Consider the following 112,556-nt stretch of genomic DNA (forward strand, 5'->3'; position numbering starts at 1 on the left):
ACGGGCCGAGCGCGATCACCACCTCCATCTCGCCGTCGTACTCCTGCTCCAGGATGTGGCGGACGGAGTTGCGCAGGTGCCGCTCCTCGTTGAGGACCGGCATGATCACGGAGACGGGGGGCAGCATGGTTCCTCGGCGGTGCGGGGGGCGTCCCCCGCGAGACGGAGACGGTGTTTTCGCCCGCCACGTTACCGCGAACGGGGGACACGGGTGCGCGCCGCACGGGTGGCGCTCCCTTGCGCTGATCGTATGGGACTACGGTGCTCACGGCCCCCTTGTCCCACCCGCGGAGGTGTCCGTCCGTGCCCACACCGCCCCGCACGCCCCGTCCCCGGCCCGCCGCCCGCCGCGTACCGGCGCGCCGGCCGCGGCGGCGGTGGGGGATGCGGATGGCGACGGCGCTCTCCGTGACGGTCCTCGCGGCGGGCGGGATCGGGCACGCGCTGGTGACCGGCCTGGACACCGGGCTCACCCGGGTCGATCCCTTCAAGGACATGAAGAACCGGCCGCTGGCCGGGCACGGGACGAACGTCCTCGTCGTCGGCACGGACGGCCGGGACCGGATCACCCCGGAGGAGCGGGCGAAGTACCGGCTGGGCGGCGCGCCCTGCAACTGCACCGACACGGTGATGCTGGTGCACATCTCGGAGGACCGGGACCGGGCGAGCGTGGTGAGCCTGCCCCGCGACTCGTACGCCGAGATGCCCGAGCACACCGACCTCACCAGCGGCGAGAAGCACCAGGCGCACCCGGTGAAGCTGAACGCGGCCTACGCGGAGGGCGGGCCCGCGCTGACCGTGCGGACCGTCGAGTCGATGACCGGCGTCAAGATCGACCACTACCTGGAGGTCGACTTCACCAGTTTCATGCGGACCGTGGACGCGGTCGGCGGGGTGCGGATCTGTACGACGAAGCCGCTGAAGGACGCGTACACCGGGCTCGACCTGGCCCCCGGCACCCATGAGCTGGACGGTGGGCGGGCCCTCCAGTACGTGCGCTCCCGGCACATCGACGGGGCCGCCGACATCGGGCGGATGCAGCGGCAGCAGAAGTTCCTGGCGGCGCTGGTGGAGCGGGTGACGAGCGGCGGGGTGCTGTTCAACCCGGTGCGGTTCCGGGCGGTGGCCACGAGCATGCTCGGCTCCGTGCGGGCCGACGAGGGCTTCGGCACGGACCAGATGCTGTCGCTCTCCAAGGCGATGCGCGGCTTCACCCCGGCGTCGTCGGAGTTCGTGTCCGTGCCGGTCGGGGACATGAGCTTCCCCGTGAAGGGCATCGGCTCGACGGTGAAGTGGGACGCGGCGAAGGCGCAGCAGCTCTTCCAGGCGCTGCGGGAGGACCGGCCGATCGCCTCGGCGCAGCCGCCGGCCCCGGCGAAGACGCCGAAGGACGTCGTGGTGGACGTGGCGCCGGACACGGTCCGGGTGCAGGTCTACAACGGGACCCGGACGGCCGGCCTCGGCCGGAAGGCCGACGACGCGCTGCGCGCGACCGGCTTCGCGACCACCGGGGCCCCGAGGACGGCGGCGGGGACGGAGCGGGCGCGCACGGTCGTGGAGTACGACCCTCGCTGGGACCGCTCGGCGAAGTCCCTGGCGGCGGCCCTGCCGGGCGCGGAGCTGAAGGCGGTGGCGGGCAGGGGCGGGACGCTGCGGGTGGTCGTGGGGGCGGACTACAAGGGGGTGCGGGCGGTGCGGACGGAGGAGCCGGAGAAGCCGTTCGAGGCGGTGAGGGGGGACCGGGTGGTGTGCCCGTAGCTCCTCGGCCCCTCGGGCCGGGGCGGGCCGAGCCGTGGGTACGGGGGCCGGGGCGGGCCGAGCCGTGGGTACGGGGGCCGGGGCGGGCCGAGCCGTGGGTACGGGGGCCGGGGCGGGCCGAGCCGTGGGTACGGGGGCGGGCCCGGGCCCGTACCCCTCAGTCCTCGTACCCCTCCGCCGCGCGGCGCTCCCTCAGCTCCTTGATCGCCTGGCGGCGGGCCAGGCGGTGGGTGCGGCGGATCTGGGCCTCCTGGTTGCGGCGCCTGTCCTTCTCCGTCTCCGGAACGACCTGCGGGACCGGGCGGGGCTTGCCCTCCGCGTCGACGGCGGCGAAGACCAGGTAGGCGGAGCCGACCTGGGTGGCGGGCGTGGACTCGTTCCAGCGCTCGGCCATGACCCGTACGCCGACCTCCATCGAGGACCGGCCCGTCCAGTTGACCTGGGCCTTCACGTGCACCAGGTCGCCGACCCTGACCGGCTCCAGGAAGACCATCTCGTCCATGGAGGCGGTCACGGCGGGCCCGCCCGAGTGCCGGCCCGCGACGGCGCCCGCCGCGTCGTCCACCAGCTTCATGATCACGCCGCCGTGCACCGTGCCCAGGAGGTTGGTGTCGTGGCTGGTCATGATGTGGCTGAGGGTGGTGCGGGAGGCCGAGGTGGGCTTGCCCGGGATATCGCCCTGATCTGTCATGCCCTCCACCTTATGCCGGGTCCCCGCGACGCCCCCGTTCGGTCCGCTTTGCATCAGCTTGGCAACAGCCCCGCCCCGATCCTCCACCCGGTCTGTCGCCCGGAAACCCCCGCCCGGCACACTGGTCCACATGAATGACTGGCCCGATGACGGCGGATACGGCCGCGGCCCCGCGAACCCCCAGCCCGAGGGTCCCCGCAGGATGAGCCACGTGCAGCGCCCGCAGGTTCCGCAGCAGCCGCCCCGTTACGACCAGGGCCACAACCCGAGCTTCACGCAGGCGCAGGGCACCGGCTACGACTCCGGCTACAACACGGGGCAGGTCTACGGCGGCGCCCAGGGCGGCGGCAACCGGGGCGGCATCCCCCCGCAGTACACGCCCCCGGGCTCCGGCGGCTCCGGCACCGGTCCCGCCCCGGACTGGCGCAAGCGGATCAAGGTCGGCTCGATCGTCCTCGTCGTCGGCGTCCTCGCCTGGGGCATCGGCACGTACGCCTGGGCCAGCTCGCAGATGCGCAACGAGGTGGACCTCTCCAAGGTCATCGAGCGCCCCTCCGAGGGCGACTGCACCACGTACCTGATCGTCGGCTCCGACAGCCGCGAGGGCATGACGGCCGAGGAGAAGAAGAAGCTGCACACCGGCTCCGCCGAGGGCAAGCGGACCGACTCGATGATGATCCTCGCGGCCTGCTCCAGCGGGAACACGATGGTCTCGCTGCCCCGCGACTCCTGGGTGACGATCCCCAACTTCGTGGGCTCCGAGTCGGGCAAGACGTTCCCGGCCCGCGGCGGCGCCAAGCTGAACGCGGCCTACGCGATGGACGGCCCCGAGCTGCTCGTGCGGACCGTGGAGTACAACACCGGGCTGCGCATCGACCACTACGCGGAGATCGGCTTCGCCGGCTTCGCGAACATCGTGGACGCGCTCGGCGGCGTCGAGCTGAACATCGAGAAGGGCTTCAAGGACAAGAAGTCCGGCGCGGACTTCCAGGCCGGCACGCAGACCCTCAACGGCGAGCAGGCCCTGGCCTTCGTCCGCACCCGGTACGCGTTCGCCGAGTCGGACCTGGCGCGCACGAAGAACCAGCAGAAGTTCCTCTCGGCCCTGGCCAACCAGGCGGCGACGCCGGGCACGATCCTCAACCCGTTCGCGCTGTACCCGACGCTGGGCGCCGGCCTGGACACGCTGATCGTGGACAAGGACATGTCGCTGTACGACCTCGGCAAGATGTTCTTCGCGATGAAGGGCATCAGCGGCGGCGACGGCAGGTCCATGAACATGCCGATCGCGGGCACCGCGCCGCAGGGGTCCCTGAAGTGGGACATGCCGAAGGTGAAGCAGCTGGTGGAGCAGATCAGGAACGACGAGAAGGTCACGGTCGAGTCGAACCGCTGACCGGCCGACTGAGTGAGGGCGCCCCCGCCGTGTGACGGGGGCGCCCTTCTCCGTGCCGTGCCTACGGGAGGTTGCGGGCCATGACGATGCGCTGGACCTGGTTGGTGCCTTCGTAGATCTGGGTGATCTTGGCGTCGCGCATCATGCGTTCGACGGGGTAGTCGCGGGTGTAGCCGTAGCCGCCCAGGAGCTGGACGGCGTCGGTGGTGACCTCCATGGCGACGTCGGAGGCGAAGCACTTGGCCGCCGCGCCGAAGAAGGTCAGGTCCCCGTCCACGCGCTCGGACTTGGCGGCGGCGGCGTAGGTGAGCTGGCGGGCGGCTTCGAGCTTCATGGCCATGTCGGCGAGCATGAACTGCACGCCCTGGAAGTCGGCGATCGGCTTGCCGAACTGCTTGCGCTCCTTGACGTAGCCCTTGGCGTAGTCCAGGGCGCCCTGGGCGATGCCGATGGCCTGCGCGGCGATGGTGATGCGGGTGTGGTCCAGGGTCTTCATGGCGGTGGCGAACCCGGTGCCCTCCGCGCCGATCATGCGGCTCGCGGGGATGCGGACGTTGTCGAGGTAGACCTCGCGGGTCGGGGAGCCCTTGATGCCCAGCTTCTTCTCCGGCGCGCCGAAGGAGACCCCCTCGTCGTCCTTGTCGACCACGAAGGCGGAGATGCCCTTGGAGCGCTTGTCGGGGTCGGTGACGGCCATCACCGTGTAGTACTGCGACACCCCGGCGTTCGTGATCCACCGCTTGACGCCGTTGAGGATCCAGAAGTCGCCGTCGCGCACCGCGCGGGTCTTCATCCCGGCCGCGTCCGAGCCGGCGTCCGGCTCGGAGAGGGCGTAGGAGAACATCGCGTCGCCCTTGGCCAGCGGGCCCAGGAACTTCGCCTTCAGCTCCTCCGAGCCGGACAGGACCACCGGCAGCGAGCCCAGCTTGTTCACCGCCGGGATCAGCGACGAGGACCCGCACACCCGGGCGACCTCCTCGATCACGATCACCGTCGCCAGCGCGTCCGCCCCCGCACCCCCATAGGACTCGGGCACGTGCACCGCGTGCAGGTCATTGGCGACCAGCGCGTCCAGGGCCTCCTGCGGGAACCGCCCCTCCTCGTCCACCTCCGCCGCGAACGGCGCGATCTTCGCCTCCGCCAGCGCACGCACCGACTCCCGGAGCATGTCGTGCTCCTCCGAAGGACGGTACAGATCGAAATCGCGAGAACCTGCCACGCTCACTCACTCCCACGCTTGCTAACTACCGTTAAGTAACCCAAATGGTAGGGCGTGCCCGAGCCTCCGACCAGGGCACGGCTATGCTCGGGCAGGCATTCCGCCCGACCCCTCTGGAGTACCGCATGGCCCTCAAGATCACCGTGATCGGCACCGGCTACCTCGGCGCCACGCACGCCGCGGCCATGGCGGAGCTGGGCTTCGAGGTGCTGGGGCTCGACGTCGTGCCCGAGAAGATCGAGCTGCTGTCCTCCGGCCGGGTCCCCATGTACGAGCCGGGGCTCGAAGAGCTGCTCGCGAAGCACGTGGCCGGCATCGAGGGGTCGAGCGGCCGGCTGCGGTTCACCACCTCCTGGGAGGAGGTCGGCGCCTTCGGCGACGTGCACTTCGTCTGCGTGAACACCCCGCAGAAGCACGGCGAGTACGCCTGCGACATGAGCTACGTGGACGCCGCCTTCGCCTCCCTCGCCGGGGTCGTACGGGAAGGGGCCCTGGTCGTCGGCAAGTCGACCGTGCCCGTCGGCTCTGCCGAGCGGCTCGCGGCCCTGCTCCCGGCCGGCGTCGAGCTGGCCTGGAACCCCGAGTTCCTGCGGGAGGGCTTCGCCGTGGACGACACCCTGCACCCGGACCGGATCGTGGTCGGCGTGCGCGGCGAGCGGGCCGAGAAGCTGCTGCGCGAGGTGTACGCGGTGCCGGTCGGCGAGGGCTCGCCGTTCGTCGTGACCGACTTCCCGACCGCCGAGCTGGTGAAGACCGCCGCGAACTCCTTCCTCGCCACCAAGATCTCCTTCATCAACGCGATGGCGGAGGTCTGCGAGGCCGCGGACGGCGACGTCGCCAAGCTGGCGGAGGCCATCGGGCACGACGACCGGATCGGTGCCAAGTTCCTGCGGGCCGGCATCGGCTTCGGCGGCGGGTGCCTGCCGAAGGACATCCGGGCGTTCATGGCCCGGGCGGGCGAGCTGGGCGCCGACCAGGCGCTGACCTTCCTCCGCGAGATCGACTCCATCAACATGCGGCGGCGCGGCCAGATGGTCGAGATGGCCCGCGAGGCCCTGGGCGGGAACTCCTTCCTGGGCCGCCGGGTCGCCGTCCTCGGCGCCACCTTCAAGCCGGACTCGGACGACGTCCGCGACTCCCCCGCGCTGAACGTGGCCGGGCAGATACACCTCCAGGGCGGCCAGGTCACCGTCTACGACCCGAAGGGCATGGAGAACGCCCGCCGCCTCTTCCCGACCCTGGGGTACGCGGACTCGGCCCTGGAGGCCGTGCGCGGGGCGGACGTGGTGCTGCACCTGACGGAGTGGCGCGAGTTCCGCGAGCTGGACCCGGCGGAGCTGGGCGGGGCCGTCTCCGCCCGGATCGTCCTCGACGGCCGCAACGCGCTCGACGCGGCCCGGTGGCGGGCGGCGGGCTGGACGTACCGGGCGATGGGGCGTCCGCGGGCGTAGCGCCGGGAAACCAGGGGGGACAAGCGCATGCGCGCCGCTGTGAACAGATGCGTACGGACCGCCGCCGCGCTCGCCGTCGGCGCGGCACTCGTCACCGGGTGCGGCGGCGGGGCGGAGGGCCCGGCCGCCGCCTTCGGCGGGGAGGCCGTCGGGGCGGACCTGGACGCGGCGGGCGAGGCCGTCGGCCTGTCCGGCGGCGAGAAGGCCGGGACCCCGACGTACGACGGCCCGGCCGGGGATCCGTCCGACGGCCCGCCCACCGCCGAGGAGCGGAGGCGGAAGGACCTGATGAACCGGATGGCCGCCTGCTCGGTCGCCTGGATGCCCGTGCTCACGAAGGGCGCGGCGGCCCCCGCCGAGACGGAACGGCGGTTCGGCGCCGTGCTCGCGGCCCTCGCGGAACGCGGCTGGAAGGAGCACGAGGCCGTCGAGCGGACACCGCTCGACGAGGAGGGCTTCGTGCTCATGGCCGCGTACAAGAAGCGGGGATGGACCCTCTTCGCCCAGCACAACGAGATGGGCGCGGTCCACGTGACCTCGGTCACGGCTACGGAGGACGTCTGCACCGCCCGGTTCACGGAAGAGGAACTGAAGCTCCTGGAGAGCTAGGGCCTGTCCGGGGCGTGGGGCCTTGCCGGGCGTCGGAGTGGGTAGGCGGGGACAGGAGAACACTCCCCGCTTCCGCGGAACCCGCGCGGAGCCCCTGCGAAAGAGGAGAGCCATGCCCGTCGCCACGCTGCGTTCCGTCGTCCTGGACTGTCCCGACCCGCTGTCCCTCGCCACCTTCTACGCCGGGATCCTCGGCGGCTCCCCCCGGGTCTCCGAGGACTCCGAGGAGGGGGACTCCTGGGTGGTCCTTTCCGGGCACGACGGCACCCAGCTCGCCTTCCAGGAGGTCTCCGGGTACGTCGCGCCGCGCTGGCCCGAGGAGGAGGGCGGGCAGCAGTTCCACCTGGACCTGACCGTGGACGACCTCGACCGGGGCGAGGAGCAGGTCCTCGCCCTCGGCGCCAAGCTCCTGGACGCGGGCGGGCCCGACCGTGACTTCCGCGTGTACGCGGACCCGGTCGGGCACCCGTTCTGCCTCTGCGTGGACCGGTAGGAGCGGGTCCGGGGGGCGGTCAGGCCCCCCGGACGTCCAGGGACTCGATCGTCGCGTTCGAGGGGGCCGTGCGGTCCCTCAGGTCGCGGGAGACGTCCTCCGCGTCGCGCAGGACGCGGACCGCGTTGGACCAGGTCAGCTTGGCCAGGTCCGGACGCGACCAGCCGCGGTGCAGCAGCTCCGCGATCAGGTTCGGGTAGCCGGCGACGTCGTCCAGGCCCGACGGCGTGAAGGCCGTGCCGTCGTAGTCGCCGCCGATGCCGATGTGGTCGATTCCGGCCGCCTCGCGCATGTGGTCGAGGTGGTCGGCGACCGTGGCGGCGGTGGCCACCGGGCGCGGGTTCGCCTCCTCGAAGGCGCGGTGCAGCGCCATCGCCTCGGCGGTGGTGTCGAGGTGGTCGAAGCCGTGCTCCCGCAGGTTCTCGTCCGCCCGGGCGGTCCACTCGACGGCCGCCGGGAGGATGAACTTGGGCACGAAGGTCGCCATCGCGACGCCGCCGTTGGCGGGCAGCCGCTCCAGGACGTCGTCCGGCACGTTGCGCGGGTGGTCGCAGACCGCACGGGCCGAGGAGTGCGAGAAGATCACCGGCGCGGCGGTGGCGTCCAGGGCGTCCCGCATGGTCGTGGCGGCCACGTGCGAGAGGTCCACGAGCATGCCGGAGCGGTTCATCTCGCGGACGACCTGCCGGCCGAAGGCGGAGAGCCCGCCGACGCCGGGGTCGTCGGTCGCCGAGTCCGCCCAGTCGTTGTTGTCGTTGTGGGTGAGCGTCATGTAGCGCACGCCCAGGGCGTGCAGCGCGCGCAGGGTGGCGAGGGAGTTGTTGATCGAGTGGCCGCCCTCGGCCCCCTTGAGGGAGGCGATGCGGCCCTGCTTGCGGGCCGCCTCCATGTCGTCCGCCGTCAGCGCGGGCGCGAGGTCCGCCGCGTACCGCTCCAAAAGCTGGTCGACCACGTCGATCTGCTCCAGGGTGGCGCTGACCGCGTCGTCCCCGGTGAACCGGCAGGGCACGTACACCGACCAGAACTGGGCGCCGACGCCGCCGGCCCGCAGCCGGGCCAGGTCGGTGTGGAGCGCGCCGGTCTGGTCGGCCGCGATGTCCATGCGGTCCAGGTCGTACCGCACGTGCTCCCGCAGGGCCCACGGCAGGTCGTTGTGGCCGTCCACCACCGGGTGGTCGGCCAGCAGCTCGCGCGCCTCGGCGAGGCGGTCGGCGGCGGTCACCGGGCGAAGCCGAAGGACTCGGCGCCCTCGACCTTGGCGCGCAGCCGCTTGCCCTTCTCGGTCGCCTGGTCGTTCAGCTCCTGCTGGAAGGCGCGCATCCGGTCGAGGAGCGCCGGGTCGTGCGCGGCGAGGATCCGGGCCGCGAGCAGGCCCGCGTTGCGGGCGCCGCCGACGGAGACCGTGGCGACCGGGACGCCGGCCGGCATCTGCACGATGGAGAGCAGCGAGTCCATGCCGTCGAGGTACTTCAGCGGCACGGGGACGCCGATGACGGGCAGCGGGGTGACGGAGGCGAGCATGCCGGGCAGGTGGGCGGCGCCGCCCGCGCCCGCGACGATCGCCTTGAGCCCGCGCCCGGCGGCCTCCTCGCCGTACGCGATCATCTCGCGCGGCATCCGGTGCGCGGAGACGACGTCCACCTCGTACGGGATCTCGAACTCGTCCAGGGCCTGGGCCGCGGCCTCCATGACCGGCCAGTCGGAGTCCGAACCCATGACGATGCCGACGACGGGGCTGGTGCTCATTCGGTGATCGTCCCTCGCAGGTAGCCGGCGGCGTGGCGGGCGCGTTCCAGCACCTCGTCCAGGTCGTCGCCGTAGGTGTTGACGTGGCCCACCTTGCGTCCGGGCTTCACGTCCTTGCCGTACATGTGGATCTTGAGCTGCGGGTCCCTGGCCATGCAGTGCAGGTACGCGGAGTACATGTCCGGGTAGTCGCCGCCCAGGACGTTGCACATCACGGTCCACGGCGCGCGCGGGCGCGGATCGCCGAGGGGGAGGTCGAGGACCGCCCGGACGTGGTTGGCGAACTGCGAGGTGATCGCGCCGTCCTGGGTCCAGTGGCCGGAGTTGTGCGGGCGCATCGCCAGTTCGTTGACGAGGATGCGGCCGTCCGCGGTCTCGAAGAGCTCCACGGCGAGGTGGCCGACGACGCCCAGCTCGCGGGCGATCCGCAGCGCCAGCTCCTGGGCCTGCCCGGACAGCTCCTCGGACAGGTCGGGGGCGGGGGCGATCACGGTGTCGCAGACGCCGTCGACCTGGCGGGACTCCACGACCGGGTAGGCGACGGCCTGGCCGTGCGGGGAGCGGACGATGTTGGCCGCCAGCTCGCGCGTGAAGTCGACCTTCTCCTCCGCGAGGACCGGGACGCCGGCCAGGAAGGGGTCGCGGGCGTCCTCGGGCGAACGCACGAACCAGACGCCCTTGCCGTCGTAGCCGCCGCGCACGGTCTTGAGGATGATCGGGAAGCCCCCGACCCCGGACGCGAAGGCCTCCGCGTCCGCCGGGTCCGCGACGATGCGGTGGCGGGGACTCGGCGCGCCGATCGCGTCGAGCCGGGCGCGCATCACCCCCTTGTCCTGCGCGTGCACCAGCGCGTCGGGCCCCGGCCGGACGGGGATGCCGTCCGCCTCCAGGGCGCGCAGGTGCTCGGTGGGGACGTGCTCGTGATCGAAGGTGATCACGTCGCATCCGCGCGCGAAGTCACGCAGCGTGTCCAGGTCGCGGTAGTCGCCGATGACGACCTCGCTCACCACCTGGGCCGCGGAGTCCTGCGGAGTGTCACTGAGGAGCTTGAACTTGATGCCGAGGGGGATGCCCGCCTCGTGGGTCATACGGGCGAGCTGTCCGCCACCGACCATGCCGACTACCGGAAACGTCACCCTCTTAGGGTATCCGCACCACCGGGGAACACTCGTCCGCCTGTGTCTTGGCACAAGGGACGGGCACAAGGGGGCGTCCGCGACGGGTGCGGCGGGGGTGAGGTTCGGCCATGGTTCACGCGGTACACCGGCATGTGCCAGAGGCCCTGGTTAGCATGGACTGGTTGACGTCACCCGGGCGTCACCCGGACGGACGGGACAGAGCCATCACCATGAGTGAACCCGGCGCGCTGCGCGCGCGACTCGACCGGCTCTTCCGCGAGGTCGCGAAGTTCGGCGCCGTGGGGGCCGTGGGGGTCCTGGTGGACCTCGGGGTCTTCAACCTCGTGCGCCACTTCACGGACCTGCCCGTCGTGCGGGCGAGCGTCATCGCCACCGTGGTCGCGATCGCGTTCAACTACGTCGGGTTCCGGTACTTCACCTACCGCGACCGGGACAAGAGCAGGCGCACCAAGGAGATGTCCCTCTTCCTGGTCTTCAGCCTGATCGGCCTGGTGATCCAGAACGGGCTGCTCTACACGGCGACGTACGGCTTCGGCTGGGACGGGCCGCTGGCCAGCAACTTCTTCAAGTTCTTCGGGATCGGGATCGCGACCCTGTTCCGCTTCTGGTCGTACCGCACCTGGGTCTTCCGCGCCCTGCCGGCGAAGGAGGCCGTGCAGACCGCCGAATCGTTCCTGGAGCAGGCGCCGCCGCGGCAGGCGACCCGCCGCCAGCCCGACCGGGTCTGACCGGGACTCCTCAGCGTACGGGGCGGTCCGACGGCCGCTCCGAGACGCTTCTGCCCTCCCGGCCGAGGAAGAGCGCGAAGACCGGCGGCTGCTGCTGGAGGAGTTCCAGGCGCCCGCCGTCCGCCTCCGCGAGGTCGCGGGCGACCGCCAGGCCGATGCCGGTGGAGCTGCGGCCGCTGACGGCCCGCTCGAAGATCCGCGCGCCGAGGTCGGCCGGGACGCCCGGTCCCTCGTCGGTGACCTCGATCACGGACTGGTTGCCGGTGACCCGGGTCCGCAGGGCGACCGTGCCGCCGCCGTGCATGAGCGAGTTCTCGATCAGGGCGGCGAGGACCTGGGCGACCGCGCCCGGGGTGCCCACGGCCCGCATCCCCTGCTTGCCGGAGTGCACGATGGCCCGCCCCGCGCTGCGGTAGGCCGGCCGCCACTCCTCGATCTGCTGCTTGACGACCTCGTCCAGGTCGAAGGCGACGGCGGAGCCGGTGCGGGGGTCGCGGGAGTTGGTGAGGAGCCGTTCCACGACGTCGGTGAGCCGCTCGACCTGGGTGAGCGCGATCGTCGCCTCCTCCTTGACCGTGTCCAGGTCGTCGGCGAGGGCGACCTCCTCCAGGCGCATGGAGAGCGCGGTGAGGGGCGTGCGGAGCTGGTGGGAGGCGTCGGCGGCGAGCCGGCGCTCGGCGGTGAGCATCCGGGCGATCCGCTCGGCGGAGGCGTCGAGGACGTCCGCGACCCGGTCCAGCTCGGGCACCCCGTACCGCTTGTGCCGGGGGCGCGGGTCGCCGGAGCCGAGGCGTTCGGCAGTCTCCGCGAGGTCGGTGAGCGGGGAGGCGAGCCGGTTGGCCTGCCGTACGGCGAGGAGGACCGCGGCGACGACGGCGAGCAGGGCCACCGCGCCGATGATCAGGAGGGTGCGGCCGACCTCGGCGGTGACGGCCGAGCGGGACTCCTCGACGATCACGGTCTCGCCGCGCTCGCCCTCGGCGGTGCCCCGGATGACGTCGCCCTCGGGCCGCTCCCCGATGGAGATGGGGGAACGGCCGGGGATGAGGATCTGCGCGTACCGCTTGGCGCCGCTCTGCTCGGCGAGGATGTCCGGGTTGACCGGCTCGCCGCCGATCAGCCGGCTGTCCACGATGGAGACGATCCGCAGCGCCTCCGAGTCCACGCTCTCCTGGGCGCTGCCGGCGATCGTGCGGGTCTCGACGATGACGAGGGAGACGCCGAAGACGGCGATGACGACGAGGACCACGGCGAGCGTGGAGTTGATCAGACGGCGGCGCACGACTGCTTCTCTCGGGTCCGGCTCTTCTCTCGGGGACTAGCTCTTCTCGAAGCGGAAGCCGACGCCGCGCACCGTGGCGATGTAGCGCGGGTTCGCCGCGTCGTCGCCGAGCTTCTTGCGCAGCCACGAGATGTGCATGTCGAGGGTCTTGGTGGAGGACCACCAGGTGGTGTCCCAGACCTCGCGCATCAGCTGGTCGCGGGTGACGACCCGGCCGGCGTCCCGGACGAGGACCCGGAGCAGGTCGAACTCCTTGGCGGTGAGCTGGAGCTCCTCCTCGCCCATCCAGGCGCGGTGCGACTCGACGTCGATCCGCACGCCGTGGGTGGAGGGGGCGACGACGGGCTCGGTGGCGCCGCGCCGGAGCAGGGCCCGGACCCGGGCGAGGAGTTCGGCGAGCCGGAAGGGCTTGGTGACGTAGTCGTCGGCGCCCGCGTCGAGCCCGACGACGGTGTCGACCTCGTCGGCGCGCGCGGTGAGGACCAGGATGGGGACCGCGTGCCCCTCGGCGCGCAGCCGCCGGGCGACCTCCAGGCCGTCCATGCCGGGCAGGCCCAGGTCGAGCACGACCAGGTCGACGCCGCCCTGGAGGCCGGTGTCGAGGGCGGTGGGGCCGTCCTCGCGGACCTCGACCTCGTACCCCTCTCTCCGCAGGGCGCGGGCCAGCGGTTCCGAGATGGATGCGTCGTCCTCGGCGAGCAGTACACGGGTCATGGGGTGATGGTAGTCCGCACGGCCCCCGGGCCGGGGTGGGATCGACGGGACCCGGGTGGACCCTGTGGATCGTGTGGGCATCTTGTGTGTGACCTTCGAATGAAGCTGTACGGTTGCAATTCTGCCTGTGATCCATGTCTCAAGTCCTTCCATATCCGGCAGTGTCGTGTCGTATGGTGGCGAGACGTCTGTTGCGGTTTTCGAGGACCTTTGGCCGGTTAGGCGGGCCGGGGTCCTCTTTTCTGCGTGAGGTCGGCCCGGCCGTCCTCGACGACGTCGAATGACCTGTGGGCCGGGTCCCGGGACGCTACGACGCGGTCCCCGGGGCGTGGATCCCGGTGGAGTCCCCCGATTCCGCCGGTGCCGGCCTCCCCCACCGGGCGCACCCCGCTCACAAGGCGAGCGCGTCCCGACAGAGCAAGGATCGACATGGCGTCCAGCCTGACGACGTCCTCTACCGGGATTCCCGAGTACGAGAAGACGTTCCTCGGCCACCCCCGGGGCCTGGCCACCCTCTTCATGACCGAGATGTGGGAGCGCTTCTCCTACTACGGCATGAGGGCCCTTCTGGTCCTGTACCTGGTCTCCGGCGGCGTGGACGCCGCCACGGGCAGCCAGGGCGGCGGCCTCGCGATGACCGCGGCGACGGCGACGGCGATCTACTCCGTCTACGTCTCGATGGTCTACCTCATGGCCATGCCCGGCGGCTGGTTCGGCGACCGCGTCTGGGGCGCTCGCAAGACGGTCGCGATAGCCGCGTCCGTGATCATGCTCGGCCACGTCGCGCTGGCCGTCCCCGGCCAGGCGATGTTCTTCGTCGGCCTCGCGCTCGTCGCGGTCGGCTCCGGTCTGCTGAAGGCCAACATCTCGACGATGGTCGGCCACCTGTACAAGGACGCGGACGACCCGCGCCGCGACGGTGGCTTCACGCTCTTCTACGTCGGCATCAACCTGGGCGCGTTCTTCGCCCCGCTGGTGATCGGCACCGTCGGCGAGAAGGTCAACTGGCACCTGGGCTTCGCCCTGGCAGCCGTCGGCATGGGCCTGGGCCTGGCCGTCTTCCTGGCCTTCGCCAAGACGCTGAACCCGAAGAGCAGCGAGGTCCCGAACCCGCTGTCTCCGGAGGAGCGCAAGGCCGTCCTCACGAAGACCGTCGTCGTCGTCGCCGTGGCCGCCGTGTTCTACGGCACCGTGGTCGCCCTCGGCATGTACACCCTGAACTGGGCGATGGTCCCGATCACCCTCGCGGGTCTGATCATCCCGGTCGCCGTCCTGGCGCGCATCAAGCGCGACAAGGACCTGAGCTCCGGCGAGCAGTCCCGGGTGACCGGCTACATCTGGTTCTTCGTGGCCGCCGCCATCTTCTGGATGATCTACGACCAGGGCGGCTCGACGCTGTCGCTGTTCGCGGACGACAAGACCGCGAGCACCATCTTCGGCTTCGGCTTCCCGGCCACCTGGTACCAGTCGCTGAACCCGCTGTTCGTGATGGCGCTCGCCCCGGTCTTCGCCTGGCTGTGGCTGTGGCTGGCCCGCAAGAACCAGGAGCCGAACACCATCGTGAAGTTCGCGATGGGCCTGGTCCTGGTCGGTGCCTCCTTCTTCGTCTTCATCGTCCCGATGAACATGGCGGGCGACGGCACCAAGGTCTCCCCCATGTGGCTGGTCACGATCTACATGATCCAGACCATCGGCGAGCTGTGCCTCTCCCCGGTCGGCCTCTCCGTCACCACGAAGATGGCGCCGCAGAAGTACGCCTCCCAGATGATGGGCGTGTGGTTCCTCGCGGTCACCGCCGGTGACTGCACCACCGGTCTGCTGTCGATCGCGGGTGTCGACCTCAACGGGACGGGGATCATCGCGATGGAGGCGGCCCTGGCGGTCCTGGCCGGATTCGCGATCTGGATGTACCGCAAGAAGGTCCAGAACCTCATGGGCGACGTCCACTGACGCTGCCCCCCCGCTTCACGAGCAAGGCCGCCGCACCGATCCGGTGCGGCGGCCTCCGTCGTTCTCGGGGGCTTCCGGCGGCCGTCAGTCGCCGGGGGCCGAGATCTCGGCCCAGACCGTCTTGCCGGGGGCCCCGGGGGTGCGGTCGATGCCCCAGTCGCGGCAGAGGCGCTGGACGATGAACATGCCGTGGCCGCCCGGGCGCCCGGCGCGGTGCGGGGTGCGCGGGGCGGGCTGGCCGGCGCCGCGGTCGGTGACTTCGAGGCGCAGCACCTTGGGCAGCCGCAGGACGCGCAGGCTCTCGGGCCCGTCGGCGTGCAGGCAGGCGTTGGTGACCAGTTCGGAGACGACCAGGAGGACGTCCTCTGCGGCGGCCCTGCGGTCGGCGGTGGGGGCGGGCAGCCAGCCCCACTCGTGGAGCGCCGTCCGCGTGAAGTCGCGGGCGAGCGGCACCGTGCCGCTGGTCCCGCCGAGGGCGAGCGTACGGACGTCGGAAGCTTGGTCCATCAGCGCTTCACCTCACCGATCGACGGGACAGGGGGCAGGACGTACGGGGCGTGCGGGGCCGGGGCGCGGTGGTCCGGGCGCCGGGGGCGCCGGGTCCGCGCGGGCCGGGGCTCAGTCGGGGAGTGCCGTCGCGAGCGTGTCGTGGACGGTGAAGACGGTGTCCGCGCCCGTGATGTGGAACACCCGGGCCACCGCGGGCCGCATCCCCACCAGGTGCACCGCGCCGCCGGCGGCGTCCGCCCGCAGCCGGGCGCCGAGGAGCACGTTGAGCCCGGTCGAGTCGCAGAACTCCAGACCGGTGCAGTCGACGACGAGCCGCGCGCGGCCGGCGTCCAGTGCCTCGTCGAGGGGTTCGCGCAGGAGTTCGGCGGTGTGGTGGTCGAGCTCGCCCACCGGGGTGAGGAGTTCGCTCTCCCCCACGGACCGCGCTTCGACCCGCAGCCGCGCGGGCAGTGCGCTGCCGTTGTGTTCGCGGTCCATGGCCGTGCCTCTTCTCGCTCTCGCGGATGCCGACTGACGTCCTCGAACACTACAAGCGGAGCGGGCCTCGATGCACACAGGGTCCATCTCATAACGGAACAAACGGGATTAATGGCACTTGCAACCTTCCGGGTCGAGCAGGTAGGGCTAGAGAGAACACCCGAAACGGCCGGCTTGGAGGCGCCGCAAACCGCTGCGAGAAGAACCCGAAGGAGACCCATGTCACCCCGGCTCGACGCCCCGCGTACCCCCGACGCGCCGTCGACAACCCTGTCCGCCCGTCCCACCCCCACCGCCCCCCTTCCCGACGGGCTCGCCGAGCGGCTGCTCGACCAGCCCCTCGACCGGATAGGACCGGTCGACGCGCGCGCCCTGTCGAAGGACCTCTTCGCCCGCCTCGCGGAGCTGGAGGAGGGCACCCACGACCACGCGTACGTCCGCAACACCCTCGTCGAACTCAACCTCGCCCTGGTCCGCTTCGCCGCCGCCCGGTTCGGCACCCGCAGCGAACCGATGGAGGACATCGTCCAGGTCGGCACCATCGGCCTCATCAAGGCGATCGACCGCTTCGAGCTCTCCCGCGGCGTCGAGTTCCCCACGTTCGCGATGCCGACCATCATCGGCGAGATCAAGCGCTTCTTCCGCGACACCTCCTGGTCCGTGCACGTACCCCGCCGGCTCCAGGAGCTCCGCCTCGACCTCGCCCGGGCCACGGACACCCTGTCCCAGCGCCTGGACCGCTCCCCCACCGTCGCCGAGCTCGCCGAGGAACTCGGCATCGCGCCGGAGGAGGTCGTCGAGGGCATGACGGCGAGCAACGCGTACACCGCCAGCTCGCTCGACGCCCAGCCCACCGAGGAGGACGGCGGAGGCGGCGAGGCCGCGCTCGCCGACCGGCTCGGCTACGAGGACCACGCCATCGCCGGCATCGAGTACATCGCCTCCCTCAAGCCGATGATCGCCTCGCTGCCCTCCCGCGAGCGGCAGATCCTCTCCCTGCGCTTCGTCTCCGGCATGACCCAGTCGGAGATCGGCGAGGAGCTGGGCATCTCCCAGATGCACGTCTCCCGGCTGCTCGCCCGCACCCTCACCCGGCTGCGCCAGGGCCTCACTCTGGAGGAATGACCTCCGGCTCCCGCCCCGAGCCGCCAAAATGGCCACAGTCTTCAGAATGGCCGCAGCCGTGAAGACGGCGACGGAAAGGGCCCGTTCACGGTCTGCCGACCCTGGACGGGCCCTTCCGCGCACCACCGTGCGGGCGACCGGAGGCGCGTTGTTGACGTGCCGTCCGGAATGGGCCACATTGAGCCCGGGGTTCAGGGGGGAATCACATGGTTTCTGCGTACGCGGAACTGGAAGAGCCGATGCGCGGCCGGCTCGGGGGCCGGGAGTGCCTCTACGTGCCGTCGTGCCGCTTCGGCCTCTACCTCGCGCTGCGCCACTGGTGCGAGCCCGGCGGCCGGGTCCTGATGTCACCGGTCAACGACGACGTCATCTTCTTCGTCGTGCTCGCCGCCGGTCTGCGCCCGGTGCAGGCGCCGCTCGACCCGCGCGACGGCTCCGTCGACGCGGCGGCCGTCCCCACCTCCGTCTGGAGCGGCCTGTCCGCCGTCCTCACCACCAACCTGTACGGCAACCCCGACCCGGCACCGGAGCTGCGGAAGCGCTGCGACCGGCTCGGCATCCCCCTGATCGAGGACGCGGCCCACGCGATCGGCTCCACCGTCGGCGGACGCCCGGTCGGCACGTACGGCGAGGCGTCCGTCTTCAGCCTCTCCAAGCACGTCCACGCCAAGACCGGCGGCTTCCTCGCCCTCGCCGACCCGGCCCTGCGCGACGAACTGGCCGCCGCCCGCGACGCGTTGCTGCGCCCGACCCGCCCCACCGCCGAACTCGCCCACCTGATACGGCCGTACGCGGAGGCCGCCGTGCGCGGACTGCGCCTGACCGGGGCCGCCCGCGCCGCGCTGCGGACGCTCGGCCTGGAGGAGCGGGAGGAGATACGCATGCCGCTCCGCCCCGACGCCCTGGAACGGGCCCTGCCGGCCGCGCCCGCCCTCGAACCCTTCCACCCCTGGATACGCGTCGACATGCACGCCTACCGGCTCCGGCCGGGCCCCGCCAAGCTGCGCCGCACCGGCCGCCGGCTGGCCCGGCTCGACGGCGTCCTCGCCGCCCACCGCGCGGGCACCGCCCGCCTCCTGGCCAGCGAGTACGGCTCCGCCGCCGGGGCCGGCGCGGAGGCCCAGCCCCTCTTCCGGGTGCCGCTGCTCGTCGAGGACCGGGACGCGGCCGTCGCCGCCCTCGCCCGGCGCCGGATCACCACCGGCTACCTCTACGACCCGCCGCTCGACGCCTACGCGGGCGAGCGCTTCACCGACCCCTCCCCCGCGCCGGAGCGGGCCGCCTGGTTCGCCCGGCACGCCCTGCCGGTGGACCCGCGCCGCGCGGACGAGGTCCTGCCCGCCCTGCGTACCGCCGGAATCCGCCCCGCGCACCTGTCGACCGCCCCCGGCGGCGCCCGGTGAGCGAGACCGTACGGCTGCGGGACACCGACCGTCCCGCGGCCGGGGAGCCCGCGGGCGCCGCGCCGGAGCCCCCCGCCGACCGGGACGGCCCGGGCGAGAGCTCCCTGTTCCGCAACGCGTACGCCCTGATGCTCTCCACCGGCGTCTCCGCCGCCCTCGGCCTCGGCTTCTGGCTGGTCGCCGCCCGCTACTACACGGAGGAGGCCGTGGGGCAGGGCTCCGCCGCCATCGCCGCCCAGCGGCTCCTCGCCTCCCTCACCGCGACCACGATGATCGGCGCCGTCGTCCGGTACGTGCCCCGGGCGGGCCGCGCCACCGGGCCGCTCGTCCTGCGCCTGTACCTGGTCAGCACCGTCGTCGTCACCGTGGCCTGCGGGATCTTCCTGCTCACCCTGGACTGGTGGGGCCCCTCGTACGCCCCCCTCGGCACCCTCTCCGCCGGGCTCTTCTTCACCGCCTCCTGCGTCGGCTGGGCGCTGCTCACCCTCCAGGACGGCGTCCTCACCGGCCTCCGGCGGGCGATCTGGGTCCCCGTCGGCAACGCGGTCTTCTCGCTCGGCAAGCTGGTCCTGCTCGTCGCCCTGGCCGCCGCCGTGCCCGTGCTCGGCGTCTTCGTCTCCTGGTCGGCGGCGATCGCCCTGTCCGTCGTCCCACTCGCCTGGCTCGTCTTCCGGAGGCTCATCCCCCGGCAGGCGCGCGCCGACCGGGACCGCGAGCCGCCGAGCCTGCGCGAGATCGGCCGCTTCATGGCCGGGGACTCGGTCGGCGCGCTCTTCAGCCTCGCCATGATCAACCTGCTGCCGGTGATGGTCGCCGTCCGCTTCGACGCCGCCCACAACGCCTTCTTCTACACGGCGTACACCGTCGGCGGCACGATGGAGTTCATGGCCATCAACATGGCCTCCTCGCTCACCGCGCACGCCTCGCACAGCCCGGACTCCCTCGCCGAGGGGGTACGGGGCGCGCTGCGCCGCATGGCGCTGCTGCTCGTCCCGGTCGTCCTCGTCCTCGTCGTCTTCGCCCCGCTGATCCTCGCGCCCTTCGGCGGCGACTACGCCGAGCACGGCACGACCGTGCTCCGGCTGCTGGCCGCCGCCGCGCTCCCCCGGGTCGCCGTCGAGCTGTACATCGGGGTGCTGCGCGTCCAGGGGCGCACCGGCATGCTGGCCGCCGTCCAGGGCACCATGTGCGTCCTGGTCCTCGGCAGCGCGGCCGCCCTCCTCGGCCCGTACGGCATCGGCGGCGCCGGGATCGCGGTCCTCGGCTCGATGACGGTGATGGCGGCGGCGTGCGTGCCGGGCCTGCGGGCCGTCCTCAAGGGCCGGGCGCCGGAGGCCCGGGAGACTCCCGTCGCCTCCGACGACGGGTACGGCACCAACTGGGCGCGCGAGAGCGCCTATCTGCGCGGGGCGCACGACTCGGTGACGCCCGCGTTCGGCATCCCCGTCTTCGTACCCCCGGAGCGGACGGAGGAGGAGCGGCGGCCCGCGCCCGCCCCCGAGGCTCCGGCGGCCGGGTCCTCCGAGCGGTGGGCGACCCCGCTGTGGCTGCTGCTCGGCCTGGCGGCGGGGCTCTTCTGGTTCCCGCTCGTCCGCTCCCCCGAGCTGGACGTGGAGGAGCTGTCCGGCACCGGGCTGCTCTCCGCGCTGCCGCCCGTCACGCTCCTCGCCGGGCTGCTGCTCGTCGCCCTCCAGGGCGCCGCCGCGGTCCCGCGCGCCTTCCGGCCGGGGTTCGCCGCGACGGTCCTGCTCGCCACCTTCCTCGCCCTGCACACCGCCCCGCCGCTGCTCGGCCTGCGGCCCGCCGACGCGGCCGGGCCCGGCGCCGCGCTCCTGGGCGAGGGCGTGGAGCGGGCCGTCGTCCCTATCGCGCTCCAGGCCCTGTGCCTGCTGCTCGCGGCCGTGCTGCTGCGGGTGCTCGGCGTGGGCGCGCGGGTCACGGCCGGGGTGGTGTGGGTGCTGGTCTGGGCGGGCTGGGCGGGGCAGCAGGCGTTCGCCGCCGCCCCGCTGCCGCTCTTCCTGGGCCTGGCCGGGACCACGATGGTGGTGTGCGCCTTCCGGGGGCTCGCGGGGGGCCGGCGCTGACCCGGGCGCCTCCGGCCCGGCCGCCGCCGAGCTTCCGGCCCGGGGGTCAGCGGTCGGGCACGTCCTGCCGGAAGTACGGGTCCTGCCCGGCGATCCGGTAGCCCTCCAGGCCCGGCCCCTCGTTCACCCTCAGGTCGCAGCCGGGCCCGGGGACCTCCTGGTTCCAGTGCACGTACGCGCGTGCCTTCGGCAGCGTCGGCGCCACCTCCGGGATCTTCGCGTACCAGTCGCGCTGCCGCTCGGGCCGCTCCGGGTCGGGGGCGGTGGAGAACTCGGAGAGCATGATCGGCTTGTCGGCGGAGATGTTCTTCCGCATCCAGTCGTAACCGGGGCGCTGGCTCCGGTCGAAGTCCAGCCAGTCCGGCGACTTGTGGCAGAGGTAGTAGTTGTACTGGTCCATGCCGATCCAGTCGACGTACTCGTCGCCCGGGTACAGCCGCTTCATCGTCTCCGCGTTGCCGACCCAGCCGGAGACGGTCCACACCCACACCGCGTTGGTGACGCCCAGCGCCTCGAAGCGGTCGCGGACGTGCCGGTAGGCGGCCACGTACTCCTCGGGGGTCCCGGCGCCCTCCGGGATGCGGAAGTCGGCCTCCTGGTCGAAGGAGAAGAAGACCCGCTTGCCGTACTCCTTGACGCGCAGCGCCTGCTTGTCGATGACGGAGGCGTCGTACTTCCCGGCGGCGATGTTCTTCCAGCCGAGCTGCGTCTCGGTCCAGTTCGCGTGGTGCTTCTCGGTCCAGACCGTGGACTCCCAGGCGAGCATGAGGAGCCGGTCGCGGCCGAGTTCGACCTCGTCGGGGGTGAGGAGCTGCCCGTCGGCCTCGCTCCCCGACATGTCGTGGTACGTGTAGACGAGGTCCAGTTTCCGGCCGATCTTCTCCTCGAAGGCGTACACGGGCCGGGTGAGCGAGCTGTCCTCGTCGTACGGGACGTACGCGCCCCACCAGGCCCCGCAGGGCGAGACGAGGGCGGCGTCGGGGGCACAGTCCTCCCCCTCGCCGAGGGTCGACCAGACCCCTATCCCGGCGGTCAGCGCGCCGACGGCCGCCAGGGCGACGGCGATCCGGGTCGCGGGGCCGGAGCCCCCGTGCCGTCCGGTCATCCGCCGCCACCGGCCGCTCGTTTGCGGAAGAGGGGCGCGCGGGCGCCGTCGCGCTCGACGGCCCCGCGCGTGGCGGCCGGGAGGGGCACGCCGGGCAGGACGGAGGCGACGGTCACGAAGAGGGCCAGGACCACCAGGAAGAAGGTGAGCGAGAAGGCCTGTGACAGGAACAGGGCGGTCGCGGTGAGCGTGGCGACCGAGAGGCTGACCGGCGCGGCGAGCGCCAGGGCCTCCAGGCGGGCGCCGGGGCGGAGGCCCACCGGTTGCGGGAGCAGCAGGGCGAGGCCCGGCGCGAGGACGACGAAGGCGAGGACGGGGATCCAGCGCAGCGGGGAGCCGCCGGGGAACGCCGTCGCGGCGAGGGCGATCCAGCCGGAGGCCGCGAGGGCGGCTCTGCGCTGGACGCGCGGGGTCAGGCGTGGACGGGCCATGGGGTGCACCTGCTCCTCGTGGTCGGGTGTCCGCGGTGGACGGAGGGGGGTCATCCGGTGGTGGCGGGCCGGTGGCGCAGGACGAGCCCGTACTCGCTCTCCTCCACGACCTCGAAGAGCGGGGAGCGCTTGAGGGCGTCCCGGAGCTTGTCGAAGCCGCCCGCCGGCAGGTAGCCCTCGCCGATGACGGCCTCGCCCTGGGTGGGGGTGAGGAGCACGTAGGCGGGCTTGCCCTCGGGGATGCCGCCGGCGAGGTAGGAGGCCGGGTCCTGGAGCATCCGCAGGTTCTCGTCGACCTCCTGCTCGGTGAAGAACCAGCGCTCGTACCGGTCGTAGCGGTAGTACGCGTCGGGGAAGGCGCCGGTCGCGGCGAGGAACAGGGAGCCCTCGGGCGCCCGGTCGAAGGCGCGGCGGGTGAGCGCGGTCTCGCCGGGCGACGCGTAGTGCATGCCCTCCTTGCCGTAGTACGAGGGCAGGAAGCCGGCCAGCATGGCGATCAGGGTGACGGGCAGGGCGACGGCGGCGACGCGGCGGGCGGTCGCGGCGGCGCGGCTCGCGGCGCCGACGGCGGGGACGAGCGCGGCGGCGGCGAAGAAGGCGGAGCCGGGCAGGCCGAAGAGGTAGACGCGGAAGACCATCTCGCCGCCGTAGTCGTTGACGGCGAACGCCGGGAGCGGCGCGGCGGCGGCCAGGACCAGCGGCAGGGCGCTGCGGGCCAGCCTGCGGCGGAGCAGTACGGCGGCGACGGCGAGGCCGCCGAGGGAGAGCACCATCAGGATGTTGGCGCTGCCGACCAGCTCGGGGCCGGGGCCCGTGGGGTCGCCCGCGAAGCCGGGGCGGGAGTTGGCGAGCAGGTCGCCGGCCTTCTCGCGCAGGGTGCCGAGGGTTTCGAGGAACAGCTCCCGGCCCATGGTGAGGTTCCAGGCCAGCATGACGAGGCCGCTGGTGACGAGGAGACCGATGTTGCGGTAGCGGCGGGTGAGGCAGAGGGCGAAGAGCGTCGCGCACAGCATGACCGGGGTCAGCTGGTGGCTGGCGTTGATGGTCGCGATGACCGGCAGCAGGATCAGGACGGCGATCGCCCGCTGCCGGGTGGTGGTGGGCGGCGGGACGGCGGCGGCGGCCGGGTCGAGCGCGCTGCGGTCGCGCAGCGGGCCCGCCGAGCCGGGCAGCACGAAGTGGCGGACGACGACGGCGAAGACGGTGAGGTAGAGCAGGTACGAGAAGCCCTGCGGGGACAGGTAGTCCTGGCCGACCCAGTTCGCCAGCTGGAAGATCCACACGCCGGTCCACACGAGCCGCCAGTCGTCGCTGAACGTGCGGTAGACGAGGATCAGGACGGGCACGGTGAGCAGGCCGAGGGCGACCGGGGCCCAGTTGATGAAGGAGGCGGCGGCGTCGACGCCGAAGGCGCGGACGAGGGCCGCGTCCAGGGAGAAGAAGCCGGGCCACTGGTCGTAGGCGGACATGCCGCCGGAGAGCTCGGTCCCGGGGTGGACGGTCCCCTGGTCGAGCAGGCGGCTGATGATCGCGTCGTGCTTGGACGCCCAGGCGTAGCGGACGTTGTCGTAGAGGATCGCGGGCGGCGCCTTGAGGGCGAAGAGCATGGCCGCGCAGTAGGTGGCGGGCCAGAGCGGGGCGGTGCCGGCCCGGCGCAGGGTGAGGACGAAGCCGCCGGTCAGGACGGCGAGCGAGGCGTAGAAGGTGAGCGGGAAGCGGTCGAGGAGACCGAACTCCGCGATGTTCCGGAAGTCGATCCGGGGCAGGGCCCAGGCCCAGAGGGCGGCGGCGAGGAGGAGGGGGAGGAGGTTGAGGGCGTCGGGGGTGCGGAGGGCGGCGGAGAGGCGGGCGGGTATGCCGGTTCCGCTTCCGCGCCCGGTCCCGGTTCCGGTTTCGCCTCCGGTGGCGGGCTCCTTGGGCTCCGGGGCCTCCCGGGGCTCTTGGGATTCCTGGGATGTCCGGGGCTCCCGTTCCTCCCCCTCCCGGCCCGTCGTGGAGGGCTGCGACGGCGCACCACTCCCGGTCACCGGTGCGGGCACCTGATGCTGCACGGCCTCTCCCCCCACGAACTGTCCCCTTCGGCGAAGTACGGAAGGTACTTCGGTCTTGTCGGTGCGTCCAACACCGGCTTCGAAGGACGGTGTTGATGATCTCTGACTCGCTCTTCCGGGCGCCGCTCAGCCCGCGAACCCGGGCCCCTTGAGCAGGGCGCGGGCCCTGCGGTACATCCGCCAGCCGACGGTGGGCAGCGAGTCCGGGTAGGGCGCGGCCTTCGCGCCCCGCCCCTCCATCCACCGTTCGACGTCGGCGACGGTGTGGCTCCGGCGGAGGATGAGCCGGGCGATGCGGTAGACCTCGTCCGTGCCGGAGCTGAGCGCGTGCCGCACGGCGACCGCCGAGGCGTACCCGGCGGCCTCGGCGGCCCGCCGGACGGCCGGGCTGTTGTAGCCGTGCGGGTAGGCGAGGTGGGTGACCTCGTGTCCGAGGACGTCCTCCAGGACCGTCTTCGCCTCGCGCAGTTCGCGGCGCAGGGCGTTCGGCGCGAGGGTGTCGAGCTGCGGGTGGGTGACGGTGTGGGCGCCGACCTCCATCCCGTACTGCTCCAGGCGCGGGGCCTGGGCGAGGGTCATCATCGGCGCGGGCGGCAGCAGGCAGGGCCGGCCGGGGGTGATGGCGCCGGTGGTCAGGTAAGCGGTGGCCGGGAGGCCGCGCGAGGCGAGCGCCTCTGCGGTCGGCCCGACGAGGTCGGCGAAGCCGTCGTCGAAGGTGAGGACGACGGGCCGGGGCGGCAGCGGGGCGCCGGTGGTGAGGTGTTCGACGAGGGTGCCGACGGTGACGGCGGTGCGGCCGCCGGCGACGATCGCGTCGAGCTGGGCGGCGAACTCCTTGGGCGAGACGGTGAATTCGGCGATCCAGTCCGGCGGGTCCTCCATCACGGCGTGGTAGAGGAGGACGGGTATGAGGACGCGGGGCGCGCGGGGGCGTCCGGGCGTGCTCGTCATCGGGGACCCGCCTTCCGCAGGCGGGCCTTGGCGTAGCCGATCGGGCCGTAGAGCATGCCGCGTCGCTCCAGTCGGGAGAGGCTGCGAGGCCAGGGGTGGTGGTGGGCGCCGTGCTCGCCGGGAACGCCGCCCCCGGCCTCCCCCCGCTGCGCGGTCATCGTCCGGGCGTGCGCGAGGCCGCGCGGCAGCCGGGCGAGGAGCGCGGGCAGCAGACGGGGACGGCGGACCAGGGTCGCGGTGAGGTACGCGGTGAGGCCGGCGCCGTAACCGTACGCCTGGTTCCGCAGGTCCTGCCAGGTGTCGCGGTGGTGGTGCCAGACGAGGGCCCGGGAGGTGTAGCGGAGGCGGAAGCCGGCGGAGAGGACGGCGACGAAGGCGTACAGGTCGTCGCCGCCCTTCGCGGCGGTCCCGGTGCCGGTGGCGGGGTCGAAGCCGCCGGCCCGGCGCAGGGCGTCGGTGCGGAAGGCCATGTTGGCGCCGGAGCCGAAGCTGCCGGCGGTGAACGGGAAGAGCGGTTCGTCGGCGGGCGGCCGGGCCGGGTCGTACAGCCGCGGGGCGAAGCCCTTGGCGAAGCCGCCGTGCGATTCGAGGAGGACCTGGGCGGGGGTGGCGAGCCGGGCGGGCAGGATCAGTCCGGTGACGCAGCCGAGGCCGGGGTCGTCGGCGAAGGGCTCGGTGAGGGCGGTGAGCCAGTGCGGGTCGGCGATGACGTCGTCGTCGGTGAAGGCGACGACGTCGCTCCGGACGGCGGCGAGACCGGCGTTGTGGGCGGCGGCGAGACCGGGCACGTCCTCGCGGACGTACCGGACGCGGTCGGCGTACTTCCGGACGACCAGGTCCCGGGTGTCCTCGGTCCGGGGCGCGTTGTCGACGACGACGACCTCGAAGTCGGGATGGTCCTGGTCGAGCAGCGAGTCGAGGGCCCGGGCGAGCTGCCCGGGCCGCTCGCGGGTGGCGACGACGACGGAGGGGCGGGGCGGGGCGCCCGCGCCGCCCTCCTCCCGGCTCTCCGCGAACCGCTCGGCGAACCGCTCGGCGTCGGAGAGGAGCGCGGGCCGGGTGAGCCGTTCCCGGGCGAGGGCGGCGAGCACGTCGGCGGGGTCCTCGCCGTCCGGGACGGTCCCGACGACGGTGGCGGCGGGCCGCCCCCGGAGCCGTACGAGCGCGTAGACGTCACCGCCCTCGACCTCGGGGCCGCCGGGCGCGGGCCGGAACGACAGGACGGGCCCGTCGGGCGCGGCGAGGTCGAGCTCGGCGACGGAGAGGGGGCGGGGAAGGGGGACGGGGACGGGGCGGTTCAACGGGGGTCTCCCGAGGGACGTACGGACAGGAGCGGGGGCGGGTCCGGGAGGGTCAACGCCCGCCCCGCAGGCGGGCGATCCGGTTGAGGGCGGCGCGGCCGCGGGCGGCGAGGGCGGGGCGTTCGCGGACGAAGCCGTGGAGGCGGCGCGCGGGTTCGCGGCCCACCCAGTGGAGGGCGGCGCGGGCGCCGGGCCGGACGACGGCCCCCTCGTACACGGTCAGTTCCCCGGTCTTGAGGGCGTCCTTGTACTCGGCGTCGCCGCGCCCCAGGTCGAGCATGCCGATCCCGGCGGCGGCCGCGGCCTCGGCCATCCGCAGGTGCAGGACGAGACCGGGCGAGTACTTGGCGAACTCGGGGTCGTACGCGGGGAACCAGCAGGACAGCACCGTCGCGGAGCGGAGCCCGAAGTGGGCGGCGACCGGCCGCTCGCCGACGTAGAGCACGGAGAGCACACCGGAACAGCCGGGGGCACGGAGGGCATGGAGGCGGCGGACGAGCGCGGTGATCCACTCCTTGGCGAAGCGGTCGCGGCGGCCGGTCCTGCGGTACTGGGCGGACTTCCACGCCATGAGGGTGCGCAGGGCCGCCGGGTCGCGCTCGTCGAAGACGAAGCGGACCTCGCCGTCGGTGCGGCGGGCGAGCCGCCGCTCCTTGGCGAGGGTGGTCCTGAGGAACTTGGGGGACTGGACGCGCAGGAGGGCCTCGTAGGCGGCGTACCCCTCGCCGACGTCGATGACGGGCGAGGCGAAGGACTCCACGGCGGCGCCCTCGAAGAGGGGCTGGCCCGCCTCCAGGTTGTCGAACTGCCAGCCGGCGAGGCCGCAGCGGCGCAGCAGGGCGCGCGCGTCGGGCCGCAACCCGTCCCGCAGGACGGCGCCCTGGCTGTCGGAGACGCCGAAGCCGATGGCCCGACCCTGCCCCAAGGGCCCCTTCTCGTACGGGAAGAACCCGACGGGCTCGTCCCCCTCCCACCAGACGGCGACCCGCGCCCGGGGCCGCACCTCGGCGGCCACGAGCGTGAACTCCGGCTCCATGAACGGATTGGCGGGCGCGCCGGACTTGGCGCGCAGCTCCCGCCACGCCTCGATCTCGCGCGCGCCCAGCTCCCCCGGCCTCACGATCCGCATGCGGACAGCGCTCACCCTGCCGACCCCCCGGTCTTCCCCCCTGAGTCCTGCCAGGACAGGACGGTACCGGTCCGCAACGCTCAGAGACAGGGATACTCGGTCTTTCCGTGACCAACCCGTGAAGGTGGGGACACGACGAAGTCCCCTGCCGGTGCCCGCACTTGCCGCCCGCCGTTCTGGAAACCCCGTGGCCGCGGCGCGAGGACCGTCGCTACCGTTGAGCTCCCCTTTTCCGGAAGAAGGCACCGCCATGACCGCCCACCGCCCGACGACGACCCTCTGGCGCCCCACGGGCCCCGTGGAGCTGGAGCTCGTCCGGGAGTCGGGCTGGCGCGCCTGGCCTCCGCGGCTTCCGGAGCAGCCGATCTTCTATCCGGTGATGAACGAGGAGTACGCGATCCGGATCGCCCGCGACTGGAACGTCAAGCACGACGGCGCGGGCTTCGTCACGCGCTTCGAGGTGGACGCGGAGTTCCTGCGCAGGTACCCGGTGCGGCAGGCGGGCGGGCGGACGATCCTCGAACTGTGGGTGCCGGCGGAGGAGCTGGAGGAGTTCAACGCGCAGATCGTGGGGGAGATCCGGGTGGTCCACGAGTTCCGCTGACGTCCACGGGCGGGCCGGCGGCGGCAGCGTCTAGGGTGCGGCCATGGGATCACTGCTCGCCGCCGTTCGCGAGAACGAGGACGCGGCCCGGTACCTGGCGCGGCCGGGCGACTTCGAGCCGGGCCGGGGGGACCACGTCGAGGAGGTCCACCTCGCGTCGGGCGCCGCGCCGGAGGGCTTCGCGGGCGACGGGGGCGGAGGCCCTGGCCCGTCTCCGGGAGGTCGCCACGACGGCGGGTGAGGAGTACGTCCTCGTCCTCACCTCCGAGAACGAGCCCTACGAAACGTTCCCGATGTTCAGGAGTGCCCGATGAGCGTGCGCCGCGCAGTCCCCAATCTCCGGACCGAGTCCCCCGAGGAGAACAGGGACTTCTACGGTCTCCTCGGCTTCGAGCAGGTCATGGACCACGGCTGGATCGCGACGCTCGCCTCGCCGGCCGTGCCCGCCGCCCAGATCAGCCTGATGGGCGCCGACCTGACCGCTCCCGTCTCCCCCGACCTGAGCGTGGAGGTGGAGGACGTGGACGCGGTGTACGCGGCGGTGCGGGCGGCGGGCGCGGAGGTCGTGCACCCGCTGACGGACGAGGAGTGGGGCGTCCGGCGCTTCTTCGTACGGGACCCGGACGGCCGGGTCGTCAACGTGCTCGGCCACCGGGCCTGAGGGGAGCCGCCGTGCGCTGGAAGGTCCACGGGGAGCGTCCGCTCCACGAGTACCCCTGGGTGAACCTGTGGCTCGCCGACGTCGAGCGGCCCGACGGGCAGCGGGACGAGTACTACGTGGTCAAGCTCCGTGACCTCGCCGTCGCGGCCGTCGTCAACGACCGCCGCGAGGTCCTGATGATGTGGCGCCACCGCTTCGTCACCGACGTCTGGGCCTGGGAGCTGCCCATGGGCCTGGTCGAGGACGGCGAGACCCCGGCGGAGGCGGCGGCCCGCGAGGTCCTGGAGGAGACGGGCTGGCGCCCGGGCCCCCTGACCCCGCTGATCTACTCGGAACCGGCCAACGGCATCACCGACTCCCGGCACCACGTCTTCCGCGCCGCCGGAGCCGCGTACGAGGGCCCGCCGACCGAACCCAACGAGTCGGACCGCGTCGAGTGGATCCCCCTCGCGGACGTCCGGGGCATGATCGCCCGCCGCGAGATCGTGAGCGGGGCGACCCTGGTGGGGCTGTTGCAGTTGCTCCTCGACGAGGCCCCGGGCTGATCCGGGGCGGACCGGGCCGGTCACGAGGTCGAAGCGGCCGGGTTCTGCTTGCGCCTGACGTCCGTGATGCGGACGTCTTCCGTCTCCGGGGCTCCGAAGGACTCGACGCTCACCCCGTCGCGGGTGCCGGTGATCTCCAGGGCCAGGTTGTTGCCCATGAAGCGGAGGTCGAGGCGGGCTCGGGGCGAGCCGTCGTGGTCGGGCATCCGGTGGATGCGGAACGGCGGGTAGTCCAGGCTCGTCAGCCTCTTCCGCAGGCCCGCGTAGTCGGCCGGGCCCGTGCCGTCGAACGCCGTGAGGACGCGCGCGGCGTGCGCGGCGCCGGCGCACTTGTCCAGGGGGTCCAGCGGCACCTCCTCGATCGGCCCGGTCCTGGTGGGGGCCGGCTCCGGGTCGGACGGTGGCTTCGGGGCGTCCAGGGGGAGAGGACCGGCCTTCCGCGGGGGCCGCGGCGGGATCGTGCCCTCCGGGGTCGGCTCGACCGGCGTCGTCGGGTCGCAGTCGTCCAGGATGCGGGTGGACACGGCCAGGTAGCGCAGCTCCGGGTCGGGATGCGTCGCCAGGCCGTCCGACGGGAGGGACCGCTTCGGCGTCGGGGCCTTCGAGGCGCCGACGCCCACGGCGGACGCCTTGGCGGAGGCACCGCCGGTGGGGCCTTCCGTGCCGCAGGCGGTCAGGGCCATGCCGCCGAGCGCGACGGCCAGGACGGTCTTCGTGAAGCGGTTCGGGGTTCTCATGCGGGGATCATGCGAGCGGACGACGGCCGCCCACATGAGTACCCGTACTCAACACGGACCGTGGCCAAACGGACGGTGACCTGCCGTTTCTGATCCGCGTCACCCCGTCAGGCCACCCGCACGCCCCTCCGCCACACCTCCGACACCAGCGGCACACCCGGCCGGTAGGCCAGGTGGACGTGGGACGGGGCGTTCAGGAGGGTGAGGTCGGCCCGGGTGCCGGGTGCGAGGCGGCCGATGTCGGTGCGGCGGAGGGCCGCGGCGCCGCCGGCCGTGGCGGACCAGACCGCCTCGTCGGGGGTCATGCCCATGTCCCGGACCGCCAGGGCGATGCAGAAGGGGACGGAGGAGGTGAAGGAGGAGCCCGGGTTGCAGTCGGTGGAGAGGGCGACCGTGACGCCCGCGTCCAGGAGGCGGCGGGCGTTCGGCCACTCGGCGCGGGTGGAGAACTCCGCGCCCGGGAGGAGGGTGGCGACCGTGTTCCCCGAGGCCAGGGCGTCCACGTCCGCGTCCGTCAGGTGCGTGCAGTGGTCCGCGCTCGCCGCGTCCAGCTCCACCGCCAGTTGGACGCCGGGGCCGTACGAGAGCTGGTTGGCGTGGACGCGGGGGTGGAGGCCCTTCGCCCTGCCGGCGGTGAGGATCGCGCGGGCCTGGTCGCCGTCGAAGGCGCCCTTCTCGCAGAAGACGTCCACCCAGCGGGCGTACGGGGCGCAGGCGTCGAGCATCTCGCCCGTCACCAGGTCGACGTAGGCCGCCGGGTCGTCGGCGTAGTCCGGGGAGACGATGTGCGCGCCGAGGTAGGTGACCTCGTCCGTGTGCTCGGCGGCGATGCGCAGCGCGCGGGCCTCGTCCTCGACCGTCAGGCCGTAGCCGGACTTCGTCTCGAAGGTGGTCGTGCCCTGGGCGAGGGCTTCGCGCAGGTAGTGGGCGACGTTCGCCGACAGGGCCTCGTCGCTCGCCGCGCGGGTCGCCGCCACGGTCGTGCGGATGCCGCCCGCCTCGTACGGCTGCCCGGACATGCGGGCGTTGAACTCGGCCGTGCGGTCGCCCGCGAAGACCAGGTGCGAGTGGGAGTCCACGAAGCCCGGGATCACGGCCCGGCCGGCCGCGTCGACCCGGTTGTCAGTGGCGGGTGCTTTGCTGGATTCACCGACCCAGACGACGTGGTCGCCTTCTACGACGACGGCCGCGTCCTGGATCAGACCCAGAAAACTTCTGTCACCGAGGGAGGGATCGTTGGTGACCAGGCTCGCGATGTTGACGATGGCGGTGGCGGGCGTCGCCACGGCGCTGTTCGCACTCGTGGGGGCGGAGGTCGCCGCCGCGCTGTTCCTCGTCTCGGGGCCGGTGTTCATGGTGAGGGGTGTCTCCTTCAGCCGCGCAGGGCGGCGATCGAGTCGGCGAGGGCCCGGGGCACGTCCGGTACGGACCGGTGGACCCCGTCCCGTACGACGTGGCGGCCGCCCACGACCGTGTGACGCACATCCGCTGCCGACGCTGCGAATACCGCCGTCTCGGCTGCCAGACGCGGTGCCGGTCCCGCTGTCCTGACGGAGTCCAGGGCGATCGTCGTGAAGTCGGCGAGGGCGCCCGGCGTCAGCTCGCCCGCCTCCTGCCGGCCGAGGGCCGCGTGGCCGTCCGCGGTCGCCGCGCGCAGCAGCGCGGCCGCCGTCCAGTGGCCGCGGATGTGGGTGCGCAGGCGCTCGTTGAGCTCCATGGCCCGCGCCTCTTCGAGGATGTCCACGACCGCGTGGCTGTCGCTGCCCAGGGAGAGGGGGGAGCCGGCGCGCTGGAGGTCCACCGCCGGGCCGATGCCGTCCGCGAGGTCGCGTTCGGTCGTCGGGCACATGCAGGTGCCGGTCGAGGACGAGCCGATGAGGGCGACGTCGCCGGGGGTGAGGTGGGTGTTGTGGACGCCCGTGGTCCGGGAGCCCAGTACGCCGTGTTCGGCCAGGAGTTGTGTGGGGGTGAGGCCGTGGGCCGCCAGGCAGGCGTCGTTCTCGGCGGTCTGCTCCGAGAGGTGGACGTGGAGGGGGGCCTCCCGCCGCCGGGCCCAGTCGGCCACCGTGGCCAGCTGGTCCGCCGGAACGGCCCGTACGGAGTGGATCGCCGCCCCGATCCGTACGCCGTCCCGCTCCTTGAGCGCCGACGCCCGCTCGGCCCAGGCGTCCGCCGTGCCGTCGGTGAAGCGGAGCTGGTGGTGCTCGGGCGGGGCGCCGAAGCCGGAGGAGAGGTAGGCGGTGTCGAGGAGGGTGATGCGGATGCCGGCCTCGGCGGCGGCCGCGATCAGGGCCTCGCCCATGGCGTTGGGGTCGGCGTACGGGGTGCCGCCGGGGGCGTGGTGGAGGTAGTGGAACTCGCCGACGGAGGTGATGCCGGCGAGCGCCATCTCCGCGTACACCGCGCGGGCGAGGGCGAAGTAGCTGTCGGGGGTGAGGCGTTGGGCGACCTTGTACATGGTGTCGCGCCAGGTCCAGAACGTGCCGGAGCCGACCTGGACCGTGCCGCGCAGGGCGCGGTGGAAGGCGTGCGAATGGGCGTTGGCCAGGCCCGGGATCGTCAGGCCGCGCAGGACCTCCGCGCCCGGGGGCGGGGTCTCCACGCCCGTGCGGACCGAGGTGATCCGGCCGTCCGCCGTCTCCAGGGCGACGCCCGGCTCGACGGTGGGGTCGAGCCAGGCGTGCTCCAGCCAGTACGTGGTCGTCAGCGGCACGCCAGCTCCTCCAGTACGTCGGCGAGTGCGCGGACCCCGGCCAGGCAGTCGTCCTCGGCCGCGAACTCGGCCGGGGAGTGCGAGACGCCCGTGGGATTGCGTACGAACAGCATGGCGGTCGGGATCGATTCGGACAAAATACCCGCGTCGTGGCCCGCGCCGGTACCGAGGACCGGGACCTTGCCCGAAGGACCCGTGGTGCCGGTGGCGCTCGCGGCCGCGTCGCCCAGGATCCGGGACAGTTCGTCGCGCAGGGCGTGCGAGAAGTCCACGACCGGGGTGAAGGACTCGCGGACGACCGTGAGGTCGATGCCGTGGCGGTCGGCGTAGTCGCGGGCCGCCGTCTCGACGCCCGCGACGACCGCGTCCAGGGCGTCCTGGTCGGCGGCGCGCGCGTCGAGCCAGCCGCGCACGAGGGAGGGAATGGCGTTGACGCCGTTCGGCTCGACCGCGATCTTGCCGAAGGTGGCGACGGCACCCGCGAGTTCGGCCTCGCGGCGGGCGGCGAGGACGGTCTCGGCGTAGGTGAGCATCGGGTCGCGGCGGTCCACGAGCCGGGTGGTGCCGGCGTGGTTGGCCTCGCCCGCGAAGTCGTACCGCCAGCGGCCGTGCGGCCAGATGGAGGAGGCGATGCCGATCGCGTCGCCGGACAGGTCGAGGGCCCGGCCCTGTTCGACGTGCAGTTCCACGAAGGCGCCGATGCGGGCCAGCCGCTCCGGGTCGGGGCCGATGGCGTCGGGGTCGTACCCGGCGGCCTCCATGGCCTGCGGGAGGCTGATCCCGTCGGCGTCGCGCAGCTCGTACGCCTGCTCCTTCGTCAGGCGTCCGGCGGTGAGGCGGGAGCCGACGCAGGCGAGGCCGAAGCGGGCGCCCTCCTCGTCGCCGAAGTTGACGATGGCGAGGGGGCGCTTGAACGAGACGCCCCGGGCGCGCAGTTCGTCGAGCGCGGCGAAGGAGGAGACGACGCCGAGGGGGCCGTCGAAGGCGCCGCCGTCGGGGACGGAGTCCAGGTGGGAGCCTGTGACGACGGCGTCGCCGGCCGTGGGGTCGCCGAGCCAGGCCCACTGGTTGCCGTTGCGGTCGGTCTCGACGTCCAGGCGGCGGGCCTCGGCCTGCATCCGGAACCAGAGGCGGCAGTCGGCGTCGGCGTCCGTCCAGGCGTAGCGGCGGTAGCCACCGGAGGCGGCGCTGCGGCCGAGGGGCCGCAGCGACCGCCACATGGCGTGGAAGGTCTCGCTCACGCGGAGGCCCCGGAAGCGTCGTCGCCCTCGCGCATCGGGATGCGGACGCCCTTCTCGTCGGCGACCCGCTCGGCGATGTCGTAGCCCGCGTCGACGTGCCGGATGACGCCCATGCCGGGGTCGTTGGTCAGCACGCGGCGGATCTTCTCTCCCGCCAGCGGGGTGCCGTCGGCGACCGAGACCTGGCCCGCGTGGATGGAGCGGCCCATGCCGACGCCGCCGCCGTGGTGGAGGGAGACCCAGGAGGCGCCGGAGGCGACGTTGACCATGGCGTTCAGGAGCGGCCAGTCCGCGATGGCGTCGGAGCCGTCGAGCATGGCCTCGGTCTCGCGGTACGGGGAGGCGACCGAGCCGCAGTCCAGGTGGTCGCGGCCGATGGCGAGGGGGGCGGCGAGGGTGCCGTCGGCGACCATGTCGTTGAACATGGCGCCGGCCTTGTCGCGCTCGCCCTGGCCGAGCCAGCAGATGCGGGCCGGGAGGCCCTGGAAGTGGACGCGCTCGCCGGCCATCTTGATCCAGCGGTGCAGGGACTCGTTCTCCGGGAAGAGGTCGAGGATCGCCTTGTCCGTCTTGTGGATGTCGCTCGCCTCGCCGGAGAGGGCGGCCCAGCGGAACGGGCCCTTGCCCTCGCAGAACAACGGGCGGATGTAAGCCGGGACGAAGCCCGGGAAGGCGAAGGCGCGGTCGTAGCCGGCGAGCTGGGCCTCGCCGCGGATCGAGTTGCCGTAGTCGAAGACCTCGGCGCCCGCGTCCATGAAGCCGACCATGGCCTCGACGTGCCGGGCCATCGACTCGCGGGCGCGGGTGGTGAAGCCGGCCGGGTCCTTCGCCGCCGCGTCGGCCATGTCCTCGAAGGCGATGCCGACGGGGAGGTAGGAGAGCGGGTCGTGGGCGGAGGTCTGGTCCGTGACGATGTCGATCGGGGCGCCCTCGGCCAGCATGCGGGGCAGCAGGTCGGCGGCGTTGCCGAGGAGGCCGATGGAGAGCGGGCGGCGCGCGTCGCGGGCCTCGGTCGCGAGCTGGAGGGCGTGGGCCAGGTTGTCGGCCTTCACGTCCAGGTAGCGGTGCTCGATGCGGCGCTCGATGGCGCGCGGGTCGCAGTCGATGCAGATGGCGACGCCGTCGTTCATCGTCACGGCGAGCGGCTGGGCGCCGCCCATGCCGCCGAGGCCGGCGGTCAGGGTGATGGTCCCGGCCAGGGTGCCGCCGAACTGCTTCGCGGCGACGGCGGCGAAGGTCTCGTACGTGCCCTGGAGGATGCCCTGGGTGCCGATGTAGATCCAGGAGCCGGCCGTCATCTGGCCGTACATGGTGAGGCCGAGCTGCTCCAGGCGCCGGAACTCCTCCCAGTTCGCCCAGTCGCCGACCAGGTTGGAGTTGGCGATGAGGACGCGCGGGGCCCACTCGTGGGTCTGCATGACGCCGACCGGGCGGCCGGACTGGACGAGCATCGTCTCGTCCTGCTTGAGGGTGCGCAGGGTGCGGACCATCGCGTCGAAGGAGCGCCAGTCGCGGGCGGCCTTGCCGGTGCCGCCGTAGACGACGAGCTTGTCGGGGTGCTCGGCGACCTCGGGGTCCAGGTTGTTCTGGAGCATCCGGAGGGCGGCCTCCTGCTGCCATCCCAGGGCGCTCAGTTCCGTACCGCGCGGGGCCCGTACGGGGCGGGGTCCTGACATGGCGGTGCCTCCTCGAATGTCGTTCAGATATTCACATCCTGGCGGCATGAATAGATGTAGTCAACAGGGCCCGCCCTCATCGCGCGGTCCCACGCGGTGCCGCACCGGCACGGGAGACCCGGCGCCCTCCCGCTCCCGCACCCGATGGACCACCATGGGTCCCATGGCCTCCTCCCGTCGCGATCTCGCCGTCCGCGCCTCCGTCGACCAAGGACTCCTCTCCCCCGCCGAGCCGGTCGTCGCCCTCCTCGACACCGCCGGCATCCGCGCCTCCGCCGCCGCCCTGACCGGCGCCTTCGCCGCCGTCACCGACGCTCCCGTGCTGCACGCCTTCGCCGTGAAGGCCGCCCCGCTCGTCCCCGTCCTGCGCCTGCTCCACGAGGCCGGGATCGGGGCCGAGGTCGCGAGCCCCGGCGAGCTGGCCCTCGCCCGCGCCGCCGGGGTCCCGCCGGAGCACACCGTGCTCGACTCCCCCGCCAAGACCCCGGACGAGCTGCGCCGGGCCCTCGCGCTCGGGGTCGCGGTCAACGCCGACAGCCTCCAGGAGCTGGACCGGCTCGACGCCCTCGTGGCCGCCGGGCCCACCGCCTCGCCCCTCGGCCTCCGGGTGAACCCGCAGGTCGGAGCCGGTTCCATCGGCGCGCTCTCCACCGCGACCGCCACCTCCAAGTTCGGCGTGGCGCTCCGCGACGAGGGCGCCCGCAAGACCGTCGTCCAGGCCTACCTGGACCGCCCCTGGCTGACCCGGCTGCACACCCACACCGGCTCCCAGGGCGTGCCGCTCGCCCTGATGGCGGAGGGGGTCGGGGCGGCGTACGCGCTCGCCGAGGAGATCAACCGGGCCGCCGGCCGGCAGCAGGTCGACACCCTGGACATCGGCGGCGGACTGCCGGTGAACTTCGCCTCCGACGAGGAGACGCCGACGTACGCGGAGTACGCCCGGCTGCTCGCCGACACCGTCCCCGGCCTCTTCGACGGCCGCTACCGGCTCGTCACCGAGTTCGGGCGCTCACTTCTGGCCAAACACGGCACGGTCCTCGCCCGGGTGGAGTACACCAAGACCTCCGGGGGCCGCCCGATCGCCGTCACCCACGCGGGCGTGCAGCTCGCCACCCGTACGGTCTACGCCCCCGGCTCCTGGCCGCTGCGCGTCCTCGCGTACGACTCCGAGGGCCGGCCCCGCACCGGGGAGACCGCCGTCCAGGACGTGGCGGGGCCCGCCTGCTTCGCCGGGGACCTGATCGCCACGGGCCGCGAGCTGCCGCTGCTGCGGCCGGGGGACGTGGTGGCGGTGCCGGACACCGGCGCGTACTACTTCGCCCACCACTACGCGTACAACAGCCTGCCCCGGCCGGGGGTCCACGGCTTCGCCGTGGCGGAGGACGGGACGGTGACGTTCACGGCCGTACGGAGGGCCCAGACGCCCGAGGAGATCGTCGCCGAGGCGGGCGGGGACCTGGCGGACGCGCTGGTACGGCCCCCGGGCGGGCGGGACGAGGACCGGCCGTCCGGTAGCGCCGCCCCGGAGCCCCGGCTTCCATGAGGACATGACCGGTGAAGGCGCGACGGGCGAGGGCACGACAGGCGAAGGCGCGGCAGGTGAGGACATGACCGGAACGGACGCGGGCACCACCTCCGTCGTCGTCGAGCGGCGGGTCGCCGCCTCCCCCGGGCCGGTCTGGGAGGCGATCACCGACCTGCCGGACCTGCCCCGCTTCCTGACCGGCGTCCGGAAGGTGGAGGTGCTCACCCCGGGCGGCTTCGGCGTGGGCACGCGCTGGCGCGAGACCCGCCGGATGCTGGGCCGGGAGGCCACGGAGGAGATGACCGTGACCGCGTGCGAGCCGCCCGACCGGTACGTCACCGTCGCCGACTCCCACGGCACGCACTACGTCTCCGAGCTGACCCTCGCGCCCGACGGGACCGGGTCCACCGTCCTGCGGATGTCCTTCTCCGCCCGGCCCGCGCACGGGCGCGCCCCCGGTCTCCTCGGCCGGGCGTTCGCCCGCCTCGGGGCGAAGGCGGTCGCCAAGGCGCTCGCGAAGGACCTGTCGGACATCGCGCGCGCCGTGGAGTCCCGGGCCTGACACGGCGCCGTGGCAGATGTCCGCCATGAACGAGGGATCAATTTCCGTCAGACCCGGGCATGTTCCGATGGAAAATGCCAGAACACCTCCCACGGACCGGAACGTTCAGTAGCGTCACCGTTACTGCCGCACGTTCGCACGCCGCATCGGGAGGGGAATCCGCGTGCCCGGAATCGACGAGTGCCTGACGGAGGCCATGACCCTACCGGGTGCTCGGGGCGCCTCCCTGGTCGACTGGACCAGCGGCCTCGCGCTGGGAACGGCGGGCGAGTCGCCCGTCGGGGACCACGAGACCACGGCCGCCGAGACCGCCGAACTGGCCCGCTCGGCGGCCGAATTCGACACCTTCCTGGCAACGGACGACGACGCGGGAGGGACCGGCGGGGCCGGAGGGTCCGGGGACGACGGGAGACCCGAGAAGGCCGGCGGGCCCCCCGTCGAGGACCTGATCGTCACCACCCGGGCCGGCTACCACGTCCTCCGCTTCGTCGAGACCTCCTTCGACAGCAGCGTCTTCCTCCACCTCTGGCTCGACCGCGAGACCGGCAACCTCGCCCTCGCCCGCATGAGACTCCGCGACATAGCCGAGAAGCTGGTCCTCGGATGAGCGCGGTCGCCACCCCCGTCTCCCCGATGCTGGTCCGGCTCGCCGCCGAGAAGGCCACCGGCGCCCTGCTGCGCGACCACGGCACGCTCTACCTGGTGGACGGCCGGGTCGTACACGCCGAGAGCCCCGCCGCCCCCGGCGTCGACGTCCTGCTCACCACCGGCGGCCGGCTGCCCCGGGAGAACTGGGACGAGGCCGTCGACCGGGCCGGCGCCCACCGCGCGGTCGGCCGCTTCCTGGTCGACAGCGGCCGGCTCCAGGACGGGGAGCTGGAGATCTGCCACCTCGGCGCCGTCTTCGACGCGGCCTTCTTCGCCCTCTCCCCCACCAGCGGGCCGACCCGCTTCCGGTACGGGGTGGGGCACTGGTTCGGGACGGTGCGGCCGGTCTCGGCCGAGGCCGTCGAGCGCGAGACCGTGCGCCGCCGCGAACTCCTCGACGCCGTCTGGCCCTACCCCGCCGTGGACACCGCCCCGGTCGTCCCCCGCCCCGCCGCCCCCGGCCAGACCACGGGGGCCCGGCAGCGCGCCCTCCTCGCGGCGGCCGACGGCGAGCGGACCCCGGCGGAGCTGGCCCGGCTGCTCGGCCGCCCCGCCTTCCACACGCTCCTCGACGTACGGAGGCTCGCCGCCGCCGGTCTCGTCGAGACCCCGCTGACGCCCGACCCCGACCCCGTGCCACCGGCACCGGCCCTCTTACCCGTCCTGCCGGTGCCCGATCCCGACATCGCCCTGCTGCGCCGGCTCCGTGACGCCCTGGAGGCACACCTGTGATGAGGCGTGCCCTGCGCATGCGCGCCGAGAGGAGACAGCTCATGACGGCAGAAGCCGAGGTCCTCGGCGAGCTGAGACGGCTGCGGGCGCGGCTGCCCCAGCTCACCGGAGCCCTGGCGGCCAGCGCCGACGGACTCGTCCTGGCCCACGACACCGTGGACGGCGAGGCCGAGAGCGTGGCCGCGCTGACCGCGGCGGCGCTGGGCGTCGGCCAGCGCCTGACCGACTCCACCGGTCAGGGCCGCTTCCGCGAACTGCTCGTACGCGGCGAGAGCGGCTACGTGGCGACGTACGCGGCGGGCGGCTCGGCCGTCCTGACGCTGCTCGCGGAGCCCCGGATCAACGTGGGGCGGCTCCATCTGGAGGCCCGCCGGTCCAGCGCCCGGATAGGCGAGCTGGTCGACGGCGCCCTGGAGCGCAGGGAGCCGAACCGGCTGGGGCAGCTCCCGCCCCCGTACCCGGGCAGGCCCCCGCTCCCGGGGAAGCCGCCGCCCGCCGCGGGACCCCCGGTCCGGGAGGTCCGCCGCCCCGGGAGCCCGTAGCCGGGGAGCCCGCGCCCCCAGGGCCCGCACCTCCTGAAACCCGCACCCCGGAAGCCCGCAATCCCCGAAGCCCGCAACCCAGAAGTCCGTAACCCCAGAAGGAAGAAGTACGACACCATGGCGAACACCGAGACCTCCCTCAAGGAAGCGGCCTCCATCGACGGCGCGATCGGCGCTGCCCTCGTCGACTACACCAGCGGCATGGCGCTCGGCACGATCGGCGGCGGCAAGGAGCTGGACCTGAACGTGGCCGCGGCCGGGAACACCGACGTCGTCCGGGCCAAGGTCCGGGCGATGGAGATGCTGGGCCTGAACGACGAGATCGAGGACATCCTCATCACCCTCGGCACCCACTACCACCTGATCCGGCTGCTCAAGGGCCGCAACACCAACGGCCTCTTCCTCTACCTGGCCCTGCACAAGGACCGGGCGAACCTGGCGATGGCCCGCCACCAGCTCAAGAAGATCGAGAACGAGCTGGAGGTCTGACGGCCGGAAGGCTCCGGCCGGCTACTCGACGAACAGGCCCCGCGCCGCCGCCTTCGTGTCGAACTCCTCCAGACGCGCCTGCGCGTCGGGGAGTTCGTCGGCCATGGCCTCCAGGAGGACCCGGCCGAGCATCATGGGGGCACAGGCGGTGTCGAAGGCGAGCCCGGTGCCGACGGCGGCCGGGATCAGCAGGTCGCTGTGGGCGGCGACGGGCGCGAACGCCGAGTCGGCGACGGTCACGACCGCGAGCCCGGCCGCCCGCGCGTACTCCAGGGCCTCGACGACCTCGCGCGGGTGCCGGGGCAGCGCGAAGCAGAGCAGGGCCGTGGCCCCGGCCCGTACGGCCGCGTCGACGCGGTCCGTGAGCATCGAGCCGCCCTCGTCGAGGAGCCGCACGTCCGGGTGCACCTTGGCGGCGAAGTAGGCGAAGCCACGCGCCTGCGAGGAGGCGGCCCGCAGCCCGAGCACGGGCAGCGGGCGGGAGCGGGCGAGCAGCCGGCCGGCCCGTTCGACGGGCCCGGGGTCGGCGAGCAGTCCGGCGAGGTGCCGGAGGTTCTCGATCTCGGCGAGGACTGCCTGCTGGTACTCGTTGTGCTCCTCGCCCCCGCCGGACCCCGCTCCGGCCTCGGGGGGCGCGACCTCGCGCAGGTGGCGGCGGAGCGCCGGGTAGCCGTCGAAGCCGAGGGCGACGGCGAAGCGGGTGACGGAGGGCTGGCTGACCCCGGCGAGCTCGGCCAGCTCCACACTGGACAGGAACGGCACGTCTCCGGCCCGCCGCACCATGCAGTGCGCGATCCGCCGCTGGGTCGGCGTCAGCCGATGCCCCTCGAAGAGGGCCTGGAGCCGACCGGCCGGGCTGTCGCTCACGTCGCCCTCCCCTTTCACCTATTCACTCACCCGTCACTCTGCATAAGGATATGCACGATCGCGGGCGGGCGGGGTCGGGAAAGAGGACACGGAAAAGACACGCGGAAGGGCCCCCGCACCGGCGGGGGCCCTTCCGCGAAGCTTGGCGCGGGGACCGCCGCACCCCCGTTGCCGGGGGGCGGGACGACGGCGGTCCCCGCGAGGGACACGGGCCCGGGTCAGGGCCGGTCCGCGTCCGCGGCGTCTCTGGAGGCCCGGGAGCCGCTCCGGAAGTCCGTGACGCCGACGAGGAACAATCTGCCGGACCCGTGTTAAGCGGGTGCTGCGCGGACGTGACGCGCTCGTACCAGTTGCGCGAACACCCCCGCGCGACCCGCTCCCGAGCCCACCCGGCGGCGCCGTACGCCCGCTCCCGGACCTACTTCGCGGTGCCGCCCGCCAGGAAGGCCAGCAGGTCCTGGCGGCTGACGACGCCGGTCGGCTTGCCCTCGACCAGGACGATCGCCGCATCGGCGGACTCGCCCAGGACGGCCATCAGGTCGGCCACGGGCTCGCCGGAGCCGACCTGCGGCAGCGGCGCGCTCATGTGCCGCTCCAGCGGGTCCTCCAGGGAGGCGCGCTTGGTGAAGAGGGCGTCGAGCAGTTCGCGCTCGACGACCGAGCCGACGACCTCGGCGGCCATGACGTCGGGGTGACCGGCGCCCGGCTTCACGATGGGCATCTGGGAGACGCCGTACTCGCGCAGCACCTCGATGGCCTGGCCGACGGTCTCGTCCGGGTGCATGTGGACGAGGGAGGGCAGGCCGCCCTCCTTGTGGCGCAGGACGTCGGCGACGGTGGCGGAGGTGGTGTCCTCCAGGAAGCCGTAGTCGGCCATCCACTCGTCGCTGAAGATCTTGGACATGTAGCCGCGGCCGGAGTCCGGCAGCAGCACGACCACGACGTCGTCGGGGCCCAGCTCGCGGGCGACCTCCAGGGCCGCGACCACGGCCATGCCGCAGGAGCCGCCGACGAGGAGGCCCTCCTCCTTGGCGAGGCGGCGGGTCATCTGGAAGGAGTCCTTGTCGGACACGGCCACGATCCCGTCGGCGACCTTCCGGTCGTACGCGCTGGGCCAGAAGTCCTCGCCGACGCCCTCGACCAGGTAGGGACGGCCCGAGCCGCCCGAGTAGACGGAGCCCTCGGGGTCGGCGCCGATGACCTTGACGGCGCCGCCGCTGGCCTCCTTGAGGTAGTTGCCCGTGCCGGAGATGGTGCCGCCGGTGCCGACGCCCGCGACGAAGTGGGTGATCTTCCCGTCCGTCTGCTCCCACAGCTCGGGACCGGTGGTCTCGTAGTGCGAGCGCGGGTTGTTCGGGTTGGAGTACTGGTCGGGCTTCCACGCGTTCGGCGTCTCGCGCACGAGCCGGTCCGAGACGTTGTAGTACGAGTCCGGGTGCTCAGGGTCGACGGCCGTGGGGCAGACGACGACCTCGGCGCCGTACGCGCGCAGCACGTTGATCTTGTCGAGCGACACCTTGTCGGGGCAGACGAAGATGCACTTGTAGCCCTTCTGCTGGGCCACGATCGCCAGGCCGACGCCGGTGTTGCCCGACGTGGGCTCGACGATGGTGCCGCCGGGCTTCAGCTCGCCGCTGCGCTCGGCCGCCTCGATCATCCGCAGGGCGATCCGGTCCTTGACCGAGCCGCCGGGGTTGAAGTACTCGACCTTGGCCAGGACGGTCGCCTGGATGCCCTCTGTGACGTGGTTGAGCTTCACCAGCGGGGTGTTGCCGACGAGGCTGATCATCGAGTCGTGGAATTGCACCGTAATCTCCGGGGTCTCCGTAATGGTGTGGCCAGCGTATGCGTAGTCGGAGCGGGTTACGGGGCAGTTACACCCTGAACGGCTTGAAGGAGGTGACGGCCCCATGTCGAGGGCGAGGGTGGCGCGGCGGATCGCGGCGGGTGCGGCGTACGGCGGTGGGGGCATCGGGCTCCTCGGGGTCGCGACGGTGGGGGTCCTGCTCGCCGAGGCGCACATCGCGAAGCGGACCGTGGGCGGCGGGGCGGCCCCGCTGCCGCCCGCGGCGGACGGGCTGTACGGGCGGGCGTTCGGGACGGAGGACCCGCTGCGGCTGGCCCTTCTGGGTGATTCCACGGCGGCGGGCCAGGGCGTGCGCCGCACCGGCCAGACCCCGGGCGCGCTGCTCGCCTCGGGGCTCGCGGCGGTGGCGGAGCGGCCGGTGCGGCTGCGGAACGTGGCCCTGTCGGGGGCGCGCTCGGACGACCTGGAGCGGCAGGTGTCGCTGCTGCTCTCGCAGCCCCTGGGGCCGCCGGACGTCTGCGTGATCATGATCGGGGCGAACGACGTGACGCACCGGATGCCGGCGACGGAGTCGGTGCGGCTCCTGGCGGCGGCGGTGCGGCGGCTGCGGACGGCGGGCTCGGAGGTGGTCGTCGGCACCTGCCCGGATCTGGGCACGATCGAGCCGGTCTACCAGCCGCTGCGCTGGCTGGCCCGGCGGGCGTCGCGGCAGCTGGCGGCGGCGCAGACGATCGTGGTGGTGGAGCAGGGCGGGCGGACGGTGTCGCTCGGCGACCTGCTCGGTCCGGAGTTCGCGGCGAACCCGCGCGAGATGTTCGGGGTGGACAGCTTCCACCCCTCGGCCGAGGGGTACGCGACGGCGGCGATGGCCGTCCTGCCGACGGTCTGCGCGGTGCTCGGCGCGTGGCCGGAGGCGGACCGCCTGGAGCCGGCGCGGCGGGAGAACATGCTGCCGGTCGCGAAGGCGGCGGCCGAGGCGGCGCGGGAGGCGGGCACCGAGGTCACGGGCGCCCGGGCGCCGTGGGCCCTGCTCAAGCACCGCCGCAGGCGGCGGCTGCCGGTCGCCTCGGAGGCGGAGGCCGCCGGGGCCCCGGCGGAACCCGCCCCTTCGCCGGAGGCCCCCGCGTCGGAGGCCCCCGCCAACTGATCGTCCGGCGGGAGCCCGGGGGCCCGGGAACAAACCCCCGGCAGGTGCCGTTCCCGAAGGAGCGGCCCTTCCTGAGCAACCGCTTAGAAAAGAGGCCCGCATCACACGTCCGTCCCGGTGACCCCGTGCGGTACGTACGGGTAACTTCCCTTTCAGTCCGCTCACTCCGCACCCTCATGGAGCCGTGATGCCCGAAGCCGTGATCGTCTCGACCGCCCGTTCCCCCATCGGCCGGGCCTTCAAGGGCTCCCTGAAGGACCTGCGCCCGGACGACCTGACCGCGACCATCGTCCAGGCCGCCCTGGCGAAGGTGCCCGAGCTGGACCCGCGCGACATCGACGACCTGATGCTGGGCTGCGGTCTGCCCGGCGGCGAGCAGGGCAACAACCTGGGCCGGATCGTGGCCGTGCAGATGGGCATGGACCACCTGCCGGGCTGCACCATCACCCGTTACTGTTCCTCCTCGCTCCAGACCTCCCGGATGGCGCTGCACGCGATCAAGGCGGGCGAGGGCGACGTCTTCGTCTCGGCCGGCGTCGAGATGGTCTCCAGCTTCACCAAGGGCAACTCGGACTCCCTGCCCGACACGCACAACCCGTTCTTCGCCGAGGCCGAGGCCCGCACCGCCGAGGTCGCCGCCTCCGAGGGCTCCACCTGGCACGACCCGCGCGAGGACGGCCTCGTCCCCGACGCGTACATCGCCATGGGCCAGACCGCCGAGAACCTGGCCCGCCTCAAGGGCATCGGCCGCCAGGAGATGGACGAGTTCGGCGTACGGTCGCAGAACCTCGCCGAGCAGGCCATCAAGAACGGCTTCTGGGAGCGCGAGATCACCCCGGTGACGCTGCCGGACGGCACGGTCGTCTCGGCGGACGACGGCCCGCGCGCGGGCGTCACCCTGGAGGGCGTGCAGGGCCTCAAGCCGGTCTTCCGCCCCGACGGCCTGGTCACCGCCGCCAACTGCTGCCCGCTCAACGACGGCGCCGCCGCCCTGGTGATCATGTCCGACACCAAGGCCCGCGAGCTGGGCCTGACCCCGCTGGCCCGGATCGTCTCCACCGGCGTCTCCGGCCTCTCCCCCGAGATCATGGGCCTCGGCCCGGTCGAGGCGTCGAAGCAGGCCCTCGAGCGCGCCGGCCTCACCATCGACGACATCGACCTGGCCGAGATCAACGAGGCCTTCGCCGCCCAGGTCATCCCCTCCTACCAGGAGCTGGGCCTGGACCTGGACAAGGTGAACGTCAACGGCGGCGCCATCGCCGTCGGCCACCCCTTCGGCATGACCGGCGCCCGCATCACCGGCACCCTGATCAACAGCCTCCAGTTCCACGACAAGCAGTTCGGCCTGGAGACCATGTGCGTCGGCGGCGGCCAGGGCATGGCGATGGTCATCGAGCGGCTGAGCTGAACCCTGCTCTCCTCCTGGACGGCGGCCAACCACGTCGCGTCCCAGCCGTGACCGAATCTCCCCCAGGATGTGACCTACATCCCGGGGGAGTTCGTTTTCCCAGGTCAGAGCGGTTTCGGGACCAAACGCCCGGCAGAAATACCTGTCCAATTCGTGACGTAATGCACTGACAGCGGCCCCCGCCTCACGACAAGCTGAGGTAGGAAGTCGGGGGATCGACTCGGAATCGGGAGTACGTCAGTGAGCGCCATGCCTCTTGCCCTGCTGCTGACCACGGCCGCCGCCGCGGCCGTGGGCGCTGCCGCCCTGCACGCCGTCCACGGTCTCCGCAAGCAGGTCACCGCCCTGCGGCGCGAGCTCGCCGCCGGGCACGGCGCCACGGTCCCCGCGGCCCGCGCCACGCCCGCCGCCGAGATACGGGCCGCGGTCGCGGAGGCCCTGGCCGAGGAGCGCGAGCGCGAGCTCGCCGAGGCGCGGGCCTTCTGGGCCGCGCAGGAGGCCCGGGACGCCGCCGACGCACCGTCCCTGCTGGGCGGTCTCGGCGGTCCCGCCGAGGACGGCTCCTTCTTCGTGCCGCGCCAGAGCGACTTCGTGGGCCTGGAGGCGATGGCCCTGGAGGCCATGGAGGCCGAGGCGGCGGCGCTCGACGGCGCCGTGGAGCCGGTGGACGAGTTCCCCGAGGACTCCCCGGAGCTGGCCGCGGCCCGGCGCCGGCACCCCTCGCACCCGGACTTCGTGCCGGTGCAGACCCCGGTCGTCACCGACCACGAGCGGACGGTGGCGCGCCTGGAGGAGCTGGCCGACACGCGCACGGCCCTGACCGACGTCCGCCCGGGCCCGCTCGGCACCCTGGACGTGTACGTCTTCGCGGACGGCACCACGCTCTGCATGACCCCGGGGCACCGCGAGACCGCGGAGCGCCTGGCGGAGGCCCTGCGCGCGGGTCGGATCCCGGTCCTGCTCGGCGGTTCGGGCGTCTCCGGCGCCTTCGCCCTGACCTTCTCGTACGGCGACACGGACGAGGAGAACGTCTACATCCTCGCGGACCGCGTGATCGCCTCCATGTAGGCCGGGAAACGGCCTCTACAGCCCCGAGCGCTCCGCCGCCTCCCGTACGAGCCCCACGGCCTCGTCCAGCTCCCCCTCGCGGGGGCCGGCCGGGGCCGTTCGCAGTGCCTCGGCCAGGTCGCTCCCGGCCACCGCCAGCTGGTCGGCCACCGTGAAGATCCCGGCGTCCGGCATGGTCCTCGGCTCCCGGTCGGGGTCCTCGACGCGCTGCGCGCGCACCGCGAGCTCCCGGGCGAGGGCCAGTCCCTCGGCCGCCGCGCCCCGCTGGAGGCGGCTCTGCGGGGCGGCCCGCAGCCGGTCGGCGAACCGCTCCACGGCGGCGGTCAGGTCACTCGTATCAAGCACCCCGCGACCCTACGCGCCGCCCCGGGCCTCCCGCCAACGGGTCCGGGAACGCGGAAGGGCCCGCCCGGCGCGATGCCGGACGGGCCCTTCCCCCCGAGTCGGGGGCGTGCGTCAGTCGTCGCCCTGGAGGATCGACAGCAGACGCAGCATCTCCAGGTAGATCCACACCAGGGTCATGGTGAGACCGAAGGCGGCCAGCCAGGCCTCCTCGCGCGGCGCGCCGTAGTTCACGCCGTCCTCGACCTGCTTGAAGTCGAGGGCGAGGAAGCAGGCGCCCAGGATGATGCCGATGACGCCGAACAGGATGCCCAGGCCGCCGCTGCGGAAGCCGAGGCCGTCACCGCCCGCGAAGACCGCGAACAGCAGGTTGGTCACCATGAGGAGCATGAAGCCCATCGCGGCGGCCATCACGAAGCCGTAGAAGCGCCGGTTGACCCGGATCCAGCCCATCTTGTAGGCGATGAGCACGCCGGCGAAGACCGCCATGGTACCCAGGACCGCCTGGATGACGACGCCGTCGGCGATGTACGTCGAGACGGCGGCCGAGATCACTCCGAGGAAGACGCCCTCGAAGGCGGCGTAGCCCAGGATCAGCGCGGGCGACGGCTTGCGCTTGAAGGACTGCACGAGCGACAGGACCAGGGCGACCAGGGCGGCGCCGATGGCGATGCCGTAGGACTTGCCCAGGTTGGCCGGGTCGACCGGCAGCAGCAGCCAGGACAGGACGGCGGTGAGCACGACCGTGCCGAGCGTCATGGCCGTGCGGCTCACGACGTCGTCGATCGTCATCACGTTGCCGCGGGCCTGCTGCGGGGCGCCGAGCTGCGTGTCCTGCGGGGCGTACGGGTTGGTCGCGTACGGGTTCGTCGCGTCCCCGGCGTACGGGTTGCCGGTGGCGTACGGGTTGGTTCCGACGGCGGGGCCCCCGGCCTGCGGCTGCTGCGCGTTGAAGCCCGCGTAGCCGTTGTCGCGGCTGAACCCCCGTCGCGAGAAGACCGGGTTGCTGCTCCTCATCTCACTCCTCCATGGCGGACCGCACGGCGCGGCCTTGCGTCAAGGGTAATGCGTAGGCAAAAGAAACTCCCTAGTGCCCGGGGAGGATCTTTCCCTCATCTTCTCGCTCTTCCTCCCCGGTGGCGCGGGGTGTACGCACCCTCCGCCGCGGCTGTGTGCCCGGGCCCGGCCGGCCCGGTCCTCAGGGCCGTCCCGTAGGGCCTCCGACCCGCTCCAGGAGGGTGATCCCGCTCCGGCGCTCGACGATCCGGTAGCCGGGGACGTGCGGGGCGGACGATTCCAGGGACTTTCCGACGGCGCATTCCAGGTCGGACGGATCGGCGTTGTCGTAGACCATCCACCGGGGCGGTTCCTTCGGCACGAAGGAACGGGGGAAGAGACACACTTCGCTGACGGTGGTCCGGTACGCGAGCTGGGCCGCCAGGCGATTGGACGCGGCCACCGTGGCGCCGTCGGGGATCTTCCCGAGGATTTCGTCGGTCACGCGCACGTGCTCGGACGCGACCCAGGTCCGCGGCAGCACGAGTTCGTGGAACGGGGCGGTGAAGAAGGTGACGCCCGTGGCCACCGCGCCGATCACTCCGGCGTGCAGGAGCCTGCGGGTGATCGTCCGGCCCGAGGCGACCGCGTGGACGGCGGCGGCGAAGGCGACCGGCATCAGGACCGCGCTGTAGTGGAAGTCCATTCCCCAGTAGTTGGGGAAATCGGAGGTGAAGCGCCAGCCGAGGGTGGGGAGCATGACGATCAGCAGCGGGGAGCGGACCGCCAGGAATCCGGTGGGGGCCAGGAGCATGAGGACCGTGAGCCATTTGACCGGCGGCCAGAAAGTCGCCGCGGCCTTCACCAGGAGGCTCTTCTCCTCGGGTTCGGCTGGCGGCCAGTAGGCGAACTCGCCGAGCGGATTGACGGACGGCAGGACGACGAACATCGCGAGGAGCGTCGCCACCACGCCGAAGAGGGTCAGCGCGATCCCCGCGCGCCGGGGCCCCTTCCAGGCGACGTACGCGCCGATCGCCGCCACCGTGAGCCCCAGGTCCTCCTTGACCAGGACCAGGGGGATCGCCCAGAGGACGGCCGCGCGCCACCTCTCGCGGCCGGCGGCGCACACGGAGAACGCGAGCAGCGGCACCGCGAAGGCCACTTCGTGGAAGTCGAACTGGACGAGTTCCGCGATGCCCCAGGAGGCCCCGTAGGAGATTCCGATCCAATAGGCGAATTTCGGTCCCTTCACGTCGAGGGCCCACAGTGTGATCGGAATGACGGAGACCGCGACCAGGGCCGCCTGGCACACCAGGAGCGTGTAACTCGACGGGAAGACCTTGTAGACGGGTCCGAGAATCGCGAGGATCGGGTGGAAATGGTCCCCGAGCGCGTTGTACCCGGTTCCCTTGAGAGGCGCGTACGGAGCCGTGAACTCCGAGTAGGACTTCGCTATCTGGGTGAAGATACCCAGGTCGTATCCGGTCGTGAGGTGTATCGCGTGACGCCGGGCGGACAGGGCCAGATAGACCAGGAAGAAAATCCCGGAAAGGAGGAGGGCGGGCTTCCTCGAATACCGATCCGCCGATTTCGGCACCTTTCTTCCGGGTGCCGTGCCACCCCCTTCCGGTGCGCGCCGCTGAGAGGGCACTGCCGAAAGGTTCAGGATATTCATGTCGACATGAGAACCTAACAGGAGGCGGAGGGGACCTTAGGGTAACAGGGGTGGTCGACGGCTCCCGGGGGCACTGCGGGCGCCCGGACGGACGGCCGGATGAGCAGGCGGGCGAGCGGCCGGAACGGAGCGGTCCACTCCGTACGCGCGGCGCGACCAGGAGCGCGTCAGGGTGCGTCCGGGGCGCTTCAGGGGCACGTCCGGGGTGCCTCAGGGGTACGTCCCGGCCTTCCCGTGGCCCCGGCGGGCCGGCGGAGAACGGACGCCCCCGCCGGTCGGCGGCACTGTCATCGGTGGTGCCCGGAACCGGACTCGAACCGGTACGGCCCGAAGGCCAGCGAGGTTTAAGCTCGCCGTGTCTGCATTCCACCATCCGGGCGTCGCGAACCTCCGCGTTGGCACATGAGCCTATCGGGGCGCTTCCCTCGTTCAGCTGAACATCGCCCCTGATGTTGTCTTATTTTATTGAGGTCTGAGGGTGCGTCAGCGCAGGTGGGGGCCTTTTCGGCGAACTGTGACCGGGGTCGCAGGCGCAAACCGGCACCCCAGGGAATGACGAAAAGTCGTCGCATTTGTGTCACCTCGGCGCGGAGGCCCCCGGGCGGCGGCTCTCGGGGGTCCGGTCATACCTCAGGAGGAGGGGCGGGGGCCCCGGTCCGACTCGAGACTGCCCCGGGAACGGGCACGTGGGCGGACGTCCCGGAGCGGAACGCTCGACACGATGGAGGGGTTCCCGAAACAGCCCATCAGTGACAGGAGTCCTCCTCGTGACCACCTCCCCCACCGTGTCCCGCGCCACCGCGGTGGCCGCCCGCGCCACGGATCTGACGAAGGTCTACGGACAGGGCGAGACCCAGGTGGTCGCGCTCGACCACGTCACCGTGGACTTCCGGCAGGGCGAGTTCACCGCCATCATGGGCCCCTCCGGTTCCGGCAAGTCGACGCTCATGCACTGCGTCGCCGGCCTCGACTCCTTCTCCTCCGGCTCCGTGCGGATCGGCGAGACCGAGCTGTCCACCCTGAAGGACAAGCACCTCACCCAGCTGCGCCGGGACAAGATCGGCTTCATCTTCCAGGCGTTCAACCTGCTGCCGACGCTGACGGCCATGGAGAACATCACGCTGCCGATGGACATCGCGGGCCGCAAGGCCGACAAGCAGTGGGTCCAGCAGGTCATCGACATGCTCGGCCTCTCCGGCCGGCTCACCCACCGCCCCACCGAACTCTCCGGCGGCCAGCAGCAGCGCGTGGCCGTGGCCCGCGCGCTCGCCTCCCGACCCGAGATCATCTTCGGCGACGAGCCCACCGGAAACCTGGACTCCCGCTCGGGCGCCGAGGTCCTCGGCTTCCTGCGCAACTCGGTCCGGGAGCTGGGCCAGACCGTCGTCATGGTCACCCACGACCCCGTCGCCGCCTCCTACGCGGACCGCGTGATCTTCCTCGCGGACGGCCGGATCGTCGACGAGATGCTGAGCCCGACGGCGGACGGCGTGCTCGACCGCATGAAGGCCTTCGACGCCAAGGGCCGTACGAGCTGACGCGCGGACGCCGGAACCGGACCCGAACCGGTACGGCCCCGCCCAGCAGCCCCGATACCCGCCCGCTCCCCTTTCGTTCAGGACACCCCATGTTCCGTACCGCCCTGCGCAACGTGCTCGCGCACAAGGCGAGACTGCTGATGACCGTCCTCGCCGTGATGCTCGGCGTGGCCTTCGTCTCCGGCACCCTCGTCTTCACCGACACCCTCTCCCAGGCCTTCCGCAACCAGTCGGCGAAGAGCTACGACGACGTCGCCGTCGCCGTCGAGATGTACCCGAACCCCGAGGACGCCCGGCAGGCGCCCGGCCTCTCCCAGAAGGACGTCGACGAGGTCGCCGGGCTCGACGGGGTCGCCTCCGTCGCCCCGCGCGTCGGCGGCTTCGCGGGCGTGCCCGACAAGAACGGCAAGCTGATCGGCGTCGGCTGGTCCAACAAGGGCACCAACTTCGCCCCCGGCAAGGACGGCAAGGACCGCGCGTACGACTTCGCCTCGGGCACCGGGCCGGTCCGCGCCGACCAGATCGCGCTCGACCGGGACTCCGCCGACAAGGGCGGCTACAAGGTCGGCGACACCGTCCGCGTGGCCACCAACGGCCCGGTGAAGGAGTACGTCCTCTCCGGCGTCTTCACCACCGAGGACGGCGCCGTCAACGCCGGCGGCAGCCTCGTCCTCTTCGAGACCTCCGTGGCCCAGAAGCTCTACCTGAAGCCCGGTTACTTCCAGGACCTGACCGTCACGGCCGCCCCCGGCGCGCAGGCGGACAAGCTGCTCGACGAGGTCCTGAAGGTGGTCCCGAAGGCGGCCACCGCCCAGACCGGGCAGGCCCTCGCCGACAAGCAGGCCGAGGACATCGAGGCCGGGCTCGGGGCCCTCAACCAGACGCTGCTCGGCTTCGCGGGCATCGCGCTCTTCGTCGGCGTCTTCCTGATCTCCAACACCTTCACGATGCTGGTCGCCCAGCGCACCAAGGAACTGGCCCTGATGCGCGCGGTCGGCGCCTCGCGCAAGCAGATCACCCGCTCCGTCCTCGCCGAGGCCGGTCTGGTCGGCCTGGTCGCCTCGGCCGTCGGCCTCGCCCTGGGCGTCGGCCTGGCGGTCGCGCTCAGGTCGGCCATGAACGCCTTCGACCTGAAGATCCCGGCCGGCGGCCTGGTCATCGGCCCCGCGCCCGTCGTCTCCGCGTTCACCGTCGGCGTCCTGATCACCATGCTCGCCGCCTGGCTGCCCGGCCGCCGCGCCGCGAAGATCCCGCCGGTCGCCGCCATGAACAGCGTGCACGCCACCGCGAGCACCAAGTCGCTCGTCGTGCGGAACTCCATCGGTGCCGCGTTCACCGCGCTCGGCGTCGTCCTGATCGTGCTCGGCGCGGGCAAGGGCGGCGACACCGGCCGCATGCTCATCGCGGGCGGCGCGTTCCTCACCCTCATCGGCGTGATCGTGCTGATCCCGATGCTGTCGCGGCCCGTGATCGCCCTGATCCGCCCGCTCTTCGTCGGCCTGTTCGGGATCTCCGGCAAGCTCGCCGGCCTGAACGCGGTCCGCAACCCGCGCCGCACCGGCGCCACCGCCTCCGCGCTCGCCATCGGCCTGACCCTGGTCACCGGCCTCTCGGTGCTCGGCGCGACCGTCGGCGCGGCCATCGACAAGATGACCGTCGACCAGATCAAGGCCGACTACATGGTGGTCATGGCCAGCGGCGACAGCCTGGGCGAGGAGGCCATCACCGCCCTGGCGAAGGCCCCCGGCGTCACGGCCGTCTCCCCGCAGCAGGCCGGCGCCCTGGAGATCGAGGGCTCGTACGTCTCGGCCTCCGGCGTCACCCCCGGCGACATCGAGAAGGTCCTCAACCTCCACGTCGTGAACGGTTCGCTGGCCTCGCTCAAGGAGGGGAAGATCGCGATCGCCGACAAGACCGCCGAGAAGCGCGGCCTGAAGGTCGGCGACACGGTCCCGGTCGAGTACCTGGACAAGGCCAAGGACAAGCTGACCGTCGGCGCGATCTACGAGGAGAGCGAGTTCGTCTCCCCCGTCATGATCGACCGCAAGCTGATCAACGCCCACGAGCAGCAGCCCTACACGCGGGAGGTCTACGTCGCGATGGACGGCGGCGCCTCCGCCGCCAACGCCGAGGCGCTGTCGAAGGCCATGGGCGACAACCCGGGCATCACGGTGATGAACCACAAGGACATCCGCGACGCCTTCGGCGGCCCGATCAACATGCTCCTGAACATCGTGTACGGCCTGCTCGGCATGGCCCTGATCATCGCCGTCCTCGGCGTCGTCAACACCCTCGCGATGTCCGTCTTCGAGCGCCAGCAGGAGATCGGCATGCTCCGCGCGATCGGTCTCGACCGGCGCCGGGTGAAGCGGATGGTCCGTCTGGAGGCCGTGGTCATCTCGGTGTTCGGCGCGATCGTCGGCATCGGCCTGGGCGCGTTCCTCGGCTGGGCGATCGGCGAGACCTTCAAGAACAGCCTGCCGGGCTACGCCCTGGTCCTGCCCTGGGAGCGGATCGGCGTCTTCCTGGTCCTGGCCGGTCTGGTCGGCGTCCTCGCCTCGCTGTGGCCGGCCCGCAGCGCGGCCCGCCTGAACATGCTCGCCGCCATCAAGACCGAGTAACCGCCCGCGGCACCACCGGCGAAGGGCCGGCCTCCCCGTCCGGGAGGCCGGCCCTTCCCCGTACGCGCGCCGGGGTCAGGCCTTCTCGTCCCAGACCCGCGTCCGCAGCGGCAGCCCGCTCGTCCCCGACGTCGGGGTCTTCACGGCGAGAAACTGGTTCACGCCGATCCGGTTGCGTTCGAAGGAGACGGCGGAGGCGGCCATGTAGAGCCGCCAGACGCGGGCCCGGCCCGGCGAGACGAGGCGGACGGCCCGGTCCCACTCCGCCTCCAGGTTGGCCACCCAGCGGCGCAGGGTGAGGGCGTAGTGCTCGCGCAGGGCCTCCACGTCCCGGACCTCGAACCCGGCGTCCTCCAGGGTCGTCAACGTACCTCCCATGGGCGCGAGTTCGCCGTCGGGGAAGACGTACGCGTCGATGAAGGGGTCGATCGCGTAGGCGGCCTCGTCGGGCTCGGGGCGCCGGGAGATCTGGTGGTTGAGGAGCCGCCCGCCGGGCCTGAGGAGCCCGTACAGGGTGTCGGCGTACTCCCGGTACTTCACGGCGCCTACGTGCTCGGCCATGCCGATGGAGGAGATCGCGTCGTACGGGCCGTCGGTGACGTCCCGGTAGTCCTGGACGCGGATCTCGATCCGGTCCGCCAGGCCCTCCTCGGCTATCCGCTTGCGGGCGTGGGCCGCCTGTTCGCGGGAGAGCGTGATGCCGACGACCCGGGCGCCGTACTCGCGGGCGGCGTGCAGGGCCATGGAGCCCCAGCCGCAGCCCACGTCGAGGAGCCGGTCGCCCTCCTTCAGGGCCAGCTTGCGGGCGACCAGGTCGAGCTTGGCGCGCTGGGCCTCCTCCAGGGTGCCGCCGGGGGTCCAGTACGCACACGAGTAGACCATCGAGGGTCCGAGGACCAGGGCGTAGAAGTCGTTGCCCACGTCGTAGTGGTGGCTGATCGCCTGCCGGTCGCGGCGTCTGGTGTGCCGGCCGCCGCTGCGGCCGCGGACCTCCTCGGCCGGCGGCGCGGGCGGCGGCAGGGGTCCGGCGAGCTCGAGCAGGGAACGGGCGGCGGCGCGCAGCCGGGGGTCGCGGGCGGCGGCGAGCAGGCCCGGGGAGTCGGCGTCGCGCTCCCAGAGGATTCCGGAGAGCCGGTCCAGGACCTCGTACAGGTCCCCCTCGACGTCGAGTTCCCCGGCCACCCAGGCGCGGACCGCGCCCAGTTCGCCGGGCTTCCAGATCATCCGGCGCAGGGCGCGGCGGTCGCGGACGACCAGGACGGGGGCGCCGTCGGGTCCGGCCTCGCTGCCGTCCCAGGCCCGCAGCCGGACCGGGAGCGGTCCTCCGAGGAGTTCTTCCGCGAGAGTCGTCAGCCGCGTCGCGGCGTCGGCCATGGTGCCACCTCCGTGATCAGTGCCCCAGAAATGTCCGTCACCAGGGGAACACCGTCGGTGGGCACCGGCACTCCCGGTGCGGTGCAACGAGTCGGCAAAACACGCGAAGGGCCGTCCGCACCACGGATGGCGGACGGCCCTTGCGGGGGTACTGCGGGTACTACGGGTATGGCGGGTACTGCGGTCCTGCTCCTGCGACTCTTACGGCCGGAGCCTCAGGAGGCCTTGGCCTTCTCCTGCACCGGGGCGGCCGGGGCGGGGGCGGGCTTGGCGGCCTCGTAGAACTCCTCGCGCGGCGACTCGATGGCGCCGAGCGAGACGACCTCGCGCTTGAGGAACATCGCCAGGGTCCAGTCGGCGAAGACGCGGATCTTGCGGTTCCAGGTCGGCATGGCCATGCCGTGGTAGCCGCGGTGCATGTACCAGGCGAGACGGCCCTTGAGCTTGATCTTCACCTTGCCCATGACGATCATGGCGACGCCCTTGTGCAGACCGAGTCCGGCCACCGCGCCCTTGTTGGCGTGGCTGTACTCCTTCTGCGGGAAGCCGCGCATGCCGGCCACCACGTTGTCGCCGAGGACCTTGGCCTGGCGCAGGGCGTGCTGGGCGTTCGGCGGGCACCAGGCGTTCGGGTTGCCCGCGCGGCGGCCGACCATGTCGGGGACCTGGGCGTTGTCGCCCGCGGCCCACGCGTAGTCGAGGCCGTTGATCTGGAGCTTCTCGTTGCAGTCCACGTGGCCGCGGGGGCCGAGCGGCAGACCGAAGCGGGAGAGCGCCGGGTTCGGCTTCACGCCGGCGGTCCACACGATCGTGCTGGAGTCGACCTCCAGGCCGTTCTTCAGCACGACGTGGCCGTCGACGCAGGAGTCCATGGAGGTCTCGAGGTAGATCTCGATCCCGCGGCTCTCCAGGTGCTCCTTGCCGTACTGGCCGAGCTTGGGGCCGACCTCGGGAAGGATCTTGTCGGCCGCGTCGACCAGGACGAAGCGCATGTCCTCGCGCGACACGTTCTGGTAGTACTTCGCGGCGTCCCGGGCCAGGTCCTCGACCTCGCCGATGGTCTCCGCGCCGGCGAAGCCGCCGCCCACGAAGACGAAGGTCAGCGCCTTGCGGCGGACCTCCTCGTCGGTGGTCGAGTCGGCCTTGTCCAGCTGCTCGAGGACGTGGTTGCGCAGGCCGATGGCCTCCTCGATGCCCTTCATGCCGATGCCCTGCTCGGCGAGGCCGGGGATCGGGAAGGTGCGGGAGACGGCGCCCATCGCGATGACCAGGTAGTCGAAGGGCAGCTCGTACGCCTCGCCGACGAGCGGGGCGATCGTGGCGACCTTGCGGTCCTGGTCGATGGTGGTGACCCGGCCGGTGAGCACCTCGGCTCCGCGGACGACGCGTCGCAGCGGGACGACGACGTGGCGCGGGGAGATGCTGCCGGCGGCGGCTTCGGGGAGGAAGGGCTGGTAGGTCATGTACGACCGCGGGTCGACGACCGTGACGGTCGCCTCCGCGTAGCGCATCTTCTTGAGGATGCGCCGAGCTGCGTACAGGCCTACGTACCCGCCGCCTACTACGAGGATCCTGGGACGCTCCGTGGTGCTCATGGGATCGAGTATCCACCCCGTCCGGGGGGTGTGTTCGTGCGCCCCTTCACAAGCTTGGTGGACACCTCTGCTACACTCCGCCGCCCACGTGATCCACGTCATGTTCCTGCAAAGGAACCGGGGTGCAGTGGCGAACGTTGTTCACCCCCCGTGAACTGGTCCGGAGAGCCTCCGTTAACCCTGAACCGGAGGCCCCGTTCACGCGATGGAAACACCGGGCGGATCGGCCTCCGCGCCTGCGAAAGGGCCCTGGGGCGCCCCTCGGAGGGCCCAACGACCCCCTTCGGGCACCCTCAGGGCCCTTTTCCTTGTGAAGAACTTCACGAACTTTCCCGGCGGAAGCCCGTGGGAAGGCTCGATAGCGCCCCTCTATGCGACGCATAGAGCCTTCCCATGGAGGTCCGCGCGGTGCGCTACGCGACCGAGAGGGCGATTCCGTCGAGGATGTCGTGCTCGCTGACGACCACCTCGCGGGCGCCGACGCGCTCGACGATCTCCCGCAGGACGAGCGCCCCGGCGACGATCACGTCGATCCGCCCGGGGTGGATCACGGGGATCGCGGCCCGCTCGTCGTGGGTGGAGGCGAGGAGCCGGTCGGTCACCTCGGCGACCTGCTCGGCGGAGATTTGGGAGTGGTGGACCTTCTCGGAGTCGTACGCGGGGAGGCCCAGGGAGAGGGCGGCGACGGTGGTGACGGAGCCGGCCAGGCCGACGAGGACGTCGGCCGTGTCGATCGGCACGGCCTCGGCGGCCAGGTCGAGCGCGGCCCGGACGTCGGCGCGGATCGCCTCGATCTCCTCGGCGGTCGGCGGGTCGTGGCGGACGTGCCGCTCGGTGAGCCGGACGCAGCCGATGTCCACCGAGCGGGCGGCCTGGACGTGGTCGGTGCCGGTGACGAACTCGGTGGAGCCGCCGCCGATGTCCACGACCAGGTACGTCTCGGTGCCGGGCAGCTCGCAGGTGGCGCCGGCGAAGGAGAACGCGGCCTCCTGGTCGCCGGTGATGACCTCGGGCTCGACGCCGAGGATCTCCACGACCCCGTTCACGAACTCGTCGCGGTTCTCCGCGTCGCGGGAGGCGGAGGTGGCGACGAAGCGGATCCGCTCGGCGCCCAGCTCCTCGATCACGGCGGCGTACTCGCGGCAGGCGGCGAAGGTGCGCTCCAGGGCCTCGAGGGCGAGCCGGCCCGTCCGGTCCACGCCCTGGCCGAGCCGGACGATCGTCATCCGCCGGTCCAGCTCGACCAGCTCGCCCGTCTCCGGGTGCACGTCGGCGACGAGGAGGCGGATGGAGTTCGTACCGCAGTCGATTCCGGCAACCCGGGTCACTTGCCCTCACCCTCGGCGTCGGCGTCGGCGTCGGCGTCGGCGTCGGCGTCGGCGTCGGCGTCGGCGTCGGCGTCGGCGTCGGCGTCGATCGGCTTGAAGGCGAAGTGGCCGTCCCGGTCGCCCTCGACCGTCCAGCCGTCCTCCTCCTTCGGCGCCCCGCACGGGGTGACGCACGGGCCCTTGGCCCACCACTCCGGCAGCATCGCGAGGGCCTCGTCGCCGAACGGGTTCACGCCCGGGCCCGCGACCAGCGAGTGGCCGACGAGGACGTGCAGGCACTTGACCCGGTCCGGCATGCCGCCGGCGCTCGGGAAGCCCTCCAGGACCTCGATGGCGTCGCGGCGGGCGAGGTAGTCCTCGTGCGCGGCCCGGTAGGCGTCGGCCAGCTCCGGGTCGGTGGCGAGCCGGGCCTGCATCTCCTTCATGACCCCGTTGGCCTCCAGGGTGCCGATGGCCGAGGCCGCCCGGGGACAGGTCAGGTAGTACGTGGTGGGGAACGGCGTGCCGTCGGGGAGCCGGGGCGCGGTCTCGACGACGTCCGGCTGCCCGCAGGGGCAGCGGTGCGCGATGGCGCGCAGGCCGCGGGGCGGCCGGCCGAGCTGGAGCTCGAAGGCGGCGACGTCCGCCTCGGTGGGCTCGGTGCGTTCGGTCTGCGGAGGGGGCGTTTGCATGTCTGCCTTGCTTGCCTAGGTCGTCGGTCGTCGGTCGTACGGGAGGTCAGCGGCGGTCGGCGTTGTCCACGCCGTCCCAGAGGTTGTCGTACCAGGGCCGGTCCGCCGCCCCCTGGTCGGCGCGGGGCCGTTGCTCCGCGCCGGGGTCGTTCACGGTGAAGCCGGTCTCGCCGGGGAGCACGTAGTGCAGGTGCTCGCGGGCGAGGCGGCGGACGTAGGCCGGGTCCTGGAGGCGGGCCTTCTCGTCCCTCAGCTCCTGCACCCGCCGGGCGGCCTCGGCGGCCCGGCGCTCCTGCTCGGCGATCTCGCCCTGCTGGGAGACGTAGCTGCGCATGGGGTAGGCGAGGGCCACGACCAGGGAGCAGACGACGAGGGCGAGGAAGGCCGCGCGGCCGGTGAGCCGGGAGCGGCGGGCCTGGCGACGGGTCTGGGAGCGGTAGACACGGGCGGCGGTCTGCTCGCCGAGCAGCCTGAGCCGGGTCGCGGTCGAGAACCGGTCCCGGTCCTTCACGGCCATGTCGTGTCGCCTCCCCTGTTCACGCGGACGTCCCCGCACACGGTACGGGACCGAGTACGGGGACGTACGGATGAGAGCGGGTGTCAGCCCTTGAAGCGCGGGAACGCGCTGCGGCCGGCGTACACCGCCGCGTCGTCGAGGATCTCCTCGATGCGCAGCAACTGGTTGTACTTGGCGACGCGCTCGGAGCGGGCCGGGGCGCCGGTCTTGATCTGGCCGCAGTTGGTGGCGACGGCCAGGTCGGCGATGGTGACGTCCTCGGTCTCGCCGGAGCGGTGGGACATCATGCACTTGAAGCCGTTGCGCTGGGCCAGCTCGACGGCGTCGAGGGTCTCGGTCAGCGAGCCGATCTGGTTGACCTTGACGAGCAGGGCGTTCGCGGACTTCTCCTCGATGCCCCGGGCCAGGCGCTCCGGGTTGGTGACGAACAGGTCGTCGCCGACGAGCTGGACCTTCTCGCCGAGCTTCTCGGTGATGACGTTCCAGCCGGCCCAGTCGTCCTCGAACAGCGGGTCCTCGATGGAGACCAGCGGGTACGCGGCGACGAGCTCCTCGTAGTACTCGGTCATCTCGGCGGCCGAGCGGGCCTTGCCCTCGAACTCGTACTTGCCGTCCTTGTAGAACTCGGAGGCGGCGACGTCGAGCGCGAGCGCGATGTCCTTGCCGGGCACGTAGCCGGCCTGCTTGATCGCCTCGAGGATGAGGTCGAGCGCCTCGCGGTTGGAGCCGAGGTTCGGGGCGAAGCCGCCCTCGTCGCCGAGGCCGGTGGAGAGGCCCTTGGACTTCAGGACGGACTTGAGGGTGTGGTAGACCTCGGTGCCCCAGCGGAGGGCCTCGGAGAAGGACTCCGCGCCGATCGGGGCGATCATGAACTCCTGGATGTCCACGTTGGAGTCGGCGTGCGACCCGCCGTTCAGGATGTTCATCATCGGAACGGGCAGCAGGTGCGCGTTCGGGCCGCCCAGGTAGCGGAAGAGCGGGAGGTCGCTGGCCTCGGAGGCGGCGTGCGCGACGGCGAGGGAGACGCCGAGGATGGCGTTGGCGCCGAGCGAGGACTTGTCCGGGGTGGCGTCCAGGTCGAACATGGCCTGGTCGATCAGGCGCTGCTCGGTGGCGTCGTAGCCGACGAGCTCCGGGCCGATCTGCTCGATGACGGCGAGGACGGCCTTCTCGACACCCTTGCCCTGGTAGCGGTTGGGGTCACCGTCGCGGAGCTCGAGGGCCTCGAACGCACCGGTGGAGGCGCCGGACGGAACGGCAGCACGGCCGGTGCTGCCGTCGTCGAGGCCGACCTCGACCTCGACCGTGGGGTTGCCTCGGGAGTCCAGGATTTCCCGGGCTACGACGACGTCGATGGACGGCACGAGCATCTCCTTCTGGGATGTGACGCTGGATGTGACGCAAGGTCGATGCGGGGTCGCTTGGCCTTGCGACAAGAGCCTAACCGCCCCGGAGGCTCCGACCGGCCGGGCGCCCGCCCCCTGGGACGAAAAAGGACCCGAGGGCACGTATAAGGGGGCGAAGGGGCCCGGATCTACTGATCGGTAACCGTCAGGTGGGCCGCCGGAGGGGTGCCGCGGGGCCCCTCCAAAGGGGGAACCCCGGTCCGGCGCGCACGGGGGAAGGGCGCGCCGGACCGGGGTGGTCACCGCGGGAGGGTCATCGGGGGCGCGTGAGCCGCCGGACTCACGCGACCCGCCGGGCTCACTTCAGGTGGAGCTGCTGGCCCGGGTAGATCAGGTCGGCGTTCTCGACGACGTCCTCGTTGAGCTCGAAGAGCTCGGCCCAGCCGCCCTTGACGCCCTGCGCCTCGGCGATCTTGCTGAGGGTGTCGCCGGCGACGACCTTGTACTCGCCGTCGCCCTTCGCGACCGTCTTGCCGGTCGGGGTGGTGACGGTCTTCTTGGCGGCCTTCGGAGCGGCCTGGCGGTCCTTCTTCGGGGCCTGGCGCTGCTCGCTGCGGGTGGTCGGCTGCTCGGTCGTGCGCTGCTTCTTCTGCTTCGGCTGCTCCTGCTGGGCGCTCTCGGCGGAGCCGCCGTCGTAGGAGGCGCCGGAGAGGCCCACGCCGCAGCTCGGCCAGGCGCCCTTGCCCTGGCCCGCGAGGACCTTCTCGGCGACGGCGATCTGCTGGGACTTCGAGGCCTGGTTGGCGGTGGGGGCGTAGGCGGTACCGCCGTACGCGGCCCAGGTGGAGGCCGAGAACTGGAGGCCGCCGTAGTAGCCGTTGCCGGTGTTGATGGACCAGTTGCCGCCGGACTCGCACTGGGCGACGCGGTCCCACTCGGAGGCGGTGGCGGCCGAGGCGGTGCCCGCGGTCATCAGCGGGGCGGCGACGGCGACACCGGTGACGCCGACGAGCGCGGCGAGCTGGGTGGCCTTGGAGGGACGGCGGTGTTTGCCCTTGACGGAAAACAGCATGGGGATTCTCCTCACCGACGCCTGCGAGGTGAGCTGTCGGGTTCGGGCCGAAGAGTTGCCCGGCCGCGTGTCCTAGCACGCGGCTTCACCCCAAGCCGGTCGTCGGCCGTCTCTCGACGGCCGGGCCCGGCGCTTACCTTGGGTCCCCCGCTCCTGCCTTCGGCGCTTGCGCGACGACTGTTCCCATCGGCCGACGGCAGGATTCGGCGTTTCGGTCGACGGGGCCCGCGGTGGCGAGCGGTGACGACCGTAGACACAGAACCCTCCGAAGTTCAAAGAGGCTCATACGACGAATTTCGCCTCTTCTTGCCCTTCGGAGGGGACTGTTTGCGCAGGTGGGAGATGACGGAAGCGGAGTTTGCGGGCGCGACACGCCAGTTGGGACAAAGAGACCCATGTCTCACTCGTCCGGAAGCGGACATAAGCCCATGAACTACCCGGCTTCCGAGACCGAACCCGGCGTCAGGTCGAGGTTCTGACCAGGGAGGATGAGGTCCGGATCGATGCCCACGGTCCGCTTGTTGGCGTCGTAGAGGGCGGCCCAGCCCCCGGGGAGTTCGTTCGCCTGGGCGATGCCCGAAAGGCTGTCACCCGGACGCACGACGTATTCACCCGAAGAGCCCTGACTGTCCGTTGCGTCCGGATTCTTCGCTTCGCCAGCACCCGGGGCCGATTCGACACCTTCAGGCGAGTTGCCCTTGTCCGAGGCATGTCGCCCGGGTTCAGCAGAGGTGTCCGAGTTGTCGGTTTCCTCCGGAGCCGCCTCGCCCCGGTGCTTGCCCGTGCCGGGCGCGACCGACGCTCCCTCATCTCCCGGAACACCGGGCGTAACAGACGTACCGGGCGTAACGGACTCATCGGGGGCGACGGGGGCCGTCGGGTCGGCCGGAAGCGTCGGGTCCGCCGGGTCCGTCGGGTTCGCCGACCCGGACGGCGCGGACGGCGTGGCGGGGGTGGTCGGCGTGGCGGAGGTGGCCGGCGCGGTCGGGTCGGCGGGGGCCGACGGCGCGGCCGGCGCCGTGGAGGGGGCGGACGGCGTGGCGGAGGACTCCGGGGCCCCGGTGGACGGCGTGGTCGCGGAGGCGCCCGGCGCGCCGGAGTTCCAGGCCGACTCGGGTACGGGCGCCACGGAGGGCGTCGGTGCGGCGGCCGGGCCCGGGTCCACCCCGGTGGGCTTCCCGTCGTTCGTCAGACCGGCGATCGGCGCGCAGGTGCCCCAGGCGTCGCTGCCCCCGGCGAGGGCCTTCTCGGCCACCGCGATCTGCTGGGCGCGGCTGGCCAGGTCGGCGCTGGGCGCGTACGCCAGGCCGCCGTGGCGCTCCCAGTCGCCCTGGGTGAACTGGAGGCCGCCGTACATCCCGTTCCCGAAGTTGGCGGTCCACTGGCCGCCGGACTCGCACTCGGCGACGCGGTCCCAGGTGGCGGCGTCGGCGGCGGACGCGGATCCGGTGGCGAGCAGGGGCAGCGCCATGGCGGATCCGGTCACGCCCGCGGCGACGACGATGGCGGGGGCCTGACGGGGGCGACGGTGTCGTCCGTTCCCGGAACGCATAGGTACGCCTTTCGCGTGACGGCTGAGACTGCGGCGAAACGTAGCGGCATTCGAACGCTCGTCACAAGTCGATGGCCACCCGATCACATGAAGATCACATTTCTGACGGGCCGTCACCGTACGAGAGGGGTACGGACGGGGAGAACTCCACCGGAAGCGTGCGCAAACCGCGCATGATGAGCCCGCCGCGCCACCGCAGTTCGGCCGGATCGGCGGCGAGCCGCAGGTCCGGCAGACGGGTCAGCAGGGTGGCGAGCGCGGTCTGCCCTTCGAGGCGGGCGAGGGGCGCGCCGAGGCAGTAGTGGATGCCGTGGCCGTACCCGAGGTGCTGGTTGTCGCGCCGGGCGAGGTCGAGCACGTCGGGCCCGTCGAACCGCTCCGGGTCCCGGTCGGCGGCGGCCAGCACCACGAGCACCGGGTCGCCCGCCGGGATCTCCTGTCCGCCGATGGTCAGCGCCCGCGTCGCGTACCGCCAGGTCGCCATCTCCACGGGCCCGTCGTACCGCAGCAGCTCCTCGATCCCGGTCTCCAGGAGCCCGGTCTCGCCGGCGGCGAGGGAGTCCTGGAGGAGTCCCCTCTGTCCGGGATCGCGGAGGAGCGCGTACAGCCCGTTCCCGATCAGGTTGACGGTGGTCTCGAACCCCGCGAAGAGAAGGATGAAGGCCATGGCGGCGGCCTCGTTCTCGGTGAGGTGCTCGCCGTGGTCGGAGGCCTTGATGAGCCCCGAGATCAGGTCGTCGCCCGGCTCTTCGCGCTTGCGGTGGATCAGCTCCGCGAGGTAGCCGCGCATCTTCTTCACCGACCGGGCGACGCCGCCGCGCGGGCCTCCGCCGTGGCGGATCATCATCCCGGCCCAGTCCCGGAAGTCGTCCTGGTCCTCCTCGGGCACGCCGAGCAGGTCGCAGATGGCGTAGATGGGGAGCGGGAAGGCGAACTCGTGGATGAGGTCCGCGCTCCCCTTCTCCACGAACGCGTCGATGAGCCGGTCGGTCAACTCCTGGACGCGCGGGGCGAACTCGGCGACCCGGCGCGGGGTGAAGGCCTTCGAGACGAGCCGCCGCAGCCGGGTGTGGTCGGGCGGGTCGATGTTGAGCAGATGGGTCATCAGCTCGGCCTTGCGCTCGCCCGGAATGCCCGTCTTGCCCTTGGCGTGCGGGGACTCGTCGTGGTGCGCCGGGTTCTTGGACAGCCGCTGGTCCGCGAGGGCCTGCCGGGCGTCCGCGTACCGCGTCACGAGCCAGGCCTCGACCCCGCTGGGCAGCGTCGTCCGGTGCACGGGCGCGTGCTCCCGCAGCCAGGCGTAGGCGGGGTACGGATCGGTGGCGAACTCCCAGGTGAAGAGCTCGGGCGCGGGGTCCTGGGCGGGGGCGTGGGAGGGGCCCGGTGCGGGAGCGCGGGAGAAGTCCTGGGCGGGGTCGGGCTCGGGAGTCGGGGCGGTGCTGTCACTCACCCCCCGACGGTACAGCGCGCCCCGGGGCGCCCCGGCGGGTGTACGGGCGCCGGCCGCCGTCCCGTACGACCTGCCCCTGTCTCGTACAAGAGGAGGACGTATAAGGGGACGCCCCGCGCGAAGGCGGCATACAAGAGGACGGCCCGCGCGGAACCTCAGCCCTCGCGCCGGCGGCGCACCGCCCGCCGCACCAGCAGGCCCACGAGCAGGACCGCGCCCGCGCCGGAGACCGCCCGGTCCCAGCCGGGGGTACCGGTGCTCGCCGCGTCCCAGGCGAAGACCACCAGAAGCAGGACGAGACCGCCCGCGGGGGCCGCCTTCACAGCCCCTCCGCCGTCCGGATCGCGTCCCGGTACGTCCGGGCCGCCGCCCGCAGCGCCGTCTCCGGGTCGACGCCCGCCGCCTCCGCGCGGGCGGCGAGGGCGAGGAGTTCGTAGCCGATGCCGCCGTCCCCCGGAAGGCCCCCGTCCGCCGGGAGGTCCACGTCGAGACCGGCCGCGCGCACCCGGCCCGCCAGCTTCGCGGCGAGCGCGAGGCCGGGCTGCCCGAGCGGCACGCCGTCGGTGACGGACTCCCGCCGCTTCTCGACGGCCTTGGTCCGCTGCCAGTGCGCGTGGACGTCCTCGGGGGTCTCGGCGGTCGCGTCCCCGAAGACGTGCGGGTGGCGGTGGATCAGCTTCTCGACCAGGGTCCCGGCCACGTCGTCCACGGAGAACGGCTCCTCGGGGTCCTCCTCGGCGATCCGGGCGTGGAAGACGACCTGGAGCAGGACGTCGCCCAGCTCCTCCCGGAGCGCGGTCCGGTCCTCGTCCTCGATGGCCTCGACCAGCTCGTACGCCTCCTCGATGGCGTACTTCACGAGCCCCTCGTGGGTCTGCGCGGAGGTCCAGGGGCACTCGCGCCGGACCCGGTCCATGACCTGGACGAGGTCGAGGAGCCGGGCGCCGGGCAGGTCGTACGAGCCGGGGAGCAGTTCGAGCTCCGGCATCGCGATCCGGCCGGAGCCGGCGAGCCGGGCGAGGCCGTCGGTGAGGCGCCGGTCGCCCTCGCCGGAGGCGAGCAGCAGGACCGTGCGGCCTCCGGCGCAGGCCTCGACCAGCTCCTCGGCGGTGGGCAGGGCGTGCTCGACGGAGACGCCCGCCTCCCGCAGGTACGGCAGCTGGGGGTGGTGCTCGTCGGGGCAGAGTACCCGGTCCGCGGCGCGCAGCGCCTGCCAGGCGGGCCAGGACAGGAGTCCGGGGGCCACGCGGTGGCTGGCGGTGAGCAGGACGACGCGGCCGGGGCTTTCGGAAGTCACGCCCCGAACCTACCCGGACCTGCCCGTAGGCAGGCACCGGCCCCGGAAGCCGGCCTCAGGCCCCCGCACCCGCCGCGTTCGGGTCCTGGCTGATCCGGCGCAGCCACGGCGGGGTGGCGGTGGCCAGCTGGATCTGGGCGTCGTCCCAGGCGCCGTAGCGCGGGTTCACGTCGATGCCGAGGTCCTTGGAGGCGGCGGTGAAGACGTCCGTCAGCTTCTTCTGGCCCTCGGGGCTGTCGTCGGCGCCCACCTCGGCCGCGATCTTGTTGAGGAGAACGTTTCGGCGGACGACGCCGTCGATCTGGTCGGGGGCGACGCCCTGCTCCTGGAGGAGGGCCGCGGCGAGCCGGTCCTCGCCGCCGCTCTGGCGGACGAAGGCGGTGCGGGTCCGCTGGAGCTCGGCGCGGCTGGCGGTGACGCCGTGGTCGCGGGCGACCTCCTCGACGACCTGGTCGAAGATCATGCTGTTGAGCTTGCGGCGGTCGAGGTCGCCGGTGGCCGCGACGAGCTGCGCGGACTCCGGGGAGGCCGCCTGCGCGTCCCGGACGTCCTTCACCTGCGCCTGGAGGCTGGCGACGTCGATGCGTTCGCCGCCGACGACGGCCGCGGCCCCCGGGTGCGCGTCGCTGCCGCAGGCGGTGAGCAGCGGGGCCGCGACGAGGAGCGCGGCGGAGACGGCGAGCGCGGTGCGGCGGGGTGTGCGGGGCTGCTGCGTGCGACGGTACGTGTGGGGCTGCGTGCGGCGGTGCAAAGGAGCCTCCCGGGCTGGTCGTGCGTCAGTTGGACGACCTTGCGGTGATCGATGGTAGGGAGTCGCCGGGGCCGGAGCCACCACTTCGGAGCGACTGTTTCCCCCAACGACTCACCCGTCACCCGGGTGTCGGCCCGCCCCACGCGTTCCTCCCGCCGCCCGTACCCCACGGGGGCCGTGGGTGACCTCCGGGCGACCATCGCGTGAACTGCCTTCCCGGCCCCCGGTTTCGCCCGTTTTCGCTGGCATATTCGACCCGTCATGCCGAAGAACAGCCGCGCGTGCCTCCTGGCCGCCCTCCTCTCCGTCGTCGCCGTCTGCGGCGGGGACGCCGTCGCCCGGGTCTTCCCCTTCGGGCCGCGCCACCGGGCCGTGAACGACCTCGCCAACCAGTTCGTGCCGTTCCACGCGCACCTGTGGGACCTGCTGCGGGGCCGGGCGGACGGCGGGCTCCTGTTCGACTGGCGGGCGGGCTGGGGGACGAGCTTCCTGCCCGACTACGGCACGTACCTGTCGAGCCCGTTCGCCCCGCTGGTGGCGCTCCTCCCGCGCGGGGACGTCGAGTACGCGGTGTACGCGATCACGGTCCTGAAGACGGCGGTCGCGGCGGCGGCGACGGCGTTCCTGCTGCGCCGCCTCGGCCCGGGGGCCTGGTGGTGGGCGGCGGTGCTGGGCGCCTCGTACGCGCTGTGCGGCTGGTCGCTGGCGGAGGGCACGTACAACCCGATGTGGCTGGACGGCCTGATCGCCTTCCCGCTGCTCTGCCTGGTGGGCGAGTGGGTGCGGGAGGGGCGGCGGCCGCTGCTGGGCCCGCTGGTGGTGGCGGTCTGCTGGTGCGCGAACTTCTACACGGCGTACATGGCGACCCTGGGCGCGGCCCTGGTCCTGCTGGTCCGCCTGGCGGCGACGGACTCCTTCCGGGTGCGGACCCTGGGGCGGGCGGCGGTGACGACGGGGATCGGGGTGGGCCTCGCGGCCCCCCTGCTCCTCCCGGTGCTCCTCGGCTCCCGGCAGGCCCACCCGGGCCTGGTGCGGGAGTTCGCGCCGGTGGCCGGGACGGACTTCCTCGCCCGGCTGCTGCCGGTGACGTACGGCTTCGCGACCCCGGCGGCCTTCGTCTGCACGGCGGTCCCGCTGCTCGCGGGGACCCTGCTGTTCCGCCGGGACGTGCCGGGCCGGGAGCGGTGGCTGTGGCCGGGGCTGTGCGCGGCGGTGGCGGCGTCGATGCAGTGGGGTCCGACGCATCTGCTCTGGCACGCCTTCGCGACGCCGAACGGCAGCCCGTACCGGCAGACGTTCGTCCTCTCCGGGGTCCTGGTCCTGACGGCCTGGACGGCACTGACGCGCGGCGGCGGGCCGTCCGCCGATCGGCGCGCGGTGGCCGACGGAACGAAGTCGGTCGCGGCCCACGACGCCCCGGCCGGCGTCCTTCCGGGCCGCCGCGCGGTGGTCGGCGGTTCGGCGGTCGTCCTGGTCCTGGCGCTCGCCGCGCTGCCGAGCCCGGTCCTCACCCCCTGGGCACTCGTCCTCGCGGGCGCGGGCCTCGCGGCCGTGGCGGCGGCCCTGCTCCTCCCCCGCCGGGGCCGGTACGGCGTGCTGGCCGCGTTCCTCGTGACGGGCACGCTGCTCGGCCAGGCGGCGGCGACGACCGCGTACGCGGACCGGGAACGGCTCGTGCGGCTCGACGACTACCCGCCGCTCGGCCCGGAACAGGAACGGCGGGCGGCGGCCCTGGCGGCGGCGGACGGCTGGCCCGCGTACCGCACGGACCCGGGCCTGCCCCGGATCGCGGGCAACGACCCGCTCCTCCTGGGCGGGCAGGGCGCCGCGTACTACAGCAGCCACACCCCGGCGGTCCTCACGGCGACGCTCGACGCGCTCGGCGGCGGCTGGACATCGCGGGGCCGGAACCTCCAGGGCCTGGACAATCCGGTGACGGACGCGCTGTTCGGGGTGGGCGCGCGCTGGCGGGACGGCGGGGTGGTCCGTACGGACACGCGCCTGCCGCTGGTGACGGTACGGCCGCCGGGCCCGCCCCCGGTCCACGGCCGCTCGCCCTTCCGGAACCAGGAACTCCTGCTCGGCTCCCGGGTGTACGAGGCTCCGCACGCGGGCGCGTGCCGGGTCGGTACGGAGGTGTTCCTCTGGGCCCCGGACGCCACGGGCCCGGCCCGCCTGGGCGAGCGCGAGGTCCGGCTCCTGGGCGGCCGGCCGAAGCGGCAGGCGGCGATGGTGTCCCTGGGCCTCCAGCGGACCCCCGGCCTGCGGCCGTCCCTCCCGGGCCCCGGCGAGCTGGGCTGCCTGGACCACGAGCGGCTGCGGGCGGCGGTCGCGGCCCTGCGCGCCCGCGCGGCGACCTCGGTCGAGGTCACCCCGTCCGGGATACGGGCCGTCCTCCCGCCGGGCGGCGGCACGGCGGTCGTGGCGGCCCCGCAGATAGCGGGCTGGCGCTGCGAGGACGCCGAACCGGCCCCGTACGGCGGCCTCCTGGCGGTCCCCCTCGGCTCCGGCCGCACGGAACTGGCCTGCTCCTTCCGCCCACCGGGGCTGCGGGCGGGGCTCGCGGCGGGGGCGGCGGCGGGGCTGGTCCTGCTGTTCCGCGTCGGGCTCAGGTCCTTCCGCCGGCGCGGGAGGGCCTCGGCAGGGTGAGCCGCCGCGCCCGCGTCCTCCCGGTCCAGCGCCGGACGAGGAAGGCGCCCAGGGCGGCCCCGGCGGTGTTGAGGAGGACGTCGTCGACGGACGAGACGCGGCCCAGCGAGAGCACGTACTGCGCCACCTCGACGATGAGGGAGAACACCGCGCCGGCCAGGGAGGTCTTGAGCACGCGCCGGCGGCCCGACCACAGGAACGCGACGGCCGCGCCGAAGGGGACGAGCAGCAGGACGTTGCCGACGAGGTTGACGGCCCGGACGTCCGAGAGGTCCAGGTCGGCGTGGGCCGACGCGTCCAGGATCTCCCGGAACGGGACGGCCGAGATCCGGCTCTCCGCCCCGTACCCGTGCGAGAGCGTGACGAGCAGGAACGGGACGAGGGCGAGCAGCGCCACGGCACCGAAGACGGCTCTTCCGCCCGCCGCCCCCGCTCCGGGGGTCGGCGCGCGCCACACCGACTCCCGCGCCTCCCGTGCCTCCCGCGTCTCCTTGCGCGCCTGGCGGACGCCGATCACGGCGGCGCACGCCGTCGCGCAGACGGAGAGGAGGACTCCTCCTCCGTGTATGGCCAACAGAACCCTCCCGGACGATCTCTCCCGCCGGGTACCCGGACATCCGGGGTCCAAGCCCGCGCCGGACGGGCCTCAGGGCGTGCCCTGCGGATCAGGGTCGGACACCTCCTGGTCCAGCCGCCGTTCCCAGCGGACCTCCCCGTCCTCCACGCGGTCGGTGGGCGCGAGCCCGGCCGCGCGGGCGACGGCGGCGGAGGCCGTGTGGTCGGGGTGGACGTGGGCGACGACGGTCCGTACGCCCCGGGCCGCGAGCAGTCCGACCAGGGCCCGGGCCGCCTCGCGCGCGATCCCCCGCCTGTGCCAGGCCGTGCCGACGACCCACGCGACCTCGGCGACCCGGCCGCCGTCGGTGACGGTCGCCTGGACGGTGCCGGTGAGCCGGTCCTCGGCGCGGAGCCGTACCACCCAGTTGTGCCAGGCCACGGCCGGGTCCGGCGATCCGGCGGTCAACCGCCCGTACCGCGCCCGCAGTTCGGGCGGGCTCAGCGGGGCACCCCCGATGAAGGCGTGCAGGGCGGGGTCGGCCAGGACCTCCGCCATCTCCCCGGCGTGCGCGACGGAGAGGGGGACGAGGTCGAGGCGTTCGGTCCGTACGGCGCCGGGCACGGCGGTCTGTTCGGTCACCGGGGGATCGTCGCACGGGGTCCGTCGATCGACGCCCCCCGAGGGTATAAGGGCCGTACGACCCGCGCGGCCGTCATCCTCGGCCTCACCGGCGTCGCCGGGTACGTGGACCCGTTCCTCGGCCTGCTCGTCCTGATCCTGGGCCTGGGCCTGCTGTGGTCCTCGGACGCGTGGACGCGGAGCACCAAGCTCCTCGCGACCGCCCTCGTCGTCCTCAACCCGCTCGCCTTCGTCCTCTTCGGGGTGTCCGGCCGCATGGGCCCGATCGAAGTACTCGTCCTCCTCGCGGCCGGGGTCGCCCTCCCCGTCGCGGCCGCGATCCGCCTGATCCGCACCGCCCGACCGACCCGGACCCCCTGACGGACCAAGATCGACACGGGTGCAGAATGACCCGTATGCCCATAACGAACGCACCGAAGACGGCCGTGATCGACGACGCTCCGGCGGTCAGCCGCACGCTGGCCTCCGCCTTCGGCGACGACCCGATGATGCGCTGGTTCTTCCCCGACGACGCCACCCGCGAAGCGGGCCTCGGCCGGTACTTCACCACACTGTTCACCCGGCAGTACGGCCTCCACGGCGTGTGCGAGCGCACCGACGCGGCGGCGGCCTTCTGGGTGTCGCCCGAGGGCGCGGACAAGGCCGTCCCCGACGCGGACACCATCCGGGAGCTCCAGGAGATCCTGGGCGACCGGGCCGGGGCCTTCCGCGACGCCGTCACGGCCGCCGCCGAACACGGCCCGACCGAGCCCCACTGGTACCTCGCCGTCATCGGCGCCGACCCCGCCGCCCGGGGACAGGGCCACGGCTCCGCCCTCCTCCGCTCGGGCCTCGCCAAGGCCGACGCGGCGGGCCTGCCGGTCTACCTGGAGTCCTCCAAGCCGGACAACCTGCCGGTGTACGAGCACTTCGGCTTCGTCGTCCGCGACGAGTTCAGCCTGCCGGGCGGCGGCCCGGTCCTGTGGGCGATGCGGCGCGAACCGCAGTCCCCGAAGAACGCCTGAGCCCGCGTCCGCCCGCCGCCTTCGCGCCGGTTCCGCTCCCCGGCGTGAAGGCGGCCTCCGCCGACGCGGACGCGGGTCCGTTCGGTTCGGTCCGCACGAGGGATGCCTCAGCCCATCGTCACCGTGCGGGACGGGCGGCCCGTTTCGGGGTCGAGGTCGACGAGGTGGACCTGTTCGGTGCCGTCCTCGGCGTACCCCGTGACCAGGCGGAGGCGGTCGGGGCCCTCCCAGGAGGCCTCGGCGAGGGCGTTGTCGGCGGCGTCGCCGTTGAAGCGGCCCACCTGCCAGCGCCGCGTCAACGGCCCCCGGCCCTCGTCCACGTAGACCCACCACAGCGGGTCGATCATGTCCGCCCCCTCCTCGACCACGAGGCTGCGGTCGTCGCGCCCGGGGGCCGCCGTGTCCGACGTCTCGGAGGCGGCCCCGAAGGCCGCGAAGAGGAAGAACGGGAAGGACGCCAGGAGGACGAGCCCGAGGGCCACCCAGGTCAGGATGCGGACGACGAGGTTGCGCACCGCGACGATCAGCGCCGCAGCCAGCAGGCCCGTCACCAGGAGGCCGAAGAGCAGCGGATGGTCGAACAGCCGGGCCACCCAGAGCAGTCCTCCGTCCTGACCGGCCCACCGGCCCGCCGCCGCGGCCAGGACGAGACACCCGGCCGCCAGCGTCATCGCACGCGGCGAGAACCGGGCCTTCCGGCTCCGGACTGCGGTTTCTTCGGTCATGCGGCGATCGCTCCCTGGTGGTCCTCGTGACGCCTCCCACCCATGACCCCCGGGTGGTGCGAAAGGTTGTGGTCAGGGGTGGTCCCGGCTCAGGTGGCGGCGCATCAGGACGTTCGCGTCCGTCTCCGCGCTGCGGTCGAACCGCTCCCGCGCCTCCCGCCGTTCCCGTACGAGCAGCGCACAGGCCACGTAGTGCGGTACGGGACGGGGCGGCCGGCTCAGGTCCGGCACCGGGCCCGTCGCCTCCGCGCCCGCGCGGGCCCGGTCGTTGGCCGCCCGCACGCCCGCGCTCAGCCGCTCGGCGGGGGTGGCCGGGCGCAGGTCGGCGGGGTCCGCCTGCCACTCCCGGCCACCGCCCACGGGCCGCAGCATCGCGTACGGCCCCGCCCTCCCCCGGAACTCCCCCACCACGCACGCCACCCGGTCGTACACGAGCGCCCCGCGCTCCGGTCCGTGCGACTCCATGCGCCCTCTCTCCTTCCCTTCCACCGCCTGCGCGGAGCGCCATGGGTGGACTACCGTGCGTGTTCCGGGTACGAGACGAGGATGTCCCGGTTCGAGGGAACGAAGAGCGCGGTCGGGCGGTACTTCTGCAGGTGGCGCAGGTAGTTCCACATCTTCCACAAGGGGAGGGCGCGCCATGCCGGCGAGACGGGCGGTCACGGGCCGGAGCCAGGAGCCGAGGAAGCGGTTCGCGGAGGAACTGCGGTCCCTGCGGGCCGAACGGGGCCTGACCCTGCGGAAGCTGGGCGATGTCGCGGGCTGGGACTGGTCCCTGTTCTCGAAGATGGAGAACGGGGAGACGCTGGGCGGCCCGGAGGTCGTACGGGCGTTGGACCAATACTACGGGACGCCGGGGTTGTTACTGACGCTGTGGGAACTGGCGTTGGGGGACCCGACCCAGTTCAAGGAGCAGTACCGCCGATACATGACACTGGAGGCCGAAGCGATCAGCCTGTGGCATTACGCGCCCTACCTGCTGCCCGGCCTGCTCCAGACGAAGGCGTACGCGCACACCTTGCTGGGGTGGGGCAGCTTCAAGGGTGACGAACTGACCCGGCAGATCGAGGCCCGATTGGGACGGCGCGCCCTGCTGGAGGGCGAGGAGTCCCCCTCGTTCCGCACGATCCTCTCGGAGACGGTGCTTCTCACGCCGCTACCGGATCGGGCCCAGTGGCAGGAGCAGTTGGAACACCTTCTCGCCGCCGGTGAGCGTCGAAACGTGACCATCCAAGTGGTGCTCCACTCAGCCGGGTTGCACCCCCTCGGCGGCACGGACGTGATGTTCCTGAAGCCCACGGACGGCCGGACGGTGGCCTGGGTGGAGACCTCTCACTCCGGTCAGGTCGTCGAGGAAACGGCCGCCGTCGACCGACTCCAGATTCGATACGATTTCGTCCGCGATCTGGCCCTTTCCCCGGCCGATTCGAGGAAGTTCATCATGAAGACGTTGGAGGAAGCATCGTGCGAGCCATCGATCTGACCACCGTCACGTGGCGCAAGAGCTCCTACAGCAACGACGACGGCGGCCAGTGCCTTGAGGTCGCCGACCGCCTCCCCCTCGTCCCCGTCCGTGACAGCAAGGTCCCCGACGGGCCCGCGCTCGTTTTCGGGGGTGACGCCTGGGCGTCCTTCGTGGACGGGGTCAAGCGCGGGGCCTGAGGCTCAGGCCGCCGCCGTTCCGGCCGCCTCGCGGCAGCGCGGGCACGGGCCCGGTTCCGGGGCCCGGAAGGCGACCTCCTCGCACTTGTCGCAGAACTGGATCGGGTCCGCCTTCGGGGCGGGCGGCTCTGCGGGCAGCGGCGGCGGGAGCAGGTTGGCCAGCCGGTAGGACAGCAGGCCCGCCGGATGGTCGAGGTCGTCCGGCAGCGTGGCCAGCAGGGTGCGGCGGACGGCGTCCGGGGCGGCGCCCCGCGCGAGCCACGCCTCGACGCCCGGCACCAGGTGCCGTACGTCCCGCACCGACAGCAGCAGGCGCGGGTCGTGGCGCCGCAGGTCGAGGAGCAGTTCGGCGGCGGGGCCCTCGGGGAGGTCCGGGACCTCCCGGCGTACCGGCTCGGGCTCCGGTGCGGGCACCGGGGCCTTGTCCGGGTCGGGATCGGGGTCCGGGTCCGGCTCCGGGTCCCGGGGCGTCTCCCCGGGCGGCTGGTTGTACGAGACCGTACGGGTCGTGATCCGGCCGTCGGGCCGGCGGACGCGCGTGCGGGCGAGGTAGCCGTGGGCCTCCAGCTCGCGGAGGGCCGTCGCGATGCGGATCTCGCCCTCCGGGAAGCAGGCGGCGAGTTCCTTGATGCCGACCGGGGAACCGGTGGGCAGCGACTGGATGTGGACGGCGAGTCCGATCGCGGTCAGCGAGAGGTGCTCGTGCTGCGCGAGGTGGTTGCCGACGACGGTGTAGCGCCTCGTCTGGGGGGTGTTGGCGTGGATCACGCCCGCACGGGGGCAGCCCGCGTTAAGGTGCTGGGTATCCATCGGGGAAGGGACTCTCTCTAAGGCTTCCTCATGGCCAGGCCCCTGCAGGGAGGGTGAGAGCTCCCGGTGGGGGCCGACCTATTTTCAGTTCGGTAGCCGCGAGCATATGCCAGACAACCTCCCCGTTATGCAACGAAGTTGGGCAAGTTAGCTCGTACGGGTGACGCGCCGCTCGGCGCCCCCCAGGTGTGATCCCTCAGAGCAGGTGGGGTGGGGTTGGTACTTTCTCCCGGTACTTACAGGACGTCGCGCACGGCCGGGTCGTAGGGCGCGCCGATCCGGTACGGGCCCGTGGAGCAGCGCGCGCACCGGCCGCGCGTTCCCGCCGCATCGCGGCCCACCACGTCGCAGGCCACCGCCACCGGCCGGGTCAGGTCGTGGCGGAGAGCAGGTCCACCACGAAGACGAGGGTCGAGTGGGCCGGGATCAGGGACGAGGGCGACTGCTTGCCGTAGCCGAGGCGCGGGGGGACGACGATCTCGCGCCGGCCGCCGACCCTCATTCCCCTGATCCCCCGGTCCAGGCCCTTGACGGCCCGGCCACCGCCCACGGCGAACTTGAAGGGCTCGTCGCGCTCCCAGGAGGAGTCGAACTCCTTCCCGGTGGCGAAGGTGACGCCGACGTAGTGGATCCGTACGACCCCGCCCGGCTTCGCCTCGGCCCCGTCCCCGACGACGAGGTCCCGGGTCGTCAGCTCGGTGGGGGCGTCGCCGTCCGGGAGGGCGACCTCGGGCTTCGTCGGTCCGCTCGTCGCGGTCTCTTCGTTCTCCACCGGGTGCACGCTACCCGCGCCCTCACACGAGGGCGGAATGCGAAAGGGGCCGGAGCCCGCCACGGGTTCCGGCCCTTTTCGAGGAGTACGCGCGCGCTTACTTCGCGGCGACCTCTTCCAGGCAGAGGACGAACTTGTCCGAGTCGAGCTGCTGCGCGAGCGCCGACAGCTCCTCGCCGCACTTGTTCACGTCGAAGGTGTCGTCGATGACCTTGACGACCTTGAACAGGTCGGCCTTGCCGGAGGAGCAGTCGACGGTGTCGACCTTCGGGTCGTTGTCCGGACCGGTGACCGTGACGCACTCGCCCGCCTCGGCGTGCACCGGGGCCTCGCCGGTGAGGTGCGGGAGGCCCAGCTTCACGCCTATCGCGATGGCGATCGCGACGACGACACCGCCGATCTTCTTGAGGATCGCGGAACCCTTCTTCGCGGGGGCGGGCTGCTGCTCGGAGGGGAAGGGCGCGGGCGGCGTCGTCATGAGGGATTCCTTGCGGGTATGGACATGATCAGACGCGAACGTTACATGTACCAAAAACGGCAAAAAGGATCACGAAGATCCACTTGCCGATCATTTGCCGAGTCGTGATCCTGCCGTCCCGTCAGGGACGCCGTTCCGTTGCCGAAGGCCCCCCTCAGGGACGCGGGCCCATCATCCGCTGGTGGTCCAGCGCCCTGCGCAGCTCCGCCGGGAGCGGGTGGTACGGGCCGTACGCGCGCTCCGCGTCGAACAGCAGCCGCTGGAGCTGGTCCCGGCCGGCCGTGTGCTCGCCCGCCGCCAGGAGCAGCAGTCCGATCCGCTGCCGGATGTCGAAGGCCCGGGCGGCCTCCCGCTCGTAGTACGGCAGGACCGACCGGAACTCCGCGAGCGCGGCCGCCGTCTCCCCCAGCTGCTCCAGGCACAGCGCCGCGTCGTAGCGGAACTGGAGGGTCTGGGGGTCCGCCGGGCCCGCCTCCGCCTGCCGGTCCGCCGCGAGCCGGCGCAGCTCCGGCAGGGCGCGCCGGTACTGGCCGTCGTCCATCAGCGTCGACGCGTACTGCTTGCGCAGGATGCGGACGACGGGCGACCGCTCCCCGTGCTCGGCCTCGGCCGCGGGCAGGATGCCGCCGAGGACGTCCACGGCCTGGGTCAGCGAGCCCTCCGCGAGCAGCCGCTTGACCTCGTCCACGGCGGCGGCGACGTCCGGCCGTGCGAACGGCCCCGGCTGCGCGTACACCCGGGGGTCGGTCTGCGGTGCCGGGCCCGGGACCGGGGTCGGCGCGTGCGTGGGCAGGGGCGGGACCGGGACGGGGGGCGTGGGGACGGGCGGGACCGGGACGGGGCGCACCGGGTCCGCCGGGGCCTGCGCGCGGTCCGGCCAGGGCGCGTGCGGGCGCAGGAACGGCCGGGTCGGGTCCATCGGGCCCGCCGGGGCCCCGCGCGCGGGCAGCAGCGGCAGCAGGTGCTCGTACACCTCGTGCGCGCCGTCCGGCCGGTCCCGGGGGTCCTTGGCGAGGAGCCGGAGGACCAGCGCCTCCAGCGGTTCGGGGACCTCGGGGCGCAGCTGCCGGAGCGGGGTGGGCGGGTCGTACAGGTGCCGGTGCAGCACGCCGAGCGCGGTCGAGCCGGAGAACGGCACGTTCCCGCTGAGGAGTTCGTGGAGCAGCACGCCGAGCGCGTACAGGTCGGTGGCCGGGCCGACGGCGCCGCCCATGGCCTGCTCCGGAGCCATGTACGCCGGGCTGCCGATGGGCGAGCCGGTGTGCGTGAGCCGGGTGGTGTCGGTGTCCAGGACGGAGGCCACGCCGAGGTCGAGGACGGTCAGCGTCCCGTCCGGGCGGATCATCACGTTCCGCGGCTTGAGGTCGCGGTGCACGATCGGCACCGCGTGCACGGCGGCGAGCACCGCGCAGAGCTGCGCGGCCACGGACACCGCCCACTCCCACGGGTACGGATCGTGCTCGGCGAGGTGGTCGGCGAGGTCCGCGCCCTCCACGTACTGCATGACGAGGTACAGGTCCTCGCCCTCGCTGCCCGCGTCGTGCACGGTCACCAGGCCGGGGTGGGTCACGCGCGCGGTGACCCGGCACTCGCGCACGAAGCGGCGGCGCAGCTCGTCGGCGGAGGAGGCCTGGCCGTTCATGCCGGCCGGCCGCAGCAGCTTCACCGCGACCCGGCGGTCCAGGCGTCCGTCGTACGCCGTCCAGACCTGGCCCATGCCGCCCTGGCCGACGACGGTGGCGAGCTCGTAACGCCCGCCGACGACCCGTCCGTTCACCGGGCGCCGCCGCCGTCCCGGGGCTCGCCCGCGTCCCTGTTGCGCAGGAGGTCGCTCAGCTCGTCCAGCTCGGCGCGGACCTGGTCGATGCGGGGGCCGGGCGGCTGGGGCACGGGGGTGGCGGGGCCGGACACGACCGGCACGGCGGGCGCCGGGCCGACGGGCGTGTGCGGGGTGGGCGTGTGGGTGGCGGGCGTGTGCGCGGCAGGGCCGATGTACGGGTTCGGGCGCACGTCCGCGCGCGGGACGGTCACGGCGCCGCCGTTGCTCCCGTACGTGTACCCCACCGGGCCGTACGCGCGCGCGGTGCGCTGCCGCTCCGCGTGGCGGATCTCCCCGAAGAGGTAGTACGCGATCGAGCCCGCCACCAGGGACACCATCACGCCGACCGCGATGAAGGACTCGGCGGTGCCGGTCTCCTTGTCGCCGGTGGCCGCCGCGTACGAGAACAGTCCGGCCGACACCGCGAACAGCACGCCGCACACCACCCAGTCGCGCGTCCTGCGGGTGACGCACGCGAGCCGGATCAGCGGGGCCCAGGACAGGAAGCCGCAGCTGAACAGTGCGAGGAGACAGAAGAGGACGAGCAGCGCGATCCGGCCACCGGAGAGGGAACTCCCGGGCGGCCGCGGAACCTGCGGGACCTGCGTGGGGCCGTACATCCTGCTGCTCCTGCTCGGACGGATGGGGTGCGAGGACGAGCGTATACACCCATACGGACAACGGTTCCGGGATACCCGGAACCGTTGTCGAAGAGATGAGGAGCGGAGGTGCCGTCAGGGGGCCACGGAGCCGTCCGCCAGACCGTCGTACAGGCCCTGGACCAGCTGGTCCCCGAGACGGGAGGCCTGGCGCAGGGACTCCTCGAAGGCGGCGAGGGCGCGGAACCGCTCGCCGAAGCGGCGCTGTTCGGCCAGGGGCAGGCGGGGCAGCTGGAGGCGGCGGACGTCGAGGCGGGTCGCGGTGGAGGCGTAGCTGCTGGCCTGCCGGGTGTTGGCGGTGGCCCGCAGGAAACCGGCCAGGAACCAGGGGTCGAGGGCCGCCGGGTCGGGGCGCAGGAGCTGGAGGTTGCGGCCGAGGGCCGCGCCCTCGGCGGTGGCGTCCACGACCCTGACGGCCGCCCCGCCGCCGAGGACCGGGACGACGACGTCCCCGGCGGCCAGCAGGACCGGGTCCTCGGGCGGGCCGTCGGGCAGCGTGCCGGAGGGCGGCTGGGCGGCGAGGACGTCGTGGTCGGTGAGGACGGCGACGGGGGCCGAGGCGGGGGCCGTGCCCGCGCCGCCCGCGCGCAGCACCAGGGCCCCGGCGCGGGCCAGTTCGCCGACGGTCGTGGTGGGCCGGCCGGCCCCGGTGGCGGGCGGGTCGGTGACGGGCGGCGGGGTCAGCTCGCGGGTGCGGCGCAGGGTCTCCGTCAGGCGCTCGCGCACCCCGGCGAGCTGGGCGGCGCCCTCGGCGGCGGCCGGGGGCGGCAGGTGGCGGGCGGGCGCGAGGTCGACGTCGTCGTCGAGGAGCTCGATCACGGGGACGGAACGGCTGGCGCCCGGGGTCCCGGCGAGGGTCCCGTCCCGGTCGAAGGGCGCCCAGGCGTCCAGGACGGCGGCGCGGACGGCCGGCCAGTCGAGCCGGTCGCGGCCCTCCCGGCCCGGTCCGGCGTGCTCGGACGCGGTGTCCACGAGGAGGAGTTCGGCGGGGGGCCGGCCGCCCGGGACGGGCTTGCGCAGCACCCACAGGTGGAGCGGGATGCCGTACGGGGGCGCGGCGCCGGCCGGGAGGGCGACGACCGCGCGCAGGGCACCCCGGCGGAGCAGGTCGGCGCGGATGCGGCGGCCGGAGCGGCGGGAGGCGGCGGCGGGCGGCATGAGCAGGACGGCGGTGCCGCCGGGGCGGAGGCGGGCCAGGGCGTGCTGCACCCAGGCCAGCTCGGATTCCGTACGGGCCGGGAAGCCGTACTCCCAGCGCGGGTCGTAGGCCAGTTCCTCGTGGCCCCAGTTGCGCTCGTTGAACGGCGGGTGGCACAGGACGGCGTCGGCCGCGAGCGCCGGGAAGGCGTCGGCGCGCAGGCTGTCCCCGGACCTGACCCGGATGTCGGCGTCGGCGGCGAGGGCCAGGCGCAGGGCGGTGAGCGCGGCGAGGTCGGGGTCGGCGTCCTGGCCGCAGACGGCGCCGGGGCGCTCGACCGCGCCGAGCAGTCCGCCGGTGCCGCAGGCCGGGTCGAGGACGGTGAGCGGGGCGGCGCCCTCGCCGGCGGGCGCGGGGGCCGCGAGCGCCGCCATGAGGGCGGCGGGGCCGGGCGGGGTGAGCGTGTACTGGCGCGGATTGGCGTCGAGGTGACGTCCGAGCAGGAACTCGAAGGCCTGGCGGGCGCCGGTGTCGGCCGCGAGCTCGGCGGCCCCGCGCAGGAGCGGCAGGGAGACGGCGAGCGCGCCCGAGGTGGGGGTGAGGACGGCCCGCCCGGGGCCCAGGCGCTCGGTCAGCGTCTCCTCCAGGGCGACCGGCAGCACCTCCGTCAGCCGCTCGTCGGGGAGGGCGGCGAGCGAGGGCCAGGCCGCCGACCGGTCCCGTACGAGGAGGAGGGCGCAGCCGGCGTGGACGAGGGCGGTGACGGCGCCGGCCGGGTGGCCCGCGACCTGCTGCCAGACGCGCTCCTTGAGCGGGACCTCGGCCAGTTTGCCCTGGGCGCGGAGCCATTCCTCGACGTCGGCGAGGGCGAAGGAGGGGCTGGCCTCCGTGCCTCCGACGGGTTTGGGGAAGTCGGCGTGGCGGCGGCGCCAGTTGCTGACGGCGGCCCGGCCGACCCCGGCGAGCCGGGCGATCCCGGCGGCGGTCACCTCGGTGGGGGCGGTCCCCGTGGCGGAGGTGGTTTCCGTGGCGGGGGCGATTTCTGCGGCGGGGGCGGTCTCCGTGGCGGAGGCGTCCGCGTCCTTCTCCGCCGCACCCGCGTCCGCTGCGTTCTCCGGCATCTGACCCGTCTCCCCTGGCTGGCCCGCTGGCGACTCTCGTGTGACACCCATCCTACCGACGGGGCGGGACGGCACCACTTCACAGTGTGGTCCGACCTCTTTTTCGTGAACCGTGTTGACTCGGTTCACAAGCTCTGTTGTGATTGATCCATCGCACCAGACATCTCCAATGTCCGGGAGGACACACCCATGTCGTACGACACCCAGGTCCCGCCTGCCGCCCCGCACCGGGTCATGCGCAACGGCCTCGGCACCGCCGCCCTGATCCTCGGCATCATCGGCACGCTCTCCGGCATCGTGCCGCTCCTCTTCTGGCTGGCGGGCATCCTGGGTCTGATCGCCCTGATCCTCGGGCTCGTCGGCAAGGGGCGCGTGAAGCGCGGCGAGGCGAACAACAAGGGAGTGGCGCTCACCGGCGCGCTCCTCGGCCTCGCGGCCCTGATCCTCTCGGTCGTCGGCGCGGTCATCACGTTCACGGCCGTCAGCGAGGCGGTCGACGAGATCGACAAGGCCATCAAGGAGACCGCGCCCAAGGACCCGGCGGCCAAGAACCTGGCGGACGGCGACACCTCGGTCTACGACGACGACCTCAAGGTCACGGTCTCGGACCCGAAGGCGTACAAGCCCAGCGAGTTCGCGGCCGGGCACACCGAGGGCAACAAGGCGTACCAGGTCACCGTCGTCATCGAGAACGGCGGCAAGAAGAAGTTCGACGCCGCCCTCGTCACGCTGTCCGGCCGCGCCGGGACGAACGGCGTCGCGGCCGAGCAGATCTTCGACGAGAAGGTCGGCGCGGGCTTCCAGGGCACCGTCCTGCCCGGCAAGAAGGCCACCCTCACCGTCGCCTTCGACGTCCCCAAGGACGCCAAGAACCTGACGGTCGAGGTGAACCCCGGCTTCGACTACAACGCCTCCCAGTGGGAGCTGAAGCTCGGCTGACCCGGCCGGCACCCGTGAGGACCGGGCCCCCGGGGCCCCGCCCTCCCCGTGCACACCCCCTCCCCGTACGCTCACCCTCTCTCGTACACACCCCCCTCTCCCGGAGAAGAACCACCATGCGCGCCCCCGTCCCCACCCCCACCCGCCCCCGCGCCCGCCGTGCCGCCGTCGCCGCCCTCCTGTGTGCCGCCGTCGCGGCCGGTGCCGCCGCCTGCGGCCCGTCCCCGGCATCCCCGACGTCCTCGGAGGAGGCGAAGCCCGCCGGGCCCTTCGCCGGGCTGACCGGGTCGGAGATCGCCGACAAGGCGTTCGCGGCGACGGCCGCGGCGACGTCCCTGACCGTGGAGGCCGACACGACGTCCGAGGGCGAGCGGACGAGGGCCCACTTCTCCTTCGACGGCACGGGGAAGTGCGTCGGCACGCTGACCACGGGCGCGGCCGCCACGACCGAGGTGCTCAAGGTCGACAAGAAGAACGTGTACCTGCGCTTCGACGAGACGTCCCTGAACGAGCAGGCCGAGGGCGAGTCCCCGGAGGTGCGGGAGGCCATGCTCAAGACCCTCAGGGGCCGCTGGGTCGAGACGCCGGCCTCCGACCCCGACGCGAAGGACGTCGTGTCGATGTGCGACGCGAAGGAGCTCCTCGGCGACTTCGAGAAGGGCGCGAGCGGTGTCGCCCGGGGCGAGGAGACCACCGTCGGCGGACAGAAGGCGCTCGCGCTGACGGAGCCGGACGGCGGCGTGACGAGGACGGTGTACGTGGCCACGGAGGGCACGCCGTACGTCCTGAAGATCGTCACGAAGGGCGGCGACGAGCCGGGGACGATCACCTTCGCCCAGTACGGGAAGCCGGTCACGGCGAAGGCCCCGGCGGCGAAGGACATCGCGGACCTGGACTGAGCCCGGGGGGGGACAGTCCAGGGGCCGATCGGGGCCGGACCCGGGGGGGGGCCGGCCCCGACGGGGGGCACGTGAGGGGGGCCGCTGGAGGGGAGCGGCCCCCCTCACACGCGCGTGCACCCAACCGCGCGGACACGCGACCGCACGGGCTCACGGGCTCACGGGCTCACGGTGGTACGGACGCGCGGCGGTACGGGCGCGTCAGATCCGGTGCCGGACCCACACGTTCGGCTCGACGTAGACCGCGTAACCGCGCGAGGCCTCGCAGTGGACCGGGACGAGCGCGCCCCCGACCTCGACCGGGCCGTCCGTGTCGAAGGGGAGGCCGGTCCACTTCCGCCACTGGTCGACGGAGCCGGGGACGGTCATCGACGCCGGGGCCACCGCCTCGATCGTGCCGCCCGCGCGCACGTGGACGCGGAGCCACGGGTCGTGCGGCAGGCCGTCGGACGCGCGGGTGCGGAAGGCGTACTCGTGGATGGAGGCGCCGGCCTCCAGGTGCTTGCCGTTGGGGCGGACCGGGGCGACCAGCTCGGAGAAGCCGCGCGCGGCCGTGTTCTCCCGCAGGGCGGTCAGCATCCGGTGCGAGACGCCCTGCCCCAGGAAGGCCTTGTCGACCGTGATCTCGATGGCGCTGACCGTGTCGGGCTCCCGGCCCTGCTTCAGGTCCGAGAAGGCCCAGAGCAGCACCTCGTCCCAGCCCCGGTCGGGCAGCGCGCGGCGGCCGTCCAGGTCCATCCGGAAGGGGACGCTGAACCCGCGCGCGACGAACCTCCCGTCGGCGTCGGTGGCGACGAGCACGTACTCGGGGAGCTGCCGCACGATCTGGCCCATGTTCGCCCAGCCCACCGGGTCGTGCATCATGAACTCGGGCCAGAGGTGGCGCATGTCCCACATCGGCCCTTCCAGTTCGGGGCGTTCGGCGAGGGTCGATATGTTCAGGTCCATGACGGCAGGGTAAAGATCGTTCCGGCGGTGACCAACCGTTTTTCCCGCGGTCTTCCCGCAGACCTTCCCGCCGGGCCGGCCTCCTACGGAAGCTTCTGCTGCGGGCAGTCGTTCAGGACCCGCTTCATCGCGTCCCGCTCGCCCTCCGTCACCCACACCCCGTACTTCTTCTTGACCGCGACCTGCCGGGCCACGTACGCGCAGCGGTACGCGCCGTTCGGCGGCAGCCAGGTCGCGGCGTCGCCGTCGGACTTGCGGCGGTTGGTGGCGGCGTCGACGGCGAGGAGGTTCAGCGGGTCGTTGGCGAAGCGGCGCCTGGTCTCCGCGTTCCACTGCTGCGCCCCCTTCTGCCAGGCGTCGGAGAGCGCCACGACGTGGTCGATGTCGACCTTGCTGCGGCCCCGGACGTAGGGGACGGCGGTGCCGGTGTACGGGTCGGAGGCGAGGGTGCCGGAGGCGACCTTGCAGTGTCCGTCCGTGTACCGGACGCCGGTCAGGTCCCGTTTGAGGATGTCCTCACGGGTGCCGCAGCCGTTGCGGTCCACGTCCACCCAGCCGCGCCCGAACGCGTCCCGGTCGTAACCCGTCTTGGGGGCGCGGCCCTTGACGGTGAGGGTGTCCACGGCGGCGAGCGCCGTCCCGGGCGCGGCCGTCCTGCCGCCCGTGCCGCCGTCCGTCCCGGGGGAGCAGGCGGCGGTTATGAGGGCGGCGGCGACGAGGGCCGGGGTGGCGAGGGTCCTTCGGTACGTCAGCATCCTTCAGATCCTAGGACGGACGACGAGAACCGCTTCGTACCGTTGTGTCACATCTTGCCGATGCCGAGGGTGTTCTCGGCGGGCAGCAGGCCGGAGCCGATCGCGGCGAGCCAGGGGCCGCCGAGCAGGTCGGCGAGCCGGTCGGTGTCCTCGGGGCCGAGGGCGGCCCAGGGGGCGGCGGCCAGTTCGTCCGTGCGCCGCTCGACCTCGGCCCGCAGGGCCCGTCCGGCGTCGGTGGCCGTGCCGTCCGCGTCCACGAGCCCCCGGGCGGTGAGCCGTTCCCGGGCGGCGGACCACTCGGCGGCGGACCAGCCCCGGCTCGCGAAGACGGCCTCGGGCGCGGCGCCGACCGCCGCGAAGGAGACGAGCGACTCGACCGGGTCGAGCCCGGCGGCCAGGAGGGCGGCGAGGTGCCCGTCGCCCCGGTGCTCGCGCAGGATCGTGGCGGCCTGCCAGAGGACGAGGTGCGGGGCGTCGGGCCAGGGCAGTGCGGCGTTGGCGGCGGCGAGCGGGCGGCCGGCGGTCCCGGCCGCCTCCGCCGCGCGGCGGGCGAGCGCGGCGGCCTCGGCGAGGCCGGGGTCCGCGACCGCGTCCTCGCCGAGGACGGCCCGGTGGGTGCGGTCGACGGCCCGGAGCCGGGCGGCGAGCACGTCGGCGGGGTCGGCGGCCGGCCGGGCGGCGGGGACGTACCGGGTGACCGTCGCCGGGCTGAAGCTGTAGAAGGCGGAGGCCACGCGGACCGGCCCGGCGGCGCCGAGGGGCGCGGCCCGCCAGGCGAAGTAGGAGGGCCAGCGCTCGCCGGTGTCGTACCCGAGGGCGGCGGCCTCCTCGAAGGCCTCGGGGGCGTAGTAGAGCAGGGCGTGCAGGGGTTCGAGCAGGTGCCACATCTGGCGTGCGCGTCCGGGTTCCACGGCCTTCTCCCTCACGGTCGCTCTGCGTCTTGTCACTGACAAGATTGTGCCCCGCCCGTGAACTTGTCAATGACTAGATGGGGGCTAGGCTGGTCCCATGACGACCCGGAGCACCTACCACCACGGCGACCTGCGGCAGGCCGTCCTCGCCGCCGCCCTCGACGTCATCGCCGCCGAGGGCCCCGGGGCGCTGAGCCTGCGGGACCTCGCCCGCCGCGCGGGCGTCTCGCACGCCGCGCCCGCCCACCACTTCAAGGACCGCACCGGCCTCCTGACCGCCGTCGCCGCCGAGGGCTACGACCTCCTCGCCGGGGCCCTGGCCGGCACGCCCGAACTGCGCGAGCGGGGCGTGCGGTACGTGCGGTTCGCGGTGGAGCACCCCGCCCACTTCCAGGTCATGTTCCGGCCGGAGCTGCTGCGCGCCGACGACCCTGCCCTGCTCGCCGCCAAGGAGCGCGCCTCCGCCGAACTCCGCGCGGGCGTCGCCGGCCTGGCCGACGTCCCCGACGCGCGCGAGGCCGGCATCGCGGCCTGGTCGCTCGCCCACGGCTTCGCGACGCTGCTGCTCACCCGGAACGTGACGGACGCGCTGGGCGGCCGGGACCCGGAGGAGTACTTCCGTTCCCTCGCCGGCCTGCTCTTCGCGGAGCGACACTCCCGGGAGCGGCCGGAGAGGGAAGAGGAGGGGCACGGGCGCGTGGACGGGTGATCATCGACGGCATGGGAACCCCGCACCCCCTCCGCCGCACCGCCGTGGCCCTGCTCATCGCGGTCGCCCTCGCCTCGACCCCGTCCGCCGTCGCCACCGGACGGCAGGACTCCGTCTGGCGCGGCGCCTGGGCCGCCTCCCCGCAGGCGCCCTCCGCGCCCGGCTGGTCGCCGCGGGGCTTCGAGGACCACACGGTCCGCCAGGTCGTCCGGGTGACCGCGGGCGGCGACCGGACCCGGATCGAGCTGACGAACCGTTACGGCTCCACCCCGCTGCGGATCGCCGGCGCGACCGTCGCGCGGGCGGCCCGCGGCGGCGCGGTCGAGCCCGGCTCCGTGCGGCACCTGCGCTTCGGCGGCCGGGAGTCCGCGACGGTCCCGGTCGGCGGCACCCTCCTCAGCGACGCCGCGCGGTTCCCCGTCGAGGCCTTCGACGCGCTGGCCGTCACCCTCCACCTGGCGGAGGCCACCGGGCCCGCCACCTTCCACCGCGTCGCCTCGGCCACCGCGTACCGCGCCGCCGGCGACCACCGCGCCGACGCGTCCGGGGAGGCCTTCCGGGAGACGGGCGGCTCCTGGTACCTCCTCTCGGGCGTCGAGGTGTCCGGCGGCCGGGAGGCCGGGCGCCGCGACGGCGTCGTCGCCTTCGGGGACTCCCTCACCGACGGCGTCGGCTCCACGCCCGACGCGGACGGCCGCTACCCGGACGAGCTGGCCGAACGCCTCGCCGCCGCCGGCCGGCCCCGCGCCGTCCTCAACCACGGCATCAGCGGCAACCGGGTCCTGAGCGACGGCCCCCGGGCCGGCGAGAAGGCCCTCGACCGCTTCCGGAAGGACGTCCTCACCGAGCGCGGCGTCCGGACCGTCGTCCTCCTCGAAGGCATCAACGACATCGGGTTCCGCCCGCCCGGCTCCCCCGCCGGGGCCGCCCCCGGGGTCTCCGCCGAGCAGCTGGCCGAAGGGCACCTCGCCCTGATCCGCGAGGCCCGCGCCCGGGGCCTGCGGGTCGTCGGCGCGACCCTCACCCCCGTCAAGGGCTCCGGCTACGACTCCCCGGCCAACGAGGCCGTGCGGGACGCCTTCAACCACTGGGTCCGCACCTCGGGCGCGTACGACGCGGTGATCGACTTCGACCGCGCGCTGGCGGACCCGGCCGACCCGGACCGCTTCCTCCCGGCGTACGACTCGGGCGACGGGCTCCACCCGAACGACGCGGGCTACCGGGCGATGGCGGAGGCGGTGGACCCGGACCTGCTCTGAGCCCTGCTCGGGTAGTGGTCGGTTCTATAGAACCGGCCACTACCCGTCTACGTCACGACCCCAGGATCGTCGTCAGGAACTCCCCCGTCCACGCGAGCAGTTCGCGGCCCACCACCGGCTTGCCGCCGATCTTGCCCGTCGTCGGGCGCGGGACGAGGATCTGGTGGACGGCCGGCTTGATGACCGTGCGCGGGTACAGGCGCTTGAGGCGCAGTTCCTGGGACTCGCGCAGCTCGACCGGGGCGAAGCGGATGTTCGGGCCCTGGAGGACGATCTCGCCGACCCCGCAGGCGCGGGCCAGCATCCGCAGCCCCGCCACCAGGAGCAGGTTCTCCACCGGCTCGGGCAGCTTGCCGTAGCGGTCGGTCAGCTCCTCGCGTACGGCGCTGATGTCCTCCTCCGAGTTGGCGGAGGCGATCGCCCGGTAGGCCTGGAGGCGCAGCCGCTCGCCCGGCGCGTAGTCGTGCGGCACGTGCGCGTCGACCGGCAGCTCGATCTTGACCTCCAGCGGCGGCTCCTCCTCCGCGCCGCCTTCGAGCGAGGCCCGGTAGTCCGCGACCGCCTCGCCGACCATCCGTACGTACAGGTCGAAGCCGACGCCCGCGATGTGGCCGGACTGCTCGCCGCCCAGCAGGTTGCCCGCGCCCCGGATCTCCAGGTCCTTCATGGCCACGTACATGCCCGCGCCCATCTCGGTGTGCTGGGCGATCGTCGCGAGACGTTCGTGCGCGGTCTCCGTCAGCGGCTTCTCCGGCGGGTACAGGAAGTACGCGTACCCCCGCTCGCGACCCCGGCCGACCCGGCCGCGCAGCTGGTGGAGCTGCGACAACCCGAAGTTGTCGCCGCGCTCCACGATGAGGGTGTTGGCGTTGGAGATGTCGATGCCGGACTCCACGATCGTCGTGGACACCAGCACGTCGAACTTCTTCTCCCAGAAGTCGACCACGACCTGCTCCAGGGCCTGCTCCGACATCTGGCCGTGGGCGGTCGCGATCCGGGCCTCTGGCACGATCTCGCGCAGCCGCGCCGCCGCCCGGTCGATGGAGTCGACCCGGTTGTGGATGTAGAAGACCTGGCCCTCGCGCAGGAGTTCGCGCCGGATCGCGGCGCCGATCTGCTTCTCCTCGTACGGGCCGACGAAGGTGAGGACCGGGTGCCGCTCCTCCGGCGGGGTGGTGATCGTGGACATCTCGCGGATGCCGGTGACCGCCATTTCGAGCGTACGGGGGATGGGGGTGGCGGACATGGTGAGGACGTCGACGTTGGCCCGGAGCTTCTTCAGCTGCTCCTTGTGCTCGACGCCGAAGCGCTGCTCCTCGTCCACGATGACCAGGCCGAGGTCCTTGAACTTCGTCTCGGAGGAGAAGAGGCGGTGGGTGCCGATGACGATGTCCACCGAGCCGTCCCGCAGCCCCTCCAGGGTCGCCTTGGACTCGGTGTCCGACTGGAAGCGGGACAGGGCCCGCACCTTCACCGGGAACTGCGAGTACCGCTCGGAGAAGGTCCCGAAGTGCTGCTGCACGAGCAGGGTCGTCGGCACGAGGACCGCGACCTGCTTGCCGTCCTGGACCGCCTTGAAGGCCGCCCGGACCGCGATCTCCGTCTTGCCGTAGCCGACGTCGCCGCAGATCAGGCGGTCCATGGGGACGGTCTTCTCCATGTCCTCCTTCACCTCGGCGATGGTGGACAGCTGGTCGGGCGTCTCCGCGTACGGGAAGGCGTCCTCCAGCTCGCGCTGCCAGGGGGTGTCGGGGGCGAAGGCGTGGCCGGGGGCCGCCATCCGCGCCGAGTACAGCTTGATCAGGTCGGCCGCGATCTCCTTGACGGCCTTCTTGGCGCGCGCCTTGGTCTTCGTCCAGTCCGCGCCGCCGAGCCGGTGCAGGGTCGGCGCCTCGCCGCCCACGTACTTGGTGACCTGCTCCAGCTGGTCGGTCGGGATGTAGAGCCGGTCGCCGGGCTGGCCGCGCTTCGCGGGCGCGTACTCCACGAGCAGGTACTCGCGGGTGGCGCCCTGCACGGTCCGCTGGACCATCTCGACGTACCGGCCGACGCCGTGCTGCTCGTGCACGATGTAGTCGCCGGCCTCCAGGGTCAGCGGGTCGATCGTCTTGCGCCGCTTGGCGGGCATCCGCTGCCCGTCCTTGCCGGCCGCCTTCTGCCCGGACAGGTCGGTCTCGGTGAGCACGGCCAGCTTCAGGCCCGGGTCCACGAAGCCGTGGTCGATGGAGCCGCAGGCCACGTGGACGACCGAGGGCGCGATGTCGGTGAGGTCGGGGTCGAGGCGGGCGGCGATGCCCTCGCCGCCCAGGACCTCGACCGTACGGGAGGCGGGGCCGTGGGCCTCCGTCACGTAGACCGTGCGCCAGCCCTCGGCCAGCCAGCCCTTGGTGTCGGCGAGCGCGCGGGCGGTGTCGCCCCGGTACGACTCGGGGGCGTGCATGCCGAGGGCGAGGACGTCGCCGTCGGTGTCGGCCTCGTCGGCCGCGAACGGCGACACCGACCACCAGGGCATGCCCAGCTCGCGGGCCCGTTCGCGGACGTCCGCGATGCCCCGCAGGGAGGCGGCGCCGACGTCGATCGGGGCCTCGCCGCCGCCGGCGGTCGCCGCCCAGGAGGCCTGGAGGAACTCCTGGCTGGTGGCGACCAGGTCGGCCGCCCGGGTCCGTACCCGCTCGGGGTCGCAGACCACGGCCATGGAGCCTGCGGGCAGCACGTCGAGCAGCAGCTCCATGTCGTCCACGAGGACGGGCGCCAGGGACTCCATGCCCTCGACCGCGATCCCCTCCGCGATCTTGTTCAGGAGCTCGCCCAGCTCCGGGTGCTCCACGGCGAGGGCCGCCGCCCGCTCCCGTACGGAGTCGGTGAGCAGCAGTTCGCGGCAGGGCGGCGCCCACAGGCCGTGCTCGGCGACCTCCAGGGACCGCTGGTCGGCCACCTTGAAGTAACGGATCTCCTCGACGTCGTCGCCCCAGAACTCGATCCGGAGCGGGTGCTCCTCGGTGGGCGGGAAGACGTCCAGGATGCCGCCGCGCACGGCGAACTCGCCGCGCTTCTCGACCAGCTCCACCCGGGAGTACGCGGCGGCCGCCAGGCCCTCCACGACCTCGTTCAGATCGGCCGTCTGCCCCGACCGCAGCGCCACCGGTTCCAGGTCTCCCAGGCCCTTGACCTGCGGCTGGAGGACCGAGCGGACGGGCGCGACGACCACGCTGACCGGGCCGGCCGCCGGGTCGTCGTCCCTCGGGTGCGCGAGGCGGCGCAGCACGGCGAGGCGGCGGCCGACGGTGTCGGAGCGGGGTGAGAGGCGCTCGTGCGGCAGGGTCTCCCAGGAGGGGTACTCGGCGACGGTGTCGGGGTCGAGGAGCGAGCGCAGCGCGGCGGCCAGGTCCTCGGCCTCCCGGCCGGTCGCGGTGACCGCGAGCACCGGGCGGCCCGAGTCCCGGGCGAGCGCGGCCACGGCGAAGGGGCGCGCGGCGGCCGGCCCGACCAGGTCCACGTGGGGCCGGTTGCCGTCGGCGGCGGCCTTCACCGCCTCGGCGAGGGCGGCGTCCTTGACGACGGCGTCGAGCAGACCGTGCAGGCTCATGGGGCTTTCCATCCCGGAACTGGAGGTGCGGACAACGCGAACGGCCCGACACGTCGCACGGGCCGGGTGGTCCCGGACGCGTTCGGCCCGGGCGTCCCCAGCCTACGACGTGCCACTGTCACTCGCCCGAAGGAACCCGGCCACTCGGGAGGGTGAAGCGGCTGGTTCGGGGGCTTCTGACAGGACTAGGATTAGTCCGGTACTTAGTCCACTCTTGCTCCGCCTAGCTGTGAGAGGCCGCGATGGAAGCAGCCCGGCAGTCCCCCCGGCAGTACAACGTCCACGAGGCGAAGACCCACTTCTCCAAGATCCTGGAGGCGGTCGCGACCGGCCAGGAGGTGATCATCAGCAAGTCCGGGGAGCCGGTCGCGAAGGTGATCCCGCTCCGGGGGAAGGTCCGGCGCACCGCCCGGGGCTCCCTCACCGCGCCCGTCGTCCTCCACGACGACTTCGACGACCTCTCCGACGACCCCGGCTTCGCCGAGGCCTTCGGGCTCGACGCGGAAGGCCCCGCGGAGTGAAGCTGCTGGTCGACACGCACGTCGTCCTCTGGTGGCTGCTGGACTCCCCGCAGCTCTCCGACGACGTCAAGAACCTCCTCGACACGGAGGAGCACGCGTACGTCAGCGCCGTCACGCCGTGGGAGCTCTCCGTCAAACAGTCCCTCGGCAAGCTCGACGGACCGGCCGAGCTGCCGGAACTGGCACGCGACTGCCAGCTCAGGCCGCTCCCGGTCACCGCCGAGCACGGCATCCGCGCCGGCCGCCTCCCCGCCCACCACCGCGACCCCTTCGACCGGATACTGATCGCCCAGGCGCAGACCGAGGGGCTCACCCTCGTCACCCGGGACAAGCACATCCCCCGGTACGACGTGCCCGTGCTCACCGTCTGAGCCACCCGGACAGCCGTACGGCCCCGGTGCTGCGCGCACCGGGGCCGTACCCGTCCCCCGTACGACCGCTACTCGCTCGCGATCGCGTTCAGGACGTTCATCCGCCCCGCCCGGAACGCCGGGACGAGGGCCGCGAAGAGGCCCACGAAGGCCGAGGCGACGAAGACGGTGAGGATCGTCGGCCAGGGGATGTCCAGGACCCCGAGGCCCTCCAGGGCCAGGAGCTTCTGGGCGGCGGTGCCCCAGCCCATGCCCAGGCCGAGGCCGAGGAGCGCGCCGAAGAGGGCGATGACCACGGACTCCAGACGGATCATGCGGCGCAGCTGGCGGCGGGAGAGGCCGATGGCCCGCATGAGGCCGATCTCGCGGGTCCGCTCGACGACGGACAGGGCCAGGGTGTTCACGACGCCGAGGACCGCGACGACGATCGCCAGGGCGAGGAGCCCGTACACGATGTTGAGCAGCTGCCCGACCTGGTCCTGGAGGTCCTTCTTGTAGTCGGCCTGGTTGCTGACCTTGTACTGCGGGTAGGGCGCGAGCGCGTCCTTGAGGGCCTGGTAGGCCTGGTCCTCCTGGCCGTCCTTCGCGCTGGCGAGGAGGAGCAGGCTGTGCGGCACCCGGTCGGCGGGCAGGTAGCGGGCGGCGGTGGTGATGTCGGTGTACATCGCGCCGTTGTCGACGTTCCCCTGGTCGGCGGTGATCGCCGCGACCTTCAGCTTCGCCGTCTTCCCGCCCTTGAAGGCGACGGTCAGGACGTCGCCGACCTTCACGCCGTGCTCGGTGGCGTAGTCGCTGCCGACGGACATGGCGTCCGGCCCGTAGGCGTCGGCGAGCCGCCCGGCGGTGGTCTCCCGGCGCAGGTCCCGCATGTACGTCGCGTCGGTGGCGGCCAGGCCCTCCTCGGCCTTCTTGCCGCGCGGGTCGGTGATGGTGGCGTCGAGCCACTTGTACTCGGTGACGTACTCGGTGACGTGGTCGATGCTGGGGGCCTTCTCCAGGGCGGCCTGCGCCTGCGGGACGATCGGCTGCCCGGTGCCGGACTGCACGATGAAGTCGGCGCCGACGGAGCGGTCCAGCTCCTCGGTGGCGGAGGCCACCATGGAGGAGCCGACCACCGACAGGCAGGCGACGAGCGCCAGGCCGATCATGAGGGCGGCGCCGGTGGCGCCGGTGCGGCGCGGGTTGCGCAGGGCGTTGCGCTCGGCCATCCGGCCGACGGGCCCGAAGACCCGCAGGACGACGACGCCGAGGGCGCGGACGACCACGCCGGCGAGCAGCGGGCCGACGACGACGAAGCCGAGCAGGGAGAGGACGACGCCGAGGCCGAGCCAGGCGGAGCCGGGGGCGGCCTCCTCGGCGCGGGTGGCGGCCACGAGGGCGGCGGCTCCGGCGGCGGTGAGGGCGAGGCCGATGCCGCCCCGGACCCGGCCGGCCCTGCCGTCGGCGGGGGTGCCGGCGTCGCGGAGGGCGGCCATCGGGGAGATCTTCCCGGCGCGGCGGGCCGGGACGTAGGCGGCGAGGACGGTGACGACGACGCCGAGGACGACGCCGACGACGGGGGTCGTCCACTTCACGGTGAGGTCGCCGGTGGAGAGCTCCATGCCCACGGCGGACATCAGCTTCATCAGGCCGACGGCGAGGCCGACGCCCGCCGCGACGCCGGCGGCCGAGCCGACCAGGCCGAGGAGCAGCGCCTCGATGAGGACGGAGCGGTTGACCTGCCTGCGGCTCGATCCGATGGCCCGCATGAGGCCGATCTCGCGGGTGCGCTGGGCGACCAGCATGGAGAAGGTGTTGACGATGAGGAAGATGCCGACGAGGAGGGCGATCCCGGCGAAGCCGAGCATGGCGTACTTCATGACGTCGAGGAAGCCGGCCAGCTCCTCGCGGCCCGCGTCGGCGGCCTCGGCGGCGGTCTGGAGCTTGTAGCCGTCGCCGAGGGCGGCGGCGACGTTCGCCTTGAGGGCCTCGTCGCTCACGCCGGGTGCGGCGTCGGCCGTGATCTGGGTGAACAGGCCTTCCTTGCCGAGCAGTTCGCGCTGGGCGGTGGCGGTCTCGAAGTAGACGAGGGTGGCGCCGGGATTGGTGACCTTGAACTCGGCGATGCCGGAGATCTTCGCGGTGAAGTCGCCGGTGACGGAGATGGTCCGCAGCTCGTCGCCGAGCTTCAGGCCGTGCTTCTCGGCGGTGGCGGCGTCCACGACGACGTCGGTGGGGCCGCGCGGCTCGTGGCCGGAGGCGATCTCCACCGAACGCAGCTCGTTCGGGGTCCAGTTGACGGCGATCGTCGGGGCGCCGCCGGTCGGGCCGACGTTCTTGTTCTTCGCGTCCACGACGGTGACGCTCAGGGAGGTGACCGCGCCCTGCACGTTCCGGGCGCCCTCCGCCTTCGCGACCTTGTCCAGGAGCGCGGCGGGGAAGGCCTCGGGCCGCCCGGTCTGCGGGACGTCGCTCTCGCCCGCCGCGCCCTCGGGGCTGACGGTGACGGAGGAGGCGGTGGTGGCGAAGAGCTTCTCGAACGTCGTGTTCATCGTGTCCGTGAAGACCAGGGTCCCCGAGACGAACGCGACGGAGAGCAGGACGGCGACGGCGGAGAGCGCCATCCGCCCCTTGTGCGCGAGGAAGTTGCGCAGGGAGGTCTTGAGGACGCTCATGACGTCCGCCCGCGCGCGTCGAAGTCCTTCATGCGGTCGAGGACGGCCTCGGCGGTGGGTCGCTCCATCTCGTCCACGATCCGCCCGTCCGCGAGGTAGAGGACGCGGTCGGCGTAGGAGGCGGCGACCGGGTCGTGGGTGACCATGACGATGGTCTGGCCCAGCTCGTCCACCGAGGTGCGCAGGAAGCCGAGGACCTCGGCGCCGGCCCGCGAGTCGAGGTTTCCGGTCGGCTCGTCCCCGAAGATGATCTCGGGCCGGGCGGCGAGCGCGCGGGCCACGGCCACGCGCTGCTGCTGGCCGCCGGACAGCTCGTTCGGCCGGTGCCCCAGCCGCTCGGACAGCCCGACGGTGTCCACCACCCGGCGCAGCCAGTCGGCGTCCGGCTTGCGGCCCGCGATGTCCATCGGGAGCGTGATGTTCTCGATGGCGCTCAGGGTCGGCAGCAGGTTGAACGCCTGGAAGATGAAGCCGATCCGGTCCCGGCGCAGCTGGGTCAGCTTCTTGTCCTTGAGGCCGGTGATCTCGGTGTCGTCCAGGAAGATCTGCCCGCTGGTGACGGTGTCGAGCCCGGCGAGGCAGTGCATCAGGGTGGACTTGCCGGAGCCCGAGGGCCCCATGATCGCGGTGAACCGGCCGCGGGCGATGTCCACGTCGACGGCGTCGAGGGCGACGACCCGGGTCTCCCCGGAGCCGTACGCCTTCACGACCTGCCGCGCCCGCGCGGCGACGGCCGTAGCCCCTCCGGTTCCCCCGGGCCTGGGGGTGGTCACAGCCGAAGTCACGGTCTTCTCCTCGGATCGGAACGATGGTGGGTTTGTAGGTTCAAGTTAAGGACGCGGAACGGGACTTCTCGTCCTCCGCCGGTACGAACGACCCCTGGCCCCTATGGGGGAGAAACCCCTAGGGGCTTCTCCACCCGTGGTGCGAGTGGCACGCTGTCACCCGAGAATTTAGGTGTACGAAGAAAGGAAGTGCGTACGGTGACCGAGCCGTCGACGACACGGACCGGAACCGGCCCGGCCCCCACCCCCGCACCGGCCCGCCGGAGACCCGTCGTCGCCGCGCTCATGCTGGGTATGGGGCTCGCCGCGATCGACGGCACGATCGTGTCCACGGCCGTCCCGCAGATCGTCGGGGACCTCGGCGGGCTCTCCGTCTTCTCCTGGCTGTTCTCCGGGTACCTGCTCGCCGTCACCGTCACCCTCCCCGTGTACGGCAAGCTCAGCGACACCTTCGGCCGCAAGCCGGTCCTGGTCGCCGGGGTCGTCCTCTTCCTCGTCGGCTCCCTGCTGTGCGCCGCCGCCTGGGACATGGCGTCCCTCATCGCCTTCCGGGTCGTCCAGGGCCTCGGCGGCGGCGCGCTCCAGGGCACGGTCCAGACGATCGCCGCCGACCTGTACCCGCTGAAGGAGCGCCCGAAGATCCAGGCCAGGCTCTCCTCAGTCTGGGCCGCCTCCGCCGTCGCGGGCCCGGCGGCCGGCGGCCTCCTCGCGGGCTACGCCGACTGGCGCTGGATCTTCCTGATCAACCTGCCGGTCGGCCTGGTGGCGCTGTGGCTGATCTGCCGGTACCTGGTGGAGCCGTGGCGGGCGGAGGCGGAGGTACGCGCGGGGGTACGTACGCGGGCACGCGCGGGCGCACGGGCGGAGGCCCGGAGAACGGAGCCACGCGCGCGCGTACGGATCGACTGGGCGGGCGCGCTCTGCGTCTTCGCGACCGGCGCCCTGCTCCTCACCGCCCTCGTGCAGGGCGGCGTGGCCTGGCCCTGGCTCTCGGCGCCCTCCCTGGGGCTCCTCGGCGGGGCGGCCGTCCTCGGCGCCGTGACCGTCCTCGTGGAGCGGCGCGCCGCCGAGCCGATCATCCCCGGCTGGGTCTGGCGCCGGCGTACGATCGCCGCCGTCAACCTGGCGCTCGGGGCCCTCGGCCTGCTCATGGTCGCCCCGACCGTCTTCCTCCCCACGTACGCGCAGTCCGTCCTGGGGCTCGGCCCGATCGCGGCCGGATTCGTCCTGTCGGTGATGACCCTGAGCTGGCCCCTGAGCGCGGCGCTCTCGAACCGGGTCTACACCCGCATCGGCTTCCGGCTCACCGCGATCCTCGGCATGTCCGGCGCGCTGGTCGTGCTGCTCGCCTTCCCGCTGCTGCCGTTCCCGGGAGAGCCCTGGCAGCCGGCGCTCCTGATGCTGCTGCTCGGCGCGGCCCTGGGCCTCTTCCAACTGCCGCTGATGGTCGGCGTCCAGTCGACCGTCCCGTACGAGGAGCGGGGCACGACCACCGCGTCCGTCCTCTTCTGCCGCCAGGTCGGCCAGAGCGTCGGCGCGGCCGTCTTCGGCGCCGTCGCGAACGGCGTCCTGGCGGCCCGCCTCGGCGGCGACGGCGACCTGGACACCCTGGCCCGCTCCCTGGACTCCCCCGAGTCCCTGCCACCCGCGACGACCGACGCCCTGCGCCGCGCGGTGGACGCGGCGGTGGACTACGTCTACCTGGGCGCGGCGGGGGCGGCGGCCCTGGCCCTCCTGGCCCTGCTCACCCTCGCGCCCCGCCGCTTCCCGGTGCTGGGGGAGGGGACGGGGCGGGAGGACTGACCACTCGTGGACGGGCTCGCCGACCGCTGGGGCTGGTGCCCGAGACTCCTGAGGCCGGGGAAGACGGTGTGGGCGGAGTGCGTCCTCGCCTGAGGACCCTCAGGCGGTACGCGGGACCGTCAGGCAGAAGGGGTGCCCGGCCGGGTCCAGGACGACCCGCCACAGGTCCGGGCGGGGCTGGTCGGCGGGAACGGTCGCGCCCAGGGCGACCAGGCGGGCCGCGGCCTCGTCCAGGTCGTCGACGTCGAAGTCCAGGTGCAGTTGTTGCGGGACGTCCCGCCCCGGCCAGGACGGGGGCCGGTAGCCCTCGACGCGCTGGAACCCGAGGAAGAGACCGGCCCCGGCCGGCCCCCGGGCGAGGCCCGCGAACTCGGCGTCCGACCGCTCGTGGACGGGCAGACCGGTGGCCCGGTGGTAGAAGTCGGCCAGGGCCAGGGGGTCGGCGCAGTCGAGCGTGACGGCCGTCAGCTTCATGATCATGGGTGGGAAGCTAGACGGGCGGTCCGGCGCCGCGCGACCCGATTCCCCGCCCTCCGGGAACCGTCACCGGTCGTCCTCCCCCTCCGGGCCGTCCTCCGGCGCCTCCTCCGGACCCCGGCCCGTCAGGGCCGACAGGGAGCTGCGGATGTGCTCCATGTGGGAGTGGATCTCGTCGCGGGCCTCCTCGTGCTCCCGCAGGACCCGTTCCGTCGCGCGTTCGGTCCGCTCGGCCTTCAGGCGGGCCTCGGTCAGGAGTTCCGCCGCCTTCGCGTCCGCGTCCTCCTGGCCGTGCCGGGCCTGCTCCTCGGTCTCCGACAGGGACCGGCGGGCCTCCGCCAGGCGTTCGTCCGCGTGGCCCAGCAGCTCCTCGTGACGGGCGTCGAGCTCGGCGACCCGCGCCCGCTCCTCGCGCTCGGTCTCCTCCCGTACCGCCTTCTGCCCGGCGGCCTGCTCCGCAAGGAGGTCCGCCGCGCGCCGTTCGGTCTCCTCGAAGGCCTCCCGGGCCGCCGACCGCAGCTCCTCCGCCTCGCGCTCCGCCTCCGCCGTCAGCTCCCCGGCCCGCTTCCGGGCCGCCTCCAGGGTCGCGCGGGCCTCCGCCTCCGCCGCCTCGCGGACGCCCTCCGCGTACGCCCGCGCCGACTCCGCCGCCTCCCGGGCCGCCGCGTCGGCCGCCTCCGCGAGGGCCTGCGCGTCCGCCTCGGCGGCCCGTACGAGCGCCTCGTCCTCCGCCTCGGCGAACTCCAGGATCTTCCGCGCCCGCTCGCCCAGCGACTCGTACCGCTGCGGCGGCAGCCCCTCGACGAGCGCACGGAGCCCCGCGAGCTCCGTCTCCCGCTCCGCCACCAGGGCGGTCAGCAGCACCGCCCGCTCCCGGGCGTCGTCGCGCTCGGCGGAGAGCGCGGCGAGGAAGCGGTCGACCTGCTCGGGGCGGTAGCTCCGTCCCCGCCCGACAGCGAAACCCATCCCTGACGTCCCTTCCCTCTGGCCGGAACTTCCAGGATGCGCCATCAGAACGGACAAAAGACGCCCAACGTGTACACACGCCGAGCGCCTTTCGTCACATCCCGTCCGGCCGTCGGCCGGGCACGGTCAGAGCAGGCCGTCCCACATCTGCTCCAGGAGCACCGACCACCAGTTCTCCGGCGACGCCAGCGCCGCCGGGTCCAGCATCGCCAACTGCGCCTGGAAGTCCACCGTCCAGCGGCCCGCCTGCTCCGGGTTCAGCCCGAACCGCAGCCGCCACATCCGGCCCAGCAGCGCCATCGAGCGCGTGAACTCCGGCAGCCCCGTGTTCACGAACTGCGGCGGCACCGACTGCCCGCCCGGACCGGCCTCCACCGGCACCGCCACGATGTGCGCGGTCCCGTACTGGACGCAGATCGCCCGCCCGAAGTCCGACCCGAGCACCAGGTACGAACTCGCGTCCGGCGCGGCCGCGACCTGCCGCTGCGCCGCCAGCTCCGCGAGCGTCGGCACCACCGGCACCGCCGGCTGCGCCCAGAAGAACGGACCGAAGTCCGCCGGAAGCCCCGCCCACACCAGCGTGCGCGCCACCAGCTCCGGCACGCCCTGCCGCGACACCGCCCGCTGGTCGAAGCGCAGGATCCCCGGACCGAACGCCCCGGCCAGCTCCTGCGCGATCGCCTCCGGCGGGACCGGCGGCGCCGGCTGCACCGGCGGCAGCGGCGCCCGCACCGGCGCGGGTCGCGCCGGTCCATCCGCGACCTGGTGCAACTCGCCCTGGTGGGTGAGCAGTTGCCGCATGCCCTGCTGGCGGCCCGCGTGATCACGACCGTACGGGGCGATGCTCGTGATCCGCGCCTGCGGCCACGTCTCCCGGATCATCCGCGCGCAGTAACCGCCCGGCAGCTCGCAGGACGCCAGCTCCGTGTGCAGTTCGAGCACCTGCTGCGGCGGCACGTTCATCGCGCGCAGCTCGTGCAGGATCTGCCACTCCGGATGCGGGGTGCCCGGCGCCGAACGCCGGATGATCTGCGCCTCGGAACCGTCCGGCGCCCGGTACCGCAGCACCGCCTGGTAACCGGGACCGACCGTCGGCTGACCCGTCGGCTGCTGCGGATACCCGTACGCGGGCGGCGGTACGGGACCGGGCACGGGCGGCGGCGTGTGCCCGCCGTGCACCGGCGGCGCCGGGGCGGGCGGGGGCGGCGGACCGGCCGGACCACCGGGACCCGGATGCGCCAGCATCGTCGCCGCGTGCGCGACACCGCCCGGAGGCGTACCGGGCACGCCCGGCGGCGGGGGCGGCGGCGGAGGCGCGCCCGGACCGGCCGGACCGGGCTGCGCCAGCATCGTCGCCGCGTGGTGCACCGGCTGCGGCGGCGTCACCGGACCCGGCGGGGCGGGCGGCGGACCGGGAGGACCGGGCGGACCCGGCTGCGCGGGCGGCGCCGGCGGCTGGGGCCCGTCGGGCCCGAGCTGCGACACCAGCTGCGTCGGGATGTACGCGTTGCCGCCCGACGACGCGCCCGGCACGCCCGGGACGCCCGGCGGGGGCGGCGGACCGGCCGGACCACGACCGCTCTTCGGCGGCGGCGTGGCCTTGCTCGTCGCGGCGTCCGCGATGTCCCCGGCACCCGAGGGCCCGGACGGCGGAGGCGGCGGGGTCGCCGGAGCGGCCGGAGTGGCGCCCGGCGGGGGCGGCGCGGCCGGGTCGAGCCGGGGCGCCACGGCGGTCGGCGGCAGCGCGCTGCCGCCCTTCATCAGCGCGGTCGGCGCGTCGGCGCCCACCACCGGCGGCGGGGCGTCCTCGTCGTCCGTCCCCGTCAACGGCGGCGCGAAGACGGTCGCGGGCAGCGGCACCGCCCCGTCCGCGCCACCGGAACTCGCGTTCGCGTCCACCCACGGCCCGGCCACGGGCGCGGGGGCGGGCGGGGCCGCCGGAACCACGGGCGGCGGGGGCGCGAACGGCGGCACGGGCGCGGAGGCGGGGACGCCGTCCATCGCGGTCGGTACGTAGGCGTCGTCGCCGTCGGGGGCGGCAGCGGGGGTCGCCCCGGGCGCCGGCCCGGAGGCGGTCCCCTGGGCGGGGGTCCCCTGGGCCGGGGTCCCGGCCTCCGGGCCGGAGGCCGGGGCCGGGTCCGCCACCGGGGCGTCCGACGCCCCGGACTCCTCCGACACCGGCGAAGAATCCGCCGAGGACGAGGACGAGAGTGAGGACGAGAACGGGGACGAGGCCCCGTCCGACGAGACGGCCGACGACTCGGAGGAAGCGGAAGAGACCGGGGAATCGGAGGCCCCCGAAGCCACCGAAGCTCCCGAACCCCCCGAAGACGAAGCCGAAGCCGAGGACGGCGAAGAGGCCGTGGAAACCGAGGACGCGGAAGACGCCGAGGACTCGGAGGACTCGGAGGACTCGGAAGACGCCACGGACGCCACCGACGCCGACGACGGCACCGGCCCCGCAGCCCCCACCCCCTCCACCACGTCCGACACGTCGTCCACCGGACCCGCCGCACTCGCGCTCTCCTGCGACGCGTGCGACTCCTCCCTCGGCAGCCCGATCTTGTCCGCCGCGTCCTGCAACCACTCCGGCGGCGTCAGCAGGAACGACGTCTGGTTCAGATCGATCCGCGCCGCCGGCACCGCCGCCTGGGCCGGCACCTCCTCCACGGACCCGTACTCCTCCTCGTACCGCCGGATCACCTCGCCCACCGGCAGCCCCGGCCACAGCGTCGCCTCACCGCTGTCCCGCGCGATCACGAGCCGCTGGCGCCCGCCGTCCGACGTCGGACCGCCCTCGCGGTCCTCCGCCCACACCACGAACCCCAGCCCGAACTCCCGCACCCGCACCTCACGGTGCTGATAGCCCGGCAGATCGCCGTTGATCCACTCCTCGGCGCGCTCCTGCGCCTGCGCGAACGTCACCACAGCCAGCTCACTCCCCCACCGGGACCACGGGCACGGCGCGCGCGAAGCCGCCGTCCACCATCAGGTTCGCCACCGTCTCCAGCTCCGGCGGATTGCCCGCCAGCCGCTGGAGGAACGCGTCGAAGTCCGCGCCGCACGGCAGCAGCAACCGCTCCACCCGCTCGTTCACCGACCAGCCCGCCGCGACCTCACCGGCGTCCCGCGCGTCGTCGTACGCGCAGAACCACACCGAACCGACCGCACTCCCCCGCACCTTCAGGGCGATCAGACCGCCCTGCACGAACGCGACGCCCAGATAGTCCTTCGTCAGATGGTCACGGAGGCACTTGTTCACGTACACGAGGTCGTTGATCCCGGCCTCCTCCCGCACCGTGAAGAACGGCTGGTCCACCAGCAGCCCCAGCTCCGCGTCGAGCGCCGCCCCCACCGGAGCACACCCGCCCGCCGCCTTCAGGAACGTGCGGTACGCCCCCGGAAGCCGGTAGCCCAGGTCCTCCTCGACGCCCTGGAGCTGCTGCTCCGACACCGACACCCGGCCCTTCGGCAGCCCGAAGTGCGCCGGCCGCGTCTCCTGCAACGGACGCGTCCCCCGCTTCGCCTGGTCCACGGCCGCCGTCGCCACCCCGCCGTGGTGCCGCAGCAACGCCTTCACCTCGACCGGCACCAGCTCCATCCGACGACTGTGCGCCACGTGGTGCCAGGTCCAGCCGTGCGGCGTCGCCACCGCCGGAATCGTGTCCCACAGCTCGTGACCGGTCGCGGCCATCGCCGCGTTCGCCGACACGTAGTCCGTGAGCCGCAGCTCGTCGACGCCGAAGCCCTCCGGCGGATCCGCGATCTCCGCCGCCGCGCGCGCGTACGGCGAGAAATCCGGATAACCGCGCCCGTCCACCCGCACCCCACGAGGGTGCCGGGAAGCACGGACCGGATCCGGGAAGTGCACGACCTGCCCGGCGTAGGCCGCGTTCGGTGGCGCGGTGTCCTGCCCGAGCCGACCTGTCGTCATGGCGGTTGCCCCCTGCATGGCGTCGCTGACTGCTACCGACAGCCGGACCGCTGACTGCCGCCGACTGATGCCGCACAGCCTATGCGCTGCCACAAGAGGCCGAACCGGCCCGATCCGACGGTGACCAAACGTCACGACCCCATGACAGGCACACCATGATTCCGACACACCGAAAGCCCGTTTCGGCGCCCCAGCTTCCCCATATGGCTCCCCATTTGGCAGGCTGTCCACGCAACTCGGGGGGATTGCAGGAGGGGAAGACCAGCACCATGCACGCAGCAACGACGCCCACACAGGGTGACCCACGCCTCAACTGGAGCAGCAGCGCCGAGGCCGGCCGCGCCCCCTTACTGCGTCACCGCCGCGACGGAATCCTCCCCGCCGTCGGCGCCGCCCTCTCCGTCCGCGGCGAAACCCTCACCGGCACCGCGGGCCGCGGCGACCGCCCGCCCACCCTCCACCCGCTCGTCCAGGACTTCCTGGACACCCTCACCAGCGGCCAGCGGGAACGGTTCACCGGGCGATGTCCCGAGGCGATCCTGCTCTCCCGGCACCTCGCCGCCACCGAGGGCGGGCGCTCCAAGCGCGCCCAGCGCAAGCCGCTCACCCACGGCGAGGCCCGCCGCTCCCTCAAGCACGCCAAACTCACCGCCCGGCACATCCGCGAGGACGGCGACCCGCTGCACGGCAGCTACGCGCCGCCCTGCCGCTCCTGCACGGCGATGCTCGCCCACTTCGGCGTCCGCGCCGTCGATCCCACCACGCCTGTCGAGAACGGCTGACCGCACCCCTCATGCCCGACCACCTCAGCACCACCCGCTTCCCGGTCAACGTCGACGCCGCCCTCCGCGAGGCCGGCTGGCAGCCCGGCCGCTGGGACATCAAGCTCGCCGAGGAGTGGGCCGACGCCCTGCGCGCCCACGTCTCCCCCGCCGGCCACCGGCACAGCGTCTTCCCCGCCGTCGTCGAGGCCTGGGCGGAGTTCGGCGGCCTGCGGATCACCGCGCCCGGGCACGGCCGGCAGATAGCCCCCGCCGCCGTACGCTTCGACCCGCTCGCCGGCCTCCACCTCTCCCGCACCCTCGCGGACCTCGGCCGCGCCCTGGACACCGAACTCGCCCCGCTCGGCGAGGAGGGCGACCACCGGGCGATCCTGGCGATGGACGCGGAGGGCCGCGTCTACAGCCTCGACCACGCGGGCGACTGGTACCTCGGCAAGGACATCGACGCGGCCCTCTCGACCCTGATCACGGGGGCACAGCCGACCCGGCTGACGGCGGGGTAGGACGTACGGGGACGAATGCGGGGGCGCGTACGGGAACTGGCACGGGAGCGCACAGGGGAACTGGTACCGGGACGAAAAGGGCCCCGCCGGGCTACGCCGCCCCCGGCTCCCCCACCGGCAGCACCGCCGACACCTTGAAGCCGCCCGCGTCCGTCGGACCCGACACGAACGCGCCGCCCAGTCGGGACACCCGCTCCCGCATCCCGACCAGCCCGTTCCCCCCGCTCGGCAGACCGACACCGGCACCCCCCTCCTCCGAGGGGCACGGACCGTTCTCCACCTGCATCGCGACCTCCGTCCCGCGATGCGCCAGACGCACCACGACCTCGGCGCCCGCCGCGTGCTTGTGGACGTTGGTCAGGGCCTCCTGCACCACCCGGTACGCCGTACGCTCCACCTCCGGCGGGTACGCGCGCACCTCCCCCATCACCATCAGCTCCACGACCGCCCCCGCGAGCCGCGACTGCTCGCACAGCGCCTCCAGGGCGTCCAGGCACGGCCCGTCGTCGGCGGCGGCCTCGGCGGCAGCGGCGGCGGCCCGCCCGACGGCCGCCAGCGGCACCGGCGCCGGGGCGGGGGGCACGGCCCCCTCCCGCAGCACGCCCAGCATCTCCCGCAGCTCGGTCAGCGCCTGCCGGCCCATGTCGCCGACGAGGGCCGCGTTCTTCACCGCCTTCTGCGGGTCCTTCAGGGCCACCGCCTGGAGCGCGGCGGCGTGCACGACCATCAGCGACACCCGGTGCGCGACCACGTCGTGCATCTCGCGGGCGATCCGGGTCCGCTCCTCCTGCCGCGCCCACTGGGCCTGTTGCTCGGCCCGGTCCGCGAGCAGGGACAGCTCCTGCTCCAGACTGTCGGCCCGCTCCCGCAGGCTCTCCATGAGCCGGCGGCGGGCCCCTATGTAGAGGCCGAGGAGGAGCGGCGGGGCGTTGAGCCCGAGGGTCAGGAGGAGCGCCATGCCGGGCACGTACCACGCGCTCGTCTCCAGCTCGGCGCGGGCGATGTCCTGCCGCAGCGAGACCACCGTCACGACGAACACGGCCGTCGTGGACATCCCGGCCAGCACGACGGTGATCCGGCGGGGCACGTCGGAGGCGGCGAGCGTGTAGAGACCGACGATCCCCATCAGGAAGCCCATCTCGGCGGGCGCGACGGCGATCGACACGAGGACGACGGCGATGGGCCAGCGGCGGCGCACGACGAGGACCGAGCCGACGAGCAGCCCGAACACCACGCCCAGGGGCACGGGCAGCGCGGCCTTCTCCGCGAAGCCGATGCCTTCGAGCCCGCACTCCAGCGCGGACACGACCGCGAGCCCGACGTCGAAGACGGCGCTCCGCCGTCTCCCCCACCACCGATTCCCGACGCCCGCGGCGCCCCGTTCTGCCCCCGTTACGGTCATGCCCACCACCCTACGGGCGGCCCCGCCCCCGACACGCCCTCCGTCAACCTTGCGCACACCAGTCCTTCGAACTGCTGAATCGCCAGAGTTTTCGACGTGGACGTCCGGATTCCGGACGAGGGTGTTCGTATGACAACCGAGACGAGCCGGTACGCCGACTTCGAGACCCTTCAGGAACAGGCCGTCGCCCTCCGCCGCGAAGGCCTCAGCCTGCGGCAGATCCGCGACCGGCTGAAGGTCTACAACAACGACCTCCTCCACCGCCTGGTGAAGGGCGAACCCGCACCGGAGTGGACCAAGCGCCCGAACGCCAAGGACGACCTGCGCACCCGCGCCCGCGAGCTGCGCCTGGAGGGCTGGACGTACGACCGGATCCAGGTGGAGCTGGGCTGCTCGAAGAGCTCGATCTCCCTGTGGGTCCGGGATTTGCCGAAGCCGGAACCCCGCTACACCGAGGAGGAGCGCCGGGCCCGGATGAACGCGGGCCTCGCACGCCTGCGCGCGACGCAGGACGAGGAGCGGCAGGAGACCAAGCGACTGGCGCACGAGTCCGTCGGAGCCCTGACGGACCGGGAGCTGTTCATCGCCGGGGTGACGCTCTACTGGGCCGAGGGCGCCAAGGACAAGACATACAGACGGCGCGAGGTCCTCCAGTTCATCAACAGCGACCCGAACGTCATCACCCTCTACCTGCGATGGCTGGACCTCCTGGGCGTCACGCCCGGCCGGCTGCGCTTCCGGGTCGGCATCCACGAGAGCGCGGACGTCGCGGAGGCCGAGAGGTTCTGGGCGGAACTGGCCGGGGTCGACGCGTCGGCATTCCAGAGGGCCACCCTGAAGCGCCACAACCCCAAAACCGTCCGGAAGAACACCGCGGAGGCATATCGAGGGTGCCTCGTCGTCTACGTCACGGGAGGCTCGGAGCTTTACCGTCGCATGGAGGGGGCCTGGTACGGCATAGTGGAGGCCGCCAGGGCCCAGAGCTGACGACATGTCCGTTTTGGACCCATATGCCATCCCCTGTGGTGTAATGGCAGCACTAGGGTTTTTGGTACCCTATGTCCGGGTTCGAGTCCTGGCAGGGGAGCTATGCGTCGCGGGTCCTGACCTCCACGGTCAGGACCCGCACCCATGTCCGCCCCCGGACCCCCCGGTATCCTTCGTGCGTCCACCACCCAAAGCCGAAGGGCATTCCGTGAGCGCCAACCTCCCCGCAGCTGTCGTCGTCCTCGCAGCGGGTGAGGGCACCCGCATGAAGTCGAAGACCCCCAAGGTCCTGCACGAGATCGCCGGGCGTTCGCTCGTCGGGCACGTCGTGTCCGCCGCGCGGGAGCTGGAGCCCGAGCACCTCGTCGTGGTCGTCGGGCACGCCCGGGAGCAGGTGCGGGGGCACCTGGAGGAGCACTACGCCGGCACCCGCACCGCCGTCCAGGAGGAGCAGAACGGCACCGGGCACGCGGTGCGCATGGCCCTGGAGGAGCTGGGCGCGGCGCCCGAGGGGACCGTCGTGGTCGTCTGCGGCGACACCCCGCTGCTCTCCGGCGACACCCTGCGCGCCCTGGCGGACACCCACGCGGCCGACGGCAACGCCGTCACCGTGCTGAGCGCCGAGGTCCCCGACTCCACCGGTTACGGGCGGATCGTGCGGGACGCGGCGACGGGCGCGGTGACGGAGATCGTCGAGCACAAGGACGCCTCCGACGAGCAGCGGGCGATCAAGGAGATCAACTCCGGGGTCTTCGCGTTCGACGGGAAGCTGCTCGCCGAGGCCCTGGGCCAGGTGCGGACGGACAACAGCCAGGGCGAGGAGTACCTCACCGACGTGCTGTCGATCCTGCGCGAGGCGGGTCACCGGGTGGGCGCCTGTGTGGCCGCCGACCACCGCGAGATCCTCGGGATCAACAACCGGGTGCAGCTGGCGGAGGCCCGGGGCCTGCTGAACCGGCGGCTCCTGGAGCGCGCGATGCTCGCCGGCGTGACGGTCGTGGACCCGGCGTCGGTGTTCGTGGACGTGACGGTGACCTTCGAGCCGGACGCGGTGATCCTGCCCGGTACGCAGCTGCTCGGTGCCACGCACGTGGGCGAGGACGCCGTGGTCGGCCCGAACACGCGCCTCAAGGACACCACCGTGGGCGCGGGCGCCCGGGTGGACAACACGGTGGCGGATTCGGCCACCGTCGGCGCGGGCGCCTCCGTGGGCCCGTACGCGTACCTGCGTCCGGGGACGAGCCTGGGTGCGAAGGCGAAGGCGGGCACGTACGTCGAGATGAAGAACGCGACGATCGGCGAGGGCACGAAGGTGCCCCACCTGTCGTACGTGGGCGACGCGACGATCGGCGAGTACACGAACATCGGCGCGGCGAGCGTCTTCGTGAACTACGACGGCGAGGCGAAGCACCACACCACGATCGGGTCCCACTGCAAGACCGGCTCGGACAACATGTTTGTGGCTCCTGTCACGATCGGGGACGGCGCCTACACGGCCGCCGGGTCCGTGATCACGAAGGACGTGCCGGCCGGTGCCCTGGCCGTGGCGCGGGGCCAGCAGCGGAATATCGAGGGTTGGGTCGCCCGGAAGCGGCCCGGCAGCGCTGCCGCGCAGGCCGCTCAGGCCGGCTCGGAGGGGTCCGCGGTCGAAAGCTGACCGGAAACAGGTGCGTCGAACTCGGCGTACCGTGATACGTGCACACAAATTCGGCTGGTTCGCTCACGCGCACGGGAGCGCGGATCGCGGCCAGAGAACACGTCTGAGGAGACAGTGCTGTGACCGGGATCAAGACGACCGGCGAGAAGAAGCTGATGCTCTTCTCCGGCCGCGCCCACCCCGAGCTGGCCGAGGAGGTGGCGCACCAGCTGGGCGTCGGCCTCGTTCCCACCAAGGCGTTCGACTTCGCCAACGGTGAGATCTACGTCCGCTTCCAGGAGTCGGCCCGTGGTGCGGACTGCTTCCTGATCCAGAGCCACACGGCTCCGATCAACAAGTGGATCATGGAGCAGCTGATCATGATCGATGCTCTGAAGCGGGCTTCGGCCCGGAGCATCACCGTGATCATCCCGTCGTACGGCTATGCCCGTCAGGACAAGAAGCACCGTGGTCGCGAGCCGATCTCGGCGCGTCTGGTGGCGGACCTGCTGAAGACGGCGGGTGCGCACCGGATCCTGACCGTGGATCTGCACACGGACCAGATCCAGGGCTTCTTCGACGGTCCGGTGGACCACCTGTCGGCGCTGCCGGTGCTCGCGGACTACGTGGGTGCGAAGGTGGACCGTTCGAAGCTGACGATCGTCTCTCCGGACGCGGGTCGCGTGCGGGTCGCCGACCGTTGGTGCGACCGTCTGGACGCGCCGCTGGCGATCGTGCACAAGCGGCGTGACAAGGACGTCGCGAACCAGGTGACGGTGCACGAGGTCGTCGGTGACGTGAAGGGCCGTGTGTGCGTCCTGGTGGACGACATGGTCGACACCGGTGGCACGATCTGCGCCGCCGCCGACGCGCTGTTCGCGCACGGCGCGGAGGACGTGATCGTGACGGCGACGCACGGCATCCTGTCGGGTCCGGCGGCCGATCGTCTGAAGAACTCGAAGGTGAGCGAGTTCGTGTTCACGGACACGCTGCCGGTGCCGGGTGCCCTGGAGCTGGACAAGATCACGGTGCTTTCGATCGCGCCGACGATCGCGCGTGCGGTGCGCGAGGTGTTCGAGGACGGTTCGGTGACGAGCCTCTTCGAGGAGCACTGAGCCCCGGAGAAGTAGCAGGGAGGGCCGTTCCCCCGGTGGGGAGGCGGCCCTCTCCCGTGCTCCCGCCGGTCCGTGCTGATCCATTTGGGCGGTGCGGGGGCGGCGGGTAGACTGCCGGGGTTGCTCGGCGAGGGAGGCCGTACCCGTGGAGGGTCGCGGCGGTCCGTTATCGACGCGCTCTTCGTAGCAGGCCATCGCCAGTCGTGGCCGGGTGACCCCGCTTTCCGTCACCTTCTACGAGGAGTGCACCATGTCCGAGGTCAAGATCGCCGCCTCCGTCCGTTCGGAGTTCGGCAAGGGCGCCGCCCGCAAGATCCGCCGTGACAACAAGGTCCCCGTCGTGCTCTACGGCCACGGCACGGACCCGGTCCACCTGACCCTCCCGGGCCACGAGCTGCTGCTCGCCCTGCGTACGCCGAACGTCCTGCTCTCCCTCGACATCGAGGGCAAGGGCCAGGAGCTGGCGATCCCGAAGGCCGTGCAGCGCGACCCGCTGAAGGGCTTCCTGGAGCACGTCGACCTGATCCTCGTGAAGCGCGGCGAGAAGGTCACCGTCGAGGTTCCGGTCCAGGCCGAGGGCGAGCTGGCCGCCGGTGGCAACCTGCTGGAGCACGTGCTGAACACCCTCTCGGTCGAGGCCGAGGCCACCCACCTGCCCGAGTCCTTCTCGGTCTCCGTCGAGGGCCTGGAGGCCGGTGCCTCCGTCCTCGCCAAGGACATCGAGCTTCCGAAGGGCACCACGCTGGTGACCGACGCCGACGCCGTCGTCCTCCAGGTCCTGGCCGCGCAGGCCGAGGAGCCGGCCGCCGAGGGCGAGGCCACCGAGGCCGCCGAGGGCGAGACCGCCGAGGGTGCCGAGGCCTGAGCCTCGGGCTCTGCCTGATGTGACGGGGTGACGGGCCGTGCGGCCCGTCACCCCGTTTCCCTTGTACGGGTACGGATGCAACCGGCTCACGGGTTGCGGATACGAGGAGACCTGACGCACATGACGGACGACATCGACGCGCCCTGGCTGATCGTCGGCCTCGGCAATCCGGGGCCGGAGTACGCGGCCAACCGGCACAACATCGGGTTCATGGTGGTGGACCTGCTCGCGGAGCGGATGCGCGGCTCGTTCAAGCGGGCGCAGAAGGCGCAGGCGCAGGTCGTGGAGGGCCGGATGGGTCCGCCGGGGCCTTCGAGCCGCCGGGTGGTGCTGGCGAAGCCGATGTCGTACATGAACCTGTCGGGGGGTCCGGTGACGGCGCTGCGCGACTTCTACAAGGTGCCGACGGCGCACGTGGTGGCGGTCCACGACGAGCTGGACATCGACTACGGGGTGCTGCGGTTGAAGCTGGGCGGCGGGGACAACGGGCACAACGGTCTGAAGTCGATGACGAAGGCGATGGGGGCCGACTACCACCGGGTGCGGTGCGGGATCGGGCGTCCGCCGGGCCGGATGCAGGTCGCGGACTTCGTCCTGAAGGACTTCTCGTCGACGGAGCGCAAGGACCTGGACTGGTTCGTGGACCGGGCGGCGGACGCGGTGGAGTGCCTGGTGGCGGAGGGGTTGGAGCGGGCGCAGTCCGCGTACAACTCCTGAGGCCGGCCCCGCGCCCGTACGGCTGTACGATCGCGGGTCATGACGCACGTCCGTAACGCCGCCATGGCCCTGGTCGCCCTGCTCCTCGTCGTCGCGGGCGTGTGGGCCTCGTGGGCCTCGGCCCAGCACGTGCTGCTGGGCAAGGGGCGCGAGCACGGGACGCTGACGGTGACGGCCTGCGGCGAGGACGCGTGCAGCGGGCCGTACGTGCCCGGGGATCCGGGCGCGGAGCGGCGGACGCTGTCGATAGGGCGGTCGGTGGCGGCGGGGCCGGGGATGACGGTCCCGGTGGTGGTGAAGCCGGGTACGGACGAGGGCGTGCGGGCGGGCTGGGGCGGCGGGCTGCACGCCTGGCTGCCGCTGGGCGGGGCGCTGCTGCTCGCGGCGCCGCTGGTGGGCGGCGGGCTGCGGTTGCCGCGGACGGCGTGGTCGCTGGCGGGGTTGGGCGGGGGGCTGCTGGTGGCGACGTTCTTCGCGCTCTGAGGGGGACGGGGAGAGTCGTGGCCGGTTCGCGTCGGCTCCTGGCGCAATCGTTACGGTACTCCGACTATAAGGCTCCCTTAAGGGACGGATAGTCTGCGTTCGCCGCCCCCCACGGCTTCCCTCATCCCAGATGGACGACTGCACATGCGACGCTCCTCCATATCCGCTGCCGCGCTCGTCGCGGCCATGGCGGGTTCCCTCGTTCTGGCCCCCGCCGCCCTCGCGGCGGACGGCCCGAAGCCCCTTCCCCTGCACCAGGTGAAGGACCTGCCGCTGACCGCCTCGGAGTTCGGCACTCAGGAGAAGGTCTGCGGGAACGTCCCGACGAGCCAGGACGGCTGGCACTTCGTGCTGCCGGGCAGCGGCAAGGGCGACTCCGCCGTCTTCACCGAGCTGACCGTGACGTTCGAGCCCGGTGGCACGCAGACCGTCACGGTCTTCGGTCCGCCGTCCGACAAGCACGCGTACGTGGCTTCGCAGCCGGGCGCCAAGCTGGTCTCGGCGACGGCCGAGACCTCCGCGCCGGTCAAGCAGGGCTGGTTCAACCTCTCCCACACCTGCCCGGCCACCGAGACCGGCGGCACGACGGGTGGCACGACCGGCGAGACGACCACGGGCGGCACCACGGGCGAGACCACCACGGGCGGCTCGACCGGCGAGACGACGACCGGCGGGACCACGGGCGAGACCACCACGGGTGGCACGACCGGTGAGACCACGACCGGCGGGACCACGACCGGTGGCACGACCGGCGAGACGACCACCGGCGGGACCACGGGCGAGACCACCACGGGCGGCACCACCGGCGAGACGGCGACCGGTGGGGCCACGACCGGTGGGGCCACGACCGGCGAGACGACCGGCGGTGAGGCGACCACCGGTGGTTCGGGCGGCACGGACGAGGGCAACCTCGCCGAGACCGGTTCCGGCGCCCCGGTCGGCGTCATCGCCGCCACGGCCCTGGCCCTCGCGGCCGCCGGCGCGGTCCTGGTGACCCGCCGTCGCAAGGCGCAGCAGGGCTGACGCACCCCGTCCCGTGACGGACGACGGAAGCCCCCGCCGGGGAGACCCGGCGGGGGCTTTCGTCATGCGTGCGGCGGGGGTCAGCCGGTGTTGCGCAGGCCCGCCGCCACGCCGTTGACCGTGAGGAGCAGGGCCCGGGCGAGGAGCGGGTCCGGGTCCTCGCCGCGCTCGGCGGCCGCGCGCTGGCGGTCGAGGAGGGCGACCTGGAGGTAGGAGATCGGGTCCAGGTAGGCGTCGCGGATGGCGAAGGTCTGCTGGAGGACCGGGTTGGAGTCGAGGAGCTTCTCGCCGCCGGTGACCTTGAGGACCTCGGCGACGGTCAGCTCGTGCTCGGCCTCGATGGTGTCGAAGACGTGCTTGAGGTCGTCGGGGACCAGGGTGTCGACGTAGTGGCGGGCGATCCGCAGGTCGGTCTTCGCGAGCGTCATCTCCACGTTGGAGAGGAAGTTGCGGAAGAAGTGCCAGCGCTCGTACATCTCGCCGAGGACCGGGTCGAGACCGGCCTCGCGCAGGGCCTTGAGGCCGGAGCCGACGCCGAACCAGCCGGGGACGATCTGGCGGGACTGGGTCCAGCCGAAGACCCACGGGATGGCGCGCAGTCCGTCGAGGGAGACGCCGGAGCCGGGGCGGCGGGAGGGCCGTGAGCCCAGG

The 112,556-nt window shown here is 73.0% G+C and carries 106 protein-coding genes, 2 tRNA genes and 1 riboswitch (2 of these 109 only partly in view); of the genes, 47 read left to right on the forward strand and 61 right to left on the reverse strand.

The window, feature by feature from the left end; genetic code table 11:
* Positions 1-127, reverse strand: partial view of a glycosyltransferase family 2 protein gene (locus CP977_RS13565; protein WP_152370170.1) — the 5' portion only. 893 nt of this gene lie to the left of the window's left edge; only the first 127 of its 1,020 coding nucleotides appear in the window; the start codon lies at positions 125-127; its stop codon lies beyond the left edge, outside the window.
* A 176-nt stretch (positions 128-303) separates the two neighbouring features.
* Here CP977_RS13565 and CP977_RS13570 point away from each other — a divergent pair, with 176 nt between their 5' ends.
* Complete coding sequence (locus CP977_RS13570) at positions 304-1,758, forward strand: LCP family protein (RefSeq protein WP_152370171.1); 1,455 nt, start codon at positions 304-306, stop codon at positions 1,756-1,758.
* A 157-nt stretch (positions 1,759-1,915) separates the two neighbouring features.
* Here the strand turns inward: CP977_RS13570 and CP977_RS13575 are convergent, their stop codons facing one another.
* On the reverse strand, positions 1,916-2,449 hold the full coding sequence (locus CP977_RS13575) for an acyl-CoA thioesterase (RefSeq protein WP_062755057.1): 534 nt from the start codon (positions 2,447-2,449) through the stop codon (positions 1,916-1,918).
* Between the two features lie 130 nt (positions 2,450-2,579).
* Between CP977_RS13575 and CP977_RS13580 the strand changes: the two genes are divergently transcribed.
* Entirely contained in the window at positions 2,580-3,845 is a 1,266-nt protein-coding gene (locus CP977_RS13580; RefSeq protein WP_183953410.1) for an LCP family protein, read from the forward strand.
* 61 nt (positions 3,846-3,906) lie between these two features.
* Here the strand turns inward: CP977_RS13580 and CP977_RS13585 are convergent, their stop codons facing one another.
* Positions 3,907-5,064 (reverse strand): acyl-CoA dehydrogenase family protein, encoded by a 1,158-nt coding sequence (locus CP977_RS13585; RefSeq protein ID WP_109187127.1) that lies wholly within the window; start codon positions 5,062-5,064, stop codon positions 3,907-3,909.
* 125 nt (positions 5,065-5,189) lie between these two features.
* Between CP977_RS13585 and CP977_RS13590 the strand changes: the two genes are divergently transcribed.
* From CP977_RS13590 to CP977_RS13600, 3 genes are all read left to right on the forward strand, one after another.
* A complete protein-coding gene (locus tag CP977_RS13590) occupies positions 5,190-6,515 on the forward strand; it encodes a UDP-glucose dehydrogenase family protein (protein WP_062755053.1) in 1,326 nt (441 codons plus the stop codon).
* A 27-nt stretch (positions 6,516-6,542) separates the two neighbouring features.
* The gene (locus CP977_RS13595; RefSeq protein WP_152370172.1) at positions 6,543-7,124 is read left to right on the forward strand and encodes a hypothetical protein; all 582 of its coding nucleotides are present in this window, start codon (positions 6,543-6,545) and stop codon (positions 7,122-7,124) included.
* Between the two features lie 112 nt (positions 7,125-7,236).
* Positions 7,237-7,617 (forward strand): VOC family protein, encoded by a 381-nt coding sequence (locus tag CP977_RS13600; RefSeq protein WP_062755049.1) that lies wholly within the window; start codon positions 7,237-7,239, stop codon positions 7,615-7,617.
* 19 nt (positions 7,618-7,636) lie between these two features.
* Here CP977_RS13600 and CP977_RS13605 read toward each other — a convergent pair whose 3' ends face one another.
* From CP977_RS13605 to CP977_RS13615, 3 genes are read right to left on the reverse strand one after another with little or no spacing between them, the layout of a single operon-like run.
* The gene (locus CP977_RS13605) at positions 7,637-8,839 is read right to left on the reverse strand and encodes a dipeptidase (RefSeq protein ID WP_152370173.1); all 1,203 of its coding nucleotides are present in this window, start codon (positions 8,837-8,839) and stop codon (positions 7,637-7,639) included.
* Positions 8,836-9,363, reverse strand: a complete 528-nt coding sequence (purE, locus tag CP977_RS13610) for a 5-(carboxyamino)imidazole ribonucleotide mutase (protein ID WP_062755045.1) — start codon at positions 9,361-9,363, stop codon at positions 8,836-8,838. Before purE ends, CP977_RS13605 begins: the two co-directional genes overlap by 4 nt.
* Positions 9,360-10,553 (reverse strand): 5-(carboxyamino)imidazole ribonucleotide synthase, encoded by a 1,194-nt coding sequence (locus CP977_RS13615; RefSeq protein ID WP_104860505.1) that lies wholly within the window; start codon positions 10,551-10,553, stop codon positions 9,360-9,362. Before CP977_RS13615 ends, purE begins: the two co-directional genes overlap by 4 nt.
* Positions 10,554-10,711: 158 nt before the next feature.
* Between CP977_RS13615 and CP977_RS13620 the strand changes: the two genes are divergently transcribed.
* The gene (locus tag CP977_RS13620; protein WP_030215860.1) at positions 10,712-11,230 is read left to right on the forward strand and encodes a GtrA family protein; all 519 of its coding nucleotides are present in this window, start codon (positions 10,712-10,714) and stop codon (positions 11,228-11,230) included.
* 10 nt (positions 11,231-11,240) lie between these two features.
* Here the strand turns inward: CP977_RS13620 and CP977_RS13625 are convergent, their stop codons facing one another.
* Positions 11,241-12,512 carry an ATP-binding protein gene (locus CP977_RS13625; RefSeq protein ID WP_062755041.1) on the reverse strand — a complete coding sequence of 424 codons (1,272 nt, stop codon included), beginning with the start codon at positions 12,510-12,512 and terminating at the stop codon, positions 11,241-11,243.
* Positions 12,513-12,548: 36 nt separating this feature from the next.
* Positions 12,549-13,226, reverse strand: coding sequence for a response regulator transcription factor (locus CP977_RS13630; RefSeq protein WP_062755039.1), 678 nt, complete (start codon positions 13,224-13,226; stop codon positions 12,549-12,551).
* A gap of 429 nt (positions 13,227-13,655) precedes the next feature.
* Here CP977_RS13630 and CP977_RS13635 point away from each other — a divergent pair, with 429 nt between their 5' ends.
* On the forward strand, positions 13,656-15,176 hold the full coding sequence (locus tag CP977_RS13635; RefSeq protein WP_062755037.1) for a peptide MFS transporter: 1,521 nt from the start codon (positions 13,656-13,658) through the stop codon (positions 15,174-15,176).
* A gap of 84 nt (positions 15,177-15,260) precedes the next feature.
* On the opposite strand, the gene CP977_RS13640 is transcribed toward CP977_RS13635, so the two are convergent.
* A complete protein-coding gene (locus tag CP977_RS13640; RefSeq protein WP_062755035.1) occupies positions 15,261-15,683 on the reverse strand; it encodes an ATP-binding protein in 423 nt (140 codons plus the stop codon).
* Between the two features lie 111 nt (positions 15,684-15,794).
* Entirely contained in the window at positions 15,795-16,163 is a 369-nt protein-coding gene (locus tag CP977_RS13645; protein WP_062755033.1) for an STAS domain-containing protein, read from the reverse strand.
* A gap of 219 nt (positions 16,164-16,382) precedes the next feature.
* Between CP977_RS13645 and CP977_RS13650 the strand changes: the two genes are divergently transcribed.
* The 3 genes from CP977_RS13650 to CP977_RS13660 all read left to right on the forward strand — a co-directional run bounded on the left by CP977_RS13650 (position 16,383) and on the right by CP977_RS13660 (position 20,775).
* On the forward strand, positions 16,383-17,288 hold the full coding sequence (locus tag CP977_RS13650; RefSeq protein WP_062755031.1) for an RNA polymerase sigma factor SigF: 906 nt from the start codon (positions 16,383-16,385) through the stop codon (positions 17,286-17,288).
* A gap of 206 nt (positions 17,289-17,494) precedes the next feature.
* A complete protein-coding gene (locus CP977_RS13655) occupies positions 17,495-18,691 on the forward strand; it encodes a DegT/DnrJ/EryC1/StrS family aminotransferase (protein ID WP_152370174.1) in 1,197 nt (398 codons plus the stop codon).
* Positions 18,688-20,775, forward strand: a complete 2,088-nt coding sequence (locus CP977_RS13660; protein WP_152370175.1) for a lipopolysaccharide biosynthesis protein — start codon at positions 18,688-18,690, stop codon at positions 20,773-20,775. The genes CP977_RS13655 and CP977_RS13660 overlap by 4 nt, the downstream gene beginning before the upstream one ends.
* A gap of 46 nt (positions 20,776-20,821) precedes the next feature.
* Here CP977_RS13660 and CP977_RS13665 read toward each other — a convergent pair whose 3' ends face one another.
* From CP977_RS13665 to CP977_RS13690, 6 genes are all read right to left on the reverse strand, one after another.
* Positions 20,822-21,880, reverse strand: coding sequence for a glycoside hydrolase family 26 protein (locus CP977_RS13665; RefSeq protein WP_062755025.1), 1,059 nt, complete (start codon positions 21,878-21,880; stop codon positions 20,822-20,824).
* Positions 21,877-22,311 (reverse strand): hypothetical protein, encoded by a 435-nt coding sequence (locus CP977_RS13670; RefSeq protein ID WP_062755023.1) that lies wholly within the window; start codon positions 22,309-22,311, stop codon positions 21,877-21,879. The genes CP977_RS13665 and CP977_RS13670 overlap by 4 nt, the downstream gene beginning before the upstream one ends.
* A gap of 50 nt (positions 22,312-22,361) precedes the next feature.
* A complete protein-coding gene (locus tag CP977_RS13675) occupies positions 22,362-24,362 on the reverse strand; it encodes a hypothetical protein (RefSeq protein WP_229991650.1) in 2,001 nt (666 codons plus the stop codon).
* A gap of 126 nt (positions 24,363-24,488) precedes the next feature.
* Positions 24,489-25,313, reverse strand: coding sequence for a polysaccharide deacetylase family protein (locus CP977_RS13680; RefSeq protein ID WP_152370177.1), 825 nt, complete (start codon positions 25,311-25,313; stop codon positions 24,489-24,491).
* A complete protein-coding gene (locus tag CP977_RS13685; RefSeq protein WP_152370178.1) occupies positions 25,310-26,614 on the reverse strand; it encodes a glycosyltransferase family 2 protein in 1,305 nt (434 codons plus the stop codon). The genes CP977_RS13680 and CP977_RS13685 overlap by 4 nt, the downstream gene beginning before the upstream one ends.
* A 52-nt stretch (positions 26,615-26,666) precedes the next feature.
* Positions 26,667-27,743, reverse strand: coding sequence for a GNAT family N-acetyltransferase (locus tag CP977_RS13690; protein WP_062755015.1), 1,077 nt, complete (start codon positions 27,741-27,743; stop codon positions 26,667-26,669).
* A 250-nt stretch (positions 27,744-27,993) separates the two neighbouring features.
* On the opposite strand from CP977_RS13690, the gene CP977_RS13695 reads away from it, so the two are divergent.
* The 4 genes from CP977_RS13695 to CP977_RS13710 all read left to right on the forward strand — a co-directional run bounded on the left by CP977_RS13695 (position 27,994) and on the right by CP977_RS13710 (position 29,553).
* Entirely contained in the window at positions 27,994-28,347 is a 354-nt protein-coding gene (locus CP977_RS13695; protein ID WP_152370179.1) for a hypothetical protein, read from the forward strand.
* Positions 28,348-28,390: 43 nt separating this feature from the next.
* A complete protein-coding gene (locus CP977_RS13700) occupies positions 28,391-28,588 on the forward strand; it encodes a hypothetical protein (RefSeq protein ID WP_152370180.1) in 198 nt (65 codons plus the stop codon).
* 69 nt (positions 28,589-28,657) lie between these two features.
* The gene (locus CP977_RS13705; protein WP_152370181.1) at positions 28,658-29,008 is read left to right on the forward strand and encodes a VOC family protein; all 351 of its coding nucleotides are present in this window, start codon (positions 28,658-28,660) and stop codon (positions 29,006-29,008) included.
* Positions 29,009-29,019: 11 nt separating this feature from the next.
* Positions 29,020-29,553: an NUDIX hydrolase gene (locus CP977_RS13710; protein WP_152370182.1), complete on the forward strand. Its 534-nt coding sequence runs from the start codon at positions 29,020-29,022 to the stop codon at positions 29,551-29,553.
* 20 nt (positions 29,554-29,573) lie between these two features.
* Here CP977_RS13710 and CP977_RS13715 read toward each other — a convergent pair whose 3' ends face one another.
* The 5 genes from CP977_RS13715 to hutU form a co-directional block, all read right to left on the reverse strand.
* Entirely contained in the window at positions 29,574-30,290 is a 717-nt protein-coding gene (locus tag CP977_RS13715; protein WP_062755005.1) for a hypothetical protein, read from the reverse strand.
* 107 nt (positions 30,291-30,397) lie between these two features.
* Positions 30,398-31,645 carry an imidazolonepropionase gene (hutI, locus tag CP977_RS13720; RefSeq protein ID WP_208420704.1) on the reverse strand — a complete coding sequence of 416 codons (1,248 nt, stop codon included), beginning with the start codon at positions 31,643-31,645 and terminating at the stop codon, positions 30,398-30,400.
* Between the two features lie 17 nt (positions 31,646-31,662).
* On the reverse strand, positions 31,663-33,003 hold the full coding sequence (locus CP977_RS13725; RefSeq protein ID WP_062755003.1) for a formimidoylglutamate deiminase: 1,341 nt from the start codon (positions 33,001-33,003) through the stop codon (positions 31,663-31,665).
* Positions 32,994-34,223, reverse strand: coding sequence for an allantoate amidohydrolase (locus CP977_RS13730; protein ID WP_104860697.1), 1,230 nt, complete (start codon positions 34,221-34,223; stop codon positions 32,994-32,996). Before CP977_RS13730 ends, CP977_RS13725 begins: the two co-directional genes overlap by 10 nt.
* 17 nt (positions 34,224-34,240) lie before the next feature.
* The gene (hutU, locus tag CP977_RS13735) at positions 34,241-35,920 is read right to left on the reverse strand and encodes a urocanate hydratase (RefSeq protein WP_062755001.1); all 1,680 of its coding nucleotides are present in this window, start codon (positions 35,918-35,920) and stop codon (positions 34,241-34,243) included.
* Positions 35,921-36,074: 154 nt separating this feature from the next.
* Here hutU and CP977_RS13740 point away from each other — a divergent pair, with 154 nt between their 5' ends.
* From CP977_RS13740 to CP977_RS13765, 6 genes are all read left to right on the forward strand, one after another.
* Positions 36,075-37,463 (forward strand): type III PLP-dependent enzyme domain-containing protein, encoded by a 1,389-nt coding sequence (locus CP977_RS13740; RefSeq protein WP_152370183.1) that lies wholly within the window; start codon positions 36,075-36,077, stop codon positions 37,461-37,463.
* A gap of 64 nt (positions 37,464-37,527) precedes the next feature.
* Positions 37,528-38,007, forward strand: a complete 480-nt coding sequence (locus CP977_RS13745) for an SRPBCC family protein (RefSeq protein ID WP_109187146.1) — start codon at positions 37,528-37,530, stop codon at positions 38,005-38,007.
* Positions 38,008-38,170: 163 nt separating this feature from the next.
* Positions 38,171-38,614 carry a hypothetical protein gene (locus CP977_RS13750; protein ID WP_109187147.1) on the forward strand — a complete coding sequence of 148 codons (444 nt, stop codon included), beginning with the start codon at positions 38,171-38,173 and terminating at the stop codon, positions 38,612-38,614.
* Complete coding sequence (locus tag CP977_RS13755) at positions 38,611-39,387, forward strand: hypothetical protein (protein ID WP_104860503.1); 777 nt, start codon at positions 38,611-38,613, stop codon at positions 39,385-39,387. The genes CP977_RS13750 and CP977_RS13755 overlap by 4 nt, the downstream gene beginning before the upstream one ends.
* Positions 39,387-39,929 (forward strand): roadblock/LC7 domain-containing protein, encoded by a 543-nt coding sequence (locus tag CP977_RS13760; RefSeq protein ID WP_104860502.1) that lies wholly within the window; start codon positions 39,387-39,389, stop codon positions 39,927-39,929. Before CP977_RS13755 ends, CP977_RS13760 begins: the two co-directional genes overlap by 1 nt.
* A gap of 117 nt (positions 39,930-40,046) precedes the next feature.
* Positions 40,047-40,418 carry a hypothetical protein gene (locus CP977_RS13765; protein ID WP_030215919.1) on the forward strand — a complete coding sequence of 124 codons (372 nt, stop codon included), beginning with the start codon at positions 40,047-40,049 and terminating at the stop codon, positions 40,416-40,418.
* A gap of 21 nt (positions 40,419-40,439) precedes the next feature.
* Here the strand turns inward: CP977_RS13765 and CP977_RS13770 are convergent, their stop codons facing one another.
* Positions 40,440-41,285, reverse strand: coding sequence for a MurR/RpiR family transcriptional regulator (locus CP977_RS13770; protein ID WP_062754991.1), 846 nt, complete (start codon positions 41,283-41,285; stop codon positions 40,440-40,442).
* Between the two features lie 418 nt (positions 41,286-41,703).
* Positions 41,704-43,092, reverse strand: a complete 1,389-nt coding sequence (locus tag CP977_RS13775; RefSeq protein ID WP_062754989.1) for a cystathionine beta-synthase — start codon at positions 43,090-43,092, stop codon at positions 41,704-41,706.
* 103 nt (positions 43,093-43,195) lie between these two features.
* On the opposite strand from CP977_RS13775, the gene CP977_RS13780 reads away from it, so the two are divergent.
* The 3 genes from CP977_RS13780 (at position 43,196) to CP977_RS13790 (ending at position 46,715) form a co-directional block, all read left to right on the forward strand.
* Entirely contained in the window at positions 43,196-44,239 is a 1,044-nt protein-coding gene (locus tag CP977_RS13780; RefSeq protein ID WP_208420703.1) for an SGNH/GDSL hydrolase family protein, read from the forward strand.
* Positions 44,240-44,426: 187 nt separating this feature from the next.
* Complete coding sequence (locus CP977_RS13785) at positions 44,427-45,647, forward strand: acetyl-CoA C-acetyltransferase (protein ID WP_062754985.1); 1,221 nt, start codon at positions 44,427-44,429, stop codon at positions 45,645-45,647.
* A gap of 249 nt (positions 45,648-45,896) precedes the next feature.
* Complete coding sequence (locus CP977_RS13790) at positions 45,897-46,715, forward strand: hypothetical protein (RefSeq protein ID WP_183953337.1); 819 nt, start codon at positions 45,897-45,899, stop codon at positions 46,713-46,715.
* 15 nt (positions 46,716-46,730) lie between these two features.
* Here the strand turns inward: CP977_RS13790 and CP977_RS13795 are convergent, their stop codons facing one another.
* The 4 genes from CP977_RS13795 to CP977_RS13810 all read right to left on the reverse strand — a co-directional run bounded on the left by CP977_RS13795 (position 46,731) and on the right by CP977_RS13810 (position 50,107).
* Entirely contained in the window at positions 46,731-47,060 is a 330-nt protein-coding gene (locus CP977_RS13795) for a hypothetical protein (RefSeq protein WP_062754981.1), read from the reverse strand.
* Between the two features lie 111 nt (positions 47,061-47,171).
* Positions 47,172-48,074, reverse strand: coding sequence for a Bax inhibitor-1/YccA family protein (locus CP977_RS13800; protein WP_104860501.1), 903 nt, complete (start codon positions 48,072-48,074; stop codon positions 47,172-47,174).
* Positions 48,075-48,255: 181 nt separating this feature from the next.
* Positions 48,256-49,650, reverse strand: a complete 1,395-nt coding sequence (locus CP977_RS13805) for a DUF2079 domain-containing protein (RefSeq protein WP_062754979.1) — start codon at positions 49,648-49,650, stop codon at positions 48,256-48,258.
* 372 nt (positions 49,651-50,022) lie between these two features.
* Positions 50,023-50,107: transfer RNA gene (locus CP977_RS13810), tRNA-Leu, on the reverse strand.
* A 388-nt stretch (positions 50,108-50,495) separates the two neighbouring features.
* Between CP977_RS13810 and CP977_RS13815 the strand changes: the two genes are divergently transcribed.
* Together CP977_RS13815 and CP977_RS13820 are read left to right on the forward strand one after the other, a co-directional pair.
* On the forward strand, positions 50,496-51,266 hold the full coding sequence (locus CP977_RS13815; protein ID WP_062754977.1) for an ABC transporter ATP-binding protein: 771 nt from the start codon (positions 50,496-50,498) through the stop codon (positions 51,264-51,266).
* Positions 51,267-51,355: 89 nt separating this feature from the next.
* The gene (locus CP977_RS13820) at positions 51,356-53,887 is read left to right on the forward strand and encodes an ABC transporter permease (protein WP_062754975.1); all 2,532 of its coding nucleotides are present in this window, start codon (positions 51,356-51,358) and stop codon (positions 53,885-53,887) included.
* 75 nt (positions 53,888-53,962) lie between these two features.
* Here CP977_RS13820 and CP977_RS13825 read toward each other — a convergent pair whose 3' ends face one another.
* The 12 genes from CP977_RS13825 to CP977_RS13875 form a co-directional block, all read right to left on the reverse strand.
* Entirely contained in the window at positions 53,963-55,261 is a 1,299-nt protein-coding gene (locus CP977_RS13825; protein ID WP_152370184.1) for an SAM-dependent methyltransferase, read from the reverse strand.
* A gap of 215 nt (positions 55,262-55,476) precedes the next feature.
* Positions 55,477-56,856 carry an NAD(P)/FAD-dependent oxidoreductase gene (locus tag CP977_RS13830; protein ID WP_079131174.1) on the reverse strand — a complete coding sequence of 460 codons (1,380 nt, stop codon included), beginning with the start codon at positions 56,854-56,856 and terminating at the stop codon, positions 55,477-55,479.
* A gap of 413 nt (positions 56,857-57,269) precedes the next feature.
* The gene (locus tag CP977_RS13835) at positions 57,270-58,184 is read right to left on the reverse strand and encodes a Ppx/GppA phosphatase family protein (protein WP_152370185.1); all 915 of its coding nucleotides are present in this window, start codon (positions 58,182-58,184) and stop codon (positions 57,270-57,272) included.
* Positions 58,181-58,855: a DUF501 domain-containing protein gene (locus CP977_RS13840; RefSeq protein ID WP_229991649.1), complete on the reverse strand. Its 675-nt coding sequence runs from the start codon at positions 58,853-58,855 to the stop codon at positions 58,181-58,183. The genes CP977_RS13835 and CP977_RS13840 overlap by 4 nt, the downstream gene beginning before the upstream one ends.
* Positions 58,856-58,901: 46 nt before the next feature.
* Positions 58,902-59,372: an FtsB family cell division protein gene (locus CP977_RS13845; RefSeq protein WP_030215997.1), complete on the reverse strand. Its 471-nt coding sequence runs from the start codon at positions 59,370-59,372 to the stop codon at positions 58,902-58,904.
* 83 nt (positions 59,373-59,455) lie between these two features.
* On the reverse strand, positions 59,456-60,742 hold the full coding sequence (eno, locus tag CP977_RS13850; RefSeq protein ID WP_062754965.1) for a phosphopyruvate hydratase: 1,287 nt from the start codon (positions 60,740-60,742) through the stop codon (positions 59,456-59,458).
* 334 nt (positions 60,743-61,076) lie between these two features.
* A complete protein-coding gene (locus CP977_RS13855) occupies positions 61,077-61,790 on the reverse strand; it encodes a LysM peptidoglycan-binding domain-containing protein (RefSeq protein ID WP_062754963.1) in 714 nt (237 codons plus the stop codon).
* Between the two features lie 3 nt (positions 61,791-61,793).
* Positions 61,794-61,965, reverse strand: a riboswitch (cyclic di-AMP (ydaO/yuaA leader).
* 258 nt (positions 61,966-62,223) lie between these two features.
* Positions 62,224-63,276: a transglycosylase family protein gene (locus CP977_RS13860; protein ID WP_308017210.1), complete on the reverse strand. Its 1,053-nt coding sequence runs from the start codon at positions 63,274-63,276 to the stop codon at positions 62,224-62,226.
* Between the two features lie 160 nt (positions 63,277-63,436).
* Entirely contained in the window at positions 63,437-64,792 is a 1,356-nt protein-coding gene (locus CP977_RS13865) for a cytochrome P450 family protein (RefSeq protein WP_062754955.1), read from the reverse strand.
* Between the two features lie 155 nt (positions 64,793-64,947).
* On the reverse strand, positions 64,948-65,115 hold the full coding sequence (locus CP977_RS34055) for a hypothetical protein (RefSeq protein ID WP_167308927.1): 168 nt from the start codon (positions 65,113-65,115) through the stop codon (positions 64,948-64,950).
* Entirely contained in the window at positions 65,112-66,089 is a 978-nt protein-coding gene (locus tag CP977_RS13870; protein WP_062754953.1) for a nucleoside triphosphate pyrophosphohydrolase, read from the reverse strand. The genes CP977_RS34055 and CP977_RS13870 overlap by 4 nt, the downstream gene beginning before the upstream one ends.
* Positions 66,090-66,144: 55 nt before the next feature.
* Entirely contained in the window at positions 66,145-66,840 is a 696-nt protein-coding gene (locus tag CP977_RS13875; protein ID WP_152370187.1) for a SurA N-terminal domain-containing protein, read from the reverse strand.
* A gap of 261 nt (positions 66,841-67,101) precedes the next feature.
* On the opposite strand from CP977_RS13875, the gene CP977_RS13880 reads away from it, so the two are divergent.
* Entirely contained in the window at positions 67,102-69,489 is a 2,388-nt protein-coding gene (locus tag CP977_RS13880) for a YfhO family protein (protein WP_062754949.1), read from the forward strand.
* Here the strand turns inward: CP977_RS13880 and CP977_RS13885 are convergent.
* Both CP977_RS13885 and CP977_RS13890 read right to left on the reverse strand, forming a co-directional pair.
* The gene (locus CP977_RS13885; protein ID WP_062754947.1) at positions 69,449-70,063 is read right to left on the reverse strand and encodes a VanZ family protein; all 615 of its coding nucleotides are present in this window, start codon (positions 70,061-70,063) and stop codon (positions 69,449-69,451) included. The two genes, CP977_RS13880 and CP977_RS13885, sit on opposite strands and share 41 nt — an antisense overlap.
* Before the next feature lie 72 nt (positions 70,064-70,135).
* A complete protein-coding gene (locus CP977_RS13890; protein ID WP_229991648.1) occupies positions 70,136-70,687 on the reverse strand; it encodes a GNAT family N-acetyltransferase in 552 nt (183 codons plus the stop codon).
* Positions 70,688-70,792: 105 nt separating this feature from the next.
* Here CP977_RS13890 and CP977_RS13895 point away from each other — a divergent pair, with 105 nt between their 5' ends.
* Together CP977_RS13895 and CP977_RS13900 are read left to right on the forward strand one after the other, a co-directional pair.
* A complete protein-coding gene (locus CP977_RS13895) occupies positions 70,793-71,047 on the forward strand; it encodes a protein-tyrosine phosphatase family protein (RefSeq protein ID WP_152370189.1) in 255 nt (84 codons plus the stop codon).
* Positions 71,048-71,073: 26 nt separating this feature from the next.
* Entirely contained in the window at positions 71,074-71,691 is a 618-nt protein-coding gene (locus tag CP977_RS13900; RefSeq protein WP_062754943.1) for a GNAT family N-acetyltransferase, read from the forward strand.
* A 107-nt stretch (positions 71,692-71,798) separates the two neighbouring features.
* Here CP977_RS13900 and CP977_RS13905 read toward each other — a convergent pair whose 3' ends face one another.
* The gene (locus CP977_RS13905) at positions 71,799-72,416 is read right to left on the reverse strand and encodes a hypothetical protein (RefSeq protein WP_152370190.1); all 618 of its coding nucleotides are present in this window, start codon (positions 72,414-72,416) and stop codon (positions 71,799-71,801) included.
* 72 nt (positions 72,417-72,488) lie between these two features.
* Positions 72,489-72,881 (reverse strand): hypothetical protein, encoded by a 393-nt coding sequence (locus tag CP977_RS13910; protein ID WP_152370191.1) that lies wholly within the window; start codon positions 72,879-72,881, stop codon positions 72,489-72,491.
* A gap of 175 nt (positions 72,882-73,056) precedes the next feature.
* On the opposite strand from CP977_RS13910, the gene CP977_RS13915 reads away from it, so the two are divergent.
* Together CP977_RS13915 and CP977_RS13920 are read left to right on the forward strand one after the other, a co-directional pair.
* On the forward strand, positions 73,057-73,899 hold the full coding sequence (locus tag CP977_RS13915; RefSeq protein ID WP_152370192.1) for a helix-turn-helix domain-containing protein: 843 nt from the start codon (positions 73,057-73,059) through the stop codon (positions 73,897-73,899).
* On the forward strand, positions 73,881-74,078 hold the full coding sequence (locus CP977_RS13920; RefSeq protein ID WP_152370193.1) for a DUF397 domain-containing protein: 198 nt from the start codon (positions 73,881-73,883) through the stop codon (positions 74,076-74,078). The genes CP977_RS13915 and CP977_RS13920 overlap by 19 nt, the downstream gene beginning before the upstream one ends.
* A 3-nt stretch (positions 74,079-74,081) precedes the next feature.
* Here the strand turns inward: CP977_RS13920 and CP977_RS13925 are convergent, their stop codons facing one another.
* The 6 genes from CP977_RS13925 to CP977_RS13950 form a co-directional block, all read right to left on the reverse strand.
* Positions 74,082-74,888, reverse strand: coding sequence for a helix-turn-helix domain-containing protein (locus CP977_RS13925; RefSeq protein ID WP_152370194.1), 807 nt, complete (start codon positions 74,886-74,888; stop codon positions 74,082-74,084).
* 370 nt (positions 74,889-75,258) lie between these two features.
* A complete protein-coding gene (locus CP977_RS13930) occupies positions 75,259-75,660 on the reverse strand; it encodes an FKBP-type peptidyl-prolyl cis-trans isomerase (protein ID WP_109187159.1) in 402 nt (133 codons plus the stop codon).
* Positions 75,661-75,757: 97 nt separating this feature from the next.
* On the reverse strand, positions 75,758-76,138 hold the full coding sequence (locus tag CP977_RS13935; RefSeq protein ID WP_062754929.1) for an LppU/SCO3897 family protein: 381 nt from the start codon (positions 76,136-76,138) through the stop codon (positions 75,758-75,760).
* Positions 76,139-76,292: 154 nt separating this feature from the next.
* On the reverse strand, positions 76,293-77,915 hold the full coding sequence (locus CP977_RS13940; RefSeq protein WP_152370195.1) for a serine/threonine-protein kinase: 1,623 nt from the start codon (positions 77,913-77,915) through the stop codon (positions 76,293-76,295).
* Positions 77,912-78,577: a hypothetical protein gene (locus CP977_RS13945; RefSeq protein ID WP_109187161.1), complete on the reverse strand. Its 666-nt coding sequence runs from the start codon at positions 78,575-78,577 to the stop codon at positions 77,912-77,914. The genes CP977_RS13940 and CP977_RS13945 overlap by 4 nt, the downstream gene beginning before the upstream one ends.
* A 114-nt stretch (positions 78,578-78,691) precedes the next feature.
* Complete coding sequence (locus CP977_RS13950) at positions 78,692-80,743, reverse strand: N-6 DNA methylase (RefSeq protein WP_062757052.1); 2,052 nt, start codon at positions 80,741-80,743, stop codon at positions 78,692-78,694.
* 321 nt (positions 80,744-81,064) lie between these two features.
* Between CP977_RS13950 and CP977_RS13960 the strand changes: the two genes are divergently transcribed.
* Positions 81,065-81,814, forward strand: a complete 750-nt coding sequence (locus tag CP977_RS13960) for a DUF4352 domain-containing protein (protein WP_062754921.1) — start codon at positions 81,065-81,067, stop codon at positions 81,812-81,814.
* A 116-nt stretch (positions 81,815-81,930) separates the two neighbouring features.
* A complete protein-coding gene (locus tag CP977_RS13965) occupies positions 81,931-82,713 on the forward strand; it encodes a hypothetical protein (RefSeq protein ID WP_062754919.1) in 783 nt (260 codons plus the stop codon).
* Between the two features lie 201 nt (positions 82,714-82,914).
* Here CP977_RS13965 and CP977_RS13970 read toward each other — a convergent pair whose 3' ends face one another.
* The 3 genes from CP977_RS13970 to CP977_RS13980 all read right to left on the reverse strand — a co-directional run bounded on the left by CP977_RS13970 (position 82,915) and on the right by CP977_RS13980 (position 85,303).
* Positions 82,915-83,661 (reverse strand): hypothetical protein, encoded by a 747-nt coding sequence (locus CP977_RS13970; RefSeq protein ID WP_062754917.1) that lies wholly within the window; start codon positions 83,659-83,661, stop codon positions 82,915-82,917.
* Between the two features lie 83 nt (positions 83,662-83,744).
* Positions 83,745-84,416 (reverse strand): HNH endonuclease family protein, encoded by a 672-nt coding sequence (locus CP977_RS13975; RefSeq protein ID WP_062754915.1) that lies wholly within the window; start codon positions 84,414-84,416, stop codon positions 83,745-83,747.
* Positions 84,417-84,463: 47 nt separating this feature from the next.
* Positions 84,464-85,303 (reverse strand): SCO6745 family protein, encoded by an 840-nt coding sequence (locus CP977_RS13980; RefSeq protein ID WP_062754912.1) that lies wholly within the window; start codon positions 85,301-85,303, stop codon positions 84,464-84,466.
* 121 nt (positions 85,304-85,424) lie between these two features.
* Between CP977_RS13980 and CP977_RS13985 the strand changes: the two genes are divergently transcribed.
* The gene (locus tag CP977_RS13985; RefSeq protein WP_062754910.1) at positions 85,425-86,036 is read left to right on the forward strand and encodes a TetR/AcrR family transcriptional regulator; all 612 of its coding nucleotides are present in this window, start codon (positions 85,425-85,427) and stop codon (positions 86,034-86,036) included.
* Positions 86,037-86,047: 11 nt separating this feature from the next.
* The gene (locus CP977_RS13990; protein ID WP_062757051.1) at positions 86,048-87,295 is read left to right on the forward strand and encodes an SGNH/GDSL hydrolase family protein; all 1,248 of its coding nucleotides are present in this window, start codon (positions 86,048-86,050) and stop codon (positions 87,293-87,295) included.
* Between the two features lie 52 nt (positions 87,296-87,347).
* Here the strand turns inward: CP977_RS13990 and mfd are convergent, their stop codons facing one another.
* Positions 87,348-90,881 (reverse strand): transcription-repair coupling factor, encoded by a 3,534-nt coding sequence (mfd, locus tag CP977_RS13995; protein WP_062754908.1) that lies wholly within the window; start codon positions 90,879-90,881, stop codon positions 87,348-87,350.
* A gap of 242 nt (positions 90,882-91,123) precedes the next feature.
* Here mfd and CP977_RS14000 point away from each other — a divergent pair, with 242 nt between their 5' ends.
* The gene (locus CP977_RS14000) at positions 91,124-91,402 is read left to right on the forward strand and encodes a type II toxin-antitoxin system Phd/YefM family antitoxin (protein ID WP_062754906.1); all 279 of its coding nucleotides are present in this window, start codon (positions 91,124-91,126) and stop codon (positions 91,400-91,402) included.
* Positions 91,399-91,773 (forward strand): type II toxin-antitoxin system VapC family toxin, encoded by a 375-nt coding sequence (locus tag CP977_RS14005; protein ID WP_062754904.1) that lies wholly within the window; start codon positions 91,399-91,401, stop codon positions 91,771-91,773. Before CP977_RS14000 ends, CP977_RS14005 begins: the two co-directional genes overlap by 4 nt.
* A gap of 68 nt (positions 91,774-91,841) precedes the next feature.
* Here the strand turns inward: CP977_RS14005 and CP977_RS14010 are convergent, their stop codons facing one another.
* Both CP977_RS14010 and CP977_RS14015 read right to left on the reverse strand, forming a co-directional pair.
* Positions 91,842-94,427, reverse strand: a complete 2,586-nt coding sequence (locus CP977_RS14010; protein ID WP_152370196.1) for an ABC transporter permease — start codon at positions 94,425-94,427, stop codon at positions 91,842-91,844.
* Positions 94,424-95,212 (reverse strand): ABC transporter ATP-binding protein, encoded by a 789-nt coding sequence (locus tag CP977_RS14015; protein WP_152370197.1) that lies wholly within the window; start codon positions 95,210-95,212, stop codon positions 94,424-94,426. Before CP977_RS14015 ends, CP977_RS14010 begins: the two co-directional genes overlap by 4 nt.
* Positions 95,213-95,410: 198 nt before the next feature.
* On the opposite strand from CP977_RS14015, the gene CP977_RS14020 reads away from it, so the two are divergent.
* Positions 95,411-97,015, forward strand: coding sequence for an MFS transporter (locus CP977_RS14020; protein WP_152370198.1), 1,605 nt, complete (start codon positions 95,411-95,413; stop codon positions 97,013-97,015).
* A gap of 99 nt (positions 97,016-97,114) precedes the next feature.
* On the opposite strand, the gene CP977_RS14030 is transcribed toward CP977_RS14020, so the two are convergent.
* The 4 genes from CP977_RS14030 to CP977_RS14045 all read right to left on the reverse strand — a co-directional run bounded on the left by CP977_RS14030 (position 97,115) and on the right by CP977_RS14045 (position 102,392).
* Entirely contained in the window at positions 97,115-97,495 is a 381-nt protein-coding gene (locus CP977_RS14030) for a VOC family protein (RefSeq protein ID WP_152370199.1), read from the reverse strand.
* Between the two features lie 63 nt (positions 97,496-97,558).
* A complete protein-coding gene (locus CP977_RS14035; protein ID WP_152370200.1) occupies positions 97,559-98,458 on the reverse strand; it encodes a coiled-coil domain-containing protein in 900 nt (299 codons plus the stop codon).
* Between the two features lie 126 nt (positions 98,459-98,584).
* Positions 98,585-101,386, reverse strand: a complete 2,802-nt coding sequence (locus CP977_RS14040) for an SUKH-4 family immunity protein (protein ID WP_152370201.1) — start codon at positions 101,384-101,386, stop codon at positions 98,585-98,587.
* A 7-nt stretch (positions 101,387-101,393) separates the two neighbouring features.
* Positions 101,394-102,392 carry an SMI1/KNR4 family protein gene (locus CP977_RS14045; RefSeq protein WP_109187282.1) on the reverse strand — a complete coding sequence of 333 codons (999 nt, stop codon included), beginning with the start codon at positions 102,390-102,392 and terminating at the stop codon, positions 101,394-101,396.
* A gap of 269 nt (positions 102,393-102,661) precedes the next feature.
* Between CP977_RS14045 and CP977_RS14050 the strand changes: the two genes are divergently transcribed.
* Both CP977_RS14050 and CP977_RS14055 read left to right on the forward strand, forming a co-directional pair.
* Positions 102,662-103,174 (forward strand): YwqJ-related putative deaminase, encoded by a 513-nt coding sequence (locus CP977_RS14050; protein ID WP_062754886.1) that lies wholly within the window; start codon positions 102,662-102,664, stop codon positions 103,172-103,174.
* 11 nt (positions 103,175-103,185) lie between these two features.
* Positions 103,186-103,677: an SUKH-3 domain-containing protein gene (locus tag CP977_RS14055; protein WP_062754884.1), complete on the forward strand. Its 492-nt coding sequence runs from the start codon at positions 103,186-103,188 to the stop codon at positions 103,675-103,677.
* A 91-nt stretch (positions 103,678-103,768) separates the two neighbouring features.
* Here CP977_RS14055 and CP977_RS14060 read toward each other — a convergent pair whose 3' ends face one another.
* Positions 103,769-105,079 (reverse strand): sensor histidine kinase, encoded by a 1,311-nt coding sequence (locus tag CP977_RS14060; protein ID WP_062757049.1) that lies wholly within the window; start codon positions 105,077-105,079, stop codon positions 103,769-103,771.
* 129 nt (positions 105,080-105,208) lie between these two features.
* Between CP977_RS14060 and CP977_RS14065 the strand changes: the two genes are divergently transcribed.
* From CP977_RS14065 to CP977_RS14100, 8 genes are all read left to right on the forward strand, one after another.
* On the forward strand, positions 105,209-106,066 hold the full coding sequence (locus CP977_RS14065; protein WP_152370202.1) for a hypothetical protein: 858 nt from the start codon (positions 105,209-105,211) through the stop codon (positions 106,064-106,066).
* 29 nt (positions 106,067-106,095) lie between these two features.
* Positions 106,096-106,166, forward strand: a tRNA-Gln gene (locus CP977_RS14070).
* 108 nt (positions 106,167-106,274) lie between these two features.
* A complete protein-coding gene (gene glmU / locus CP977_RS14075) occupies positions 106,275-107,723 on the forward strand; it encodes a bifunctional UDP-N-acetylglucosamine diphosphorylase/glucosamine-1-phosphate N-acetyltransferase GlmU (protein ID WP_062754880.1) in 1,449 nt (482 codons plus the stop codon).
* A 119-nt stretch (positions 107,724-107,842) separates the two neighbouring features.
* On the forward strand, positions 107,843-108,817 hold the full coding sequence (locus CP977_RS14080; protein WP_030216703.1) for a ribose-phosphate diphosphokinase: 975 nt from the start codon (positions 107,843-107,845) through the stop codon (positions 108,815-108,817).
* Between the two features lie 250 nt (positions 108,818-109,067).
* On the forward strand, positions 109,068-109,682 hold the full coding sequence (locus tag CP977_RS14085; RefSeq protein WP_062754878.1) for a 50S ribosomal protein L25/general stress protein Ctc: 615 nt from the start codon (positions 109,068-109,070) through the stop codon (positions 109,680-109,682).
* A 120-nt stretch (positions 109,683-109,802) separates the two neighbouring features.
* On the forward strand, positions 109,803-110,399 hold the full coding sequence (pth, locus tag CP977_RS14090) for an aminoacyl-tRNA hydrolase (protein WP_062754876.1): 597 nt from the start codon (positions 109,803-109,805) through the stop codon (positions 110,397-110,399).
* 39 nt (positions 110,400-110,438) lie between these two features.
* Complete coding sequence (locus CP977_RS14095) at positions 110,439-110,882, forward strand: hypothetical protein (protein ID WP_062754874.1); 444 nt, start codon at positions 110,439-110,441, stop codon at positions 110,880-110,882.
* Between the two features lie 144 nt (positions 110,883-111,026).
* Positions 111,027-111,905 carry an LPXTG cell wall anchor domain-containing protein gene (locus tag CP977_RS14100; RefSeq protein ID WP_062754872.1) on the forward strand — a complete coding sequence of 293 codons (879 nt, stop codon included), beginning with the start codon at positions 111,027-111,029 and terminating at the stop codon, positions 111,903-111,905.
* A gap of 80 nt (positions 111,906-111,985) precedes the next feature.
* Here CP977_RS14100 and ppc read toward each other — a convergent pair whose 3' ends face one another.
* Positions 111,986-112,556: the final stretch of a phosphoenolpyruvate carboxylase gene (ppc, locus tag CP977_RS14105; protein WP_062754870.1), read on the reverse strand. The gene runs 2,159 nt beyond the window's last position; 571 of the gene's 2,730 nt are visible here — the last part of the coding sequence; the start codon falls outside the window, past its right edge; it ends in the stop codon at positions 111,986-111,988.

Source organism: Streptomyces cinereoruber (assembly GCF_009299385.1).
In the GTDB taxonomy this organism is placed as follows: domain Bacteria; phylum Actinomycetota; class Actinomycetes; order Streptomycetales; family Streptomycetaceae; genus Streptomyces; species Streptomyces bikiniensis.

What these genes read in the sequence shown, in the direction of transcription:
- CP977_RS13575 (WP_062755057.1), bottom strand. Translation starts at nt 2,449, where the DNA reads ATGACAGATCAGGGCGATATCCCGGGCAAGCCCACCTCGGCCTCCCGC.
- CP977_RS13580 (WP_183953410.1), top strand. Translation starts at nt 2,580, where the DNA reads ATGAATGACTGGCCCGATGACGGCGGATACGGCCGCGGCCCCGCGAAC.
- CP977_RS13590 (WP_062755053.1), top strand. Translation starts at nt 5,190, where the DNA reads ATGGCCCTCAAGATCACCGTGATCGGCACCGGCTACCTCGGCGCCACG.
- CP977_RS13595 (WP_152370172.1), top strand. Translation starts at nt 6,543, where the DNA reads ATGCGCGCCGCTGTGAACAGATGCGTACGGACCGCCGCCGCGCTCGCC.
- CP977_RS13600 (WP_062755049.1), top strand. Translation starts at nt 7,237, where the DNA reads ATGCCCGTCGCCACGCTGCGTTCCGTCGTCCTGGACTGTCCCGACCCG.
- purE (WP_062755045.1), bottom strand. Translation starts at nt 9,363, where the DNA reads ATGAGCACCAGCCCCGTCGTCGGCATCGTCATGGGTTCGGACTCCGAC.
- CP977_RS13620 (WP_030215860.1), top strand. Translation starts at nt 10,712, where the DNA reads ATGAGTGAACCCGGCGCGCTGCGCGCGCGACTCGACCGGCTCTTCCGC.
- CP977_RS13630 (WP_062755039.1), bottom strand. Translation starts at nt 13,226, where the DNA reads ATGACCCGTGTACTGCTCGCCGAGGACGACGCATCCATCTCGGAACCG.
- CP977_RS13635 (WP_062755037.1), top strand. Translation starts at nt 13,656, where the DNA reads ATGGCGTCCAGCCTGACGACGTCCTCTACCGGGATTCCCGAGTACGAG.
- CP977_RS13640 (WP_062755035.1), bottom strand. Translation starts at nt 15,683, where the DNA reads ATGGACCAAGCTTCCGACGTCCGTACGCTCGCCCTCGGCGGGACCAGC.
- CP977_RS13645 (WP_062755033.1), bottom strand. Translation starts at nt 16,163, where the DNA reads ATGGACCGCGAACACAACGGCAGCGCACTGCCCGCGCGGCTGCGGGTC.
- CP977_RS13650 (WP_062755031.1), top strand. Translation starts at nt 16,383, where the DNA reads ATGTCACCCCGGCTCGACGCCCCGCGTACCCCCGACGCGCCGTCGACA.
- CP977_RS13655 (WP_152370174.1), top strand. Translation starts at nt 17,495, where the DNA reads ATGGTTTCTGCGTACGCGGAACTGGAAGAGCCGATGCGCGGCCGGCTC.
- CP977_RS13665 (WP_062755025.1), bottom strand. Translation starts at nt 21,880, where the DNA reads ATGACCGGACGGCACGGGGGCTCCGGCCCCGCGACCCGGATCGCCGTC.
- CP977_RS13670 (WP_062755023.1), bottom strand. Translation starts at nt 22,311, where the DNA reads ATGGCCCGTCCACGCCTGACCCCGCGCGTCCAGCGCAGAGCCGCCCTC.
- CP977_RS13680 (WP_152370177.1), bottom strand. Translation starts at nt 25,313, where the DNA reads ATGACGAGCACGCCCGGACGCCCCCGCGCGCCCCGCGTCCTCATACCC.
- CP977_RS13690 (WP_062755015.1), bottom strand. Translation starts at nt 27,743, where the DNA reads ATGCGGATCGTGAGGCCGGGGGAGCTGGGCGCGCGCGAGATCGAGGCG.
- CP977_RS13695 (WP_152370179.1), top strand. Translation starts at nt 27,994, where the DNA reads ATGACCGCCCACCGCCCGACGACGACCCTCTGGCGCCCCACGGGCCCC.
- CP977_RS13700 (WP_152370180.1), top strand. Translation starts at nt 28,391, where the DNA reads ATGGGATCACTGCTCGCCGCCGTTCGCGAGAACGAGGACGCGGCCCGG.
- CP977_RS13705 (WP_152370181.1), top strand. Translation starts at nt 28,658, where the DNA reads ATGAGCGTGCGCCGCGCAGTCCCCAATCTCCGGACCGAGTCCCCCGAG.
- CP977_RS13715 (WP_062755005.1), bottom strand. Translation starts at nt 30,290, where the DNA reads ATGAGAACCCCGAACCGCTTCACGAAGACCGTCCTGGCCGTCGCGCTC.
- hutI (WP_208420704.1), bottom strand. Translation starts at nt 31,645, where the DNA reads ATGAACACCGGCCCCGAGACGAGGAACAGCGCGGCGGCGACCTCCGCC.
- CP977_RS13730 (WP_104860697.1), bottom strand. Translation starts at nt 34,223, where the DNA reads ATGTGGCGGTCGCTGCGGCCCCTCGGCCGCAGCGCCGCCTCCGGTGGC.
- hutU (WP_062755001.1), bottom strand. Translation starts at nt 35,920, where the DNA reads ATGTCAGGACCCCGCCCCGTACGGGCCCCGCGCGGTACGGAACTGAGC.
- CP977_RS13740 (WP_152370183.1), top strand. Translation starts at nt 36,075, where the DNA reads ATGGGTCCCATGGCCTCCTCCCGTCGCGATCTCGCCGTCCGCGCCTCC.
- CP977_RS13745 (WP_109187146.1), top strand. Translation starts at nt 37,528, where the DNA reads ATGACCGGAACGGACGCGGGCACCACCTCCGTCGTCGTCGAGCGGCGG.
- CP977_RS13755 (WP_104860503.1), top strand. Translation starts at nt 38,611, where the DNA reads ATGAGCGCGGTCGCCACCCCCGTCTCCCCGATGCTGGTCCGGCTCGCC.
- CP977_RS13760 (WP_104860502.1), top strand. Translation starts at nt 39,387, where the DNA reads ATGAGGCGTGCCCTGCGCATGCGCGCCGAGAGGAGACAGCTCATGACG.
- CP977_RS13765 (WP_030215919.1), top strand. Translation starts at nt 40,047, where the DNA reads ATGGCGAACACCGAGACCTCCCTCAAGGAAGCGGCCTCCATCGACGGC.
- CP977_RS13780 (WP_208420703.1), top strand. Translation starts at nt 43,196, where the DNA reads ATGTCGAGGGCGAGGGTGGCGCGGCGGATCGCGGCGGGTGCGGCGTAC.
- CP977_RS13785 (WP_062754985.1), top strand. Translation starts at nt 44,427, where the DNA reads ATGCCCGAAGCCGTGATCGTCTCGACCGCCCGTTCCCCCATCGGCCGG.
- CP977_RS13790 (WP_183953337.1), top strand. Translation starts at nt 45,897, where the DNA reads ATGCCTCTTGCCCTGCTGCTGACCACGGCCGCCGCCGCGGCCGTGGGC.
- CP977_RS13800 (WP_104860501.1), bottom strand. Translation starts at nt 48,074, where the DNA reads ATGAGGAGCAGCAACCCGGTCTTCTCGCGACGGGGGTTCAGCCGCGAC.
- CP977_RS13820 (WP_062754975.1), top strand. Translation starts at nt 51,356, where the DNA reads ATGTTCCGTACCGCCCTGCGCAACGTGCTCGCGCACAAGGCGAGACTG.
- CP977_RS13825 (WP_152370184.1), bottom strand. Translation starts at nt 55,261, where the DNA reads ATGGCCGACGCCGCGACGCGGCTGACGACTCTCGCGGAAGAACTCCTC.
- CP977_RS13830 (WP_079131174.1), bottom strand. Translation starts at nt 56,856, where the DNA reads ATGAGCACCACGGAGCGTCCCAGGATCCTCGTAGTAGGCGGCGGGTAC.
- CP977_RS13840 (WP_229991649.1), bottom strand. Translation starts at nt 58,855, where the DNA reads ATGCAAACGCCCCCTCCGCAGACCGAACGCACCGAGCCCACCGAGGCG.
- CP977_RS13845 (WP_030215997.1), bottom strand. Translation starts at nt 59,372, where the DNA reads ATGGCCGTGAAGGACCGGGACCGGTTCTCGACCGCGACCCGGCTCAGG.
- eno (WP_062754965.1), bottom strand. Translation starts at nt 60,742, where the DNA reads ATGCTCGTGCCGTCCATCGACGTCGTCGTAGCCCGGGAAATCCTGGAC.
- CP977_RS13855 (WP_062754963.1), bottom strand. Translation starts at nt 61,790, where the DNA reads ATGCTGTTTTCCGTCAAGGGCAAACACCGCCGTCCCTCCAAGGCCACC.
- CP977_RS13880 (WP_062754949.1), top strand. Translation starts at nt 67,102, where the DNA reads ATGCCGAAGAACAGCCGCGCGTGCCTCCTGGCCGCCCTCCTCTCCGTC.
- CP977_RS13900 (WP_062754943.1), top strand. Translation starts at nt 71,074, where the DNA reads ATGACCCGTATGCCCATAACGAACGCACCGAAGACGGCCGTGATCGAC.
- CP977_RS13905 (WP_152370190.1), bottom strand. Translation starts at nt 72,416, where the DNA reads ATGACCGAAGAAACCGCAGTCCGGAGCCGGAAGGCCCGGTTCTCGCCG.
- CP977_RS13910 (WP_152370191.1), bottom strand. Translation starts at nt 72,881, where the DNA reads ATGGAGTCGCACGGACCGGAGCGCGGGGCGCTCGTGTACGACCGGGTG.
- CP977_RS13915 (WP_152370192.1), top strand. Translation starts at nt 73,057, where the DNA reads ATGCCGGCGAGACGGGCGGTCACGGGCCGGAGCCAGGAGCCGAGGAAG.
- CP977_RS13925 (WP_152370194.1), bottom strand. Translation starts at nt 74,888, where the DNA reads ATGGATACCCAGCACCTTAACGCGGGCTGCCCCCGTGCGGGCGTGATC.
- CP977_RS13935 (WP_062754929.1), bottom strand. Translation starts at nt 76,138, where the DNA reads ATGACGACGCCGCCCGCGCCCTTCCCCTCCGAGCAGCAGCCCGCCCCC.
- CP977_RS13945 (WP_109187161.1), bottom strand. Translation starts at nt 78,577, where the DNA reads ATGTACGGCCCCACGCAGGTCCCGCAGGTTCCGCGGCCGCCCGGGAGT.
- CP977_RS13960 (WP_062754921.1), top strand. Translation starts at nt 81,065, where the DNA reads ATGTCGTACGACACCCAGGTCCCGCCTGCCGCCCCGCACCGGGTCATG.
- CP977_RS13965 (WP_062754919.1), top strand. Translation starts at nt 81,931, where the DNA reads ATGCGCGCCCCCGTCCCCACCCCCACCCGCCCCCGCGCCCGCCGTGCC.
- CP977_RS13970 (WP_062754917.1), bottom strand. Translation starts at nt 83,661, where the DNA reads ATGGACCTGAACATATCGACCCTCGCCGAACGCCCCGAACTGGAAGGG.
- CP977_RS13975 (WP_062754915.1), bottom strand. Translation starts at nt 84,416, where the DNA reads ATGCTGACGTACCGAAGGACCCTCGCCACCCCGGCCCTCGTCGCCGCC.
- CP977_RS13980 (WP_062754912.1), bottom strand. Translation starts at nt 85,303, where the DNA reads ATGTGGCACCTGCTCGAACCCCTGCACGCCCTGCTCTACTACGCCCCC.
- CP977_RS13985 (WP_062754910.1), top strand. Translation starts at nt 85,425, where the DNA reads ATGACGACCCGGAGCACCTACCACCACGGCGACCTGCGGCAGGCCGTC.
- CP977_RS13990 (WP_062757051.1), top strand. Translation starts at nt 86,048, where the DNA reads ATGGGAACCCCGCACCCCCTCCGCCGCACCGCCGTGGCCCTGCTCATC.
- mfd (WP_062754908.1), bottom strand. Translation starts at nt 90,881, where the DNA reads ATGAGCCTGCACGGTCTGCTCGACGCCGTCGTCAAGGACGCCGCCCTC.
- CP977_RS14000 (WP_062754906.1), top strand. Translation starts at nt 91,124, where the DNA reads ATGGAAGCAGCCCGGCAGTCCCCCCGGCAGTACAACGTCCACGAGGCG.
- CP977_RS14010 (WP_152370196.1), bottom strand. Translation starts at nt 94,427, where the DNA reads ATGAGCGTCCTCAAGACCTCCCTGCGCAACTTCCTCGCGCACAAGGGG.
- CP977_RS14030 (WP_152370199.1), bottom strand. Translation starts at nt 97,495, where the DNA reads ATGATCATGAAGCTGACGGCCGTCACGCTCGACTGCGCCGACCCCCTG.
- CP977_RS14035 (WP_152370200.1), bottom strand. Translation starts at nt 98,458, where the DNA reads ATGGGTTTCGCTGTCGGGCGGGGACGGAGCTACCGCCCCGAGCAGGTC.
- CP977_RS14045 (WP_109187282.1), bottom strand. Translation starts at nt 102,392, where the DNA reads ATGACGACAGGTCGGCTCGGGCAGGACACCGCGCCACCGAACGCGGCC.
- CP977_RS14050 (WP_062754886.1), top strand. Translation starts at nt 102,662, where the DNA reads ATGCACGCAGCAACGACGCCCACACAGGGTGACCCACGCCTCAACTGG.
- CP977_RS14055 (WP_062754884.1), top strand. Translation starts at nt 103,186, where the DNA reads ATGCCCGACCACCTCAGCACCACCCGCTTCCCGGTCAACGTCGACGCC.
- CP977_RS14060 (WP_062757049.1), bottom strand. Translation starts at nt 105,079, where the DNA reads ATGACCGTAACGGGGGCAGAACGGGGCGCCGCGGGCGTCGGGAATCGG.
- CP977_RS14065 (WP_152370202.1), top strand. Translation starts at nt 105,209, where the DNA reads ATGACAACCGAGACGAGCCGGTACGCCGACTTCGAGACCCTTCAGGAA.
- CP977_RS14085 (WP_062754878.1), top strand. Translation starts at nt 109,068, where the DNA reads ATGTCCGAGGTCAAGATCGCCGCCTCCGTCCGTTCGGAGTTCGGCAAG.
- pth (WP_062754876.1), top strand. Translation starts at nt 109,803, where the DNA reads ATGACGGACGACATCGACGCGCCCTGGCTGATCGTCGGCCTCGGCAAT.
- CP977_RS14095 (WP_062754874.1), top strand. Translation starts at nt 110,439, where the DNA reads ATGACGCACGTCCGTAACGCCGCCATGGCCCTGGTCGCCCTGCTCCTC.
- CP977_RS14100 (WP_062754872.1), top strand. Translation starts at nt 111,027, where the DNA reads ATGCGACGCTCCTCCATATCCGCTGCCGCGCTCGTCGCGGCCATGGCG.